We start from the raw sequence: 114923 nt of genomic DNA on the forward strand, positions 1-114923 counted from the left end.
ACGGTGTCGATCCGCGCCAGAGCTTCCATAACGATCTCACCGATCTTGCTGGACGGAATATCGGTTTCGCCCATGCTTTCCAGACGCCGGACAATGCCGGAAATCATCTGGTCGATACGTTCCGGATCTATAGGGCGTTTCTGCATTGAGATACGGATGGAACGCTCCAACTTGTCCCGATCGAAATCTTCGCGTTTTCCGTTGGTTTTAATCACCACCAAATCGCGCAGTTGCACGCGTTCATATGTGGTAAATCGCCCACCACAAGCGGGGCAAAACCTGCGCCTGCGGATCGCGACGTGATCCTCTGCCGGGCGTGAATCTTTCACCTGAGTGTCAATATTTCCGCAAAACGGGCAGCGCATCCGCCGTCTCCTCGTCCCTGGTTCGGCCTCTTTTGTAAGCGCTATGGCTTACTTATCCACAACTATAGGGCAGCCGCTAGGATTTGGGTAGTCGGAATTTTTCACCGCAATATAAAGGGGTCACGCAAAATGCGCCGCGACCTTTCGGAGATGCGGCGCAGTTCGGTGTTCAAACAGATAAACGCCCTGCCACGTCCCCAGAACAGGCCGCCCCGAGGCAACGGGAATAGACAGCGAAACCGGCATAAGCGCGGCCTTGATATGAGCGGGCATATCGTCCGGACCTTCATAAGTGTGCCGCAGATACGCCATGGCAGGATGGTCCGAAGGCGGGACCAGCCGATCAAAAAAGGCACGCAGGTCCGTTTGCACTTCGGGGTCGGCGTTTTCCTGAATAAGCAGCGAACACGACGTGTGCCGAACAAATAGCGTCAGCACACCATCACGGTCGACCGAGTTTAGCCAGTGTCGCAAATCCAGGGTGAATTCGTAAAGGCCCGGCCCCTGCGTCGAAATTACGAATTCGGTCTGCATTCAATGATTCACTAGCGCTCAGTCCACAAAGGGTCGAAAATTGCACCGCGCATTGGCGGCCTGCACGGACATACTGTAACCCGGCTGGAAACCTGAAGAAAACACCCCACTGGACTGTTGCGGAACCGCTTCTGGAGCCACTATGGAAAACTGCACTGCAGTTCTACGTCCAGTCGCCTCGCTGGGGCCATAGCCTCGTTGCACGTAGATGCGTTGCTGCCAACCAGCGCCCAAAGTTCTCCGGGCAAAATCAGCGGCAGCACACCAATACCCATCCACATCAGTGCGCCCTCTGGGGATCACCTCAAAGGACGAATTGCTCAGTGCAGCGGTCTGAAACCCCAAGCGAGCATTAAACGCCGAGACCGGAGTGCTCAGCAAAAGGGCGGCAAAAACTGCGTATGTCATAACCTGTTTCATAATCATACTCTTTCCTGTTTCGAGGTAGGTATTGATCTAGTTTACCTTAAATCCCGGTAAATCCGGTTCACGATGAATTCAGTCACGGCACGGCTGCGCGTGAACAGATGCAAGCCAACCGCGATACCGGATCAATGGCCCCAACCCTGGCATCTCGGCCGATACATCAAAACAAAAATGCCCTGTTTCTCCTTGCCATTCTACCGTTGACGAACGCGGTAGCAAAAAGGCGGGGCAACGAAGCCCGAAAACGCTCAGCCGCTGGATATGGATCAGCAGGCGCCCTTCGTTGAATTCTGGCGTCAGCCAAAGGGTCAAGGCGCCCATCCGTTCACGAACACAATCGACACCGTGATCATACGTCAACCGGGACACGGTGGAGTGGCCGTCAAAATCCCGCACCCACTGCCACACCTCACTGGAACGATCTATTTTTAACTTTACCGGAATGTCGTCTGCCTCGGGCGGAAACCCTCCAAACTGCAAGACGCGCGAAATCAACCTCCCTTGCCCCCTGACAATACTGCATCGCCCAGCATAGTGGCCGGGCTGACCGTGCAACTGACGCAAGGCCTGGGGAACGTCTGCGCCGGCTGACAGATATTGAAGAAAGGGGTCGGGTTTCACTCAGCACCCCTCAGGCAAAAATCTTGACTTTAAGGCCAAGTCCGGAATCAAACAGGTTCGGGAACGACCGAAGACTTTGTACCTGTTCCGCGCTATGGCGTTATACAGTGGATTCTTCACCCATCCCGGAAGAAACCGGCACACAGACAAAATCGGCCATATCCCGGGCAATGCCTTCATAGCAGCAGAAAACGCATCCAAGCGTTGATGGACCACACCGTTCACTGTGACCAGATTGGTTTCAAAATCATTCGTTGGCAGGCCAAGTTCCAGATAAAACCGCTGCCCCAGCGGCGATTGCGCAGTTGCGAACTTAAAGCGCTGCGATTTATCCCGTGCGACCATGAACTGAAAGAAACCCGAACACAAAACACAGTTCCCATCAAAAACTATAGTATCCTGAGAAGCCGCCAGTTCGGCTATGGTAAGGTTCTGCAAAAGGGGTTCGTCAGATAAATCCATCATACCAACCCTTCCACTCAGCCCCTTGCGCTGCAATGCGACAAGAGGCCGTCTTGGATCAGCCTAAAGCGAATTCAAATGCGCCGGGGAGCCACCGGTTTGGTTGGTTTTTTTACCAGGGCTCTGACCTTATCCCCTAAAAGGTCCTAACCCGACGATAACCGGAAAGTAAAATATATCAGCCTTTGGGTCTTGTTTTCATTCGCCAGAACCATTCGAATTCCAGACAGTTCATTGACCTGACATCGTCCAACCGACCGCAAGAGCGCGGAAATCGTTTAAAACACAGTGGAGAAATCCATGGAAGTTGATATCGCCCGCATCCAGTTATTGACCAAAGCGCTTGATCAACACACCAATTGTCCTAAGGCATCTGATCGCATCTTGCGAAAATGCGACCTTACCCGCGAAGCCATCGCCCCGCCAGCCACCACATGCAGTGCGCACCAGGAAGCCCTATTCGTACGTTACGCCTGTGATACTGTAGGGGATATTACGTTTGCTGCACAAACCGGCTTGCAGTTTTCATCAACCTCCAGTCTGACCGCCTATATCAGTAAATACTCGCGTGACCTGCGGCAGGTCCTCGAGAACACCTCTTACTTTCACCGGATCATCGACCCGGCCATCGCATTCACGCTGCGACTTGCCGGGAATTTCGCCACAATTGAGGCCGAGTGGAAGGATGCCAGCTATGCGCGATATCACCGGCGAACAGAGTTTCTGATGTTTGCAGGGCTGGCCCGCATGCGCGCCTTAACGCAGTCGAACTTTTATCCGATTGAGATGCGATTTCAGCATGAAGTTGGCGAAAACAGAAAGAAATTTCAGAAGCTTGCAGGGTTCCCGATTGTATTCGGCGCGGAAAAGCTGGAGATCGTGCTTTCTGTTTCCTCGCTGAACTTGCCGGTTCCGACCTATGACTCGAACCTGCGTGAACACCTTTTGGAATACGGAGAACGTGTTCTGGCCGAGCGACGCTCGCCCAAGCAAAAGCTGCGCGCTCAGGTCGAAGGTCTGATTACGCAGTCTTTGCCCGGTACGGTCGTTCATGCCGACGAAGCTGCCGCCAATCTGGGATTGAGCCCCCGTACATTTGCCCGGCGTCTCAAAGACGAGGGCACGAGTTACCGCGACATTGTCGACGATCTCAGGTGCGATCTGGCACAGACCTTCATCACCAATGGCATGCCCCTGTCCGAGATCGCCTATTCGCTGGGCTATGCCGACCAGCCCGCTTTTTCTACGGCCTTCAAGCGTTGGACCGGTCAGGCCCCCAGCACTTTTCGCAGTCGTTTGGATTTCTCGGATGACCCCTGAACTGGGTGGCCGGGGGTCATCGGCGGCATGGCCTCGCCCCGGCCTGTCCCATGAGTGGACACTAAGGATATAAAGGCGTGCGGGGCTTACACATTGTGAATTGCCGCCAATTTGATCGTTGGGCCGGACAATGTGATAAACTGGCTGCTCAAAGAAAAAGGCGCCTCGGTTGAGACGCCTTTAATCTTACTGATCCAGGAAAGATCGCAGTTTGCGCGACCTACTCGGGTGCTTCAGCTTACGCAGCGCCTTCGCCTCGATCTGACGGATACGCTCACGCGTCACGCTGAACTGCTGGCCCACCTCTTCCAATGTGTGGTCGGTGTTCATGCCGATACCAAAGCGCATCCGCAGAACACGTTCCTCACGCGGGGTGAGCGAGGCCAGAACCCGTGTGGTGGTTTCCTTGAGGTTTTCCTGAATGGCGCTGTCCAGCGGCAGCACGGCATTCTTGTCCTCGATGAAATCGCCCAGCTGGCTGTCTTCCTCATCACCAATCGGTGTTTCCAGAGAGATCGGCTCTTTGGCGATCTTCATCACCTTACGGACCTTTTCAAGCGGCATCTGCAGCTTTTCGGCCAGTTCTTCTGGCGTCGGCTCGCGACCGATTTCGTGCAGCATCTGACGACCGGTCCGAACCAGCTTATTGATCGTTTCGATCATGTGAACCGGAATACGGATCGTGCGGGCCTGATCCGCGATCGAGCGCGTGATTGCCTGACGAATCCACCAGGTCGCATAAGTCGAGAACTTATAGCCGCGGCGGTACTCGAACTTGTCCACCGCCTTCATCAGGCCGATATTACCTTCCTGAATAAGATCAAGGAATTGCAAGCCACGGTTCGTGTACTTTTTGGCGATCGAGATCACCAGACGCAAGTTGGCTTCGACCATTTCTTTCTTGGCCTGCCGCGCCTCTTTCTCGCCCTTCTGAACCTGCTGCACGATGCGGCGGAATTCAGGAATATCCAGACCGACATATTGACCGACCTGAGCCATGTCGTTGCGCAGTTCCTCAACCTTCGCGGTCGAGCGTTCGATGAACATCTGCCAACCCCGACCCGGTTTCTCGGCCATCTCGGTCAGCCAGTTCGGATCCAGTTCGCGACCGCGATAGGCGTCGATGAACTCACGACGGTTGATGCGGGCCTGGTCGGCCAGTTTTACCATCGAGCTGTCCAGAGACATGACACGGCGGTTGATGCCGTAAAGCTGGTCGATCAGAGCTTCGATCCGGTTATTGTGCAGGTGCAAACCATTCACCAGCTCAACAATCTCGGCACGCAGTTTCTGATAGGTTTCTTCATCTTTTTCGCTGAACGTACCGTCTTCGTTCAAAGTGGCCGAAATCCGGCTGTCCTGCATTTCCGACAGCATCGAGAAGTCGGTCGAGATGCGCTCCAGCGTGGTCAGAACCTGATCTTTCAGCGCGGCTTCCATCGCGGCCAGCGACATGTTGGCCTGATCGTCATCGTCATCATCGTCGTCGCTGGTGATCGGGTTGCCGTCTGCGTCCAGTTCCGGCCCGGTGTCCTTGGCAGGCTTCGCCGCCTGAACCGCCGATGTGTCCACGACAGGCTCTTCTACATCTCCGTCTTCATCCATCTGGTTGCCGAACGTGGCCTCCAGATCGATAACGTCACGTAGCAGAATGTCTTCTGACAGCAATTCGTCATGCCAGATGGTGATCGCCTGGAAGGTCAGCGGGCTTTCGCATAGCCCGGCGATCATGGTGTTGCGACCGGCCTCGATCCGCTTGGCGATGGCAATCTCGCCCTCACGGCTCAGCAACTCTACCGACCCCATCTCGCGCAAGTACATGCGGACGGGGTCATCGGTGCGATCCAGCTTTTCGGTCGCACCACTCGACAGCGCGACCTCACGGTTGCTTTCGGTCGTGGTCAGCTCGGTTGAGCCTTTGTTTTCTTCTTCTTCGGCCTCTTCATCTTCGATGATGTTGATGCCCATTTCGGACAGCATCGACATTACATCTTCGATCTGTTCCGAACTGACCTGATCAGGCGGCAGAACCTGATTTAGCTGGTCATAAGTGATGTAGCCCTTCTCGCGGGCTTCAGCGATCATTTTCTTGACCGCTGCCTGGCTCATGTCCAGCGAGATTTCCTGTTCCTGCTCGTCTGATTTGCGATCTTCGGACGTGTCTTTGGCGGCCATTCAATGCTCCTGCAGGGATGGGTGATTCGTTTGAACCGAATCATTAGCGCGTAGAAGTGATTCGGCCACCCGTTTACCTGTTTTTCTTTTCCAGTGCCTTACGAAAACACCAATTTACCGGCGTTTTCGTTCAAAATTGATACCTGACATGATTGCCTGAAACGCGTCTTTCTCGTCGCGGTTGATTCGCGCGCCGTTATCGGCAACGTCGAAAACGGCCCTGTCTTCATTCTGGCTACGGCTTGTGCGGTTACGCTCTTCGGCGGCCTGAGCCAGCCGATATGTCAGCGCCTCATCGGCCAGATCGGACAGTTCCTCCGCAGCTTCAGCAATCTCGGCATCCAACCCCCGGAGCGCTTTGATCTTTGCGAGTTCCTCGGCCAGTGTCATCTCGGCCTTTTCGACGTCGCCCGGTTTATACACACAGGGGATGACTGCGACATGGCGAAGGGCCAGCAGGTTTTCAAGGGCTGTCGGCCCCAAACTTTCAGCAATGTGGTCTTTTAGGTTGTCGGGATCATCAATCGCGTGGCGCAAGATGGCTTGGCGCAGGGCTGCATGATCGGGATCGCGGCACTCCATTTCTTCCAACTGGTGTTCGAATTGGATGACCACTTGTGGGTTTAGCGCTGCGATGGCCAGAATGGCCGCTTCACGCAACTGAATCTCGGCATTTTCGGATGAGGCCAAAAACGAAGACCGCGCGCCTACCGTCGCCGGTTGCTTCTGCTGCTGCCATTTCCCGCGAGGCTGCCACGGCCGATTTTGCGGCTGTCGCTGCGGACGGAACAACTGCCAGCGCAGATCCTTGATTTCCTGCCCGTAATGCGAGCGGATCGAGGGGTCACGGATAAGCTTGATCTTGTCCCGCAGCACCTTGTCGAGCGCTGCCTTACGTTCGGGACTGTCGAACACCTTGCCTTCGGTCTCACGCTGCCACAGCAATTTGACCATAGGAATGGCACCGTCCAACACAGCCTGAACGGCGCCTGCCCCTTCGGCGCGCAGCAGATCGTCCGGATCCTTGCCTTCTGGCATGAGCGCAAAACGCAATGACTTTCCGGCCTCCAACAATGGCAAAGCCAGATCAACGGCCCGCATGGCCGCTCGCAACCCCGCCGTGTCACCATCCAGAGCTATGATTGGCTCGTCTGAGATGCGCCACAACAGTTGCAACTGGTTTTCGGTGATCGCTGTTCCCAAGGGTGCAACGGACGCGCCAAATCCAGCCTCAGCCAGCGCGATCACGTCCATATAGCCTTCGGCCACGATTAGAGGCAGCCCCTTCCCTGCCGCCTGACGTGCAGGGCCGTGATTATAAAGACTGCGTCCCTTGTCGAACAATTCAGTCTCGGGAGAGTTCAGGTATTTGGCATTGTCATTCGGGTCCATCGCCCGACCGCCAAAGGCGATACAGCGGCCACGCGGGTCACGGATCGGGTACATGATCCGGTTTCGGAATGTATCATAGGGTTTTTTACCCTTGTTCGAGGGCTTGGCCAGCCCTGCCCCAAGGATCAGGTCCTCGGCTACGTTCTTGCCACGCAAATGATCCCACAGCGCCTGCCAGCCATCAGGGGCAAAACCGATTTCCCACCGCTCCAGCGCCTGCGCATCCAGTCCGCGGCGCACCAGATAATCACGTGCCGCCGCTCCTGCCCCAGTCTTGAGTTGCAACCGGAAGAACTGCGTTGCCTGCTCCATCACTTCGGCCAGTTGCGAGCGGCGATCTTGTTTTTCTTGCGCCTTGGGGTCGCGCGCAGGCATCGGCATACCAGCCTCGCGCGCCAGAATCTCAACAGCTTCGATGAACGAGACATTCTCGGTCTCTTTCACAAAGCTGATCGCGTCGCCTTTGGCATGGCAGCCAAAACAGTAATAGAATCCCTTCTGGTCATCTACGTGGAATGAGGCCGTCTTTTCATGATGAAACGGGCACGGGGCCCACATGTCGCCTTTGCCCTGGTTGGACTTCCGCTGATCCCACATGACTTTGCGACCGACAACCTGAGAAAGACTCAGCCGGGTGCGCAGTTCATCAAGGAAACCGGGGGGCAGTGACATTGGTCAAACCTGCCAGAAATGAAAACGCGCGCCAAGGGGAAGGCGCGCGGTTGTCCACAGAGAAATGCTGACCTGTGGATTATTGCTGTAAGCACAGCTCCAACCAGGCCGCTCCCAAATCCTTTTTGCGCACGTCGCGCATCTTTTGCTCGTACACCCAGGGTGTGATCAAAGGGATGGCAGCGTTATAGTTTTCAGGCCATGCCGGGCTTGTATCAGCAACCGCCTGCGGTACGTCTCGCTCCTTGACCCGATCCAAACGTGCTTTTTGGATCGCCGCAACAACTTCGGCCTGATACTGGCAACTTTGTTCTTTGGTTTCTTCAGCAGCCAGTGGTGTGGCCAGCAGAAGAATGGCCGCAAAGGCGGTACGTAACATGGGGGACTCCCGGAATCATTTCTTTCGCAGAAGATTAGCGGGCAAAAGCGACGCCTGCTATCACCCTTTTCGACCAACACGGCCAACAATTGTCGCATGGCAAAAGGGGCGATCAGAAATTGATCCGACCGCCCCCGAAGGATCAAAGCCCCTTGGCGCGATAACTTTTCGAGACGCGATCAATGGCGACGATATAGGCTGCGGTTCGCAAGTCCTCGACATCTTCGCGGCTGTGCCATACCTCGCGCATTGACTGGTAGGCGATGCGCATCGTGTCATCGAGACCAGATCGAACCAGTTCCAGTTCATCCGCCCCTTTGAGGTACTTGGCCTTAAAGTCAGGTGACATCGACCAAGCATCGCCCAAATAACGGTCCAGCCGCTCAAGTTCGCTGACGATCAGCTCGTGCCGTGATTCTTCCTGACGGCGCTGCATCCGGCCAAAGCGGATATGGCTGAGGTTCTTGACCCACTCAAAGTAAGACACCGTCACACCACCAGCATTCGCATACATGTCCGGGATGATCACAGTGCCTTTCTTGCGCAAGATTTGATCCGCACCCGCCGTCACCGGGCCGTTCGCGGCCTCAATGATCAAAGGTGCCTTAATCCGCTCTGCGTTGGTCAGGTTGATGACACCTTCAAGCGCCGCCGGAACCAGAATATCGCACTCGGCCTCAAGAACCTCTACCCCTTCGACCGAATGCGTGGCATCCGGATAGCCTTTGACACCGCCATGCTTCACGATCCATTGACGAACCGATTCAACGTCGATCCCATCGGGGTTATAAAGCGCACCATCCCATTCGATGATGCCGACAATCTTGGAGCCATCCTCTTCGCTCAGGAACTTCGCGGCATGATAGCCCACGTTGCCGAGGCCCTGAACGACGACCCGCTTACCGTCCAGCTTGCCCGACAAGCCCGCCTTCTGCACGTCCTCGGGATGACGGAAAAACTCACGCAGAGCGTATTGAATTCCACGCCCGGTTGCCTCAACCCGCCCGGCGATCCCGCCCGCATTCAACGGCTTACCAGTCACACACGCGCGCGAGTTGATATCCGTCGTATTCATCCGCGCATATTGATCCGCAATCCAGGCCATCTCACGCTCACCCGTGCCCATATCCGGCGCGGGTACGTTCTGAGATGGGTTGATCAGGTCTCGCTTGGCCAATTCATATGCAAAGCGGCGGGTAATCTGTTCCAGCTCATGCTCTTCATATTTCCGGGGATCAATGCACAACCCACCCTTGGAACCGCCAAATGGCGTTTCAACCAGCGCACACTTGTAAGTCATCAGCGCTGCCAGCGCCTCGACCTCATCCTGGTTCACAGCCAGAGCGTAGCGGATACCGCCCTTTACCGGCTCCATATGCTCAGAGTGAACTGAACGGTACCCGGTGAAGGTGTGGATCTCTCCTCTCAGACGCACGCCAAATCTCACTGTGTACGTGGCGTTACAAACACGGATTTTCTCCTCCAGCCCCGGAGGCAAGTCCATCAGGGATGCCGCCCTGTTGAACATTAGGTCTACACTCTCGCGAAAGCTGGGTTCTTTTATGGCCGTCATTTAATCCTCCGTACCAACGAACGACATGCGTTCCGACAGTTTGTCGCACCCAATGGCTAGACGATCAATAATTAAGCAGAAATAAAACCAAAAAATGCTGAGAATTTTTCCACAACATTCCCCGAGTCGCCAAATCCAAGCTGCCTGTCCAAATTGTCCGGCATGCAATGACAGAAGCAATCAAAGCTCACGAATTATCACGCATTTGCCAGCAAACCAGTCAACTCGGTGACATTTTCGCCCAATTCCCGCCACGTTTCGACGTTATTTTCTGATAGTTCATTTTTCCTTGGCAGCTTTGATGTCTGCCCAGAGAGGTCCGCAAGATGATAAAGCGCGCAAATCGCGGTGGCGTTGGAGTTTTTCGTCAAAAGACGCCATTTGCGCGCCGGTTCGCAAAGGACGAGGACGGCGCCGTATTCACACTTTTTGTGCTGCTTGGTTTCATCGTAATCCTCGCGACCACCGGTATAGGCGTCGACATGATGAATCATGAACGCGACCGGGCCAACCTGCAAGCTGCGCTGGATCGAGCAGTCCTTGCGGCTGCGGACCTTGAACAGGAGCTTCCACCGGCTCAGGTGGTTGCGGATTATCTGGAAAAATCAAATGTGAGAGGTTCGCTCGTCGCGGACCCTGTTGTTGAAATTGGGCTTGGCTCCAGAAGAGTGACAGCCGAGGCATTAGTGGTTGTCCCAACCCACTTCATGCGGTTTTCCGGTGTGGATACGCTAAACGCCATTGCAACCAGTTCGGCGGAAGAATCCGTCGAATCCGTTGAGATTTCGATGATCCTGGACATGTCAGGTTCGATGAGGCGGCCATCCGCAGAGGACGGGAAAACCAAGATTCAAGTTCTCAGGGACGCTGCAAAAAGGTTCGTGACCTTGATGTACGAACAGAATGACGCAAGTGATGTTTCGATCTCGATCGTTCCCTATGCAACGCAGGTAAACGCTGGCGCAGCGATCCTGGATCAGTTTCCCAACGTTTCGTCTGAGCACAACTATTCTCATTGCGTCAATTTCCCAGCGAGCCAATTTTCAAATGCTGCTTTGAGCCCCGACGATACTCTCGACAGAACTGCGCATTTTGATATCTGGTCAGTCAGCAGAAACCCGATCCGTTTCCCTGTCTGCCCCACCCGCACAGGCAGTGAGATTACTGCAGTCACCGACAATGTGGCCCAGTTGCATGATGCGATTGACGCTTTGACCCCGGATGGAAACACTTCGATTGATACAGGGGTAAAGTGGGGTGCTGCTTTGCTGGACCCGCAATTCCGGCCAATTATTGAGACATTGGCAACCGATGACACAGTACCAGCCGATAAGGTCGTGCCTGCAAAATTCAAAGAACGCCCACTGAACTATGACGGCGACGTACTGAAGGTCATGATCGTCATGACTGATGGCCAAAACACTGAGCAGTTTAGACTGAGAGACAGGTATCGCACAGGGAACTCGGGTGTATGGTACAATCCGGACTTCAACTCGACAGGTGAATTCAGCGCTCTGAGGGCTACTGATCCAGACGAATTCTCTTGGACCTTTCAAAACACGGACGGCAATTCACACCCATATGGAGAGCTAAGCTCGGAACCGGGAACGGCGACCCAACTGACCTTCCCAGAATTGTTCAATTTGACATCGCTTAGGTGGAACGCCCGTTTCAACTATGATTTGCCTCGCGATCGCGAAAACCAGTGGGTCGCGAGTACTTACAATACAATTGACAGAAGTGTGAAAAACGAACGGACGCAAAGTATTTGCGGCGCCATCAAAGATAGCGGTGTTGTTGTCTTTGGTATCGCCTTCGAAGCGCCGGCTGTAGGACTTGAAACCATCCGAGGCTGCGCAAGCACGCCGCAAAGCCACGTTTACGCGGTTAATTCCGATGGATCTCTGGGGGGAAATAACTTGTCTCTGGAAGAGGCATTTGAATCGATCGCGGCGTCGATCAAGACTTTGAGGCTGACACAATGACCTTGAAAACTCTGAAAAAACTGTTTCGGTTCAGGAAGTCCGAGGAAGGATCACTGACGGTTGAATTCGTCATCATCTTCCCTTTGTTTTTGTTCTTGATCCTCAGCGCGGTTGAATATTCGCTGGTTACGATCAAGCAGGCGATGCTGGAGCGTGCCGTGGACATCACCGTGCGTGATATTCGCCTTAGCACTGGCGAGACCATGACCCATGACAGTATCAAAGATGCAATTTGTGCGAATGCAACGATCATCGACGATTGCAGCAATAACCTGCTTTTGGAGATGATCGAGCAAAGCGCGTATACTGGCGTGAACCTTCCCATCGAACCAACCTGCGTAGATAGGTCAGAAGAAGTTCAGCCCGTCACCGCATTCGAAAACGGCCCGCCAAATGCGCTGATGATCCTTCGCGCCTGCGCAAAGGTAGATCCTATCTTTCCATCCTCGAACATGGGTCGCGCACTGGTCGGTGAGGACGAACTGATCGCCCTGACAGCCACGACAGCTTTCGTTCAGGAGCCTTAAACAATGTCTCTACTATCCAATATCCGCCAATTTTTTAGATCATCAGCACGCGGTGAAAAAGGTTCCTTGACCCTCGAAGCCGTTCTGGTTCTTCCTTTTTTCGTATGGACCATCACCATGGCCTATACTTACTTTGACGGGTTCCGCCAAAGTGCGGCCAACGTCAAAGCGGCCTACACTGTGAGCGACCTGATCTCACGCGAGGCAGTGGGGATCACTGACGAGTATATCGTTTCGATGCACCTTCTGATGCAACGGATGACAAACAACAACTCACCAATGAGATTGCGCGCCACGTTGGTCAAGTACAAAGAAGAAGGTAATATTCACGAAATCAAATGGACGTCAGGCTGCGGATTTGACGGTAGCTGGTCCCAAGACAACATTGACCAGTTGGTGCAACGCCTGCCGCCAATGGCCGACCAGAACACCCTGATCGTTGTTGAAACCTCCAATGACTACGATCCAGTGCTGAAAACCGGTTGGATTGAAGATAACTTCACTTTTGACAACTTCGTATTCACGCGGCCACGTTTCGTCACCGACCTTGATGGCCCGGATTCCTCTACCCCCTGTCAGACGCCATTAGCGCAGACAGCACCTGTGACATAAGTTTGGTTTCGGCGGCTGTGGTCATGCCGCCGACGCCCACCCGGCGGCCTAGCCGCCACCACAGACCCGGTGCCCAGCTGTTTTCACCGCTTTCCTTGGTCTTCAGCAGAAATCCATTTGATGGCTTGAATGCAAAGACCCCGCGATCAACGGCCTCGATATCCTTAACCTTCGCAATAAGCAGCCCTGCCCCCGTTCTGAGCTCGGTCTGGGTCAGCTCAATCGAGTCACTCGTTGCCTTCCACATTCGCTGCGCAAGCCAGAAGGCTGCGCCACCGACCGCCAGCAAAAAGACCTGCCACATAGGTTCCGGAGGTTGCGCGAAGGCAACAAACAATACCAGCATGCCAACGATGCTTAGCATCCCCACGCCCAGCCAACGTCTGGCAGGTGATGGCCGAATAGTGGCCAGTACATCTTGTTGCATGTGATCCCCTGATGTTTTCCCTTGGGTTTAACGGCTTTGGTCCACAAATGACAGAGGGGCATATTTCCGCACATTCAGCGTTCTTTTCTGCTGATTGACGCAACCTGCACCATGCATACATGCTGCCTGTAGCTTCAGGAGATCAACATGTCTTTGCGACCGACTTTAGAGACGCGAAAAGCCGTGCCTACAATGGAAGGCGCAGGCGTCAAACTGCACCGCGCGTTCGGGTTTCAGGACCCGTCGGAACTCGATCCGTTCCTGTTGTTTGACGATTTCCGCAATGATCGCCCACAGGATTATCAAGCCGGGTTCCCCTGGCACCCCCATCGCGGGATCGAAACGATCACCTATGTGCTGGCAGGCACCGTCGAGCATTCAGATTCTCTGGGCAATAGCGGAACTTTGGGCGCTGGCGATGTACAATGGATGACCGCCGGGTCCGGCATTTTGCACCAAGAGATGCCGACCGGAAATCAACTGGGCCAAATGCATGGCTTCCAACTGTGGGGCAACCTGCCCTCGGCTCAGAAGATGACCGCGCCACGCTATCAGGATGTGAAAAGCACCGAAATTCCTGAAATAACTGATGATGACGGCACCACCGTTCGCGTGATTGTAGGTGAGTTCTGGGGCAGAACCGGCCCCGTCGACGGTATTGCCGCCGACCCACAATACCTGGACATCCAAATCCCGGCAGGCGTCAGAAAAACCTTTCGGATCGACACCCACCTTCGCGCCTTTGCCTATGTGTTCGAAGGTCAGGCTGCTTTTGCGGACGCTTCGCAACCCACTGGCGTTCTGTTGGAAAAGGAAGTGGCCGGAGAGGAGGTCAATATCCGCGATTTGTCGGGCAATCGGACGCTCATCCGATTTGGTACCGGGGATGAGGTCACGGTTCAGGCAGGCCCCGAAGGCGTACGCTTTCTATTGATCTCGGGCGCACCGATTGCCGAACCTGTGGCTTGGCACGGTCCCATCGTCATGAACACCCAGGCTGAGCTAGAGCAGGCCTTTCGTGAACTGCGCAATGGCACCTTCATCAACCCGGCGCATTAGGTGGACACCGATTTGCGTACCATGTCCCAATAAATCCGCTCGACCTCATCCAGCGATAAACGCCCGCCAGCACGATACCAGGTCATCACGCCGTTCAGCATAGCAATGACTGCCAGGGTGGCGATCTTGGTATCCGTGATATCAAACAGACCAGCCTCCTGCCCTTGGCGCAGAATGGCCTCCAGCGCGTTTTCGTAGCTGCGGCGCAAGCCTTCGATGTCAGCGAAATTCTCGGGTGTCAGATTGCGCAGTTCCATATAGGCTATGAACACTTCGTCCGGGCGTTCCAAATGGAAGCGAATATGGAACCCAACAAACTGGCGCAAAGCCTCTGACGCGTCCGCATGTCGGCCCAATTCGCCATAAGCCGACAAGAGATTCTGCATATGTTCATTCATCAAACGAAACAGCAGACTCTGCTTATCTGGCGTGTAGTTGTACAGCGCCCCGGCCTGCACCCCGACCTCAGCCGCGATCTGGCGCATCGACACCGCCGCATAACCATGGCGGGCAAACAAGCCCAGCGCCGCCTTACGGATACGTGGACCAGTGATATCGGAATGTGAACCTTGAGTACGTGCCATCCTCCAACAGTATCTGAACGCATGTTCAAATAGAACCCCGCTTGAACCAAAGCTTCAAAATGTGCATCACAGATACAGTCGACCTTGAAAGTGTTTCGCATGAAATCCCTGCCTTTGCTGATCCTGATACTCGCCTGTGCCGGGTGCGCCGATTTTCCGGAACTGGAAGGGCGCGAGCTGCCGGAGCTCAAATCAGCCCGCTACCCCACCCTTATCCCGCTGCAGGAAAACCTGGTCCCACCGGCCGATCCCGTAAACGAGGCCGCCGAGGTCGAAGAAGAACTGCTCGCGCGACGTGAAGCGCTGGAGAAAAGGTCACAAGAGTTGCAGAACGCTGAAATCAACTGAGTGGCTGCGATTCCCGGCACGTCTCCGGCCGCAACGCATTGCACCCTAGCGCCGAACCCGCTAAGGCAGCGCTGAACGGGCGGCAGGCCCGATATCACGGAATTTTCGAGCAGAAAGGAACCCACGGGATGACACAGGCGCTGCGGCTGGGAATTGCGGGCTTGGGAACCGTTGGCGTGGGTGTCGTGAAGATCATCCGCCGCCATGGTGATATGTTGGAAGCACGCACAGGACGACCGGTTGAAATCGTCGCTGTCTCGGCACGGGATGCGAACAAGGACCGTGGTGTGAACCTGTCGGGCTATGCTTGGGAAGCTGACCCTGTCGAGCTGGCCAAACGCGATGATATCGACGTATTTGTCGAGCTGGTCGGGGGCGAAAATGGCCCGGCGAAAGCCTCTGTCGAGGCGGCGCTTGCCACCGGCAAGGATGTCGTCACCGCAAACAAGGCCCTTCTGGCGATCCACGGTCAAGAGCTGGCAGAAAAGGCCGAAGCCGCAGGCCGGGTGATCCGGTTCGAAGCCGCTGTCGCTGGCGGTATCCCGGTCATCAAGTCCCTGACCGAAGGGTTGGCCGGGAACGAAATCACCCGTGTCATGGGCGTGATGAACGGCACCTGCAACTATATCCTCACCCGCATGCAATCGCAGCAAAAGGGCTATAACGCTCTGTTCGAAGAGTGCGCCCAACTGGGATACCTAGAGGCCGACCCGAACCTTGACGTGGGCGGGATCGACGCGGCGCATAAACTGGCGCTGCTGTCCTCAATCGCGTTTGGTACCAAGCCGAATTTTGATGGCATCCAGATCGAAGGTATCCAGCAGATCAGCCTGGATGACATTCATCAGGCCGACGACATGGGATACCGCATCAAGCTGCTGGGTGTTGCACAACGTTCGGCCCGTGGTTTGGAGCAACGCATGCAGCCGTGCCTGGTGCCCAGCAGTTCGCCTTTGGGCCAGCTAGAGGGCGGCACCAACATGGTCGTAATCGAGGGCGACGCGGTCGAGCAGGTTGTTCTGCGTGGACCCGGTGCCGGTGAAGGCCCGACCGCCAGCGCCGTGATGGGCGACGTCTGCGATCTGGCACGTGGCCTGCAAATCCCGACCTTCGGCCGCCCGGCGACCTCATTGCAGGATGCGAAACCGGCTGTGACTGGCTTGCCTGCCCCGTACTATTTGCGTCTCGCACTGTTCGACAAACCCGGCGCGCTGGCCAAAGTGGCCGCCATTCTGGGCGATGCAGGCGTTTCGATCGACCGCATGCGTCAATACGGACACACCGAAAGTACCGCGCCGGTTCTGATCGTCACCCACAAAACCACGCGCGCCACGCTGGACGTTGCCCTAAACAAATTCAGGGAAACCGACGTAGTGGCTGGTGAACCTGTCGCATTGCGGATTGAAGAGGTTTGACCCTTGCGGCCCGCATGAAACGCAGGCTATGCCGATTAGAAAGCCGATACTGACCTGAGGATAGTGAAAATGAGTGCTGCCAAAGTAGATTTCAACGACCGACTGCTGTCTCTGGGCCTTGCACGGGTCGCAGAACAGGCCGCACTGGCTTCGGCCTCTCTGGTCGGACGCGGCGATGAGAAAGCCGCAGACCAGGCGGCGGTAAACGCGATGCGCGAACAGTTGAACCTGCTGGACATTGCGGGCGTCGTGGTCATCGGTGAAGGCGAGCGTGATGAAGCCCCGATGTTGTATATCGGCGAAGAAGTCGGCACTGGCGCTGGCCCCGGCGTAGACATTGCTCTGGACCCGCTGGAAGGCACCACGCTGACCGCCAAGGACATGCCCAATGCGCTGACCGTGATCGCCATGGGCCCGCGCGGCTCGATGCTGCATGCGCCTGATGTTTACATGGACAAGCTGGCCATCGGTCCGGGCTTCCCAGAAGGTGTTGTCAATCTGGACATGAGCCCGCGTGAACGCGTTGAAGCTCTGGCCAAAGCCAAGGGGTGTGAGCCTGCCGACATAACCGTCTGTATTCTGGAACGCCCGCGTCACGAAGCAATGATCGCCGAAGTGCGCGAAACCGGTGCCTCGATCCGTTTGATCACCGATGGTGACGTGGCCGGTGTCATGCACTGCGCGGAAAGCGAAGAAACCGGCATCGACATGTATATGGGCCAGGGTGGTGCTCCTGAGGGTGTTCTGGCTGCTGCTGCGCTGAAGTGCATGGGAGGTCAAATCTTTGGTCGCCTGCTGTTCCGCAACGATGACGAACGCGGCCGTGCTGCAAAGGCGGGTATCACGGATCTGGATCGCATTTATTCGCGGGATGAGATGGTGACGGCTGACGTGATCTTCGCCGCGACCGGTGTGACCGGTGGTTCTCTGCTGCCGCGCATCAAGCGCGAACCGGGTTGGGTAGAGACCACCACACTGCTGATGCGGTCGAAAACTGGCTCGGTCCGTCGCATGTCATACCGCACGCCGATGTGGCCGCATAACGAAGCATAGTGGCTTGCGCCACTGCCTTCGGCGAGAGTATTTATCAAAAGATGAAGAGGCCGGGTCCGAGGGGGTCCGGCCTTGGCACATGAGAGGCGCGGCATGAGCTTTTTAGGGGTTGAGCAGTCACTTACAGGACGCCGTTGGGTCGGACCAACAGCCGAGATTGAACGCGCAACCGAAATGCTGGTGCAGCAAGCCGGTCTGCCCCGCGCAGTATGTCAGGTGTTGGCTCGCCGCGGTGTGCCACCGATGGAAGCATCAAGTTTCCTGGACCCCAAGCTGAAAGAGCTGCTGCCTGACCCGCGAACATTGAAAGACATGGAAAAAGCGGCAGCGCGGTTTCTGATGGCCTTTCGAACCAAGCAGCGCATTGCCGTGTTTGCCGATTATGACGTCGATGGCGGCAGTTCGGCAGCCTTGCTGCTGGTCTGGCTGCGTCAGATGGGGCTGCAGGCCACGCTGTATGTGCCAGACAGGATCGACGAGGGCTATGGCCCCAACGTCCCCGCGATGCAGGAACTGGCCGCCAAGCATGACCTGATCATCTGCGTCGATTGTGGCACGCTTAGCCACGAGGCTATCGCGGCCGCCAAGGGCGTGGGTGTTATAGTGTTGGATCACCATTTGGGCGGTGAGACCCTGCCCACCTGTGCTGCGGTTGTGAACCCGAACCGGCAGGATGAAAGTGGCGATTTGGGCTATCTCTGTGCTGCCGGAGTGGTTTTCCTGATGCTTGTCGAAGCTGGTCGCCAATTGCGTGAGGCGGGCGCAAAAGGCCCAGATTTGGTTAGCCTGTTGGATCTGGTTGCGCTTGCGACGGTTGCGGATGTGGCCCCCTTGATCGGCGCGAACCGTGCTTTGGTGCGTCAGGGTCTGAAGGTCATGGCGCAGCGGCAAAGGCCCGGCCTGGTGGCATTGTCGGATGTGGCACGCATGGATTCCGCACCAAACAGCTATCATCTCGGGTTCCTGCTCGGCCCACGGGTGAATGCCGGCGGGCGAATTGGGCAGGCCGATCTGGGCGCGCGTTTGCTTAGCACGGAATCGATGACCGAGGCCGAGGCGCTATCGCAACGTCTGGATGAATTGAACACCGAGCGCCGCGATATCGAAAATGCGGTGCGTGCAGCTGCTCTGGAGCAAGTCCAGGAGCGCGGTTTGGATGCGCCCCTGGTCTGGGCTGCGGGTGATGGCTGGCATCCTGGTGTGGTTGGTATCGTCGCCTCGCGCTTGAAGGAAAGTGCAAACCGTCCGGCGATTGTCATCGGTTTTGACGGGAATGAGGGCAAGGGGTCAGGTCGGTCCGTTTCCGGCGTGGATCTGGGGGCCTCGATTCAACGTCTGGTGGCCGAAGGACTTCTTGTAAAAGGCGGAGGTCACAAGATGGCGGCGGGCCTGACCGTGATGCGTGATAATTTGGAACCGGCGATGGCGCGCCTGAGCGAACTGCTGGCCAAACAGGGCGCGGGTGAAGGCGGCCCGGCAGATCTGAAGCTGGATGGTGCGCTAATGCCCGGTGCAGCCACGATTGACCTGATCGAACAGATCGAAAAGGCGGGCCCGTTCGGTGCCAGCGCCCCTGCCCCGCGATACGCACTGCCTGACCTGCAGGTCCGATTTGCCAAGCGCGTTGGTGAATCCCATTTGAAACTGTCTCTGGCCGACGGCGTTGGTGGTGGCCTCGACGCTATTGCCTTTGGTGCATTTGATAGCCCCATGGGTGAAAAGCTGTCCAATCACGGTGGCGCGCGCTTCCATTTCGCGGGGCGGCTAGAAGTCAATACTTGGGGTGGACGGCAGAGCGTGCAGCTCAGGCTTGAGGATGCGGCAGAAGCCAATTGAAGCCAACTTCCGGCTTGGGAAAAAACTTTCACATCCTTGCATTTTTCGGCTTGCGGGGGTCCCGGTGAAACCGTAAAAGGCCCCCCACAAGCCAGCGTGGCCCGTTCGTCTATCGGTTAGGACGCCAGGTTTTCAACCTGGAAAGAGGGGTTCGATTCCCCTACGGGCTACCACTTGTGCTTGTTTGGACTAAATGGCCCGTTCGTCTATCGGTTAGGACGCCAGGTTTTCAACCTGGAAAGAGGGGTTCGATTCCCCTACGGGCTGCCACAGTCTAATTCCAGCGAAACTTTAGCCTGATTGTATAGCGAAGATTTCCAACACTTGGACATCATTTTCAGCTCCTAAAACTTGATTTAAGAACGTCTACGCTCAATAACCCCTTAGAAACAATAAAGTCTCTTCTAGAGATACACGCAATGGAACACAGATCCCTTGCAGAGGCGCTGTCCAGGGCCAAGTCAGCAAAAAGCGATTTCGATAGACTGACCGTTTTCGACGTGGGCGCAAACGTTGGTCAGTCATTTCGGCTTTTTCGAAAATTGCTGCCTGACGCCACTATCCATTGTTTCGAACCTGTGCCAAAAACATTCTCACGGTTGCAAGAGGCCGTGAGTGACGACGAGTTGGCTTTTGCACATCAACTGGGTCTGGCCTCGAATGTCGGGCATGTAAGGTTCACTTCCAACCTCAACACCGGAAACCACCAGGTGTTGGAAGGGGAGCAACTGTCAAAGGATGAGATCGAAGTCGAAGTTGCGACTGGCGATAGCATCTGCGGGGATCTGGGCATCGAATTCATCGACTATTTGAAGATTGACGCCGAGGGCTACGACTTAGACGTTCTACTAGGTTTTTCAGACATGTTGCGAAAAGGCCGGGTCACCTATCTGCAGGTGGAGTGTTCGACAAATCTGGACAACCGTTTTCATGTTCACCTGAAACGGTTCATACATTTTTTGCACCCGTTCAATTATCGGCTGTCTGATCTTATCGAGCCAGTCCGCAGGGTTAATAGCACCAAACAGCCGCTGAATGATATTTGGTATTGTAACGCGATTTTCGCGCGTGAAGTTGAGAATCCTGTGCTGCGACGCGACGGTGTAAATTAACTATAGCTCCGATTGCCAAATCGAAAGCTGCGACCTTGTTAGAACCCGTCACGGCAAAGCAAAAAACTCTACCCCCACGTTGAATTGAACCATGGCATAATTTCCGCGGCGCAATGCATGTTATTCATCGCTCTGGTCGGGCACCTCCCGAACCTTATTTTCAAGGCATCTGTTCGCGTGCTGCACCCAGATTGAAGTTAAAATTAAGTGGACCTTCGAACAAAACGACAAAGCCACATAGAAAAATATTTACTGTTTTCAGCATCCACTGATGCGAAATGGACTGCTGCACCACAGTGTTAAACACTTATGCAGAAGTAGAATGGGTTGCGGTTGGTATCTTGACGCGGCAGAGCAAACCACCAAGGGACGCTGATTTCCCCAATTCAAGGCTAGCGCCGTAGGCATTCAACAAATCGACAGCAATTGCCAATCCCAACCCACTGCCGCTGACTGAAGTATCCAAGCGACCACCAGAGCGGAGTGCTTCGCGCTGCGCTTCTTCTGGAACTCCAGGGCCGTCATCTTCGACACTAACCTCGATACAGTCTTTCTTACGGGATAAGCTTAAACGTACAGTTCTGCGGCACCACTTGACCGCGTTATCCAGAAGATTCCCAAGAACCTCTTCAACATCCTGCGCATCCATACGCACCCAGATCTCCGGGCTTTCTATTACTTCCAGATGTTTGCCCTGCTCCTCGGTCATTGCTTTGAAGAGACGTGCCAACCGGTTGACAGAGTTGGACAAGTTCGTGCGTGAATGCGTCAATTCCGCGGTATTCATAGCCCTCATGCGCGCAAGCGAGCGCCCGAGTTGAGCGTCAATTCGACCCAATGCCTCCTGCGCGATATCGGTTTTGGCACCGTCTTCAGAGAGTGTCCTCAACTCGTTTCTAAGAATGCTTGTAGGCGTCTTCAGGGCATGCGCCAGATCAGCTGCCTGTCGGCGTGAACCGGACACAATATCCCGGTTGCGGCGCAAAAGCTGGTTCAAGTCGCCGACCAGCGGTGCCACTTCATCTGGATAATCATCTGGCTTTAGATCATCATCTGTGTCCCAGCGATGTGCTACATCCGACCGCAGTTTTCTAAGTGGCCTAAGAATAACAGAAGTAAGCAACAAAGCACTCGCGACACAGATTAAGCCAACAACTGTAAATACCGGCAAAAGACTACGCTGAGCCGCCCGCCTCTCGTTGATCAGCTGAGCTCGGCTTTCGGCGACACTAACGCCCCAAACGGTTCCGTCTTCATAAGTTATTTCTTGGTAAACACTGCGCAGAACCTCACCCTCGGGTCCCGACGTGTTCCATATTTCTGCACCTTCGCGCGCACCGATCGGCTCATCTAAAGTTTCGTCGAACAGTGAAGCCGAAGTGAATATTTCTCCGTCGGCATTGGTAACTTGCCAATATCGGCCGGAATACGGAGTGCTGTAATTTGGGTCGAACATGAGATCGCGCAAAGCTTCGGGGTTTTGCGTCGTGACACTCAGCCCGACCACGAGCTGAGTATGCCGATCTCTAAGTGCAGTGTCGAACCGCTGTGACACCCGGGCATCGATGTACGAAAATACTGCCAATGTACCAACACCAACTGACAGGGCCCCGGCGGCAATCCCTCCGACCAAAGCCCGTTGTCGAAGTGATAACATCAGACAGTATCAATCATATATCCACGACCACGAACCGTAGTAATGAGGTCGTGCCTGAGTTTCTTGCGCAACCGGTTTATAAACACCGCAATGGTATTGGAATCCCGATCACCATCGTACTCATAGATATGCTCGGAAAGTTCGGTTCTTGGGATCATACGACCAGCATTGTGCGCAAGATAGGTGAGCACAGCAATTTCCTGAGCGGTCAGGTTGACCGGAACCCCGTCTGCGGTCACACGCCCGTTGCGCGTATCGAGAACTACGTTGCCCATTTCGATTACCGGGTTCAACTGCCCGCTCTGACGGCGCAAGATTGCGCGGACACGTGCAGCCAATTCGGGCAAATGGAATGGCTTGGTCATATAGTCATCCGCCCCGGCATCCAAACCATCGACACGTTCGCTCCAACCATCCCGAGCGGTCAGGATCAGCACAGGGGTTTTAATTCCCGCATTGCGCCACTCGCGCAATACGGAAGTGCCATCGCGTTGCGGTAGGCCGAGATCCAATATGATCATGTCGTAGGATTCGGTCGTTCCCATATGCAGGGCGTCGACACCGTTGTTGACAATATCAACCACACGGCCTTCGGCGTTCAACAGTTTTTTGACCTGGCCGCATAGGTGCGGTTCATCTTCTGCGAGTAAAATTCTCATATCTTATGTCTATAGGTACCCGAATGATATTTTAACAATTATTTTTTGCCGCCACCTTTTCCGTTGCCATTTCCACCACCGCCGTTGCCATTTCCACCACCGCCGTTGCCATTTCCACCACCGCCGTTGCCATTTCCACCACCGCCGTTGCCGTTTCCACCGCCTCCGTTGCCGCCGCCGCTGTTGCCGCCTTGGTTGCCGCTACCGCCCTTGTTGCCGCCGCCTCTACCGTTGTTACCACGATTTCCGTTTCTGCCCTGATTGTTGCTGTTATTGGCTTTCGCTTGTGATGCAGCATTGGCAGAGTTACCCGGCGTTGCCTTCGCTGCGTTAGATATCTGACGTCCTATATTCGAACGGTTAGATACAACAACCCCAGTTTGTGCATTTACAATGACACTTATTATCTTCCCGTTAGGTTTCTTGACCAAGATTCGATAATAAACTGTGTCAGTCTGAAACGCGCGCGCATCTACTGGAGTACCACCAAAATAATTTTCGACACCCTTGATAACTTTATTGAGTCGAATAGCGTTCCCCGATGTCGTTGCCTTGCGCAACTCGGCCTGCTTCATTTCACGCACAACAGCATGCCCTTCTTCAGCCTGAAGAAGAGAGACGAGAACAACTAGGCATGTGATGACTAAAAGTTTCTTCATCAGCAGCACTCATTATCGCGTAAGAGTCCTTTAAATCTAGCAAATTCCGCATTAACCCAAGATGAACATTAGATCGGTTCCACTCCGGAAACAATGACCTAAAAATGAGGTCGACACCCTCTACTTTCGACACAAACATAGCGCTCCGGAATTCCACCGAAACAATCCGGCAGATGCTGTATGCAGTGATCGATTAGAAACGGCCTCGCAAACCGAATCGGTTAGCCTTTTGAAGGGCCTTTGCATTGCCGCCGAAAACCGACATCTTCGCGGCACTCACATTCTCCGGCACAGCGGCGCGAAAGACGACGAGCAGACGTCATTGACAACGCCGCGCCCGGATCCCGTTCTGGTAGAAACGAAATGTTCGCAACTCGGCGCTTCCCTTTGGAAAATTGCTTCGTAAAATTTGGAAGACATAAGAACCCAACGGTCAGCCCGACACAGTCACCCCACCCAACCACAGAGATCGAAGACACATGTTAGCAAGTGCCTTTCCGCGACTCTGACATTCAAAGGTTCAAAACAATACAGCTGTTGTCCAACAAGCCTACTTCCAAGGGGTAAACAACTGCGGTTTTTCGGGATAGAACGTCGTGCTGCAGTGCGGCAGGTGACAAACTTACCGTCAGCCGCCCTTCTTCGCCTCTACAAATCGTTTATCTCTTACAATGTTTAACAAAGCGGATTCGACAGGAGGGAAGCGGTCAGAACTGGATTTAGGAGCACACGACACTTCACTGGAGCAAGAAGCCTCGGAGGGCTTCAAAACCTCGCGTACTCGCTGTGCAAGAACATACGTGCCAGTGGTCTGCTTCACCACGCTACTCCCCTTCATCGGATCAGAACGCTCAAACACTCACACAACACCATAGGTTGAGTATGCGTCAAGACCCATGAACGCCCGAGGAACGGCATGTTCACCTAAAATTTATCCAGACCTGCTTGTACCGGGAACAATTGCGTAATTTTCTTCCAGTGCAATTTAACCCGCACGCACCACTTTAGAGCGAACGAAGCCGTCCTCGGCATCCGCCTTTCGGTTCAGCTGATGCAGCAGCTCCACTTGATTGGATACACTCGTCTTGGCAAAGATCGAACTAAGGTGCGAGCGCACTGTGGTCGGGCAGACAGAAAGCGACTGGGCTATTTTCTTCACTGTCATCCCTTCCTTTAACATAGCGCATATCCGGAACTCGGACCGGCTTAGTTCCGCCGGGTTTTGCGGATCAAGGATCGGTACAAACTGTTCGCTCTGGACCATTCTTAGACGTTGGTTCCGTCCCTGCTCCAACCTGGCCGAGATGATACCAGGGACACGCCTGCTCCAAGCGGACGACAATGTAGAAGCCATTAGCTCCAGCAAGTCCAGTTCATATTCTCTGGGTTTCTTCAGATAGTGCAACTCAAGATAATCGATGTGATCTGGTTTAACCTCAAGGGGTACAACAACCACCTCTCCTATGGCGTCCAGCTTGGACCGCGGGAAAAGGGAAATTGGTGCCGTATCATCTTTTGAATCTGACGTCTTCCAGATGGACCCTGACTTTGCCGTTGCCGTCCAGTTTCCCAACACTAAATCCGCTTGTGTTTGAGGCTGGGTAGGAAATGCCTTTCCCTCTTGCCGACAGCACCGTGCAATATAATTAATTCTTTTTTCGAGCTTTGAAGTTCGAACAATTATTGCCGCATCGGCAAATGCCAATTGAATCAGCTGATCAACAACTTTGGAAATGGAATTATTACCGCTTAATGCATGAGACCACTCAAGAACGAAATTCAAGCTATCTCGCGCGCCAGCGCTGTTTGTAAAACTAACACTCATTACTCTGTTCACCGACCCGACCTAAACAACACAGTCGGGCTCCTTACTGTAGCCCCCACCACTGACACAAACCTGTTCGGTTTATGCCGCATCAGCAACCGGTTTTGCGCCCCTCTTTAAAAGCGCTCGAACAAACCGAGAAAAACCTTAACTCAGCATCATATTGTTTTTATTGCCAATATTCGGCCCGCTGAGCAACCAAGCCCCCCAAAGCGTGCTCCGATCATTGATTCCGTTTTTTCAGGATACACCATCGAACTATGCACAATTCAACATAATTTTGCCCAATTGTTTCTCATTGTGTCGATTCGGCACAGCATCACCAATTTGTTAATCTTGTATTCACATTCAACGCCCTAAGAGTGATTTACCAATGATTATTACATCCTTTAGTTGTTTTATTCCTAGCTTTATCGGAAGGCGACTGGGATTTCTTCAATTAATTTGATTCGGGAGCTGACGACGAATGCGTGGCTCACGTTGCGATAGTTCGTGACGTCGGTGTAAATTTAACCTTTCGGGGGAAACATGACAAAATTCCTGAACAAATTCCTAAAAGAAGAAAGCGGCGCGGCAATTGTTGAATACGGCCTTGCCCTGCTGGTTGTGGCTTCGATCGCGGTTGGCGCGTTCTCGTTCCTGGGCGATCAGACAGACGAGCACGTACTCGGTGCTTGTGCAGCTCTAGGAAGTGCTGATTGCGATCCTGCAGACGTTACTGCGGTTAATCCGACATCACCGTAAGACTAAGCTGGAGCGTGCTACGTCGGAGTTTGCGTAAGCTAGTGAGAGAAATATGACTGCATTTATGACAAAGCTTATTAAGGAAGAAAATGGTGCGGCAATTGTTGAATATGGCCTTGCCCTTCTGGTTGTAGCGTCTCTTGCAGTTACTGCATTCTCATACCTTGGCGGTCAAACCGACGAAAACGTAACCGGTGCTTGTACAGCTCTGGGGAGTGCTGATTGCGATCCTTCGGACGTTACCCCAGTGCAGTAGCAGCAAGGAACTGAGATTTTCTCATACAAACATAATTCTGCGCCGTCTCTCTAGTTCAATGATGGCGCAGAATACACCGCCGGGATTTTCGAAAAACGGCAACACCAGTATTTCGAATTTTTTGTGCTTAATTTTTGGAGACAGCGATGCGTATTAGACCAGTCATAACCACGTTTTTCGGGATCGCGATTGCTTCTGGTTCCGTGTTCCTGGCGAAGGACTACATTCAGATTAACCCACCTGCGCCTGCACCAACGGCATCAAATGCTGATTTGGTCGAGATTTACATCGCGCAATCGGAAATCGAATTTGGCCAGATCATTGAAAAGCATCATGTCACAGTTCATCCGTGGCCACGTGAGGCGCTGCCTCCGGGTGCATTCACGCAGTTGGACGTGCTTGTTCCGTCAGAGCGGCAGCAGTTGCGTCGCGCCAAAGCAAGTTTTTATCCCGGCGAACCCATGCTGCAAGCCAAGGTTTCAAACTACGGCGAAAAAGTAACGCTGGTTCAGAAGCTGGGTGAAAACACTCGGGCTATGGCTATCAGGGTCAACGCCGTTACCGCAGTCGGCGGTTTTGTTACTCCAGGTGACTGGGTAGATGTTGTTATGACACAAAGTTCGGGTGGTGAACTGACCGCAGTTACCATCCTGCAAAAAATCCGGGTGATTGGTGTGGACCAACAATCCGCAGAGAACAACAATCAACCCGGTGTCGCTCGCACGATTACAGTTGAGGTCACGCCTCAACAAGGTCAACGCCTTGCCCTGGCTCAAAGAGCGGGCACGCTGAGCCTGACCCTTCGGACACTAGATGGTGTTGAAGATGAGCCACTGGAAATGGTTCGCCTACGCGACCTGTTGCTGGAAGAAGGACCGGTCGAGAAAGTCGAATCCCAACCCACTGTCAGGGTGACGCGCGGCGTCAATACCACGGTTGAGGTCATCCAAAGAAATCGTCGCAACAACGAAGAAGAAGCTGAACCTGCCGCCGAGGCACAGTCCAGCAACCAGACGGATGATGCTGAGGTCACCCCTGCAATCGTGACACCAGAAACCCAGGCCAACACCCGTGAGATCGACGTCAGCCAAAGCGCCAATCAGTAGGACAAAGCCATGTTTCCGAAAGCAATCATATCACGCATTGCAAAGGACGAACGCGGCACAATAGTGATCCTTTGGGGAACAGCGTTTGTTGCATTCCTTGGCTTCTTTGCAATCACAATGGATGTCGGCCGGTTAAGCTCGACCCACGCAGAACTCCAATCCTTCGCGGACAATGTCGCCTTGGCTGCCGCTGCAGAGTTGGACGGACAACCCGATGCGCTTACCCGTTCAACAAATGCAGCGGTCAACCTGATCAACCGCAAGCAAACCTTTGCCAATGGGTCCCAAACACTTTCCGGATCAACCGATTTTAAGCTGACCTTTTATTCCGATTTGCCGGAATCAGATCTAGATCCGCTTGTGGATGACACCACTGACCCGCGCCTTGCCAGGTTTGCGCATGTTGAGCTGACCCCTAAATCGTTGAGCATGAATCTGGCATCCGCTTTGAACAAGATGGTTGGCGGCAACGGATTTTCAGCAGTTGATGTCACCGCCGAAGCCGTAGCCGGATATGCGAAAGCGGCCTGCGATATCACACCGCTGATGTTCTGCCTGCCAGACCAGTGGGAGACCAAGTTGAACGTCGGTGATCAGATTCTGCTTCGCAGCGGTGGCGGTGGCAGCGGCGGTACTGGCGCTGCCTGGGGGCCAGGGAATTTCGGCTTTGTCGACTTGGAAGAATATGAAGACGCCGAAGGCGTGTGCGAGAATGAAGGTGGCAACCAACTTGCATGCCTGATCGCAGCGCAAGAGGCCATTACTCAGTGCGTCCTTACCAACGGCTTTACGACTGAACCTGGACAGAAGGAAGGCATCACCAGCGCCGCATTCAATACGCGCTTTGATATCTTCCAATCCGTCCTCAATGGGGACAGAAATAAGGAAATTTATGCTCCTGCTCCCAACGTCATCAAAGGGGTCATGGGTAAGAACGGTCAAGCCTGTATCCAAGGTGATACAGCCTCCACGGGCGCCGAAACTCTTGGCCAGGACCTCTGCATGGCTGCGGGTACTTGCGACACAGGCAACGACCGTTTCGGTGACGGTGTATGGGATCGCCAAGCCTATTTGAACGCAAACCACGACTTGTCACACTTGGATGCAATTCCAGACGATGTTGGAAGCGATCTTCACCTCCCTCCGCTGGTCGGAACGAACGCCGTTTTTGCCGGAACACGCTACGGAATGTATCTGCGCGAAATCGCGTACGGAAACGATCCGAGTAATCTCAATGCGCCATCCCTTCTGGACTCTTCGATTTCGGAAACCGGTCGCCCAATTTGCTCTAATAAAATGTCATCCAAACCCGAACGACGCGTCGTAAACGCAGCGGGTGTCGATTGCTCGAAAACCGTAATCAAGGGCAAAACTGAAAACGTACCGGTTACGAAATTCGTCTCTGTTTTCCTGACCGAACCTGTTGGCGAGGATGGTTCATCGCCCCCCAACTTTAACATTTATGGCGAGGTCGTAGGCTTTCCGGATGTCGAAGGCGTCGGCAGCGGTGGCGCTGGGTTCGGCGGCATCTTCCGCGACGTAGTTCAACTGTATCGGTAAGGGAGGAGCTTGATCATGACTATTCGCCTGCCCTCCCCTCTCAAACGCTTTAGAAAGAGTGATGACGGCGCGATCCTGGTGGAGTTTGGTCTGATCCTGCCGCTCATGCTGCTCATGTTGGTAGTGACGTTGGAAACCGCGCGCATTATGTGGTCTTACCAAGCGGTCATCGCAGGGGTCCGGGATGCCAGCCGCTACATGTCCCGCGTAACACCATCGGATATCTGCATCTCTGGTGGGTCTGTCACTGGCCTCACAACGACTTTGAAAGGCATTGTCGAGAACGACCGGGATGACAACGGGCTTTTCCCGCCCAGCATAACTGTCAATTCGGTAACACCTAGCCTGACCTGCGTTACTGGCACCTACCGTGTCAGCCCCGCCCCCGTCGGGCAGGTCAACGCCAATATCACTATTCAATTACCGATGGGCCGAGTTCTAGCTTTATTCGGTGATGAAATATCTTCGATCACGACGAACGTTTCTGACACAACTCGGATTATCGGACAATGAAACGTGCACAACATATCCGCGCGCAATTACGCCATCTAAGAGAAAATCTGATGCGGAGTGAGGACGCTGGAGTTCTTGTCGAATTCGGCATCGTCGTTTCCTTGTTCTTGTTCCTTTTCATGTCGTTGCTTGATTTCGGACGCCTTTCATTCAGTGTGGTAAACGCGCAAAAGGCTGCACAGATGGCTGCCCGTATTGCCGTCGTTCGCCCAGCTGCATGTAACTATGCAGACAAAACCCCCCTTCCGCTAATTCATCAGCGCGGTAGTGACACATCACTCCGTTTTGGCGCGGCATGCGACGCCGCAACCGGCGTATGCGATGATCCAGGCGATCTCGTTTGTGTAGGCGGTGTGGAGAACCTCGCTACTGATCAAGATCCCATCGGAACTTCAGATGAGATCTGGGGTCGTATCAGCCCACTTTTACCACCGGGCGCGACGATAGCCAACCTGCGGATCACTTACGAATTTGATGACGAACTGGGTTTTCTGGGCGGCCCTTACACCCCGATGGTCACAGTCGAACTGGATCTTGCCGATTTTGAGTTCGTGTCACCGCTGGGTGCTTTGGCAAACGCTGCGGGCGCGACGAACAGCTCCCTTCCAAATGCAGGAGAGACACTTGGTTATAAAAGTTTCAGCGTCTCGCTGCCTGCTGAAGACCTTGCATTAGGAGAATCAGGATGACTGATAAGAACGTTTCCACATTGAAATCACACTCGGTCATGCTTGTTTCCGAGAACGAGGCCATCGCCCAGATTGTAGCTGACGTCTTTCCCGCAGACGAAGACAACTTGATCACCGAGAATGCTAGTTCGTTTCAAGCCTTGAATGGCACCGCCCTTCAACTGGCCTTCAAACATGACTTGGTGATCTTTGAGATCGACCCGGACGATGCGGGCGAAGTAGCAGCCATCAAAGAGGTTCTGGAACACCGCGATGACACAACGCTGTTCGTGGCTCTGACGCAGAACGACCTTACGATTACCAAGGCGCGTGAGTTGCGCAAGATCGGCATTGACGAAGTTCTGCCTCTTTCAATCGACAGCGAGGGATTGAAAGCCGCCATCAGTGAAAAAATCAGCGCCCGCAGCACGCCACAGACGACATTTCAGAATGCGGCAGCCACGCTGGGTAAGGTCATACCAGTTGCCAAAGCACGCGGCGGTGCCGGGGCGTCAACCGTTGCCGTGAACCTTGCGTGTTCGCTTGCTGGCGGCAAAGGTTCGATGTTCCGAAAAGCCAAAAAAAGCCGCGTCGCACTTTTGGATTTTGATCTTCAGTTCGGAAACTCGAATGTGTTTCTGGATCTGGAAGACAACGGTGGGTTTATGCAGCTCATTGAAAACGCTGAAAAACCTGATGATCGCTTCCTCTCGTCGATCCTGCAAGAACATGCCATGGGTGTAGATGTTCTGTGTGCGCCAGCCCCGATGGTGCCACTTCATTCGATGCGCTCTGAAATCGTTGAAGGCATGCTCGACCTGCTTCAACAGCGGTACGACTATATTGTGATCGACCTGCCCTGCGCAATTGTCGAATGGGTCGAGCCCATTTTCAAGCGCGCCGCGCAGCTGGCGCTGGTCACCGACACCACGGTACCCAGCGTGCGCCAGGCGCGCCGTTTGATCGATTTCTATCGGGAAGCAAACATGACCCTGCCGGTCGAGATTGTCGTCAGCCGAGAACGCAACACACTGATGCGCCCCTCTCATGTCCGTGAAGCCGAAAAGGTTTTGGAAACAAAACTGAGACACTGGCTGCCGGACAATCCGAAAGTCGCCCGTAATTCTGTGGATCTTGGTCGACCGATCGTGGACATAAAACCGCAATCGGATCTTGGCAAAGCCTTGGGAAAACTGGCCGCTGCTGTTTCGGCTGAAGTTCAGCCTGTCGCCGTAAAGAGTACATAAAAGGAGATCACCGTGTTCAACGAATTCAGATCACGCAAGGCTACTTCCAAGTCAAATGTGCTGACATTGGAACGGCCAATCGAAACGCCCAAAAAGGCGAAGGTGACTTCCGAACCTGTGGACGTTGACCTGCAAGCCCATTTGGAACTGAAAAGCCGCTTGCACAGTGAACTTCTTGACCGCCTGAACTTGTCCGTAATCGACAAGGTTGAGCGATCGGAACTGAAGCGGCAGATTGCATCCTTGGTCACCGGAATGGTCGAGGCTGAACGCCTGCATATGCGGGCCGAGGATTTTACCGCTCTTGTAGACGAACTCATTCACGAAGTTCTTGGCCTGGGGCCGCTAGAGCCGCTGCTGGAAGATCCAACCATCAACGATATTCTGGTAAACTCCTATGATCAGATTTACGTCGAACGATTTGGCCTGCTTGAGGAAACGACAGCCCGTTTTCGTGATGAACGCCATCTGCTTCGTATCATCGACAAAATCGTCAGCAAAGTCGGCAGACGCATCGACGAATCCCAGCCTTGGGTTGATGCCCGACTGGAAGACGGCAGCCGTGTAAACGCGATTATCCGGCCTTGTTCTGTAGATGGACCCGCTTTGTCGATCCGGAAATTCTCTCGTAATCCTTTGACAATAAAGAGACTTGTTGAACAAGAGAGTATGAATGAACAAGCCGCACAGCTTCTCGAGGCACTCGTCGAAGCGCGTTTGAACATTCTTATCTCGGGTGGTACCGGCTCGGGCAAAACGACGATGCTGAATGCCGTTTCATCATATATCGATGGCAAGCAGCGCATTGTCACCATCGAAGACGCCGCCGAACTCCAACTTCAGCAAAGACACGTTGTTCGCCTTGAAACCCGCCCGCCGAACGCTGAGGGACAAGGTACCATCACTCAACGCGATCTGGTACGCAACGCCCTGAGGATGCGCCCGGACCGTATCATCGTCGGCGAAGTTCGTGGCTCTGAGTGCTTTGACATGCTTCAGGCAATGAACACCGGTCACGATGGATCAATGACCACTGTTCACGCGAATTCGGCCCGCGACGCGCTAAGCCGGGTTGAACAGATGGTCACGATGCTTGGTGCCGATTTGCCGGTCAGAACCATTCGGTCGCAGATCGCTTCGGCCATTCATATTGTGCTGCAGCTGAGCCGCCTCAGCGATGGCACCCGTCGCGTCATCAGCATTTCCGAAATTACCGGAATGGAAGACGAAACGATAACCATGCAGGACATCTTTGTATTCAAGCGCCGGGGTAAGTCCGAAAGCGGAGAAATTCTTGGCGAGTTCATACCTACTGGCATTCGTCCGAAATGCTTTGACCAATTGGTTGCAGCAGGTGTGGATGTCGATACCAATATGTTTATACGCGGGGCGATGTAATCATGATTGACCTGCAGCCAAACACCATAAACATCTTAATCTATATCTCTCTATTCATCGGCATTCTGCTGGCCTACGAAGGCTTGCAGCAGCTGTTCCTAAAACGGGAATCCCTGACTGAAACGCGCAACCGGCGTATGAAAATGATGCAAAGCGGTGCATCGACAGAAGAAGTTCTTCAGTTGTTGCGTGACCCCGCAATGACGAATGCAGGAGAGAACCCTAGCCCATCCGCGCGCTTGCGGCGTCTGATCATTCAGGCCGGTTTGACAATAAGCCCGGTTTGGATCGTGCTTGCAGCGGCGTTGCTGGCATTTGGCAGCTTTGTCTTCGCGACACGCTATGTCTCTCCGGAGATTGCTTTGGCAATTGGTGCCGTGTGCGGCATCGTCGTGCCGATATTCACATTGATCGCTCTGAAGCAGGACCGGACGAAAAAGCTGACCAAGCAGTTGCCGGACTCTCTGGATTTAATGGCGCGAGGGCTAAAAGTTGGACATCCCGTTGCAGTGACCGTTGGCAATGTTGCACGAGACATGCCGGATCCTATTGGTTCGGAATTCGGCATCATTCAGGACCAGATCAACTATGGTGACGACGTGGCAACCGCCTTTCAGGATTTCGCAAAGCGCGTTGGCACTGAAGATGCTCACTATCTGGCGGTAAGCATTGGTATTCAGCACGGTACCGGCGGCAATCTGGCCCGGGTTCTGAACATCTTGTCGCAAGTCATAAGAGACCGCCAAACCATGCAGAAGAAAATCAAGGCCATCTCTGCCGAAGGTAGGCTGAGCGGTATGATTCTCACATGCCTGCCAATTCTAATTTATCTCTCGATCGAGCTTTCCACGCCCACGTTCTATGGCGAAGTCCGAAACGACCCGCTATTCCCGTATTTCGCGGCTACCATCGTTGGTCTAACGGTCCTTCAGGGGCTTATTCTAAGACGACTTGTTAAATTCAAGTTCTAAACAGGGAGAAGAGACATGGAAGCTATACAAGATATCCTGAACGACCCAAATCTTCCCTTGCAGTATCTCTTGATGGCCGGCATAGCCATAAGTGTATTCTTCGTGGTGGTTGGAGTGTCGGGCATGGCCACCAGCGACAATACGGCCGCGCGCCGCATGCGAGTTGGAGCTGTCTCAGGCGGACACGGAGCGGATTTTGACCTTTTGCAGGGAGATGAAAGCGACCCGCATGGGCTGTTCAAAGCCTTTGTACCGTCATCCAAGCGTGAACGATCCCGCGTTGGCCGACTTTTGAAGCAGGCCGGTGTTCAACGTAAAAATGCGGTTCGCACGTTTTATTTGTTCCGGATAATCATGGGGTTCGTGCTTCCTACTGCATTCGTGGTAGCAATGGCGCTCCCTCTTGAACTGCAAATTCAATTGGGCGTAGCAAGCGTGTTGCAAGGCATCACGTGGATCAATGCGCTGCAAATCGTGACCGCATTGATGGTCATCGGCTTTTATGGCCCTGCGCTCTGGTTGCGGCGGCGGATAAGAAAACGTCGCGTGGCGATTGAACATAGCTTGCCAAATGCGCTTGATCTGATGCAAGTGGCGATCGAAGCTGGATTAGGATTTGATGCCGCAATGGTTCGCGTATCTCATGAGATGGCGCAAGCTGCGCCGGAACTGTCGCAAGAGTTCACCGTTCTGCAGTTGGAGCTACAGGCAGGTAAGGAACGCCAGGCTGCGTTTCTGGATATGGCAGATCGCGTCGGCGTGGAAGAAATGCACTCATTTGTTAACGCGTTGCTGCAATCCAACCAGTACGGAACCAGCGTTTCCACCGCGCTACGTAGGTTTGCCACAGACATGCGTCTTGACCGCGAGCTACGCGCTCAAGAAAAAGCCAACCGACTGCCTGTGCAGATGTCTGCAGTTATGGCTTTGTGCATGATGCCCGTTTTGTTGCTAATTTGCTTGTCTCCAATGGTAATCCGCTGGATGACAATTTTTGGGTGACACCTGGCAAAGCGATCAAAGCAATCGGTTTGCTGGCATAGGAACACCTGCAATCCTGAAGGGTTCATTTTTGTGATCTTGGAAACTTAGAACAGAGCCGCTTTTCATCTGTTGCATTGGCATCGGCTGCATAGCGGCAGTTAGGCTATCTCCAAACGCTGACCGCCCCCCCGCCCCGACGCAAGCTAAATTCGTCTGACGAAGGACAATGGCACGGTGTTCGCAACTAACACCCTTGGAAAGTGGGTATTGGAATAGATGGCGCATCAGCGCTTTATTCGACCCTACGTAAATTTAGTAAATCTTCCCAATTTCAAAGTGCCTTCGGCAATCTTATACGCAATATCGCCGCCAAACGGGTGAACCTTGTAGCGCTCTTGAACAACAGACAAGCCTACCGAAAAGAATGCGCGTTGGTTCCGAAAACCTCCGCTCAAGTCACATCGCCCCGCGATGATCCTCAACCAAATTTTGCCGCTTGGCTGCGCTGCAAGTCGGCAAGTTCGACCGCCTTGTCTATCAAGAACAGCGCTTCCATTTTGGTGGTAGCTTCCAGAGCAACTTCTTCTCCAACATGGAAAATCAATGTGCTACCCAACAAAACGCCGTCCGTAATTTCCGGCCCCTGCGTCAGCAACCGCTCTGCACTGACCCCATCTTCGTTGTCGAAGACGAACAGGAACACGCCATTACCCCAATACGTCGCGACCTTGCGCCCTTGCTTAGTGGCGCGGAGGAGCGCAGCACCTGCTGACGCCATGGATTCCCGAAACTCACTGGTCGAACTGGATTTGTAGATCTGCTCTACGTCGATCACTTTGACCGCCAATATTTTTGCCGCTGCTGCGTGCATAGTTGAAAGCTGAATGACGTAATTCTCAAATTCAGCCAAACCAATGCATCCTGGCAAGTCACCGAAATATTGAGGTTCAGTTAGGCGAACGTCCGGATACACTTCCGCATCGGACCACTCATCCTCATCCGCCTCAAGCACCTCGATTGCAGCTCTTCGTTCTGCTGCCATCCGGTACGCATCTGAAAGCCTTTGCTTTAGATCGGAGAATTCGAACGGCTTTGTAACATAATCCGTGGCACCGGCTTCGAAAGCCTCGTCAATATACTTTTTCTGCACCATGGCAGTTACCATGATAATAGGCGTGTACATATATCCAGGAAGCTTACGGGCTTCCTCGCAAAGAGTTATCCCGTTCATATTCGGCATCTGCACATCCAACAGCAGACAATCGAAGACCTCCGAAGGGTTTGACAGAATTTCAAGTGCGTCACTGCCACTACGGGCGGTGACAACATCTTTGTACCCAAATGCAGCAAGAACGCTATTCAGCAGTTCCAGAATGCTGGGATCGTCGTCTACGGCAAGAATACGCATAACTATTCACCAACCTTTTTATACCGAACCAATCGCTGGGCATTGCAGACCATAGGCAACGACTGGCTGGTACATAAAACTCTCAGGACTGCACCATGATGCCGGAGAAACGCGGCAAAAGCTTGACCCAAGATGGGCCTGGTTATGTCTGCGCATCATTATTTATTTGCGCAGCACAACTTCAGCAACCGCACCCCCAACTCTAGTGGTGACTCAATCATGAGGTGCATAATCGCTTGGCTTAACGTGGCGTCGAGATCCACATTTGATTGCAAGCTCTCGACGGCAAGATAGCTTTTAGATCCGCAAGCAGGTTCGACAATGAAACTGAACCTTAACAGCATCTTGGTGGAAGTCAGTAGAGTGAAAGCCCAGTATTGATGAAATCAGGGGCGCAATAAGATTCAAGGGAAGATTCCTTGTTACAAGTCAATTGTTCCGAGGGATGTGAATTAGACACACTCGCCTGATAATTCCATTTTGCACTTCATTAGGTTGTAGACTTTCGGTATTGAATCTTGTCATAAGTGTGCCGAAAATATGGGCAGAATATGGACCGACCACTCAGGTATGAGCAGGCATACCCAGCGCCGGATATTTTTCCGGACCTGAGTCCTGCCAACGATACACAGGCCGCGCCAAAAACTTCGGCGCAACGCAAGCTTTTTGCGATCAAGCGCGGTTTGCCAACGCCAAGAGACGAACTTGGTGGCGTTCGTGCAACCACAATGAGTTTTCGCAACATCCACGAGCACGGTACGTTGCTTGCAAAGTACCTGGAAACGCGCAAATCCATCTTTATTGACAGGCTCAAATGGCAAGTTGGTGAAACAGATGGCATGGAATTCGACCAATACGATACTCCGGCGTGTCAATGGGTTGTTCTTCATGAATTCGGTGAGGTGCTCGGCGGGGTTCGCCTCCTCCCCAGTACGGCGCAATGCGGTATTTACAGTTACATGTTGCGGGATGCGCAAAAAGGTATCCTGACCGGATTGCCAACTGATATTCTGTTTTTCGAAGCGCCGGTAAAACCGACCGTATGGGAAGCGACCCGTTTTTTTGTGACCGAAGGTGTCTCATCGTCACGCAGGCTCTTGGTTCAACAGGAACTGTTTCACCAAATGACCATTGCAGCAAAAAATGGTGGGGCGTCCACCATACTGGGAATTGTCCCCGCTGTCTGGGCACGGTGGTCGAGACGGCTCGGTGTTTATGCCACACCGGTCGGAGCCAAATTTTCTATAGATGGTACCGCAAGTCAGTCAGTCCTGTTCAACATTGACATGTAACACTGGTAAAATACGCGCCGCTTGATTGCTCGAAAGCAACGGGCGCTTTTGAGGTTACCAAAACGGTTTTATCCAAGATACATGGTCTCCAGAAGTTTTCGGGAAGGTTCAGGTCCCCTAGAACGCTCAGGCCATATACTTCTCGTTTCGTACTCTAGAGGCTATTTTTAAAGCCTCTATTTATAGATCAACAAATCTACTGAAGCCTATCTACGGCCATATCCAATCGCTGTTATCTGGCCCGAAGTGAACGGCATTTGAAACCGAGAAGTTGGCGCAAAAACGACAAATGCCAAAATAAGGTCAAGAAAATACCGCGTTTCACGTAGATTTTCTGCTGTTTTGCCGCTGTTTCGTCCCACTCGCTTACTAATCTGGGCACGTTAAGCAGAGTAACAGCGGTTCACAAGTTATGAAACATTCCACTCTCGGCAATGATCGGTTCCAAAAAAAGCTTGAGATCCAGGCACTAAGGCAAGTGACGCTTAACGTGTTGGTCGTCGATGACGAACCAAGCATACTTGAGCTGCTCCAATCAGCACTTCCCGAGCTTGAAAACTGTAAAGTTTCTACGGCCGCCTCAGCTGAAGCAGCACTCAAAATAGTTCAAACGGCGGAAACTCCGTTTGACTGTTTGCTTGTGGACATCCAGATGCCCGGAACCAGCGGCATTGAATTACTTAGACAACTTCGTAGAACACCAGAATATCTGGAAACGCCGGTGATCATGTTAACTGCGATGACGGATCAAAAGTACATTGAAGAGGCATTCTTGGAAGGTGCCTTTGACTACATCACCAAGCCCTTTGACTTTTTCGAGCTACGCAGCCGCATGAACGCGGCCCATCTATTGATGATGGAACGGATAAAAGCGCAAACGTCATCGGCATCGCTAAAAAACCTCCGCGAAGAACTGGATTTTAATAAGCAGTTCAGTTTTGACGACCCATTGTCGATCGAAGGGCTGGAAAGATGCCTGCGCTATGTCGAGTTCGACAATTATGTCGATCAGCTGTCAAGAGGGCGTCGTTTTGATTCCTGGGTGACGGCAGTCAAACTCCAGAATGCCGAATATCACTTTGACATAAGTGATTTTGGCACATTTAGGCGTGTGATTTCAGACATTGGAAAATGCATAGAGAAGACTTCGATGCGAGCAGAAGGGATTTTTTCATACCGTGGAGGCGGTATGTTCCTCATTATCACACATGGGTACGGTCGCACGAACCGCCTACCGACCGAAGAAGTGCTCAACCGAAAACTGAGGATGGTTTTAAGCAACCGTTGTTCATCAGCGCATCTTAAGACTGTTATGAGTTCACCGGTATCAATGCGGTCGTTTTCAAAGTCCGGCGCGCTTACTGCCTTGAACCAGGCATGCGAAAAAGCAAACAGCCGAGAGACCGCGCTTGGAAAGGGTTCAATGATAGGATCACATATGCAGCCACGAACAACCCCAGCACCCGAAAAGAAAACAACGGGAAGATTGTTCGAGACTGTTCTGCGGGAACTCTATGGTGAGAACACTTACCTAGACAGGAGCTAGACCTGTCAAATGTGGCCAGGGACGCGCGGCAGTTCTCCGTCCTAAAGATTTAGGAAACTCGCTCGGCTTCAAGAATGAGAGGGCCACTGGTGCGCATGGTAAATGTCAAAACCGGCTCCGGTATCTGCGCCTTGCCCAAGGTAAAATTCACGCGACGTAGTACAGAGGCCATTAAAACCATGATTTCCGTTTCTGCGTATTGCGCGCCAATGCAAATTCTAGGCCCATCACCGAACGGAATATACTGACCACGCGGAAGGCTGGCACCCAGGAACCGTTCAGGTCGATATTCGTTAGGTTCTTCCCATAATCTTTCGTTTCTATGCAACGAGTAGACCGGGAAAAACAGGGCATCTCCCTTTTCAATCGAGACATCTTTGATTTTGACGCTTTCGGATGCATCCCTGGCAAAAAAGGCAGCTGAGGGGTAAAGGCGCAATGTCTCCTTAACGTGAGCTCGAAGCAAAGGCATAGCCACAAGATCAGAATACTCCACCAGTCCTTCTGAGCGTGCGGTCAGTATTTCCTCGCGAATTTTGTGCTGCATTTCCGGATTCAATGCCAGCAAGTAGTAGCCCCAGGCCAGAGCATTGGCTGAGGTTTCGTGCCCCGCAACGACAAAGGTCAAAAGATTATCGACGGTCGTTTCCTCGTCTTCGAAATCCGTCTTCAACGCCTCAATCATGAAATCGAGGAAATCGCGGGGCTCGCTCCGATTTTCGGACCGGCGTTGTTCGATAACTTGTCGCGCAAGGTCACGCATAGTAGTGACCGGAGCCCGACTGCTTAGCCACTTCTTGCGTGGCAACCACTTTGGCAAACCCATCAAGTCGAACAGCGAAATATCTGAAATGTATTTAAAATACGCGATTAGCCCGACGCGAATTTGTTCTGCGCTGACCTCTTCATTGCCGGAAAAGATTACACGGGAAATATTCGCCAACGTTGATGCAGGCGCAATTTGAGCAACATCGACAGGGCCTTCGTTTTCCGCCAGAGAGTTTGCAACCTCGTTCCCCGTCTCTGCAAAGTATCGGGCAAGGGTCGGCAGGTTCCTGGCTGCAAACAACGGTGAATACCGACGTCTTTGCTGACGCCACTTTTCGCCTTCGGAAAGTATCAGACCATTACCTACCGCTGATCCGATAATATCTTTTGTAAACTTAGCCTTGGGGAAGGCACGGCCCTGCCCGACCAACAATTCGGTGATTATCTCTGGATCGCAGAAATAGTGTATGTTCAATGGGCCGCGTACATAGGTCTCACGCAGGGTTTCGGCCGGTATGACTTCAAGCATATTCCGACCAGCCGACCTTGCAAACTGAAGCAGCGTCACCGGTTTCTCTGCAAGCCTCGCCGCAACCGGAGTGACGTCGAACTGCTTCATTTTCGTCATTCCAAACGCAGTCAAATCGCGGTTCCTTCAAGTGCCTCAGCCTGCTTTGACACCAATCTAGGTGGGAAAACACCATATGTGCAATGAAATCATAGGCTTTTGACCTCAATGTAGGCACATACGCAACAATCACACATCTGCATACCATGCAGAAATCTCCCCCAAGCTCAACAATTTGGAGATGAGCCTGACAATTATCGCCAAACTGTGAACCCAATTCCGACCAACTACGTCCTCATTGTTTCGTTATGACAGTTCCAAGGGTGCGAAAAATGAAGACTTTAGGATGACGGCCATCGATCCAGTGCAATTGGACCAGTCTACCGGGGAACCGGAAAACCGGCTTCTGCAGAATATCAAGGATTACACTGCCATGAGCTTCGCGCTCTTGTGGCAGCGACAAGCTATTTTTCTGGCGACGACGATCCTGACCGGGTTCTTTTTCAACCCCATCAACGCTTTGTTGTTCTACGGAACGATACTTATTTGCGAAGCGCAGGACTTGCTACTGGCAAAACGAGTGCCACGCCTCAGGCCAGACCAACACAAAGCAATTGCAATGATGGTCACCTGGATATTGCTGAATACGATCCTCAGCTCTATTGCGATCTGTTTATATACAGTTTCGGTCGCCTTCTCGCAGCCGACCGGGGGCCATTTTACCCCCCTGTTCTTCTTGTTCGCAGCCGCCTTGTTCGCTGCCATGAACAACCATCAGTTCGTCTGGGCGATGATTGTCCGCCTGTCGCTGTATGGTGTTTCGTTCATGGTGATTGTCGTGAAGGACATTTGGGTCGAGCGCCCCGGCCTTTCATCTGATCTGTGGTTGCAATTTTTTACAGTCGTTTTTGTGATGTACTTCTTAATAGACTGTTCTTTGGTCTTTCTAAAACTCTACCGAAGAAACTTGGAGCAACTTGAAAAGCTAAAGGAAGAGCATGAGAGAACAAAGGCTGCGTACATCGCCAAGTCCCAGTTCATTTCGACCGTTAGCCATGAGTTGCGCACACCCTTAACGTCGATCAAGGGATCGCTTGATCTGATAAATACCGGCGCCTTAGGTGAAATTCCTGAACCGATGCAAAACATCGTTCATTTGGCGACCAAGAATAGTGAACGCCTCGCCTCGTTAATTAACGATGTGCTCGATATTCAAAAAATGGAAGCCGGCGAGATGAGATACCAAGAGAGCAAAGTTGATGTTCACGACCTGGTTCGAGAAGCGATTTCACACAATCTGGGATATGTATGCGCGCACAATGTGGAAATTGTCGAGGACATACGTGGCAATGACAAAGTGTATATCAGGGGCGACGCATCGCGGCTGCTGCAAGTACTGGCGAACATGATTTCCAATGCAGCGAAATTTTCTTTTGACGGTGGCAAAGTCACCGTTGGCTGTAGGAATCGAGGGGCAAAGATACGTATCTTTGTAAAAGATCAAGGCATAGGCATTCCTAAAAATTGCCGGGACAAGGTTTTTGACCGCTTCTCCCAAATTGACTCATCTGATGAACGCCACGCCGGGGGCACCGGGCTTGGGATGCATATCTCCAAGGAAATCATCGAGCACTTTGACGGCAAAATCGATTATAAGAGTGTACTGGGCAAAGGTACGGTCTTCTTCATTGATCTACCTATACTGACTGCCGTCTCGACCGGTAGTAAAGGCCGGTCTCGTTCGTTGAATATCGGCGCGACCCAACAAAGCAGCCCTCCTGCTGTTCAAGCCATCGCCAACAAGACCGGAATTCACCCCGGCTAACCTTGCTTGTTGAATTCCAGATAGCCTGCCTGCCGGTGGTCTTTTTTGCCTTTATGTTTGTAAAAACATTCAGGTCTTTTTGACCTGTTTTCTGCGGGGAGTTCGCAATAAACGCTCCATATCTCACGGCACAAGCTTCTCTTCGCTACAGCATCCCACGGGCAAAGACTCTGCAGTTTGAAATTTCGCCAATAAGCACCCCCCGAAAAACTGAGGATTCGTGAACAGTGGGGCATGCGTGAGATTACTGTCCCCCGAAAACAACTCAAAATGTACAGAATTAACAGCAAAATCCCGGAATTCACATTCGGTTAATGCGAGGGTTAATAAAGTTGTTCTTGTAGTGATGTAATGAGTTGAACATGGTTAAACAAAGCAAAAGGGAGCTGTTCCCGCCGTTGAATCGTACCGAGGTCGCAGTTCAAGACCCGAGCGAGAATGGCTCCCTCAAATTCTCTATCGAGGCTGCTTGGTCCTTGGGCACCTTGGCTTTTTGCTTTCTGTTAATAGCCCTTTGCCTTCTGAAAGCATCTGTTGCCAGCTACGTGTCAATCCTCATGTAAATGCAGGCCAGCTCGCGTTTCGAAATTGCGCGTTTCTGTCTTTGAGAAAACACAGCACAGACGACTTCGCGGAAAATACCGCGTGACGAAACTTCCTCATTCTTCAAAGAACAGCCTTGCAATCGCGCCCACTGGCATAGTCACCTAGAAGGTGACCGTTGGAGGGAATCGATGAAGCCAAGTGCTTTCGTTGTTGGTGTTTGTTGCACTCTGCTTCTGGCCGCTTGCGCTCCTAGAACTCGCACGTATGAAAAAACCGTGTCGATCTCTCTGCCAGCAAATTCACACACGGCTCTTGGACAAGCGGCCAACCGTCTAGGGGACCCCAAGGATGGACGGTCAGGTGTAAGACTGATCAGTGACGGCGAACAAGCTCTCGTCTCAAGACTCCTATTGGCCGCCGCTGCCGAGCAAACGATCGACGCGCAATACTATCTTCTGCACAACGACCCCACGGGCCACCTTTTTGCGGCCAGCCTTCTACGGGCGGCGGATCGTGGTGTACGAGTCCGCCTGCTTCTGGATGACATGGACACGTCCAGTTATGACGCAATGACAGCCGCACTGGATTATCATGAAAACATCGAAATCAGGCTGTTCAATCCCTTCTGGCGGGATCAAAGCCTCGTCATTGCGGGACTGACAGATTTCAAACGCATCAACCGCAGAATGCACAACAAATCCATGACTGCGGATAACGTGTTTACGATTGTCGGTGGACGGAACGTCGGCGCAGAATATTTTCTGGCGCGAAAAGAAATGAACTATGCTGATTTGGATGTTCTGGCCACCGGCCCCGTCGTAAATGAGGTATCGCAAAGTTTTGACTCGTATTGGAATAGTGAGTTTGCCGTTCCCGCCCGAATAGTCGTTGGCGAACCCGAGACGTTCAGCTTGAGCGACGCGCGCGACAGGCTCAACGACTTGGTGGAAGAAGCGAAAAAAACGCAATACGGCACTGCTTTGAAGAAGACCGCTCAAGAGAACTTTGCAGATGGTGCGCTTTCATTGGATTGGGTGCCAGCAAAACTCTACGCGGATCCACCTTCCAAAGCAGCAGGGCTTGAGAATTCGGGCCCGATACTTGCATCGCAACTGCTTCCGTATTTCGAAAATGCCGGCAGCGAAGTGAATATCGTTTCGGCGTATTTCGTGCCGCGCAACAACGGTGTGAAATGGTTAACCGAACTGGAAAATCGCGGCGTCGACGTGAAAGTTGTGACAAACTCACTGGCTTCTAATGACGTTGCCCCGGTCTACGCGCATTACGCCAAGAAACGCCGGGCATTGCTACGCGGTGGAGTCGAGCTCTACGAGTTGCGACCAGACGCCTATCAAGTGCAACGTCGCGGTATCAACTGGGCTCAATCCCAGTCCGGCCTGCATTCGAAAGCGTTCGCTGTGGATGATCGGTATCTGTTCGTCGGGTCGTTCAACTGGGATCCGCGTTCGGTCAATATCAATACGGAAATGGGCATCCTGATCGACTCACCGACACTGACTGTTAACACCATGGGCGCCCTGGACGATGCACTACCAGCATACACCTATCACGTGACACTTGAGGACGCGGGCCAGCTTAAGTGGACGACCCTAGGCGAGGATGGCACAATCCTTGAATATGATGCAGAGCCGACCGGCACGACCTGGGATCACATAGTCGCAGGCTTTCTGAGCATTCTACCAATCGGCTCTCAGCTTTAGGGCGCTTTGATAAGCCCGCGCGACTTGCGGAATTGCATCTAAACCTTGGTACGCCAAAGGCGGAAAGGAATTTGATCGTGAAGTATTACAAACTCTACGTCGACGCCGCTGGTGAAAGTCACTGGGACGACATCGAGGTCAAAGTCAAAGAGCGGAGTTTCGCCCCACCCGCCCAGGCCATCGAGATTTCGGAACCAGAACAAGTCGAACGGGTTATGTTCCTGAGGCTCCGTTCTGGTTGGGACGAACCAATCCACCCTACACCAGTCGCTCAGAGGCTGATTTGCCTTGCGGGCACGATGCACGTAACCGCAAGCGATGGAGAATTTCGAACGATCAGCCGGGGCGACGTATGGCATATGGAAGACAAGTTCGGAAAAGGCCATCACACAAAGGTCACAAGCGAAGAAGATTTTGAGGCCGTCATCATTCAGTACGAGTGATTTTGGAGTATTCCGCGACTTCATTCGCGCAAAGCGTAACCCTGAACAACCCTTCTTCTGAAAGCATCGTTACCGCACGACAATTTCGCGCTATAATGGCTACGTCACGTTGGCGCCGGTAAGGCTTCTTTTTTGTCAACTGGCATAGGGGGGATTGCTTTGAAACAACGCCTCTCGGCAATTTTGGCCGCCGATATGGTCGGGTACTCGCGCTTGATGGAAGTGGACGAGTTGGGTGTTTTGTCGCGTCAAAAGAAATACCGACGCGAACTGATTGATCCGGAAATCACGCGCCGTCGCGGGAATATCGTCAAAACCACCGGAGATGGCATGTTGGCCACATTCGAGTCCGTACAGGACGCGGTTCAGTGTGCCGTCAAAATCCAACAGGTGATGAGTCTGAATGAAACAGAGTTAGACGATGATCAGAGAATTCGGTTTCGCGTCGGCATTAATCTGGGCGACGTGATTTTCGACGAAGGCGATATTTTCGGGGATGGTGTGAACGTGGCCGCGCGGCTTGAAGGGTTGGCGGAACCTGGTGGCGTATGCGTATCGGACATCGTGCATCAGGCAGTTCAGGACCGCATCGACGCCCCGTTCCGCGACATGGGCGGGCAACGTGTAAAAAACATCAGCCGCCCCATTCGTGTCTGGCACTGGTCACCTAAGGCAGCACCTGCGCGCGAGGTTCCGGAGATTTCGCTCCAGCAACGCGTAAAATTCTGCAAATCGGCAGATGGCACCAATCTCGCGTGGGCCTCGACCGGAGAAGGCGTGCCGATATTGAAAGCACCGAATTGGCTAAACCACATAGAACATGAGTGGACCAGCCCGGTCTGGGGTGACTTCCTGTCCGAGATGTCCAAACTCTGCCAGTTGGTTCGGTTTGATCAGCGTGGCAACGGGCTATCTGACTGGGATGTTGATGACATTTCAGAAGACCGGATGATCGACGACATGGTTGCGGTCGCCGATGCGTCCGGGCTTGAGCGCTTTGGCTTGCTGGGTATCAGCCAAGGGTCTGCTTTTTCAATTCGATTTGCGGCAAGATACCCGGAACGGGTGAAGTTTCTCGTTCTTCTTGGTGGCTTTTTACGAGGCCGCATGATGCGAGAAGACCCAGAAGCAGAACAATTCTACCAAGCCGCCCGCGCAATGGTGTCTTCTGGCTGGGGGTCACCCAACCCTGTTTACCGGCATTTCTTTACATCCAGTTACATGCCGGACGCGACCCCCGAGGAAGGTGCCAGCTTTGACGAAATGCAGCGTATTTCCGCAAGCCCGGAAATCGCTTTGCGTATTTTGGAAATGAACGCCTACATAGACGCCAGCGCGGACGCACAAAGCCTGAAGACTCCGACACTGGTTCTGCATTCAAGGGGCGACATGGCGGCGCCTATAAGTGAAGGGCGTAAGACGGCTCGGGCAATCCCTACTGCCGAATTTATTGAACTCCCCGGAGCAAACCACTGCATGATACGCGGTCATCCAGGGTTTGATGAATTCTTTCAGGAAATTGAACCATTTCTGAAGGAAAACTCAGATTGACGCATTGCTTAGCAGAAAGAAGTACAGACTAGCCAGCTCGGAAGCCAACCAGTCTCTTGCCTTGCGTTAACTCAAGCTCTTCCAGAACAATCTGAGAGACCAAATGAGAGGTTAGCAAACCCCTTAGCCGGTTTAGCGAATAACGTGTACCGAGCACCTTGCGTGATGAACGACCCTGTTTGCAGTAGAGCCGAGGAATATATCTTCAAAGCCGGGTTTGTGCGAAGCCAGAACAATGCAATCAATGTCGTTTTCATTTGCGAAATCGACAATAGCCCGACCGGCATGCCCCGAAATCAGCCTCGCCCTTGCACCAGGGATTTCCTCGGCACACTGATGCAAGTTTTCCTGGATTTCATGTCGCGTATTTTCAAGAACTTCGATCGGTATCTGGGATGCCGCATATACAGGGATCGGCTCGTGGACGTGCAATATCGTGAAAACCGCATCAGTATCGGCCAGCAAGCGCGCTGCTTCAAAAGAAGACTGCGCTTCGTGGTCTTTACTCAGAGCAACCGGAATCAGGATGTTTTTGTACATGTGCACTCCCCTTTTCTGCCACTAATATCCTTGGTGACGACGCCATTCGCCAAAGCCTTAAACAGGTTCAGATTTTGAGGATTTCCCCATTTTCTTCGCAGTGGAAGCTACGTCATCAACAGTTTTCTCGACTGCCTCGGCCTCGGTTTCGGCAACATAAGCCGCACAACGGGCCACCGTTTCGAACCATTCTTGAGCGTCAGCAACCAACCGTTCGGCCGAATGACGCTGCCACTCTGCCATACTCTGCAGGGCTTTCGTCGGGTCAGATGGGTTCGCGGACGACGCACTACGCGCTGCTTGCAAAGCGCTGCGAACGGCTTCGTGGCGGCGTTCGAACCAATGCTGAGCAAAGACCTCAGTTTCCGCTAGCATTTTTTCCTGTGCGTCCCAGAACTGTTCTATCTGCGCGCCAAATGCCGAGCTGCCTAAGGCAGGCGGCTGCATCTGTTTGAAAACGTCGACAAGATTTGTTGGGTAACCTGGATTGGAGTTCTTGTTTGGCATCGAAAGGTCCTCCGTATTTCCTGAATGACCTATCTTACCAAAGGCACAAGAAACGCACCTTAATGCAGATCAACCCCCCTTGTTTTATGCCTTTCCGGCAGGAAATCGCAGCGGTTTATTCAATCTTTAGTGCACCCATTCCCACCGGATTGGCGCCCGATCAACTAGGCCCGGCTGGACATGTTGATTGACATAGATCATAGCGTCTGAGAACCTCACATTGTAAAATGTGAATGTTTAAGAGTGATCTACGTTTGTCGACCTGTCCCCAATCGAACACGACGGCAAACGGAATTTTAAAGGCGTGGAAGTTCCACCAAGGGGCTCGGCAAGAGTGATGGCGAGCCCCTTTTTAGTTGAGTGGCATCTAAGTGGCCATACGGGTTGAGACACTGGACGTTCCGCTCAGTTGCGGTGGGACAAACCCGACGGCCTGACGGCAGGCAAGCACGCGACATCACTATTGGCTATGCTTGCGGTGCTAAATCGGAAACCCTTCGATGAGAAAACACATGAATGCTGTTGAACCAAAACAAAAACTTCGAAGGGCCCTCACAACTCCGCTGCTCACACTTTACGGCTTGGGTGTTACGGTTGGAGCAGGAATCTACGTACTGGTTGGCGCAACGGCAAACATAGCAGGCCCGTATGCTGCATTTTCATTTGTTGTCGCTGCGCTAGTGGTATCTTTGACCGCGCTTTCATACGCGGTGCTCGCTACTCGTTATCCCGTCAGCGCAGGTGAGGCAGCCTATGTCCAAGCGGGGTTTCAACGAAACTGGATGGCAGTATTGGTCGGCCTTGCCGTCGCTGCGTCTGGGGTTATTTCCGCTTCTGCAGTCGCGATTGGTGCGGCGTCATATCTGCACGCTTTGACCGGTGTTGGCATTTCTGTTTTGACCATCAGCGTTGTGCTTCTCATGGGGCTCATCGCGATCTGGGGTATAACTGAGTCCGTGGTCGTCGCGGCAGTCATTACGGTCATCGAGATCGCGGGCCTTCTCTTTGTGATCAGTTGGGGCATGTCGATTGAGGAGCCACAGGGATACGCGCTCTCTTCAATGATGCCTTCCTTGGATATCGACGTGTGGAGGGGCATCTTCGCCGCTTCGCTCCTCGCATTTTTTGCATTCGTCGGCTTTGAGGATATGGCAAATGTCGCGGAAGAGGTAAAAGATCCGGTCCGCACAATCCCAAAGGCGATATTGCTGACGCTCATTCTGGCAACGGTATTGTATCTTGGAACTTCAATGACGGTTCTGCTTGTCGTCCCGATTGATGTTCTTTCCGCCTCCGCGGCTCCGCTTTCATTGGTGTTCTCAGAGGCGCCCGAGTTGATCAAACAGGGTTTTTCTGCAGTCGCCATTGTAGCGACGGTCAATGGTGTATTGATCCAGATGATCATGGCATCACGAGTGATCTACGGCCTTGCTGACAGGGGCCACCTGCCGAAAACCCTGGCGACAGTGCCGCAAACGACCCAGACGCCAGTTGTCGCCACCCTGCTGGTCGTGGCGACAATACTGTTTCTGACCCAAACTCTTCCAATCGGAATTCTAGCAGAACGTACGTCCCAGATCGTTCTGGGCGTCTTTGTACTGGTCAACGTTTCGCTAATCCTGTTGAAGATGAAGCCGAGCAAGTCAGAAGAGCACTTTCATGTACCTCTTTTCGTACCGATCCTTGGCGTGATCACCAGTACATTGCTTTTCGGGGCTGGATTTCTCTAAGAACATACAACCGCAACAGGCTTTTACCGATCGACTCTCGAACAGATGAACACTGACCGATCTTCCATAGGAACGCAGCTCTCGGCCTGGTGGCACAGAACCTTTGTGGATCTGGCTCAGCAGTTGCAGTGGTCATATCTACCACCTTTGATGGTCTATTTCGCGGCCGGCGTGTCCGGTCTGACATCGGTCGTTGGCGCCTTCTTTCTTAAAGACTATCTTGATTTATCAGCGTCTTTCATTGCGGGGCTGGCATTTTGGGCGGGTCTTCCCTGGATCCTCAAAATGCCGCTTGGCCATATTGTTGATCTATTTTGGCGTTGGAAGTCCCTGCTGATCCTGCTTGGCGCGTCACTGATCACCCTATCCTTGCTTACAATGTACGGTCTTGTGACTGCACCGCTGGAAATGGCCAGGGTCATGCCATTGGAAGACTGGTACGTTATCGCGCTGCTCCTTGCCCCTTCGGGCTATGCCATTCAGGATGTCGTAGCTGACGCCATGACGGTCGAAGCGGTGCCCAAGATCAATCAAGATGGTCGGCCGTTCTCGCCAGAAGAGACCCGTGCGCAGCACACTACGATGCAAACTTTGGGCAGAGTTTCGATCATATCCGGGTTTGCAGCTGTTGCGGCGGTGAACATCTGGATTTTCTCCGGAACTGAAGATCTGCAAAAACCAGATCGTCTCGGGCTTTACGGCCAAGTTTACCTGATTGCCCTGATCATCCCCTTGCTCTCGGTCAGCGGAGTTGTGCTCCACACATTAATCCAGCGGCAGCGCATTCGACGAGGCCACCCACCTCACGCCCCAGAACAGGCCACCGAGGTCAATTGGCCCATTTTGTTAGGCGGGCTTGCGTTTGTAGTGCTTAGCATCGTGTTGGGCACCGCCGATTTCGAATTTGCCCAAGAGACCATCTTTGCCGTGTCCCTTACTGTGATCATATATCTCATGTCACGTCTGCTGAGAGAGTTGGAACCCGCACAGGCGAAAGCCCTGATCGGAACGGCGACAATTATTTTTGTTTTTCGCGCTGTCCCTCTACCCGGTCCGGGCCTGATTTGGTTCGAAATTGATGAATTGGGATTTGATGAACAGTTCCTGGCGATCCTCGCTTTGTTGACGTCCCTGCTGGCTTTGCTCGGATTAATCGTTCTGAGGCCCTTTATGGCAAATCGCTCAATTGCGCAGGTTGTAGTGGTATTGACAATTGCTGCGGGTTTCCTCGCCCTGCCCAACCTTGCCCTTTATTATGGTGTGCATGAGTGGACGGCGGCACATACTGGTGGTGTCGTCGATGCAAGATTTATTGCCATTCTCGATACCGCTGTCGAGTCACCACTCGGCCAGATAGCGATGGTTCCGATGTTGGCCTGGATTGCACGCAACGCACCAGTTCACCTGAAAGCGACATTTTTTGCGGTGATGGCATCGTTCACCAACATGGCATTGTCGGCCAGCAGCCTTGGCACCAAGTACCTGAACCAAACATTCGTCGTTACGCGCGCGGTCACTTACCCGGAAACCGGTGTCGTCACCTCCACCGCAGATTACAGCCAACTTGGGTACTTGTTGATCGTGGCTGCCTTGATCTCTGTGGTTGTTCCGCTGACGGTGGTCTTTTGTGTGCAATGCTCTCGTTTCCAAACCAGCGAGTAATCACTGGCTTTTTGCCTCACCCAGTAAAGCTTTGAGATGCGCAACCGGAACGCCGATATTTGAACCGCCGAATTCAGGCAAGATCGCAGCGTTAATTGCAACCACCTCACCTTTGCGGTTCAACGCAGGCCCCCCACTCCCGCCGGATGTGGTCTCTGCGTCATATACGAGGGAACCCAGACTTGTTCGCGCCACAATACCCCGGCTGGCAAGCGGTTGAATTTTATTTTGCTCGGAAAGCCGGGACGCAATCGACCAGAAATTAATGGTTCCTTCTTCCTCAACCGTTTTCAGAAAGTCCCGCCCAGCCTGCGCGATCAGCGCCTTTAAACCCGTTGGGTATCCCAATAAGTATACTTCTTCGCCGACACGCGGCGCGGTTTCGGCCAGCGGAATTCCAAGCCCCTGCACCCGGCCCGGATCGACGGACAAAAGCGCCAAATCTGCCATCTCACTATAATGATCCAGATTGGCCTCTATTGGTTCGGAGTGACCGGGCAGATAAGCCAACAGTCTCAGCATTTCCGCCTCCAGCCCTGCATTTTTAAGGGCTTTCTCCCTGTCTCCGGAAGTCCAGGGCAACGCGACATGACGATTGGTGGCCAACAAAGGAACCCCCTCAAGCAGAAAACCCGTTCCTGTGAACTGGAATTCAGCAGGTTCGCCCGTCGCGTCTGGCTCGATCCAAGGCTGCCCGAACGGAGTTTGAAGCCTTTCACCATTCGGCCCCAACACGTGCCGTAGCAACTTCCCGCTTTCTATGTGACGCAATCCATATGCACCCTGGATAAAGGCAACAGACTGGGTTGAGGCCTTGATAATCCGTGTTGGTGCACCCGCTTGTTGTTCAAGCGTTCCAAGGCGCTCTTCGGTCGACATGACCTGATTTTCAAACGCACTTCTAAGAGCGGCCAAATCTTCGGGCGTAAGCACGTCCTCTCGCGTCTGCGCCAGCATGACCGCAACCGCTTCGATCTTATGGGCTTCCTGTTCGATACTGTCCGCCAACCTTCTGTCGTTTTGATAAAGCAGGAACACAAGACCAGCGATGACAAGTAACGCAGCAAGGACAGTGATCCTGAAAAGGATAGTGGTCTGGGATGCAAGCCGGCGTCCGCTGTCACTCAGCGCGCTGGACATCCTTCTGGCGAAAGGTCGGCGGCTCATCCGGGCGTAAGCGTAGGCGTCGCTCAGGATGTCTTCCACCGTATGATGTGCAGGAAACGAGTGATTGCATAATCTGTACCGAGACATCGGACCTTTTTCGCCGAACTCAACCATATCGCCAAACCCAAGACGTGTTGACGATACTTTTTGCCCATTAACCCATACATTTCGCCCAGGTACCGCAGATACCGTATAGCTGTCGTCGACCCACTGAAGGGTCGCGATATCGTTGTCATGCGGTGGCGTGTCGTCTTTAGGCCGAAGGCTCAGGTTTCTGTTTTCGCCGACTGAAACGGTCAAAGCGTTGTCGACAAGCCAAGTCACGTTTCCACGCGACGGGCCGGTCAGGCTCTCTAGATAGGCACGTACGTCTCTGTCACCGACGCCCGGCGGTGGTCTCACGCCATTGTCATCCAGATTTTGCATCTTCGAACCCGCTTCAAAGGCCACAAAGGTACTGTAACACGCGGCAACTCAAATCCCACTGTCCACCTTAGGTGCAACAATCACTTAGACCACAATCCGAGCATGCCGTTTTGGTAGATTTGGCAGATGTTGCCCAATCAAAAATTTATTGGGTCTCAACTCAAAGAGGGCCGGTCAATGACCAGCCGTCTGTGCCAATGGCCTACAAAACGAGAATGGATAGCGAAGCTTTTTACCTAGAGGACACCTCGATCTTGCGCAATCACAAGGGTCTTGATCGCATATTTTGCTCAGCCTAGCGTACCCCCAGGACCAATCAGGAGTGGCCTCCCTTTCGTACATTGGAGCAAAACCGAATGAAGTGGCCGTATCTAGCCCTGATTTATCTGACATTTAGCCTTGCTCCGCTGGGATTATCCTGGTCCCTCGGTTGGCCGCCGCGACCGTTTCATCAAGAGCTCGCCTCCGGGCTTGGAATGCTCGGGTTTTCGATCATCTTAATGGAATTCCTGCTGTCGGGACGTTTCAGAGTCATTTCTTCCAGTGTTGGGATGGATGTCACCATGCGGATGCATCAGCTTATGGCGCGCACTGCGCTCGGGTTTGCGCTGCTGCACCCGCTGCTGTATCAGGGCACGCCCTCTGGCGGACACCGTCCGTGGGACGTATCGCGTCAGTTGACGATTACGACCGACTTTCCCGCGCTGGCCTCAGGCATAGCGGCCTATTTTTTGCTATTCATTCTGATCGCATCTGCGATTGTCCGAAAAACCCTTGATTACAAATATGAAACCTGGCGCCTGTTGCACGGCCTCGGAGCCTTGGTTCTTGCTTGCCTGCTGTTACATCACACAGTCTATGCCGGTCGATACGGTGGGCATCCGCAGCTGATTTATTTGTGGTTTGCAATGACGAGCGTTGCGATCGGCACGCTACTTTATGTCTACCTTATCAAGCCTTTGCGTCAGGTGCAGAAGGCATGGCGCGTCGCATCTGTAACACGACTGACACCAAAACAATGGGAACTGCGACTGACGCCAGATGGCCATGAAGGTTTTGCCTTTCAGGCCGGTCAATTCGCTTGGATGAATGTCGGGCACAGCCCGTTTTCATTGCATGAAAATCCATTCTCAATCAGTTCGGCCCCAGCCGACGGCCCCGCAATTTCTTTCGTGATAAAAGAGCTGGGAGATTTCACATGTGAACTCGGGCAAATCGCTCCGGGCACCATGGCCTATCTAGACGGTCCGCACGGAAACCTGTCAGTCAACAACCGCGCGGAACACGGCATCGTTCTGGTGGCGGGTGGTGTCGGCATCGCTCCGCTGCTGAGCATATTGCGACAAACCCGTATGAACACAGATCAACGCGACGTAAAATTGATCTATGGCAACCGTATAGAGGAGCAGATTGTTTATCGGGAAGAACTGTCCAAAGAAGATACGATTTTTGTTCTATCTGAACCGCCGGAAAATTGGTGCGGAGAAACAGGCCGGATTGACGGCCCATTGTTGGATCGCGTTTTGTCCTCGGAACACTTTGAAAGCTGGCTATTCGTAATCTGCGGACCCAATGCCATGATGGATACTGTCGAAAATCACCTTATTGCTCGGGGTTCAGCGTCACAGCGAATTTTGTCTGAAAGATTTGACTATGATTGATCCTTTCCGAAACATCCCCATGCGCCGTCGCGTCAGGCTAGTTTTTTGGGGCATAAACTTATCAATTTGCAGCACACTTTTGGCCTTTGCTCTAAGGTAACGCGGCATCCCGTTGATCGTTGCGCCAAATTTGGAGGAACTTCCAAACACGCAGTACAGATTGTACGCGTAGCTCAATATTTTGACGAAGGAATGCTTCTTGGCCTTTCGGTCGGAAATACCGCACGGCTACGAAACACATAACCGCAGTCGCGGGAAAACCGCACATTTGATTGAGATCAAGGGCCTACACACTCAAACTCACCATACTCGGAACGCTATTCAGACCGATTTTTGGGAGGATCGGAATGACAGTGCTTATTGCATTCGCTACTGTTGAGGGCCAAACGGCCAAAATTGCAAATTTTATCAACGACATCACCACGGCAGCTGGATACACAGCAAACCTGATCAATACCGATGAATTAACCGGCCAAGTTTCACTGGACGGCATGGACCAAGTCATACTTTTGGCACCCGTCCACCAACGCCGACACCCGAAGTCATTTGAAGCTTTTGTAAGCTCGCACAAGGAGGCGTTGGCGGCAGTAAAATCTCTTGTGCTTTCTGTTAGCCTAAAGGCCGCTTTTGCATCAGGACAGGAAGAGGCCAGGGACTATCTGACTGAAATGTTGCTGCGAACGAATTTGAAACCAGACGCGTCCGCGCTGGTCGCCGGCGCAGTGCGGCCCGAAAGTTATGACTATTTTGACAAAGAGATCATTCAGCACGTTGTTCTATTAGGACAGAAAGTAAATCCCAAAGATGGCACACAAGAGTTTACCGATTGGGACGCACTACAATCCACGGTGATGGGGTTTTTGGACGGGAGCTACGTGACCGATACCGACCTTACTCAGATAAGCCAGTAAAGCTGCCTTATTAGACCCCGCGTCGCTTGCGGTCAGATCCTTCCACCGGGCGCAAAAGCTTTCTGGGCAGCTTGCGAAATTCAGTGCCCAAACAAGACAGGAAAACTTGCTTGTTCCAACATCGCCTGCGTGGTTCCACCAAAAACGGACTCGCGAAAATATGAATGTCCGTAGGCGCCCATAACAATAAGGTCAGCGCCTACTTCTTTAGCACGCTCTTGAATACATTGCTGAATCGTAAGACCACCCCTAGGGAACTGAGACACGGTTACGCGACACCCATGATGACTGAGCCACGTGGCAATGTCGGTACCAGTGTCTTGGCCTTCTGGATCATGTGCCGAAGGCGGATCAATGCAAGCTATCACAACTTCCTTGGCTTCCAGAAAATAGTGCAAACCTAAGTGCGCAGCCCTAGATGCAGCGAAGCTTCCATCCCATGCGAAGACAACACAGCCACGGTGAGCAAACGGATTTCCATTGATCATCAAGGCGGCTGGTGAATGGAACAACACTCCATGCCCAACCTCGCGAAATATTTCGGGGTCATTGCGCAATCCCGCGTCTAGGAAGGCAACATCACAGGTGTACGACTGCCGCGCTGCCAGATGCTTTAAATCCGCACCTGAGCCAATGGAAACTTTCACGTTTGCCGATATGGCCTTGCTTGCCAGCAGTGCATCAACTTCAGCGGCGCGGGATTCTAGTTCGGCCCTCTTTTCTTCTAATTGATCTAACCAATTGGCCGGCAGTCCTGCCTCAAAGAACTTACTGGTTCCATACTTGAAGTATGGCAGGTTCGGTAACGAAGCGAGGAGGATGCAGTTTAAATGACCTTGATGACTTTGAGCGGCCTCAGCGCAATCCAATATCGATTTATCACTGGTGTCTGCGCCAATGAAATAATTAGAACTCCTACGTTTCATACCTGATCTCCGATCAAAACACTCCAGCGGTTAAGAAGCTGACCAAGATAACATCTTTGCAGCCCTGTGGAGTTCGGCAATGATCCCGATCATTGTGCGACATCCCGTGTTCGAAATATGTGAGCAGCAGAGCAACTGGCGCGCCAGAACTCTCACACAATCATATTTCGAACATTTGGATAATATTTGCGCAACGCCATCGGTCGTTCTTCCTATTTTGGTAACATGAAGAACTCTTCCAGTACTATTTTGCCCTCAGCTACCGAATAAACTGCGATTTCGCGCAGGGTCATGAGTTGCCCTGTTTCCTTCTGCTTCACCTCAGCTTTGAACCGCACTGCGAAACGGTTTGGGGGGTGAACATAGGGACCGTCCACGTCGAGTTCCAGAATTTCGTGCGAAGCCAGCCAATCTTCTCTTTTCCCCTTGATAGCATCCCGGCTCTTGGTAATGCGAAATTGTCGAACCGGAGGCACAACGGCCTCAATTGACTGCGCGTTCTCCGCGTACATTTCATCGACGTTTGCAAGGCCTCTGCGATCACGCATTGCCTGAACGAATGCCTTTCCAGTTTCGATTAGTGCTTCCATGATAAACCCTCTGTTTGTACAGGCACATTACCTCTTTTTCGCTTTGCCATTATTGACAAGGATCAATGAATTTAACCGACCGGATAAAGTGGAGTGGCCCGCTTAAGGGGTCGCCATCTGGGTTAAATTTGCCCGCAAATTCGGAGGATCAGTGATGGCAGACAACTCAGAGAATCCTGAAGAGATGGTGCTGTCACACAAACTCGAACCAGTCTCAGCCTGCATAATACGGATTTTTCAAAACTTTTCGAATAGTGCTGTCGCATTTTTGCGGGTGGTTCGCCCAATTCGCTCGGCGCATATTTTGGAGCACACGGCATTTCTTCAGGAGCACACATGAGCACCAAGTATTTCGCACCACACGGTGGACATCCCGGGCAGGAACAACTGCTGACTGATCGGGCCGTTTTTACCGAAGCTTATGCCGTGATCCCAAAGGGTACGATGCGGGATATTGTGACCAGTTTCCTGCCGTTTTGGGAAAACACACGACTGTGGGTAATCTCCCGTCCTTTGAGCGGCTTTGCCGAAACCTTTTCGCAATACATCATGGAAGTTCAGCCCGGCGGTGGCTCTGACCGGCCCGAGACCGATCCCGAGGCCGAAGGCGTTTTGTTTGTGGTCGAAGGCACTGCCACCTTAGTCGCCGAGGGCATAACCTATGAACTGACGCCCGGAGGTTACGCCTACCTGCCCCCAGAAAGTGATTGGACCCTGCGAAATCAAGGGGAAGAAATCCTGCGCTTCCATTGGATTCGAAAGGCTTATGAAGCCGTCGAAGGCCTTGATAGCCCTGACATACTTATCCTCAACGAAAATGAGATCGCACCAACACCTATGCCCGGGACAGACGGAAAGTGGGCCACAACGCGATTTGTCGACCCAAGCGATTTGCGACACGACATGCACGTTACCGTGGTGACTTTTGAACCCGGCGCAGTCATCCCCTTTCTTGAAACCCATGTCATGGAGCATGGTCTCTATGTTCTGGAAGGAAAGGCGGTCTACCGACTGAACAATGACTGGGTAGAGGTGGAAGCCGGTGACTATATGTGGCTAAGGGCGTTCTGCCCCCAGGCTTGCTATGCAGGTGGTCCGGGCAAGTTCCGTTACCTGCTTTATAAGGATGTAAACCGACATATGGCACTGCGACCGTGACCCACCGCTTATGAGCAACATAAGCGTCTCAGGGCGGCGGCGGAATAACGCGCCCGCCGATGGCCAGTGTTAGCTGATGAGCCGCCTCGATAACGGGGCGGCTTAGCCGTTCAATTTCACCCTCGCTGACCCGACTTGTCGGCCCGGACACTGATATCCCTGCAACCGCTTCTCTGTTGATGTCGAAAACCGGTGCCGCAATACAACGCATGCCCGCGTTCTTTTCTTCATTGTCCACTGAGAAACCCTGCGCCCTGACAGCTGCAAGGTCCTCTTTCAACGCCGCCGGAGTGGTAATCGACCTTTCTGTAAACGTCTGTAGCTGCACGTTGGCCAATAGTCTGTCCAACCTGTCCTCGTCCATAAAGGCCAGCAGCGCTTTCCCAATCCCCGATGCGTGCATTGGTGACAGCGTACCGGGTGGAAAAAATGCACGGATGCTAGCATGCGTTTCCACTTGGCTCAGGAACAGAACCGAACCTTCTTTCTCCACCCCCAGATTTGCGGTCTCGCCAGTAGCCTCCATGAGTTTTCGCATCACTGGTCTTGCCCGGTCCACAAGGCTGGTGCGACGCAGGAAGCGTGAGCCAATCACGAACGCGCGGGAACCGATGTGCCAGACTTGTTCCTCGTGATCAAATTCCACAAGCCCCCTGCCCTCCAGCGTCACGAGAATACGATAGACCGTTGCCGGTGACTGGCCCATTTCATCGGACAGCGCGGTTAACGCCTTGCCTTGCGCCTCGCTCAAATACTCAAAAACTTCCATCGCCCGGTCGAGAGATTTGATCGTGTTTTGCGCTGTCTTATCGTCCCATCCCCGAGGTCGTCCACGGGCTTTTCGGCGGATTTCGGGAGCATTATCTTGAGAATCCATAAAAACCCTCTGATCATTCGTGAAAGATTAATTCATCATATGAAAAATGTAAGCATTTGACAACTATAACCTAAATCCGACCGAACGCATTTTGAAAGTCATTTTCAAAAATATATCGGTCGGAACGACGGGAACTTATTGTGTGACCAACGACGGAAGGAGACCATCCATGAGCTTTCAAAATCCCGTTTTCATCCCGGGCCCGACCAACATTCCTGAAAGCCTGCGCAAGGCCTGCGACATGCCCACGATCGACCATCGTTCGCCGCTGTTCGGGCAAATTCTGCATCCTGCGCGCGCGGGTGTGCAGAAAATTCTGAAAAGCGACAGTGCCGAAGTCTTCATCTTCCCTTCGACCGGAACCGGCGGTTGGGAAACGGCTTTGACCAACACTCTGTCCGCCGGTGACAAGGTTCTGGCGGCACGCAATGGCATGTTCAGCCACCGTTGGATCGACATGTGCCAGCGCCACGGTCTGAATGTTGAAATCGTCGAGACCCCTTGGGGCGAAGGGATACCGACCGACCGTTACGAAGAGATTCTAACTGCCGACACGAACCACGAAATCAAAGTGGTTCTTGCCACGCATAACGAAACGGCAACTGGCGTGAAGTCGGATATTGCCGCCGTGCGCAAGGCTTTGAATGCGGCCCGGCACCCAGCTATGCTGTTCGTTGATGGCGTATCTTCTATCGCGTCGATGGATTTCCGCTTTGATGAATGGGGAGTCGACGTTGCCGTCACGGGCTCGCAAAAAGGGTTCATGCTGACAGCTGGCCTTGCCATCGTTGGCTTCAGCCAGAAGGCGATGGAGGCGACCAAAACCGGCACCCTGCCTCGTACCTTCTTTGACGTACATGACATGGCCAAGGGCTACGCCAATAACGCTTATCCTTACACGCCTGCAGTTGGCTTGATGAACGGCCTCAACCAGGCCTGCGACATGCTGCTGCATGAAGGTCTGGAAAACGTCTTTGCCCGCCATCACCGCATTGCCGAAGGCGTTCGCGCTGCCGTGGGAGCGTGGGGGCTGGAGCTTTGCGCGACCAACCCGTCGGTGTATTCTGACACCGTAAGCGCGATCCGTACGCCGAACGGTTTCAACGCCACGGATATCGTTACCCATGCTGCCGACAAATACGGCGTTGCCTTCGGCGTTGGCCTTGGTGAAGTCGCCGGCAAGGTATTCCGCATCGGACACTTGGGCAGCCTGACGGATGTCATGGCCCTTTCCGGGATCGCCACCGCTGAAATGTGCATGGCAGATCTGGGTCTGAACATCGAACTGGGCTCGGGCGTAGCGGCTGCGCAGGAATACTATCGCGGTCATCCCGCGGCCGTTCAAAAGGACGCCGCATGATGAAGGATTGCAACATGTACATCCCTACTTATGAGGACATGCTCGCGGCTCATACCCGGATCGAGCCCTATATCCGCCGCACGCCGGTACGGACATCCGACTATCTCAACGAACTGACCGGTGCGCAGCTGTTCTTCAAATGCGAGAACTTTCAGGAACCGGGCGCCTTCAAGGTACGAGGCGCCACCAACGCGGTGTTCGGGCTTGATGATGAGCAAGCAAAAAAAGGCGTCGCAACCCATTCCTCGGGCAACCATGCGTCGTGCCTGTCCTATGCGGCTATGAAGCGGGGCATTCCCTGCAATGTTGTGATGCCGCGCACGGCACCGCAGGCGAAAAAAGACACAGTTCGCCGCTATGGTGGGAAGATCACGGAATGTGAACCCTCCACTTCGTCTCGCGAGGCGACCTTTGCCGAGGTTCAGGCGGCCACGGGTGGGGACTTTGTACACCCCTACAATGATCCGCGCGTGATCGCCGGACAGGGCACATGCTCACGCGAGTTCATTGAACAGACCGACGGCCTGGATGCTGTTGTTGCGCCCATCGGCGGTGGCGGCATGGTATCCGGCACCTGCCTGACCTTGTCTACCTTGGCACCGGAAACAGCGATCATCGCGGCAGAGCCTGAACAGGCTGATGATGCCTATCGCAGCTTCAAGGCTGGCCACATCATTGCGGATGACGCACCGAAAACGATTGCCGACGGGCTGCTGGTGCCGCTGAAGGGCCTCACCTGGCACTTCGTGTCCAACCACGTCTCTGAAATCTACACAGCTTCAGAGCAAGAGATCATCGACGCGATGAAACTGACGTGGAAGCACCTGCGGATCGTAATGGAGCCATCCTCGGCCGTGCCGTTGGCAACAGTTCTAAAGAACCCGGACGCATTCAAAGGCAAGCGTGTCGGCCTGATCATAACTGGAGGCAATGTCGATCTGGACAAGCTGCCCTGGCTGAACACGTGACATCAATCCCGACATAGGAATACGGAAATGAAAGATATGACCAATCTCGACAATTTCGAAGTAGGCTATGACATTCCGGCCAAGCCAGGAATGGATGAAGCAGATATCCAGACCCCCAGCCTTGTGCTGGATCTCGACGCGCTTGAGCGCAACATCAAGAAGATGGGCGATTATGCCAAGGCCCACGGCATGCGTCACCGTGTACACGGCAAGATGCACAAGTCTGTGGACGTGGCCAAGCTACAGGAGAAAATCGGCGGCGCTGTAGGTGTCTGCTGTCAGAAAGTTTCTGAGGCGGAAGTTTTCGTTCGCGGTGGTATCAAGGATGTTCTGGTATCGAACCAAGTGCGAGACCCTGCCAAAATCGACCGTCTTGCAAGCCTGCCAAAGCTGGGCAGCCGTATCATCGTTTGTGTTGATGATCTGGACAATGTTGCAGATCTTTCAGGTGCGGCTGTCGATCACGGAACACAGTTGGAGGTCTTCGTTGAAATCGACTGCGGTGCAGGACGTTGCGGCGTGACCACGACACCGGCCGTGATCGAGATTGCCAAAGCTGTAGAGGCCGCCGACAACCTGAAATTCACTGGCATCCAAGCCTATCAAGGCGCGATGCAGCACCTCGACAGCTACGAGGCACGCAAGGAAAAACTCGATACGGCAATCGCGATGGTGAAAGACGCCGTAGAGGGCCTGAAAGCCGAAGGCATCGAATGCGAGCTGGTCTCGGGCGGTGGCACCGGTTCCTACTATTTCGAGTCCAACTCGGGCGTGTACAACGAGTTGCAGTGCGGGTCCTACGCCTTCATGGATGCCGACTACGGCCGTATTCTGGACAAAGACGGCAATCGGATCGACCAGGGGGAGTGGGAAAATGCCTTCTTCATCCTGACCAGCGTCATGAGCCACGCCAAAACGGACAAGGCGATCGTCGATGCAGGCCTCAAGGCGCAGTCGGTTGACAGCGGCCTGCCAGTTGTCTTTGGCCGCGACGATGTCGAATACATCAAATGCTCAGACGAGCATGGCGTCGTCATGGACCCGAACGGGGTGCTGCAGGTCAACGACAAACTGAAGCTGGTGCCGGGGCACTGCGACCCGACCGCAAACGTGCATGATTGGTACGTCGGCGTCCGGAACGGCAAAGTGGAATGCGTTTGGCCGGTGTCCGCGCGCGGCCGCGCTTATTAATCCAGCCTTATAAAGGTAGGGAGGTCCGGCTCGGGAGTAGCCGGACAGCCGCCCGTGTGTATGCTCTCCTTCCGGCGGTGGCACACGGGCGCACGAATTTTGAGTGGAGAAAGACATGTTGATCGTACCCGAGCGTGAAATCGCTGACCTGATGACCCGCCAAGCGGCCTTTGATGCCGTCGAAAAGGTCTTTGCTGCAATGGCGTCGGGCGACGCCTATAACTTTCCTGTCGTACGCGAAGCCATCGGGCATGAAGATGCGCTTTATGGTTTCAAGGGCGGGTTTGACCGCGCGGGCCTGACACTTGGCCTGAAAGCGGGTGGATATTGGCCGAATAACCTGGAAAAACGCGGGCTGATCAACCACCAGTCGACCGTATTTCTTTTTGATCCCGATACTGGAAAACCTTCGGCGATGGTGGGCGGCAACCTGCTGACTGCCCTGCGAACAGCAGCGGCCTCTTCCGTTTCGATCAAACACCTTGCTCGCGCAGACGCCAAAGTGATCGGCATGATCGGCGCTGGCCACCAGGCAGCCTTTCAGCTTCGTGCGGCGTTGGAGCAACGCGTTTTTGAGAAGGTTAAAGGCTGGAACTACCACCCTGAGATGTTGCCGAATATCGAGAAGGTCGCGAATGAAGCCGGCGTTCCCTTCGAAGCGGTCGAGTTGGAAGGGATGACAGAGGCTGATGTGATCATCTCGATTACTTCGGCATTTGCACCGTCGCTGATGGCGGACCATGTCAGCCCCGGAACTCATGTCGCCTGTATGGGAACGGACACCAAGGGCAAGCAAGAGGTGGAAGCAGCACTGCTGGCCAAAGCGGGTGTCTTCACGGACGAAGTCGCGCAATCCATCACCATCGGCGAAGCACAGCACGCAGTGGCGCAGGGCCTGATCAAAGAAGGCGACGTGGCGCAGCTTGGCGCCGTCATTAACGGCACAAACCCGGGCCGGACATCAGACGATCAAATAACACTGTTCGATGGCACAGGCGTAGGTCTTCAGGATCTCGCAGTCGCCGCATCTGTGGTTGAACTTGCCGTTCAAAAAGGAATCGCAATCGAAGTCGATTTCTGAAGGCACCTGAGTGCAACCGGTCCTTGCTGACAGGTTGCACTGGTTTTAAGAATTCCTGTCTGACGAATGCCTGAAGCCGCGGGCCAACCTGCCACTTCCGCCATTCGAATTGGTGAAAAATAAGTTTTTCCACAACGGACGGAATTCAGGACAATAAAGCGGCGTGCCATGGCGCGCCGCTTTATTGTCTGCAGTGACGCTCAGAGCGTCACCTTCATTCATCAAACGTGATCGTCATGTTCGATGGAGCCAAGGCCATGACCCGCCATGCCACCAGAAACCTCTTCCGTGGCTTCGTCCGAGAGCTCCTCGGGCAGAACCAGGTTCAAAACAATCGCGATGACCGCGGCGGGAAGGATACCAGATGTGGCCAGAACCTTCAGAGTGCCCGGAAGATACTGCAGGGCACCGGGTTCTAGCTGCAAACCCAAACCAAGGCTCAGCGAAATCGCAAAGATCACCATGTTGCGACGATTCCAATTCACATCCGACAGCATCGAAACACCCGCCGCAACCACCATTCCGAACATCACGATGACACCGCCGCCAAGAACCTCGATCGGGATCGAAGAGATAATAGCACCAATTTTCGGAACAAGGCCGCACACGATCAGAAAGAGCGCGCCGATAGTAACGACCATTCGGCTCATCACGCCGGTCATGGCGATCAAGCCAACGTTCTGACTGAACGACGTGTTCGGCAACGCGCCAAAGAGACCAGAAATCGCGGTGCCGATACCATCGGCGTAAGTAGCACCCTCAATTTCCTTGTCGGTTGCTTCCCGTCCCGCACCCCCTTTGGTGATACCGGATACATCCCCGACGGTTTCAACAGCCGACACAAAGGACATTGCACAGAAACCAATGATGGCCGCGACCGAGAACTCAATACCGAAATGCAGCGGGTTCGGAAGTGCGAACGACGCTGCACGACCGACATTGCCCAAATTTACTTGGCCAAGAGCAAAAGCTACGGCGTATCCGATGAGCAGGCCGATTAAAACAGCCGACACCGACAGCATGCCCCGCGCAAAGAACTTCAACCCAAGCGTTACGACGATCACGATTCCGGCCATGAACCAGTTCAGGCCAGAGCCATATTCCTCGGTGCCAATAGCTGGCACACCACCGGCGGCGTACTGAACGCCGACCTTAACCAGCGCCAAGCCGATCATGGTCACCACTAGACCTGTAACTAAAGGCGGAAGCGCAAAGCGAATACGCCCAATGAACAAACCAAGGAAGGCGTGAAACAAACCACCAACAACAATGCCCCCCATCAGGACGGCAATGGCATCAACGCCCTTCCCCACCACCAACGGGATCATGATCGGGATGAAGGCAAACGACGTGCCCTGCACGATGGGCAGACGGGCACCAACAGGACCCACACCGATGGATTGAAATAGCGTGGCGACACCCGCAAAGAACATCGACATCTGGATCATGTAGATCATCTGCGGAAAATCGGGACTGTTCGAACCAAACCCGAACCCGGCCGCGCCACAAACGATAATGGCTGGCGTGACGTTGGACACGAACATCGCCAGCACATGCTGAATTCCCAGTGGCACCGCCTTTACGAGTGGCGGAGTGTAATTCGGATCGCGGAGTTGTTCCGGCGTTCCGATGGTTGCATCTGACATTTGGTCTTTCCTCCCTAGAAGTTCGCAAACCGGCTCCTCTTCCGGCCACGAACCTCACTCCGTGATTGTAAAAGCCTCCTCGAACCAATGCTCTTCGAGGTTGGGCCCGGTTCCAATTCGGTCGACCACCGCAAAAAGTCCGGGTGCATGAAGCGGCGTTAGTACGCCATGCCAAGTGTTGCGATGATAATTCACGCCCTGCCCGGGCACTGTTTTGAAAGCGATGGGCTGACCCGGTTTCCCACTTTCGTCTGGCGCAACCACCACAATAAAGGGCTTGTCTGAAAGTGGTAGAAACGCCTGACTGCCATCTGGGTGGCGCTCGACCATTTCCAGTTTGATCGGAAGGCTAAAGGCTTCGGACTGAAACACGCTGATCCCGGCGCGCCCGTCGTTGAAATCCAAAGTGGCCCGATCGTGGTACCGCGCACACTTACCCTGATTGATGAATTTATCCACTTGGCCCGCCACCTCGATGACATCTCCAAATGGTGAAAAAGCCTCTGATGTCAGGGGCTGGAGTTTCAAGGCGGTTGTCATTCAGAGAACTTCTCGATCAGGCGCAGTTCTGCTATCCGCTCAACCTGTCGGCAGGCCTCGGCAAATTCGGTGTCGCGGTCGCTATCAATGCGGCGGTGAAAGGCTTCCAGAATGCTGGCCTTCGTATTGTCCTTGACCGCTATGATGAAGGGAAAGCCGAATTTGGAGGTGTAGGCTTCGTTCAGCGCCGTGAATGTTGCGCGCTCTTCATCGGTCAACATATCCAGACCAGCCCCGGCCTGCTCAGCGGTACTTTCCTTGGTCAGGCGACCTGCTGCCGCAAGCTTGCCCGCCAAATCCGGGTGGGCCGTCAGGACGCCGAGGCGTTGTTCCGCAGTTGCAGATCGGAACACCCGCGCCAGCGCATTGTGAACACCTGCAGCATTGTCATGCGTCGGGCCCAGCTCCAGAGCGAAAGCACCTTCGGCAATCCATGGGCTGTGTTCGAACACACCGCCAAATTCAGACACAAAGGTTGGCTGATCCATTTCTGAAGGGGTTAAGCCTTGCTTCGGTGGGTGCTCATTTGCCCAGTGGTCCGCAATCTGTTCGCGTGTGGCAAACCAGACACCGTCATGTTTCATGAAATGCTCCAACGCACGTTTCAGCGCCATTGCGCGGCCAGGTCGGCCAATCAACCGGCAGTGCAAACCAATTGAGAGCATCTTCGGCGCGCCCGCCTCGCCTTCGGCATAGAGCATATCAAAGCTGTCTTTCAGATAGCTCTCGAACTGGTCGCCATTGGTAAATCCGGCCTGAATCGCAAAGCGCATATCATTGCAATCCAGGGTGTAAGGCATGATTAGTTGATCCTTGCCCCCGGCCTTGGTCCAGTAAGGCAAATCATCAGCGTAGCTGTCGGCAATATAGGCAAAGTTGCCTACCTCAGCGGCCAGATCGACCGTATTCATAGAACAGCGCCCCGTGTACCAACCGCGCGGCGGCTGGCCCGTGACCTCGGCGTGCAACCGGATTGCTTCACGAATCTGGGCGCGCTCTTCTTCTGCGTCCATGTCCTTGTGTTCAATCCATTTCAACCCGTGGCTGGCAATCTCCCAACCGGCATGTTTCATCGCAGCAACCTGTGCCGGTGCACGGGCCAAAGCGGTGGCGACACCATAAACGGTGATGGGCAGGCCCTGCAGGATCTGATGCACCCGCCAGAACCCGGCGCGGCTGCCATATTCGTAGATCGACTCCATGTTCCAGTGTCTTTGCCCTGGCCAAGGGGCCGCTCCGGTAATCTCGGACAGAAACGCTTCGGATGCCGCATCACCGTGCAGAACGTTGTTTTCGCCGCCCTCTTCATAATTCAGTACGATCTGAATCGCTATTTTGGCATCATTTGGCCAGTTTGCTTTCGGTACTTCTTTACCGTAGCCGGTCATATCTCGTGGATAACGCGTCACATCAATTTCCTTTTTCTTCTTTTGATCAATACCCCAGATAATTTGAGATGTTTTTCAAAAAATACAGAAAGCAGCTTCGAATAGACAGCCTTTGCCACCTGAGAAGAAAACAGATTAGTAACTGAATAACTTGAGGAGTAGCACAAATGACCGGTTACCTTACAACACATGTTCTGGACACGGCGCGGGGTTGTCCCGCCGAAGGATTGAAAGTCGAACTGTTTCGGATTGAGGGTACGGAACGCACTTTGCTGAAAACTCTGACCACCAATGACGATGGCAGGACGGACGAACAGATTTTGCCCGAGGCCGAGTTTTCAACCGGTGAATACGAACTAATCTTCTACGCCGGAGAGTACCTCGATGCCTCTGGCACCCCGCCTGAGGACCCACGTTTTCTGAACGTGATACCGATCCGCTTTGGGATGTCCGAACACTCGCATTACCACGTGCCGCTGCTTCTATCGCCTTTTGGATACTCGACTTATCGCGGTAGCTGAGCGGCCTATCGAGGCGTATTTGATGCGGCAATCGATGATCCAATGCGTTCTATTATGAACTCCATGAAAAGTCGTGTTTTGGGGTCCTGCATCCGACGGTGCGTAAACAGGCACGCCATCTGAATTGGTTCCGGCGGCGTTTTTACTGCTACTGGAACCAAATCTCCGGCGTTCAGATGCTGAGCGATCTCAAATATCGGTTTTAACGCGATACCGTGACCGGCAAGCGCCCAATCCGTCAATACGTCGCCATCGTCTGACTCGTAACGTCCAGAAACGCGGAACCGTTTCGGTCCCTCATCAGTTCTCAGGAGCCATTGAAACTCGGTCGCACCCGGAAACCGCAAATTGAGGCATTCGTGCTGATCGGCGATAAGATCATCGCCGCTTTCGGGCTTCCCACGTTTTTTTATGTATTTCGGAGATGCGCAAAGAACTCTTTCAACATCAGCAATCTTGCGGATACGCAGATTGCTGTCCTCTGGTTGACCAAGAAAAAACGCCAAGTCCAAGCCTTCAGTGGTTAGATCCACCTTTCGGTCCGTCAGCCTTAGCCTGACATTCACTTCGGGGTACTCAGCAAGAAACTTTGGCACCTGCGGCGCTATCAATCTTCGCCCAACGCCCAATGGCGCTGCCACGTATAGTGACCCTTTCAGGTTCTCTGTAATATTGACGATTTGAGCTTCAGCGCGATCGACCGCTTCAAGTATCTCTGCCGCCCCGCGATAAAAAGATTTTCCCTGCTCGGTCGGCGTTAGGCTGCGTGTTGTACGCTGAAACAGCCGCACTCCAAGATGCTCTTCCAGTTGCGATATTCGGGCCGACGTTACAGCCGGTGAAACCCTAAGGTCGCGGCCTGCAGCAGACATGCTGCCCAACTCGTAGACCCGGACAAAAGTTCTGATGTTATCAAGGTAAGACATTTTTTTGCATTTTTTGATACTGCTTGGTCTTTACCAGCAATACCAGAATAAAACAGTCTAGCATAGAGTTGCCGGAACTAAAGAATCTTGGGAGCAAAGCCATGTATGACCTTGCCGTAATGTGGGAATGGATCGCATTTTCCGTCCGCTGGCTGCACGTAATCACCGCAATGGCGTGGATTGGGGCATCATTCTACTTTATCGCGCTGGACCTCATGCTAAAGCCGAACCCCGCTCTGCCGGACGGGGCCTACGGTGAAGAATGGGAAGTACATGGGGGCGGTTTCTACCACACCGTCAAATATCTGGTGGCGCCTGCCCGGATGCCTGAACATCTGACCTGGCACAAATGGCAAAGCTATACGACGTGGCTCTCAGGTGCGGCCTTGCTCATGATCATCTATTGGGTCGGCGGCGAGTTGTTCCTGCTTGATCCGACCAAAGCGGACCTGGCGCTGTGGCAGGGGATTCTGATCTCAGGCGGATCGCTGACGATTGGTTGGCTGCTCTACGATCAGATGTGCAAATCGAAGCTGAGCGATCACCCGACTGTTCTGATGCTGCTGTTGTTCTTAATCCTCGTGATCATGTCCTGGGGCTACAACCAGATATTCACTGGCCGTGCCGCGCTTTTGCATCTTGGTGCGTTCACCGCAACAATCATGACGGCCAATGTGTTTTTCCAGATCATGCCAAACCAGCGGATCGTGGTCGAAGACCTCAAGGCCGGTCGGACACCTGACGCCAAATACGGCAAGATCGCCAAGGTACGCTCCACGCATAACAACTATCTGACCTTGCCGGTCGTGTTCCTGATGCTGTCGAACCACTATCCGCTGGCTTTCGGCACCGAGTATTCGTGGATCATCGCCAGCCTGATCTTCCTGACTGGCGTCACCATCCGTCACTACTTCAACACTATGCACGCAACCGGGAAGGGCCCGCACTGGACCTGGGCTGTCACGGTTCTGCTTATGGTCGTAATCGCCTGGCTGTCTTCGGTAAGAAACGGTGAAACGTGGGAAGACGCCGAAGCACGTGATCTGACGCCATATGAGCAGAAATATGCGTCAGCCGCGGGGTTCGAAGAAGCTTACGACACAGTCTTGGGCAATTGTTCAATGTGCCATGCCCGCGAGCCGGTGTATGGAACCATGAAATGGGCCCCAAAAAAGGTTTACCTTGAAACACCCGGTGATGTGGCCCGACAGGCCGACCAAATCTATCTGCAGGCGGGGATCAGCCATGCAATGCCTCCGCCATCAGCGGTTCAGATGGACGAAGAAGCACGTCAGACAATCATCGCCTGGGTGCGGGAAGTCAGAGATCAGTAGACGCCTCATATCCGAGAAATGACAAAACTGGGTTTTCTGGCCCAGTTTTTTTGTGATTAGAAGCTACGCAAAGAACCGTTTGCTGTGTTGCGCAATATGTTCCACGAAAAGACGCACCTTGGGGTCCTGAAGTTTTTTGTGTGGATAGAGACATCCGAAAATTGTCGGCAAAGGTGGCGTCTCTGGTAGGACCTCCACCAATCGACCATCGTCGAGATATTCCCGCACGTCAAAGCGCGGCTTGTTGACGACTCCCTTGCCTGCCAAGGCCCAGTCGGTCAGCACATCTCCATCATCTGCATCGTATTTGCCGCGAACCTCGAGTTTTCGTGGGCCCATATCGGTTCGGAGGGTCCAGAAATATTCCGGAGACCTTGGATAACGCAACAAAAGGCAGTTGTGGGGCGCATACAACAGGTCGTCTGGTGTCTTGGGTGTACCAAACTTTGATAAGTAATCGGGCGAGGCACATAAAATACGATCACAATCTGCGAACTTCCGCAGTTTCATCGTGGAGTCGCTGGGCTCACCAATGAAAAATGCGATGTCTAAACCATCAGCCAATATGTCCACCTTGCGGTCGGACAGGCGCATCCGAATCTCTGTTTCCGGGTAAAGATCCGAGAAATCCGGGACCAGAGGCGCAACTATTCTGCGCCCGACACCCAGCGGCGCGGTGATACGAATGGCACCTCGGGGGGCGTCGGAAAAGCTGGCGACACGCGCTTCGGCGTGATCAAGCGCCAGCAAGACGGCTTTAGCTTCATCATAAAAAACCGTCCCGACTTCGGTCGGAGTCATCGACCGGGTCGTTCTATTGAACAGCCGCACGCCCAAATGGTTCTCAAGTTCTTTCAACCGTTTGCTGGCCACGGCCGGGGTCAACCGCAGGTCGCGCCCGCCGGACGTGATACTGCCCAGCTCCATCACTCTGACGAAGACACGCAGACTTTCGATGTACGACATTTGATCCTCCCGATGGGGAAAGACTGCGCCAAGTCATTTCCTTTTTCAACGATCTGTTGAAAGTATTTGTCGTTTCCAGCAATTTTAAGACTCAATCGTTGCTTCTATGGTCTCCCCGATCACCCGCCGGAAGGCAGGGGTAGAGGGAGAATATCATGACGCATCGCACCGACATCCAGTTTGTCCTCAACGGCAAGGACGTGTCCGTCCCAAGCGTATCGGCAGACCAGACGCTTCTGGACTTTCTGCGACTGGAACGCCGACTGACTGGCACAAAGGAAGGCTGCGCCGAGGGAGACTGCGGTGCGTGCACCGTACTTGTAGGGCGGCTTGGCAGCGCGGGTCTGACCTATGTTCCGGTAAATGCCTGTATCCGGTTTCTTGCCTCTGTTGATGGTTGTCACGTCGTGACGGTGGAACACCTGTCAGGTCCAGACGGTCGTCTGCACCCGGTTCAGCAGGCAATGATCGATCATCACGGCAGCCAGTGCGGGTTCTGCACACCGGGCTTCGTCATGGCGCTGTATGCGCTGTGGATGCAAACCCCAGAACCAACCGAAGGACAGGTCGAAACTGCGCTGCAGGGAAACTTGTGCCGCTGCACCGGATATGAGCCAATCATCCGTGCCGCCGTTGCCGTCAGCCGCTATGGAACTCCGGCGTCGGACCATCTGAACACGGAACGAGAAGCCATGACCGCGCGTCTGGCTGCCCTCAAAGACGGGCGACGCGTGGTGTCCGGACCAGAGGACAATCTGAGCATCATCCCCTCCAGCGTTGATGATTTTGCCGAGTGCCTGCAGACCTACCCCAAGGCCACAATCGTGGCGGGGGCCACGGATGTGGGCCTTTGGGTCACTAAATTCCTGCGCAACATTGGGCCAGCCATCTTCACCGGTCATCTCGAAGACCTGAAAACAGTCGAAAGACAGGGTTCCCTCCTCCTGATCGGTGCTGGCGCCAGCTACACCGATTGCCAGGAACTCCTGTCAGAGCACTTGCCACACCTGTCCTCCTACTGGGATCGCATCGCAGGGTGGCAGGTGCGGAATATGGGAACAGTTGGCGGGAATATCGCCAACGGCTCCCCCATCGGGGATACGCCGCCGGTTCTGATCGCGCTTGGTGCGGAAATCACGTTGCGGCGTGGATCCGAAAGCCGGACACTGCCTCTGGCTGATTTCTTCATCGACTATGGCAAGCAAGACCGCCAACCCGATGAGTTTGTCGCCAGCATTCATGTGCCCCTGCCCGGACCCAACGATCTGGACGCGGCTTACAAGATTTCCAAGCGTCGTGACGAGGACATCTCCTCCGTGGCTGCCGGTATCCACATGACTGTCACAGACGGCACCATCAGCAATACGCGCATCGCTTTCGGCGGCATGGCTGCCACGCCCAAACGTGCTGCCGCTGCCGAAGCGGCTTTGAACGGCCAACCCTGGGCGAGTGAAAGCTTCGAAGCCGCTGCCGAAGCGCTGGCGCAGGACTTCGCGCCCCTGACCGATTGGCGTGCCTCATCTGACTACCGGATGCTGAGTGCCCAGAACCTGCTACGTCGGTTCTTCCTTGAAAACGACGCCCAAACTGACACCCCCGTTCAACTGGCTTGCGCCTAACAAGGAGACGAGAAAATGAAAGATAACGTTTCCATTATTGGATCAGCCCACACCAACGTGAACCACGACAGTGCGATCAAGCATGTCACCGGGCGAGCCGATTATACCGACGATATTGCTCAGCCCGAAGGCACGCTGCACGCCTATCTCGGCGTCTCTGACGTTGCTCATGCCAAGCTTTTGGGCATTGATTTCTCCGATGTTCTGGCCACACCGGGTGTCATCGGCGTGCTGACGGCGGATGACGTGCCGGGGGTCAATGACATCAGCCCAACCCACCTGAATGACGAACCGGTTTTCCCGACCGATGCCATTCAGTTTCACGGCCAACCTCTGTTTGCCGTGGTTGCCGAAAGCCGCGACATTGCGCGCCGGGCTGCAGAACTGGCAAAGATCGAATACGAAACCCTGCCCCACGCGCTGGACCCGATTGCCGCGCAGGAAGCTGGATACCCGCATGTCACTGCGCCGCTCAAACTGGAGCGCGGTGACGTTGGCCCGGCGCAGGCAACTGCACCCAACCGGATCAAAGGCCGTATGAATGTCGGCGGTCAGGATCACATGTACCTTGAAGGTCACATCGCCTTTGCCATTCCGGGCGAAGACGACGATGTGGTCGTGCATTGCTCGACCCAACACCCATCCGAGGCGCAGCATATGGTGGCGCATGTTCTTGGGGTGCCCTCCAATGCCGTTGTGGTCAACGTGCGCCGCATGGGTGGCGGATTTGGCGGTAAAGAAAGCCAGATGAACCTCTTCTGCGCCGTTGCCGCCATGGCTGCCAAAAAGTGGAACCGCGCCGTGAAAATCCGCCCCGACCGGGATCAGGACATGACGGCAACCGGCAAACGTCATGACTTTGTGATCGATTATGATGTTGCCTTTGACCACGATGGCCGCATTCAGGCCGTTGAAGGCAGCTTTGCCGCACGCTGCGGGTTCTCGGCGGACCTGTCCGGCCCCGTGACCGACCGGGCGCTTTTCCATGCGGACAACGCCTATTTCTATCCGAATGTGCGCCTGAACAGCCATCCTATGAAAACCAACACCGTGTCGAACACTGCGTTCCGTGGGTTTGGCGGGCCGCAAGGCGTGATCGCCGCAGAACGGATGATCGAAGAGATTGCCTATGCCACGGGGCAGGACCCGCTGGATGTGCGCAAGACCAATTTCTACGGTACCACGGACCGCAACATAACTCCGTATCATCAGGAGGTCGAAGACAGCATTCTCGACCGACTGGTCGGAGAGCTGGAAGAGACGTCCGAATACCGCAAGCGCCGTCAGGACATCATTGAGTTCAACAAGACATCGCCGATCCTGAAAAAAGGCATCGCGCTTACACCCGTCAAGTTCGGTATTTCCTTCACCGCGACCTGGTACAATCAGGCTGGTGCGCTGGTGCATGTCTACAATGATGGTTCGATCCACCTGAACCACGGCGGCACTGAAATGGGGCAAGGCCTCAACACCAAGGTTGCGCAGGTCGTGGCCGAGGCTTTTCAGGTTGATTTCAGCCGGATCAAGATTACCAAGACGACGACGGAGAAGGTTCCAAATACCTCAGCCACTGCGGCCTCCAGCGGAACCGATCTGAATGGCATGGCGGCGCTGAACGCCGTCGAGCAAATCAAGGAACGCTTGGTCAAATTCGCAGCCGAGACTTGGAATGTCGCCCCCGAAGACGTGACCTTTCACGCCAATCAGGTGCATATCGGCCAAGAGGTTCTGCCGTTCGATGCATTTATCAAGCAAGCCTATCTGGCGCGTGTGCAGCTGTCGGCAGCCGGGTTCTACAAAACGCCGAAAATCCACTGGGATCGCGCAAAGGGGCAAGGCCGCCCGTTCTACTACTACGCTTATGGTGCGTCATGCTCCGAGGTGACGATTGACACCCTGACTGGTGAGTACCGCGTCGACCGTACAGATGTGCTGCACGATGTCGGGCGCTCGTTGAACCCTGTGCTCGACAAGGGGCAGGTCGAAGGCGCGTTTATTCAGGGCATGGGATGGCTGACCACCGAAGAGCTTTGGTGGGATGATGCCGGTCGGCTGCGCACTCATGCGCCGTCCACCTACAAGATCCCGCTCGCGTCGGACCGCCCGCGAATCTTCAATGTGAACCTCGCCGATTGGTCGGAAAACCGCGAGTTGACGATCAAACGGTCCAAAGCGGTTGGCGAGCCGCCGTTCATGCTAGGCATTTCGGTGCTCGAGGCGCTGTCGATGGCTGTGGCGTCTGTCGCCGACTATCGGGAATACCCGCGCCTTGACGCGCCAGCCACGCCCGAACGTGTCCTGATGGCCGTGTCACGGCTGCAAAAAGGTTCCTGAGCCATGGCTACCGTGGGTTCTCTGAACGAATTTCTGTCCGCTCAGCGTTGCGTTATCCAAGTCGCCCTTACGCGTGTGCGCGGGTCTTCTCCGCGCAATGAGGGGACAGAGATGTTCGTGGCATCCGGGGCGCTGTGGGGAACCATCGGTGGTGGCCAATTGGAGTTCATGGCCATCAACGCCGCGCGGGACATGCTGCGCGATGGGGTACTGCATCAAGATCTGGATGTGCCTCTTGGCCCTGAAATCGGGCAATGCTGCGGTGGTCGCGTTGAGTTGAAACTGACCCGTATGCGAGTGTCAGACAAATGGGCCGCAACAGAACGTGCGACCCGGCGCGAGGAAGCGTTGCCGCATGTCTATGTGATGGGCGCGGGCCACGTGGGGCGCGCTTTGGCCAATCAGCTTCAGCATCTGCCAGTGCGCTGCATCCTTGTTGATACCCGACCCGAGGAAGTCGAACTTTGCACTGCAAATGTCGAAACCCGAGTGAGCGCAATTCCTGAGGCCGACATCTGGAGTGCGCCTGCGGGCAGCGCCTTTATCGTTCTGACCCATGATCATGGGCTTGATTTCTTGCTGACATCCGCAGCACTGGAACGTCAGGACGCCGCATATGTGGGGATGATCGGATCCGCCACCAAGCGGGTCAAGCTCAGAAACTGGGCGCACAAGAACTGCGACGGACAGTCAATCGAACATTTGAATTGCCCCATCGGGGCTAGCGGTAGCCGCGACAAGCGGCCCAGCGTCATCGCCGCCTTCGTGGTGGCCGAGGTGATGGCTGAATTGACCTCTGAAACTGCCGCGACCGCCCCGATCGGGGCAAACCAGGCGCCCCTGGAGGGCCACCATCACGACCGGAAAGGGAGATCGGCCTGACATCAGTCGGGCAATTCCGGTCACATCAGAGGAGGAGACCGTCATGGACGGGAGGACCTACGACTACAAGCTGTTTACCCGCAGCGATTTCAGCGCTTTCTGGGCGCTGTTTACCGACAACCTAGTAAATTTGCTGATCCTGTCAGGTGTCTGTCAGTTCGTGTTTCAGATGCCTGCAGAAATCGTCTTTGGCCGCATCGTTCCCGGTGCCGCCGTCGCGATTTTGGCCGGTGTCGCCGTCTACACATACCTCGCCAAATGGGCCGCTACTGCTCAAGGTAAAGATGTAACCGCGTTGCCTTACGGCATCTCGACCCCGGTTATGTTCGTCTACCTGTTTGGCGTTATCGGACCGATCTATTGGGCAACCAATGACCCGATGCTTGCATGGCAAGTGGGCATCGGAGCCGGGTTCATGGGCGGCATCGTTGCGGCCTTGGGCGCCATCGTTGGGCCATACCTCAAGCGGATCACGCCCCGCGCCGGGATGCTGGGCACGCTTTGTGGCATCGCCTTGGTCTTCATCGGTTCCGTGCCGCTGGCCGAAGTTTTCGAAAACCCCATCATCGGTTTTACCTCGCTGCTGTTCATACTCTGGGGCCTGATCGGTCGTTTCCGCCTCCCGCGCAACGTCCCTGCAGGTCTGGTTGCGATTGCTGCCGGTACGGTAATCGCTCTTATCCTTGGTGAATCGAAGATCGACGTGAGCGGCATCGGTTTCTATCCGCCGATCCCCTATATCGGCGACCTCATTGCCGGTGTGCAGTACCTGTTCGCAAACCCCGAACTGTTTCTGGTGCTGATCCCTGTGCAAATCTACAACTTCATCGAAACGATGAACAATGTGGAGTCGGCCGAGGCCGCAGGTGACCACTACCCGGTCGGACTGTGCCAGGTCACAGATGGCGCGGGCACGATGCTGGGCGCGCTGTTTGGATCGCCCTTCCCAACCACGGTTTACATCGGTCATCCAGCTTACAAACGGCTTGATGCGCATGCAGGTTACATCGTCGGCGTCGCCGTCGTGATCGCCGCGGCTGCGTTCCTGGGCTTCCTGTCATTCCTTGCTGGCCTGATCCCGATTGCTGCAGCGGCACCTGTACTGGTCTTTGTCTCGGTCAGCCTGATCACCAATACGGCCTGGGCTGTGAAACCGATGCACATGGCTGCAGTATCCTTTGCTATCCTGCCCCACATCTCGGCCTTCCTGATGGTCAAGTGGGGATCATTGATGAACGCGTTGCGTAGCACCGGTGTAGAAGGCTTGCCCTCGCTGGGTGACGAAGGCCTGACCGCAGCTCTACTGATGGAAGGTGCTCACTACGAAGGACACCTGGCGCTGAGCCAAGGCGCGATCATCACCGGTCTGGTCTGGGGTGCAATCGTGGCTGACGTGATTGACGGCCGTTTCCGGATGGCAGGGGCGTTTGCTGCCGCTGGCGGGCTGATGTCTGCCGTAGGGATCATTCACTCCTACACACTGCAGATGCCTCAGTTCGACGGAATCACCATCGGCTACCTGATCATTGGCGCGTTCCTCTACGTTTACCCGATGTTCGCGCCCAAAGAGGACCTGGAGCATCGCGTCATCGTACCGGATGAGCCCGATCTGATCGACGACGACACACCTGCGCAACAGGCCTGAACCATGGCGGGGCAGCCACAGGGCTGCCCCTCTATCCGTTTTCCCACGACATACGAGACATTCCATGACACAGAGATTGCTGCGCGGTCGTCTGCTGACCTTTAATCGCGAGCCCCAAAACGGCGAAGACACCGGCGCTTATACTTATCTTGAAGACGGCGCCCTGCTGATACAGGACGGGATCATCCAAGACACCGGCCCCTTCACCGAGATCAGCGCGAAAGCTGGGAATTTGCCGGTGACAGACCATCGCCCCCACCTTATGATGGCCGGCTTCATCGACACACACATTCACTTCCCGCAAGTGCAGGTGATCGCCTCGTGGGGCGCGCAGCTTTTGGACTGGCTCAACAACTACACCTTCCCGGAAGAAACCCGATTTGCCTCGGACGAGCACAGTGCACTTATGGCACGCGCGTTTTTCGATCAACTTGTCACACACGGCACGACGACTGCGGTTGCCTATTGCTCGGTCCACAAGACGTCGGCGGACGCCTTTTTTACCGAAGCGACCAGACGAAACATGCGCATGCTTGGCGGCAAGGTCCTGATGGACCGCAATGCGCCCGAAGGCCTGCAGGACACTCCGCAAACAGGGTACGATGACACCAAGGCCCTGATCGCGGATTGGCACGGCAAGGGCCGCAATGGTTATGTCATCACACCCCGTTTTGCGATCACGTCCTCGCCCGAACAAATGGCGATGGCGCAGGTGTTGGCGCAAGAACATCCCGACTGCCACATTCAGACTCATCTGTCCGAAAACAAAGATGAGATCGCCTACACAAAGCAGCTTTACCCGCAGGCGCGCGACTATCTGGATGTCTACCAGTCCTATGGTTTGCTGTCGCAGAAAACGCTTCTTGGTCACTCCATCCACCTGGAGGCGCGCGAAATAGACGCGCTCGCGGAAACCGGTGCGCACCCCGTATTCTGCCCAACCTCAAACCTGTTCCTTGGCAGTGGTCTTTTTGACCATGGAGGGTTGAAAACGCGCGGTATCTCTAACGGCATCGCAACAGATGTTGGCGCTGGCACAAGTTATTCGATGCTCCAAACTCTCAACGAGGGCTACAAAATCCTGCAATTACAGGGACTTTCCCTGCATCCCCTTCAGGCCTTCCATTGGGCGACACTCGGCAATGCAAGCGTTCTTGGGTTGGAGGATAAAATCGGAAACCTGAGCCCCGGAACCGAGGCAGATATCGTCGTTCTAAACGCACGCAGCACTCCTGCCATGGCCTTGCGCATGGACCGCGTGGATAGTCTTGCAGAAGAGTTATTTGTTTTGCAGATGATGGGGGATGACCGCGCGATTGAGGAAGTCTACATCTCAGGAGCGCCAAGCACCGGAACCCGACCAAATGTGCCGAACGAGAGCTTCGCAAATACTCCGGCCATGACGCGGACGTGACATGCAGTAGAGGAAGCACAGTTCGGTCCAACGTTTGGAAAGTACAGAGAAGTCGCATTTGTTGCGCAAACAGGGTGTTCACAGCCAAGTGCCAGACTAACCTCAATGCGCAACAAATCTGGCCTTCGATTTCTGAACTAGACTAGAGCTAAAACTACTCTTCATAGCAGCACTCATTTTTCCAAGCGCTACCGTGAAACTCGGGAGGTTAGCCAGCGATGGTGTCACCAAGTAATTCGAGGGCATCACTCACGTCGAGTGTGTGCTCTCCTCCTGTGACCGCCTCCAGGGCAGCACGTAAACCGGGGATGGCAATGTGTTTGCGCCCATATTTTTCGCATTGCCTCAAATAATCTGTCGCGGTTCGAAGTTCGAACATACTAGCCCGCTGTCGTCGGGCACTGCCGGTGCTGCCAGACGGTTTCGAATCAGCCTCAGCTAGGCGGGTAAAAGATCGCTTCTGGTTGAAGTGGTCATAGATAGAAAACAGCAGCGGCCAGCTTCCGCAAACTTGGCATGGGCCTAAAGCGCTGCATCACCCGATCGCGACGTTGAAATGGCAGATGAGGGGGCTCGACTCGATTTGTGGGCAACCTGCCCGCCTCTACCCAGCTTATTTTGACCGGATCAGAATCGGAACCAACAGGAATTGCCGCGCAATTCCAGGACAGAAAACACTCATGAAATGAGATTGGCTTAGGTGGCGGGGAGACAGGGATTCGAACCCTGGGAACGCTCTCACGTTCAACGGTTTTCAAGACCGCCGCATTCGACCACTCTGCCACCTCCCCGCGTGATGCCGGGTCTAAGGCCAACTGGAAACGGTGGCAAGAGCCAAATAGGGAAAACTCGCCTATGCGTGCGCAGTGGTCTTTCCATGACACCCTACCCCCGTTATGCTTTGCGTGAGGACCGTAACAGACCGGCAACACAGAACCGGCGACGAACGGTGGGGTTCAGGAAACGAGACCCCTTCAGGCAAGGGATGACAAAATGAAGCGAGCGACTGAGATACGTGTAAAACCGCGATCAGCAGCGGTGTTGGCCGTGACGCTGGCGGTGCTGGCAAGTTGTGATGAGAGTTTGTCGACAGATGGCGCCTCGATAGAGGTCCAAAGTGAAGACTCACAAACAAATGACCCGGTTGAACTGTTCGCAACAGCCCCGTCAGCATCCGACAAAACCGTCGAGGCACCAGATGTTTTCAATGTGACCGAGGCTGGCCTTTGGGACGGACGCCCGTCGCTGGGGGGTATTTGGGTGGCCCACCCGGATGTGACGCAGCCCGAGCGTGTTGTCATTAAGAATACGACGAACAACAAATCCATTACCGGCGCTTTGTTCCGGCGGGAAAGACACCTTCCGGGGCCAGCTCTGCAACTTTCATCCGCAGCCGCGGAAAAGTTGGGTATCCTTGCGGGCTCACCCACCAAGGTCGAGGTCATCGCCCTGCGGCGTAAACCGGTGGAGAAGAAAGTAGAAGAACCGGTAGAGGTTGTTGAACCTCAGACCGCTGACAGTGCGCCCAAGAAAGAAGAAACCAAGCCGCAGAAGAACGCGGTCGATACCGCGTCAGCCGAAGAGGACAAGCCAAACAAGCGCAAGTGGTGGCAGAAGAAAGAAACGGTTGCAGCGGCGGGCGTAGCAGGAGCAGTAGCCGCGACGGCAAGTGAGACCACAACCGAGGCCGGGACTGCAGCACCTGAAGAGGTTGTTGAAACCGCAACCGAGACGCCCGCGACAGCCGCCCTGTCGGATCCTGAGGTGACACCGCCAGAGGACAAGCCCGAGAAACGAAAATGGTGGCAGAAGAAAGACCCTGACGAAATCACAGAAACGCCTTTAGACCCCATTGAAGGGGCCGCAGCCGCCATTGAGGCATCAGAACCCACTCCGGTCAGTGCAAACACCGCCGCCGCAGAAACGCCGGCCAAGTCTCTGACCAAACCGTTTGTTCAGGTTGGAACCTTCAATGTCGAGGCCAATGCCAAAAGCGCGGCGTCAAAAATTGAACGAAACGGAATGCCTGCGCGCGTCCGCGAACTTAAGACCGGCGACAAGACGGTCTGGCGTGTGCTGGTTGGTCCCGCAGCCAATCGAGCAGAGCGCAACGCGATGCAGGCCGACGCCAAAGATCTTGGCTTTACTGACGCGTTTACCGTCAAAAACTGAAACAAAGGAGGCCCCAGTTGCTGTCCTCACTGCGATCATCTGTTTTGACCCTCGGGCTGGCGTTGTTTGCGCTGCCCGCCCACGCCTTTGATACAACCGCCCGCGCGGCTTACGTGATCGACCAGACGACCGGTACAGTTCTACTGTCCAAAGAGGCCGATCAGCCCTTGCCGCCCGCATCGATGTCCAAGCTGATGACGCTCTATGTTGCGTTCGAAGCGCTGCGCGATGGCCGACTGACACTGGACGAAACCCTGCCCGTGTCGGAACACGCGATGAGTTATGGTGGCTCAACCATGTTCCTGAACACACAGGACCGCGTCCGGGTCGAAGATCTGCTGCGTGGCATTATCGTTCTGTCTGGCAATGATGCCTGCGTTGTGATCGCCGAAGCGCTCAGCCCGGATGGAACCGAGGCCGGATTCGCCCGGTACATGACCCAGCGCGCCGAACAGATGGGTATGGACAATTCGAACTTTGCCAACTCCAACGGCTGGCCCGCTGCGGGACATATGATGTCGGTGCACGACCTTGCGGTATTGGCGGATCGCTTGATCGCGGATTTCCCGGAATATTACCCCCTGTTCGCCGAGGAAATTTTTGAATTCGACGGTCGTGCGCCCTCGAACAAGCGGAACCGCAACCCACTGCTGAAACTGGGGATAGGTGCCGATGGCCTGAAAACCGGCCACACGCAAGAGGCCGGATATGGCCTTGTCGGCTCGGCCAAGCAAGGGGATCGCAGGGTAATCTTCGTTCTCACTGGCCTCGATAGTACCGCAAAACGGGCAGAGGAGGCTGAGGCCGTGGTTAACTGGTCGTTTCGAAATTTTGTCGAGAGGACAGTTGCCAACCCGGAAACGCCAATAGCCGAGGCCAAAGTCTGGATGGGGTCGCAAAAGACCGTGGGATTGGTTCCCGAAGAGGACCTATCGCTGTTGTTCCCGGTTCTGGGCGACAAGAATATCGAGGCTGAGGTAGTCTATGACGGTCCGGTCAACGCGCCGATCGAAAAGGGGCAGCAATTGGCTGAACTGGTGATCAAGCCGGAAGGTCTGCCGGAAATCCGCCGCCCGCTGCTGGCTGCCGAAGCCGTGCCCGCCGGAGGATTCGTAGTACGCATGATGACCGTAGGCGGTATTGTTCTAACCGATGTGATCGGCAACCCTCTGGATGCACTGTGACGGGAACTGGGTTGTTTCTGACCTTCGAAGGTATTGACGGATCAGGCAAGTCATCGCAGGCGCGCATGCTGGCCGAGCATTTGCGCGATCTGGGGCATGACGTCGTCCTGACCCGCGAACCTGGCGGCTCAGCCGGGGCTGAAGAGATTCGACGTCTGGTTCTGGAAGGCGACCCTGATCGCTGGTCCGCCGAGTCGGAACTGCTGCTGTTCACCGCCGCACGGCGGGATCATCTGGAGCGCACCATAGAACCGGCGCTGGCCGCGGGCAAAGTCGTGATCTGTGATCGCTTCGCTGACAGCACTCGAATGTATCAGGGGCTGTCTCGTGGAAATCTGCGCGATTTGGTCGATCAGTTACACACCCTCATGATCGGACGCGAGCCCGATCTGACGCTATTGATCGACATGGATCCGCAAACCGGCCTTTCTCGTGCCAAGGGTCGGCAGGGCACTGAAGAACGCTTTGAGGATTTCGGCATTGACCTGCAGCAAAAGATGCGAGCTGGTTTTCTGGCGCTGGCGGACGAGTTTTCCAACCGCTTCCGCGTGATTGATGGCAACCGGGACATGGACAGTGTTGCACAGGATGTGACAGAAATCGTTCTGCAAGCACTGCGATAGACTATAGATGAGCGACGACACCCCGACCCCGGATCAGGCTCCCGGAGCCCCGCACCCGCGCGAGACCCAGCAAATGTTTGGGCAAAATGAGGGCGAGCAGGCGTTTTTAAACGCCTACACCTCGGACCGGCTGCATCACGGCTGGCTTCTGACCGGTCCTCGTGGGGTCGGCAAGGCAACGCTGGCCTGGCGGATCGCCCGTTTTCTGCTGGCAACGCTACCGGCTGAGGAGGATGGGTTGTTCGGTGCGCCTCCGCCCCCCGAGTCTCTGGAGATTGATCCCGATCATCCCGTCGCGCACCGTATTCTGGCTGGTGCCGAGCCAGGGCTTGCCGCCATCACCCGTTCGCTGAACGATCAGGGACGGTTGCGCAACGAAATCGTGGTCGACGACATCCGCAAGCTGGGGAAGTTCTTTGGCCTGTCGTCCGCTGATGGCGGGCGCCGGGTCGTGATCGTGGACTCGGCGGACGAGATGAATGTCAGCGCGGCCAATGCCCTGCTGAAAATGCTGGAAGAACCGCCTGCACGCACCACTTTGCTTTTGGTCTCACATCAGCCCTCGCGTCTGTTGCCGACAATACGGTCTCGCTGCCGAACCCTGCGTCTGTCGCCGTTGGGGGCCGAGGACATGCAGGCCGCCCTTACTCAAACCGGAACTGAACTGCCAGCGCAGACTGATCATCTGGCAGCGCTGGCCGCCGGGTCTGTCGGTGACGCGGTTCGGCTGATCAATTTGGGCGGGTTGGAAATTTATGCCGAGCTGATCGCAATTCTGGGCACCCTGCCCCGTATGGACCGCCAACGCGCGCTGAGGCTGGCCGAGGCTGCCGCCCAGCGCGGCGCGGCCGAGCGGTTCGAGCTTCTGTTAACCCTTATCGACGTCGCCCTGTCTCGCCTCGCGCTGACTGGCGCAACTGGCGCGCCGCCTATGCCCGAAGCCGCCCCGAATGAGGCAGAAACATTGTCCCGCCTGTCTTCTTCGCCTCAACAAGCACGACAATGGGCCGAGGTCGCCGCGACAATCACTGCCCGCGCGCGACATGGTCAGGCGGTGAACCTTGACCCTGCCGCTCTGGTCCTAGATACGGTGTTCAAGATACAGGAAACCGCCGGTCGGAGCAGATGAGCGACACCCCCCAAATCACCGACAGCCATTGCCATCTGGACTTCCCTGATTTCGAAGGGCAGCTGGACCAGATCATCGCCAACGCCACCGAAGCCGGCGTGACTCGCATGGTCACGATCTGCACCCGCCTGCGCAATGAGCCCACTATCCGCGCCATTGCCGAGGCTCACGCGCCCGTCTTTTATGCCGCTGGCACCCACCCCATGAGCGCCGCGGACGAACCGATGGCCACTTTGGACGAACTGGTCGCGCTGTCGCAACATCCAAAGTTTGTGGGCATTGGCGAAACCGGGCTGGACTACCATTACACGGGCGACAGTGCTGATGTGCAGAAGCAATCTCTGCGCGTCCATATCGAAGCTGCGCAGCGTACTGGCCTGCCGCTGATCATTCATGCCCGCGCAGCGGATGACGATATGGCCCGCATCCTGTCCGAGGAACACCGCAACGCACCTTATACCTGCGTCATGCACTGCTTTTCCTCCTCGGCGGAATTGGCCAAGGCCGCGCTGGACCTGGGTTTTTACCTGTCAATGTCCGGCATCGCCGCCTTCCCCAAAAGCCAGGAGTTGCGCGATATCTTCGCCTTGGCCCCGGTCGACCGCATTCTGGTGGAAACCGACGCGCCCTATCTGGCGCCGCCCCCATATCGTGGCAAACGTAATGAACCGGCTTACACCGCCCACACAGCCCGTAAAGGGGCAGAGGTGTTCGGCATGGCCTATGCCGATTTTGCCGCCCAAACGCAGGCCAATTTTGATCGCCTCTTTACCAAAGCCGCGACCTATAAGGCGGCTGCATGACCGAACTTCGCTGCACCATCCTCGGTTGTGGCTCGTCCGGCGGCGTGCCCCGGCTAGGTGGGCATTGGGGCGATTGTGATCCGAATAATCCCAAGAACATCCGCCGGCGTTGTTCGATGCTGGTCGAGCGTGACGGGCCCGAAGGCACAACGTCCATCCTGATTGATACACCACCCGACATGCGCAGCCAGCTGCTGGACAGCGGAACCGGACGGCTGGATGGCGTTGTATATACGCATTCACACGCCGACCATGTTCACGGTATCGACGACCTGCGTATGATCGTGTTCAACATGCGTGAACGTGTGCCAGTCTGGGCAGATGGCGATACCCAAAACGCGTTGCTGGGGCGGTTCGGCTATGCCTTCATTCAGCCCGAGGGCTCTCCGTACCCGCCGATCCTCGATCTTAAATCCATAGATGGCCCATTTGAAATCGACGGCCCCGGTGGTCCGGTCCCTTTTCACCCGTTCAAGGTCAACCACGGGTCGATTGACTCATTGGGATTCCGGATGGGCGGGCTGGCATATCTGCCAGATGTGGCAGATATCTATGACGATGCTTGGGCGATAATGCAGGGGTTGGACTGTCTGGTCATCGACGCCCTACGTCGGTCGCCACATCCGACCCATACACATTTGGAGAAGACGCTTGGCTGGATTGACCAGCTGCAACCAAAACGCGCAGTCCTGACGAATATGCATATCGACCTCGACTATGACACGGTCGACGCGGAAACTGCAGACCATATCACCCCCGCCTATGATGGCATGGTGATCCATCAGGCTCTGTAGACCGCTGCAAAGGGGTCCCGCGATATCCCCTGGGGTAGCAAGATGCTGCAAAGCCTGATCGACGTCATCCTGCCGGTTTTCCTTGTGATCGGAGCGGGCTACGCTGCCACTTATTTGGGGTATTTCAAGGAAATCCATATCGACGGGCTGATGAAGTTCACCCAAGGCTTCGCCATCCCGTGCCTGCTGTTTCTTGCTATCGTGCGTCTGGACCTGAGTACCAGCTTTGATCCTCGGCTGCTGGTCAGCTTCTACACCGCCGCTGCGCTGTGTTTCATCGCTGGTTTGTTCGGTGCCCGCCTTATCTTTCAGCGCGAGTGGGAGGACTGCATCGCCATCGGCTTTTGCTGCTTGTTTTCCAACTCGGTGTTACTGGGCTTGCCGATTACTGACCGAGCCTATGGGCCTGAAAATCTGGCAGGAAACTATGCGATCATCGCCTTCCACGCGCCGTTTTGCTATTGCATCGGCATCACCGTGATGGAGGTTGTTCGAAACCGCGGCAATGGCGGCAAACAAATGGCCCGGTCGGTACTGTCCGCGATGTTTCGAAACGCACTGATCCTTGGTATTGCTCTTGGGTTTATCGTCAATCTGTCTGGCGTCGGTGTGCCGCTGGTAGTGGACGAAGCGCTTGGTCTGATAACCGGGGCTGCCTTGCCCGGTGGCCTATTTGCGTTGGGAGGAATACTGGTCAAATACAAACCCGAAGGCGATCTGCGCGCGATTGCGTATGTCTGCGGTGTCTCCTTGTTGCTGCACCCCAGCCTTACGTGGCTGTTCGGGTCGGTGGCGGGACTGCCGCAGGATTTGTTTCGATCTGGCGTTCTGACATCTGCTATGGCACCCGGTTTCAACGCCTATATTTTCGCCAACCTATATGGCCGGGCCAAACGAGTCGCAGCCTCAGCGGTTCTGATCGGGACAGCCGCGTCAATCCTGACGGTCTGGTTCTGGCTGACGCTTTTGGGCTGACAATAGCATGGTATGGATTGACTTTATTGCGTCATGAAACACCTATCGAAAAACCAGACAGGACCAATGAAATGCCCCACGCCCTTATTGTCGCCCATGGCCAACCGTCAGATCCGGGCCCAGCCGAACAGGCACTTGCCGCCTATGCGGCCGAAGTGGACGCCCTGTGCGAAGGTGTGACTGTGCGTTCGGCGACCCTCGCCGCGCCGGGCGTGTTCGAAGGCTGCGTATCAGAACTGTCGGATGACGCGGTGATTTACCCGCTTTTCATGGCCAATGGGTGGTTTGTCACCAGCGCCCTGCCCAAACGCCTTGCCGAAAGGAAGCTCCCTATTCTCGAACCGCTGGGGGTTGATCCGAACTTGCCAGGACTGGTCGCCGAAGCGCTGTCCGACACGCTGAAAGACAACAAATGGGCCCCGCAGGACACCGATCTGGTTCTGGCCGCCCATGGCTCGGGCCGCAGCCGCAACCCGTCCGCAGTGGCTCGGACCTTCGCCGCTGAATTGGCTCAGCGGCTGGCCTTCAGATCAATTCGCCCAGGCTTTGTCGAGGAACCCCCTTCAATTTCCGAAGCAGCCTCTGGCGTGTCAGCGCAAGCTCTGTGCCTGCCCTATTTTGCATGCACTGGAGGTCATGTGCTTGAGGATGTACCGCAAGAGTTAGAGGCAGCCGCATTCACAGGTCAGGTCATGCCCGTTGTCGGAGAACTGCCCCAGATCAAGCGCCATATCGCCACCACTCTGACCCGCGCATTTCAACGGGACTGACCACCCAGCCACTTGGTTTACGCGCGATTAGTTCGAGGCAACCCCGGATTTTGCGTCACCGTGACGAAGCCCATCTAGTGCAGAGTACTGGCAATGCCGGGACCGGCCCTTCCTTTTCGCCTCATACAAAGCCAAGTCCGCCGCGTTCATGATTTCTGCCACTTTGGGGGACGAAAACTGGGTCGACAACGCGGTGCCTATGCTGCCTGAAACCCGGCAGGTGTTATTCTCGAACTGCATCGGTTTTTGCAGCCGGTCGATCAGGCGCGCGGCTATTGATGACAGAATAACTTCGTCCGACATCCCCTTGAAAATAATAACGAACTCATCCCCACCGATACGAGCAACTGTATCGTCGTTGCGAGTTTCCTCGATCATAATCCGAGCGACCTGCTGCAACACAAAATCACCTGCTGCATGCCCGTACTGATCGTTGACTGATTTGAAGAAATCCAGATCCAAATGCATCAGGGCGAAGGGGGCATTTCCCGAAACCAGATGCCCAAGCAGCACATCCAAGGCCCGTCGGTTTTTCAATCCGGTCAGCATATCGGTAAATGCCTGCTCCTCGGCCGCCAACATTGCACCCTGCAGGCGCAGATTCAGCGACCGCGAAGCTTCCATTGCGGCAGATTTTGCCTCGACCAGATACAACAGTTCGATCGCCAGGTCAGTACCCGAGAAGTCCGCGCTGGTCAGCGCATAATCACGTACCGCATCCAGTATCGAGATACCGAACGATAGGTTAATGACCGCGCCTTTTCCCCGTGGCAGAGGCGCAATCAATCCCTTAAGCGCCGTGCGTGGCGTGCCATGAAGTTTGAGGTGAAGCTTAGCTCCGGCCAATGACATCAACCCCGAAGGGGTCGTTACCGACCGTGGTCGAACCAGCTCGAACACTTCCAGAAAGTCTTTCCCCGCCATCGGTTGACCAGGTCGCAGTTTCTGCAAAGTCGGACCCACACGCGTTATCCGACCATCTTCGTCAACTAGAACGAACATTGGGCAAAGTGTCTCCAACAAGCCCGCCAGATCACCAGCACCCTTCATGACTTGCGCGCTCCAAGATCGAAATGGCGCCCTTTAGCGAAGGCACTTTCCACAAGCACCACTGAAATCACCTCGGCCTCGCCGTTTTGACCGTCATGGGACAACATCGCCAAAGCGCCGTAGTCGTCAGCCATGGCACGCAGTACTCCGACCATGACGCTGGAATATCCTACCAGCCCCGGATGGCAGAGCAATCGGAATTCTGTCGGGTTAACCTCAATCAACTCAAGCGCTGGCAGACAAAGATCAGAGACCGCCAACCGAACCCTGTCAGACAAATCGTCCAGTGAATGCAGGAATTCCACATATGTTACGCCGCCGAACCGCAGCAGCCGACGCAGGTCTTCCATTTTAGGGTGCGAGACCAGATAGGTTCCCAGATCCTCAAGGATTTCAGCACGCGGGCGTTTCAATTCGGCACATACTGCATCCATAACCCGGATCGTCACGTCATCATCATAGACAAGCATGGCCTCAAACTCGGTAAAGCTCAGTTCAGCCGCGTCGGCCACGCGCAACCAGCATGACTGACCGTAAGTCACGCACACAAAAGATTGGACCGCCCGATTGATCAAACCATGCATTTGATGCCCCAAATTGGTTTCCACACCAATCTGGCCTGACAATCCTTAACAAACCCCCAAGATGCGCCATAGCGTACAGACAATATGAACAAGACTTGGGATGGACGCCCTGATGAAAAACTAGAAGTCCGTCGGCGCCCCGCCTTCGGCCTTTCTGCGGGCCACGAAATCAGCCAGTTCTTCTCGGATTGCATCATCCATCTCCGGAGGTTCAAAGCTGGTGATGATTTCCTTGAACATGTGATGAGCACGCTCGGCCGTCCAGATGCCGCCCGCGACGTTCCAGCCTTCGTAGTTTTTCCAATCACTTAGGAAGGGTTGATAAAACGCCGTAGTGTACCGATCCTGCGTGTGCTGAATGCCAAAGAAATGACCATCATTGCCCACCGAGCGGATAGCGTCCAGAGCGATTTCATCCGGGCCGGTCTCTGTGATCTCTGGCTGCATATAACGCTGAATTTGCTGCAAGATTTCGCAATCCATGATGAATTTTTCAGGGCTTGCGATCAAGCCGCCCTCAAGCCATCCGGCGGCATGATAAACCATGTTGGTGCCCGACTGCACCGAAGCCCAGAGTGAATTGGACGTCTCCCAAACAGATTGCCCGTCAGGCACATTCGCAGCACACACACCCGACGATCGCATAGGCAGACCGTAAAACCGCGCCATCTGCCCTGTCATCTGAGTGGAACGCATATATTCCGGCGTGCCGAAGGCAGGAGCGCCAGATTTCATATCCACATTGGATGTGAACGTGCCGATAACACAAGGATTCCCTGGGCGCACATATTGAAACAAGGCGATCGCACACAGCGCCTCGGCCAGCGATTGTGCCACGGCCCCGGCCATGGTTACAGGTGCCATCGCACCGGCCAACGTAAACGGAGTAACGACGATAGCTTGCCCGCGCCGCGCCAACCGAAGACAGCCATCAATCATAGGATGGTCGTGTTTCAGTGGAGACGTTGAGTTGATGTTGGTGTACATCCGGGGCGTTGCTTCGAACTCTTCGTGGGTCAGGCCACCTGCGATGCGAACCATCTCCATCACGTCTTCGACCCGCTCTTTGCCCAGCGAATAGGCGTGCATCGCCTTATCTGTCAGGGTCAGCTTATCATAAAGCACGTCCAGATGCCGCACACTGGCATGGATATCAACTGGCTCGACCGGATAACCTCCGGCGAAATGAATGCAATTGAAGTACTGTGTCAGCTTCAAAAGATTGCGGCACATGTCTCGGTTGCCAGGCACTTTGGTGCCAATCTCCATATCCCAGTAATTCGGCGGAGAAGACACGTTTCCGAACACCATGTTCTTTCCGCCGATCTCGATCCTGTGTTCGATGTTGCGCGGCGTGATCGTGAATGTAGATGGTGCCTTGCCGACCATCGCCATGACAAAGTCCCGGCCCATACGGACATTGTCGCCTTCGACCGTACAGCCTGCCTTGCGCAGAATACCCTTGGCTTCTTCGTTGTAGAACTCGATCCCGATCTCTTCGAGGATGCGCATCGCCCCCTCGTGGATCGCCTCGATCCCTTCCGGATTCAGCGGTTCCGTCGGATGATCGATATTGACCGGAGGGCTCCAGGGCATCTGGTCGATTACTGCGCTACCCCGGCGCTCGGCGGCCCCGGCCCGCCCGCCAGCACGACGCCTACGCGATTTTGTATCTGCCATATGATCCTCCGGAACTTGCGTCCTTCCATGCAAGCCCCGAAGTTGGGTGTCTGGCCGTTCTGTCTGCGACAGAGTCTGTCGGTTTTTTATTCCAATGCTGCGAAACTGATCTCTGAAAGATCAGTTTTTGGCCAACCAGCCGGGAATGTGACCGATATCCGGCAAAACGACATCCGCCATCGGTGCCAGAGCTTCGGCCGGCGCGATCCCTGTGAGAACACCGATTGTTGTCATCCCTGCTGCGCGCCCGGCCTGCAAATCATGCAAGCTGTCGCCGACCATGGCCACCTGTTCCGGATCTACGCCAACATGCGTGGCAAAGGCCAACAACTGACCGGGTCCCGGTTTGAACCCGTGGCCGCTGTCGTAACCGGCAACAAAGTCAAAATGTTCCCGGATTCCCACCGACGCCAAGTGCTGCAACGCAGGCATTTCACTGTCGTTGGTCGCCACACCAAGCTTGAATCCTGCTTGCCGCAACCCGTCCAGAAACGGCACCAGAGGCACGGCCTGAGCCTGCGGTGCCGCAGCTGCCTCGGTGTTCAACACATCGAGCAATTCCTCAAGTGACATAGCTGAAACATGCTCGATGAGAACCTCGGCGATTTCCTCGACTGTTGCGGCAATCACAATGCTGTCTTCGGCATAGGTTGCCGTTTCAAGGTCAAATCCGATGACGCGCCCCAATTCGGCCGCTCGTGCATGGTCGCCATCTGCCAGTCGCAGAACCAGATTTCGTCCGAAAGCCCCCCAAGTATTTGCAAAGTCAAAAAGGGTTCCGTCCTTGTCGAACAGGATCGCGTCAATGGGCATGGTTTTCTCCTGCACAGATGTTGAATCAGGTCCAGTGAACGTCGGCACCGCCGGACAATACCGCGCGCGCTTGACCCGGCAGATCGTATGGCACTGAATTCGCGTCACAGAAGGCGATTACCCACGAATCGTCAAGCATCAGAAATTCCAAGATCGACCCGAGGAACTCAGGCTCTGCAGCCCTGTCCCGCAAGTCCTGCGCCGATGCACCAGTCGAACCCAGGAAAACTGGCAACAACTCTTCATTTCCAACTAACCAGCCCAAGACATTCAGAGCCAAAGTTTCAGCGGATTGGGCAGAGATTGGCATAAAATAGCCCCGGATCAGGTCATGGAAAGGGTTTGTTAACCAGACTCATAAACACTTTGGCAACGCATGCAATCAACGGTGACCGATATGTCCGCGCAAGGAACCATCCTTGTCCTCGACGGGACCTCAACCAATCGCATCATGCTGAAGGTTCAACTGACCGCGGCGTGGTATCACGTCGTTCAGGGCGAACGGCTTCAGGGTTTGGCCGGGCTTCTACGACGCAGCAAACCTGATCTGGTACTGACATCTCAGTCATTGCCAGATGGCACCGCTGCGGATGTCAAAAAGCTGGTAATGGCCAATCCAGACCTGATTGACGTTCCGGTTGTTGCCATCGCACCGCAAAACGACAGGGTGGCACGCATCAAGGCTTTGTCGGAAGGGTTGGATGATGTTCTGGCCTACCCTTTCAAAGACACATTCCTGTTGGCCCGCGTGCGGAGCCTTTTGCGCACCCGAGCCGAAACACAGGATCTACAGATTGACAGTTCATCGCATCCCATTGGTTTTGCAGAGCCCAGCGCAGCGCTAATTATGCCCGCCGCAGCAGCCCGCGTCGCTGTTCTGACGCAAGAGCCTCGTACGGGGGCCTTGTGGCAAAGCGTACTGGCGAAACAAACCCGGTACAGTTTGTCTGCGCATACCCCGTCAAACCTTCAGGGGGTTTTGTCGGGTCCCGTGCCAGATGCCATCTTGTTTGAGGTCAGCGAAAACCCGTCAGGGCTGAACCTACTGGCAGACCTGAAATCCCGCGGGTTTACGCGGCACACCGTACTAATCGGTATTCTGCAAGACGGGAACTCTGAATTGGCATCAGAAGCCTTGGACCGGGGCGCCGACGCAATATGCATGGCAGGATTCTGCCCCGAAGAGACTTTTCTACGCCTAAAAAACCAGATCGCTCGTAAGAACCGAAGAGATCAGATGCGTGCATCACTGCGGCGCGGGGTGGTCGATTCCTGGGTCGACCCTCTGACCGGGCTACACAATCGCCGCTACGCGATGAGAGCGATGGATCAAATTGCATATCAATCATTGCAAGCGGGGCAAGGTCTGGCCGTAATGCTAGCTGATCTAGATCACTTCAAAGCAATCAACGACACATACGGCCATTCCGCTGGGGATAATGTTCTGGCTGAGGCGGCGAAACGGATGGTGCAAACCATCGGTTCGGCTGGATTCGTTGCCCGAATTGGTGGTGAGGAATTTATGATTGGCCTGTCCAACACGACACCGGAGAAGGCGTTGAAACTGGCGCAGAACTTACGGGGCTGCATCCGAGATACCCCGTTCGCCCTGTCGGATATCTCAGAATCGATTTCTGTCACGGTCAGTATTGGGTTGATAGCCACCCAAGGCGCGGGGGCGTCGCACCCACCACAGACGGCACATCTGGAAAGGCTCATCAAATCGGCCGATACCGCACTTTATGCCGCAAAGACCGGCGGGCGCGATCAGGTCCAGCAATGTGCAGCCTAACCTGGTTAATCCTTGTGCTTGCGCCCATATGATTTACGTTTCACCACATCCTGCAGCCGATCCGCGTATATCTGGCGTTCAGCATCCGTCATCGCAGTCACTTTCACGAGCCATTTTTCCTGCAGCGCGGATTGCAACTCGGCCATCGATTGCGCTTGCTGCTGCAACAAAGCCTGCACAGCAGCCGGATCAAAAGGGTCGGCTCGTAAAGCGGCCCCAAGCTTGGCAAAGTCCTGAGACCGCAGTTTCCCGCCTCTGACATGCCGTTCGGACAGCTCTCCGCGCAAAGCTTTGCGATCCTCCTTGGGCAAGGCGCGATACATGGCAGGCCCAAATCCAGGTGGTGCCTTGCCGTGATCCCCGCCCTTGACCCGATAAACCGTACCAACGGCAACTCCGGCCACCAACAGGTTCAGCCCCAGCGACACGGCCAGCAAAACCGTCACCCACCGTCTTTTGGGTTTGGCATTATCGCTCATTCTGCATCCTCCAGAAATGATGTGTCCAGGCCAAGGTTAGCAACCGCAAAGCTGGTATCCTCTGGATAGAGTATCGTTGCGGGATCAGGCAGAAAATCAGGCGCAGCGAAACCAATCCAGACACCTGCCGCGCTGGCTGCAACCAGACCGCCCATGCTTTGCCACCCTCCGATACCATCCACCATACGCGCCCAAACAGAACGCGGTGGCGCAGAGGGCTTCAAACGTTCAAGACGCACTGTTTCGGCATCCGTCAGAATGCGAACCGCCAAATCGTCTGGCAACGCGGGTCGGGTTTGCCTGGCTTGGGCAAACAACTGATCCAGCTCCATATTGTCTTCAGTCATCTTCGTACCCCAGTTCGTCCTGCCGCCCGGCCAGTATCGCCGCCAAGCCCCGTTTTCCGCGTGCGGTCAGGCTTTCCACCGCTTCTGTCGTAATGCCCATGATCCCGGCGATCTCAGAATTGGGCAATTCCTCGATATGCCGCAAGATAACCGCCTGCTTCTGGCGTTCCGGTAACTGCGACAACGCCGTCTGCAACGCATCCTTGCGCGCCGCTTCTTGCAACTTCTCAGCCGCGCTAGGATCGTTGTCCTCGGGCTCTGGCACATCGTCCAGACGATCTGGCCTATTCTTGCGTTGCACATCGACACACAGGTTTAGTGTGACGCGGTAAAGCCAAGTGGAAACCTTGGCCTGCCCCGAAACCCATTTCGGTGCCATTTTCCACAGCCGCATCATGGCGTCCTGTGTCACATCCTCGGCCTCAGTCCTATTGCCCAGCATCCGCATAGCCACCGAAAAACACCGCGGTGCCAAGCGATCCGTCAGCGCACGCGCTGCACCGGCGTCGCCTTCCGCGAATTGCCGCAACAACGCATCGTCCGACGCATCCGCGGCACATTCGGTGCCGCGAACATCTTGTGGCAGGGAGGTCAGATCCTCCATCCTTCATCAGCTGTCGTCAGAGTCCGCCTTGCCGTGTTTCTTATGCTTGCGACCCATCCGCTCTTTCGCATTGGCATATTCCTGTTCCGAAATCGTTCCGCTGTTATCCGCGTCGATACGGTCAAACATCTTGCCAGCGCGGCGCGGCTTGGGCAACTCGTCCTCGCTCAGAAAACCATCCTTGTTTGCGTCGTGCTCCTCGAACATTTTGGTCACTCGGTCATTGGCTTTCTTCTGCGTGGCGGCCTGCATTTCTTCGACGCTCAGTCTGCCGTCGCCGTCCGTATCAGCTTTGGAGAATCGCTGTGTGCGATGGGCTTCCATTTCTTCCTGCGTTAGCTGACCATCGCCATTGGCGTCCAGTTCCTGAAAGCTCACTGGTTCGCGATCTCTCGGTCCAGCGGCCAGAACGGAAGTGCCTGTAATGGCCACGGCCGAGATCAAGATGGCCGGAATGAATTTGGAGCTTTTCATGTCATTTTCCCTTTGCTTTGCGGCCCCATCGCCGCTGCTCATATAAGTTCAAACGCGGCAGCATGTGGGTTCCGTCGCAAAAACTGAAAAAAAAAATGGCTACCATTTGCTGCCGCCCAGAGTCACAAAGCGACGCACCCCTCTTTTCTCGGCAGCAAAACAAGCGCATTATCCCGCGCAAACGAACGCGCGAGTTTCAAAATGACAGATCAGACGATCGACACCCCGACCGAGAATGAACGCCCGACATGGCCCGCATTGGTCAAAGGCTTTCGCTGCCGCTGCCCGAAATGTGGTGAGGGTAAGGTTCTGCAGGGTTACCTGAAGGTCAAAGATAGCTGTGACAATTGCGGACAAGAGTTGTTTCACCATCGGGCGGATGACGGACCGGCCTATCTGACCATTCTGCTGGTCGGTCACCTGCTGGCCCCTGCCTTGCATGTGACATATGTTGAATTCCGCCCCGAGCCGATGACCATGTTCCTGATCTTTGCGATCGGCTGTACGGCTCTTTCCCTGTTCCTGCTGCCTCGTTTGAAAGGTGCCGTTGTCGCCTATCAGTGGGCGCGGCGCATGCACGGTTTTGAAAACGCGTCGTGATCCGGGTCAAAGGATCACCTAGCAGATGAGCGAAGACAAAACAGCGATACGGGATGCAGCAACGGTCATCGTCCTGCGGGACCGCATGACCAAGCCTTCAATCCTTATGGGCCAACGCGGCGCAAAAGCCGTGTTCATGCCGAACAAGTTTGTGTTTCCTGGTGGCGCAGTGGATGACGCGGATGCCACCGTGCCTCTGACCTCGGCCTTACCCGCACTTTGCAGCGAACGGCTGGATGAAAGGTCCGAACCCGGATTGCAAAATGCGTTGGCCGCCGCAGCAATCCGAGAGCTTTGGGAAGAAACCGGGTTGATTCTTGGCGAGCCGGGCAACTGGCAGGGATCGCCACCCGAGGATTGGCAGGGCTTCGCGGCACTGGGTTTCTGCCCTTCGGCCCAAGCGCTGCAGTTTGTATTCCGCGCGGTGACACCACCGGGCCGCCCGCGCCGATTTGATGCGCGGTTTTTTCTGGTTGATGCCGATGCAATTCAGGGCGACCTAGACGATTTTAGCCGCGCGTCGGATGAGCTATCCCATCTGCAATGGGTGCCGCTCGACCGCGCACGCGACCTGGATTTGCCCTTCATTACCGAGGTGGTTCTGGCAGAAATCGCGGCCCGGGTCACAAACCCCGAGCCGCCGGAAACAGTGCCCTTATACCTGCATACCGAAGAACAAAGCCTGTTCCTGCAACTCAAGGGCTATCCGATGCCAGACGCCGACTAAGCGTCACTTCATCCGGCTGATGACAGCGGTTACTTCAGGCTTTTTGCCGATCTCTGCTTTGGCGGTCTGACGTATGATGCGGCGCATAGCTTCTTCTAGCTTGTCATCGTCGCGCAGGGTCTTGGCATCCGCTCGCATCAGGAATTGGTTCAGATCCTCTTCCAGAACTTCAATCAATGCGGCCTTTGAGGTTCCAATCTCAGGCAGACCCATGGTATCGCACCACGGTTCACCCAGCGGCTCGTCCTCTTCGTCCAGTATGACCGTGACGGTTACATGCCCGTTCAACGCCATACGGACACGGTCCCGCACGATCCCATCCAACGCACCCACCTTGACGGTACCGTCAAGATAGGTCCGGCCGGTTTCAATAAAGTCGACCACCTGTGGCGCGCTGCCCGTCAGATCAACCATCGTGCCGTTGACCGCCAGTATGCCGGCGCGCCCACCAGCCTCGGCCAGCTTGACATGTTCGCGCAGGTGCCGATGCTCACCATGCATCGGGATGACAAGCTGAGGGTTGATCAGCGCATGAACCTTTTCAAGATCCGGGCGGTTGGCGTGACCGGATACGTGGTATCGGCCCGAGCTGTCATCCACCACATCCACACCCTTTTCGCTGAGCTGGTTCATGATGAAAATCACACCACGTTCATTGCCGGGAATGGTTTTCGACGAGAACAGGAACAGATCGCCCTCTTTCAACTCCAGCCCACGGTACTTGCCGCGCGCCAGTTGGGCACTGGCCGCGCGCCTCTCACCCTGGCTGCCGGTCACAATCAGCATCAGGTTCTGGCGCGGTAGGTCCACGGCTTCTTCGGCACTGACTACCTTTGGGAAATCGGCTAGAATACCCGTTTCCGTCGCGGCCTCGATCATCCGGCGCATTGCGCGCCCAAGCAGAACCACAGACCGCCCGGCTCGCGCCCCGGCCTCGGCCAGTGTTTTCACCCGCGCTACGTTCGAGGCAAATGTGGTCGCGACAACCATCCCCTCAGCGCTTTCGACCAGCTTGGTAATTTCAGGGCCTACTTCCGATTCCGAGCGACCGGCATGGTTGGAAAACACATTGGTGCTGTCACAGACCAAAGCCTTTACACCGGGCTTGGCGACCTCGGCCCACAGGTCGGGATCGAATGGTTCACCTACCATCGGATTTGTGTCGAGTTTGAAATCGCCGGTATGTACGATCCGGCCTTCGGGCGTATCAATGACCAGCCCTGCGCTTTCGGGAATCGAGTGTGAAACCGGCAGAAACCCAACTGTGAATGGGCCAACCGATATCTGCTCAGGCCACGCTGAAACCGTACGAACAGCATCCTCGGAATGGCCATGCTCTTCCATCTTGCGACGCGCGATATTGGCGGTGAAGGCACGCGCGTAGATCGGCGCGCCCAGTGCCTCATAGCAAAGAGCCACAGCGCCTACGTGATCCTCGTGCGCGTGGGTGACGAACACGGCATCCAGCCGGTCAGCCCGTTCCTGCAGCCAAGAAATATCGGCGTGGATCAGATTGACACCCGGCGTCGTGTCCATATCAGGAAAGGTTACACCCAGATCAACAAGGATCAAACGCTCTTGCCCAAGCCTACCATAGCCATAGACATACGCATTCATGCCAATTTCGCCGGCACCACCCAGCGGTAGATAGATCAATCGTTCACTGCTCATGTCGAGCCATTTTCCTTGTTGTAGCGATGGATCACGGTCAGCCCGTGCATCGTCAAATCATCTTCGATCGCGTCAAATCCGACATCTGCCTGATCGAACAAGGGCGCAAGCCCACCAGTGCCGACCACCTTCATCGGCATGCCGTATTCAGCCTTGATCCGGTCGATCAACCCCTCGATCAAGCCGGAATAGCCCCAATACACGCCTGATTGGATGCAGCCAACCGTATTTGTGCCAATAACTTTTTCCGGGCGGGTAATGTCGATATGCGGCAGGGCCGCCGCCCCCTGATGAAGCGCTTCAAGGCTGAGGTTCACACCCGGAGCGATGATGCCGCCGACATAGGCTCCGTCCGAAGCCACCACATCGAAATTCGTCGCAGTTCCGAAATCAACCACCACCACATCACCACCGTGACGGTCAAACGCGCCGACCGCGTTTGCCAAACGGTCGGGGCCGGGAATTGTGCCTTCGTCAATGCGTGGGGCTACGGGCAAAAGACATTCCGGTTTCCCCACAACCAGAGGTCGGCATCCAAAGAAACGGTCGGCAAAGATGCGTAGGTTGAACACCACCCGCGGCACGGTCGAGGCGATGACAACGTCGGTGATATCCGCGTCGATTCCGTAGTGTTTCACCAGCGTCGAATACCAGGTAAAGTAAGCATCCGCTGTGCGGGAATGATGGGTCGAGGTCCGCAGGGTGCACAGAAACTGCTCGCCATCCCAGATCGAGAACACGGTGTTGGTGTTGCCGCAGTCGATTGCCAAAAGCATCTGATTCTCCTTCAGAAAAACACATCCGCCGCCGGAATGCTGACACGGCCCTTGGCGGTCTTTAGGACAAGGTTGCCATTGGTGTCCACGGTTTCAAACGTCCCTACCGTTTCTGATGTCGAAGTCCGGGCAGTGATGACTTCACCCAACCGGGCCGCACGGGATAGCCACGCTGTCCGGATCGGTTCGAAGCCATATGTGGTGAACTGGGTTTCATACCTTGCATAAGCCGCCGCGAGCTCGGTCAGGAAATCCTCGGGGATGACAGCCGCACCGGTCTCTGACAGCAGCGAAACAGGACGAACCGCGCTTTGCTCCACAGCATAGGCCGGAGGCGCTTCGGACAGGTTTACGCCTATCCCAATGGCAAGATGGGATAAGCCCCTCCCCTGCCCAGTGCTTTCCAATAGGATACCCGCCAGCTTCCCGCCGTTCAGCAATACATCGTTGGGCCATTTCAGCGATAGCCCCGCCGCGCGCCCGGTCACTGCGACACAGGCGTCGAACAGCGCCAGCGCTGCCACAAAGCTGCGAAGCGCCGCTTGTTCCGGGTTGCCCTGGGGTCGCAGCAAAAGGGTCGCGGCCAAGTTGCCCTTGGGGTTTTCCCAGGTCCGGCCTCGCCGCCCACGTGCTGCTGTCTGATGATGCGCCATGATCCAAACCGGCCCCGGCGAGGTCGGCGCCAGCCGGGCTGCCTCGTTCAGGGTGCTGTCGACCTCCTGCACGATGTGCAGACCATATCCTTGCGGCCAGGCTGTCATGGCAAAAAGGCCCGGTCTGACGACCGAGCCTCCGAGTTTTGGTTGCGGGATACGTCAGTTAACAAGTGTCGCTGCCGCAGCTGCCGCCGCGCCCTCGATACCGAATTGGTAGATTACGCCCACCAGCATCAGAGCCGCCGACCCCATCAAGGCAACCCACAATACAGGTGTTGAACGCGTCTCGATCGGGTCTTCGTTTTCAGCTCCGAAATACATGTAGAACACGATCCGCAGGTAATAGAACGCACCGATCACCGAGGCGATGGCCGAGACGATGACCAACCCGGTCAAGCCCGCACCAATACCTGCCTGCCAGACACCGAACTTGGCGAAAAAGCCCAGCATCGGCGGCACACCAGCCAGCGAGAACATCAGGATCAGAACGGCAAGAGCCTTGCCCGGATCACGCTTGGAATACTGACGCAGCGCATCAATGTCGGTGACAGGCTTGCCGTCGCGTTCCATCATCAGGATAAAGGCGAAGGTGCCGATATTCATGGTCACATAGATCGCCAGATACATCAGCATCGCCTTGATGCCCAATTCCGTACCAGCCGCCAGACCGATCAACGCATAGCCCATATGGGCAATCGACGAAAACGCCATCAGGCGTTTGATGTCACGCTGGCCAATCGCAGCAACTGCCCCCAGCAGCATCGAAAGCACCGAAAGCAGAACGATCACTTGCTGCCAATCCTTGACCACTCCACCGAAGGCATCATGAAGGACGCGCGCGAAAAGCGCCATCGCGGCAACTTTTGGAGCAGTGGCGAAAAAAGCGGTGATGGGCGTGGGCGAGCCTTCGTATACATCCGGCGTCCACATGTGGAACGGAACTGCCGAGACTTTGAATGCCAGACCTGAAATCAGGAAGATCAGACCGAACAACAAGCCGACCGAGACGTCCCCGTGATGCACCGTCTGGATGATGCCCGAAAACAGCGTGGTCCCGGTAAACCCATAAACCAGCGATGCACCATACAGCAGCAGGCCCGAGCTGAGCGCACCCAGAACGAAATACTTCAGACCAGCCTCGGTGGATTTTGCGCTGTCCCGGCGCAGGGCAGCCACGACGTACAAGGACAACGATTGCAGTTCCAGCCCCATATACAGAGACATCAAGTCACCTGCGCTGACCATCATCATCATGCCCACGGCGGCCAATGCCACCAGCAGCGGGTATTCGAACCGTAACAGACCACGGCGGGTCATGTATTCCTGGCTCATCACCAGAACGGCCGCAGCAGACAGTAGGATTGCGACCTTGGCAAAGCGCGAGAACCCATCGTCGACAAACATCCCGTTAAACGCGACATTCACGCCATCGCCGTTGGTGGCAATCCAAAACGCCAACAACGCCATCAGACCCGCAGTCGCCCAGACCAAGACCGGCGCAAGCGCATCTTTCGTCGTGTAGACGGCCCCGATCAGAGCGGCCATCGCATATACGGCCAGAACGATTTCCGGCAGGATTATTGTCAGATCAGCTTGGATCATGTCTCCAAAGCCTCCTTAATGCGAAGCGGCCGTCTGGGACGCAGCCTCAGCCGCGGCCAGAGCCGTGTCATAGTTCGAAATCAGCGCAGCGGTCGAATTGCCGATCACATCAGTTACCAGAGACGGGTAAACGCCCAACAGGATCGTCATCACGATCAGCGGGGCAAAGATTAGCCGCTCACGCGAGCTCATGTCGGTCATCGCCTTCAGGCTTTCCTTGATAAGATCGCCAAACACGACCCGGCGATACAGCCACAGCGCATAAGCTGCCGAGAAGATCACACCGGACGCGGCGACGGCGGTTACCCAGGTGTTGACCTGGAACGCGCCCATCAGGGTCAGGAATTCCCCGATAAAGCCTGACGTGCCCGGCAGGCCGACATTAGCCATGGTGAACAGCATGAAGACCAGCGCATAGGCGGGCATCCGGATCACCAGACCGCCATATGCCTCGATATCGCGGGTGTGCATCCGGTCATAGATTACGCCGACGCAAAGGAAGAGCGCTGCCGAGATAAACCCATGGCTCAGCATCTGGAAGATTGCCCCGTCAACGCCTTGCTGGTTCGCCGCGAAAATGCCCATGGTCACAAAGCCCATATGCGCAACCGAGGAATAAGCGATCAACTTCTTCATATCCTCCTGCACCAGCGCGACCAGCGATGTGTAGACCACTGCAATGGCCGACATCCACAGCACCAGATCAGTCATTACAGCCGAGCCCACAGGGAACATCGGCAGGCTAAAGCGCAGGAAGCCGTAGCCGCCCATCTTCAGCAGGATCGCCGCCAGCACAACCGAACCCGCAGTCGGAGCCTGCACGTGTGCATCGGGCAACCAGGTGTGCACTGGCCACATCGGCATCTTCACCGCGAACGAAGCAAAGAAGGCCAGGAACATCAGCGTCTGCATGCCGCCGACGACATAGATACCCAGAACGCTGAAGCTTTCGGACGAGAACTGATGGCTCATCAGCGCCTCGATGTCCGTAGTGCCTGCATCCGAATACATTGCAACCATCGCCACCAGCATCAGCACCGAGCCGAGGAAGGTATACAGGAAGAACTTGAAGCTGGCGTAGATTCGTTCCTTGCCACCCCAAATACCGATGATCAGGAACATCGGGATCAGGCCCGCCTCGAAGAACAGGTAGAACAGCACCAAATCCAGCGCCATGAAGACGCCCAGCATCAGCGTTTCCAGCAACAGGAATGCAATCATATATTCCTTGACGCGGTCGGTGACCTGCCAACTGGCCAGAATGGTCAGCGGCATGATGAAGGTGGTCAGCAGCACGAAAAGAACGCTAATCCCGTCAACACCCATTTTGTATTTCAGGCCCAGCAGCCACTCACCCTCTTCCACCATCTGGAAGCCGGTGTTGGATGGGTCAAAGCCCGTATAGATGCCGATCGAGACCAGAAAGGTCACCGTGGTCGCCACCAGCGCGACCCATTTCGCGTTGCGCTGCGCGGCCACGTCATCGCCGTGCAGGAACAGGGCCAGAATACCGGCCGCCACTGCGGGGATGAAGGTGACGATGGAGAGGATATTATCCATTAGTGTGCGCCTCCGCCGATCGACATCCAGGTGACCAGGGCGGCGATGCCCAGAACCATCCAGAAGGCGTAAGTAAAGATGTAGCCCGTCTGCGCCTTGCCTGCGAGGCGGGTGAAGAAGGGAACAACGCCCATGGCGACACCGTTCAGGAAGCCGTCGATGGTGTTGCCATCGCCGCGTTTCCACAGGAACCGGCCAAGCGCCACTGTGGGTTTGACGAAGATCGCATCGTAGATTTCGTCAAAGTACCATTTGTTCAGCAGGAACAGGTACAGAGGCCGCTGGTTCTGCGCCAAGCGCCCCGGCAGCGCCGGGTTCACGATATAGAACCAGTAGGCCATGACAAAACCCAGCACCATCGCGACGAAGGGCGAAACCTTGACCCATTTCGGAGCCGCGTGTGCGTCGTCCAGAATATGGTTGTCCGGCGCGATATAGAGCGCTCCCTCGCCCGGCTTGCCCGCGAAGACATAGTGGTGATCCCCACCATGGGCGGCCTCGTCGCCATGCGCCGCATCGTCACCGTGACCAGCTTCAGCGCGTGCAGCCTCGTCACCATGACCGTCATCCGCATGAGTATCCGTCGCGTGGTCATCCTCCGCATGGGCCGTATCGGCGTGCGCATCCGTCTGGCCGTGATCGCCCGCCTCAGCATGCTCGGACGCCTCGGCAACCGGAATGCCATAGAATTTGCCGACCTTGTCCGCGTGACCAAAGAAGTTGCCGTACCAGATCATACCGGCAAAGACCGCTCCCAGGGACAACACGCCCAACGGCACCAGCATGGACATCGGGCTTTCATGCGCGTGATCATGTGTATGCTGATCACCACGCGGCTTGCCGTAGAAGGTCAGGAAGATCAGACGCCAGCTGTAGAACGAAGTGAACGCAGCCGCGATCACCAGCAGCCAGAAGCCATAGGCTGAGCCGCCTGCATAGGCGCTCTCGATGATGGCGTCCTTGGACAGGAACCCGGCGAACCCGAATGTGGTCAGCGGAATGCCGACACCGGTGATGGCCAGCGTACCGATCATCATCGCCCAGAAGGTATATGGAATCTTTTTCCGCAGACCGCCGTATTCCGTCATCTCCTGCTCGTGATGCATGGCGTGAATCACCGAACCGGCACCAAGGAACAGCAGCGCCTTGAAGAATGCGTGCGTGAACAGGTGGAACATCGCCGCCGAGTACATGCCCACACCGGCAGCCACGAACATGTAGCCCAGCTGCGAACAGGTCGAATACGCAATGACGCGCTTGATGTCGGTTTGAACCAGACCCACGGTCGCGGCAAAGAACGCGGTCGACGCACCCAGCACGGTGATGAACCCGGTGGCACCCGGCGCGAACTCCATCAGCGGCGACATGCGGCAGACCAGGAAAACACCCGCAGTCACCATGGTCGCGGCGTGGATCAGCGCCGAAACGGGCGTCGGGCCTTCCATCGCGTCCGGCAACCAGGTGTGCAGGATCAGCTGCGCCGATTTACCCATCGCACCGATGAACAGCAGCACACAGATCACTTCGATGGCGGTCCACTCACCCCACAGGAAGTGCAATTGCGTTTCCGCCAGCTCCGGGGCCGATGCGAATATGTCGGAAAAGTTGATGCTGTCGGTCAAGAAGAACAGCGCAAAGATCCCCAGCGCAAAGCCAAAGTCACCAACCCGGTTCACCACGAAGGCCTTGATCGCAGCGGAATTGGCAGAGGGTTTGCGATAGTAGAACCCGATCAGCAGGTACGAGGCGACACCCACGCCCTCCCAACCAAAGAACATCTGAACCAGATTGTCCGCTGTCACCAGCATCAGCATCGCGAATGTAAAGAACGACAGATAGGCAAAGAAGCGCGGCTTATAGCTTTCGCCCTCACGCCATTGCGGATCGTGATCCATGTAGCCGAAGGAATAGAGGTGCACGAGCGCCGAGACGGTCGTCACCACGATCAGCATAATCGCGGTCAACCGGTCCAGACGCACCGCCCAGCTTGTCGATAGCGAGCCGCTCTCGATCCAGCGCATGACTTCGATCTGTTGGGTGTGACCGTCGAAGGTGAAGAACACGATCCACGACAGCAGACAGGCCAGAAACAGCAGGCCCGTGGCGGTCCACATGGCGGCTTTCTCACCAATAAAGCGCCAGCCAAAGCCGCAGATCAGTGCGCCCACGAGCGGGGCAAAAAGGATGGTGGTTTCCATGTTCCCTTACCCCTTCATCATATTGACGTCTTCAACCGCGATGGTGCCGCGGTTGCGGAAGAAGCAGACCAGAATGGCCAGACCAATCGCCGCCTCGGCCGCCGCTACGGTCAGCACGAACAGCGTAAACACCTGCCCGACCAGATCGCCGAGAAAGCTGGAAAACGCCACGAGGTTGATATTCACCGCCAGCAGCATCAGTTCGATGCTCATCAGCAGGATGATGACGTTCTTGCGGTTCAGGAAGAGACCGAAGATGCCGATGACGAACAGCGTCGCCGCGACCGTAAGATAGTGTTCAAGTCCGATCATCGTCTTAGAGTCCCTCGAATTTCTCTTTCCCGTTGCGAAGCTCGGGAAACGCCATTGCACAGGCGCAGTTTTCTTTCGATTCAATGTAGTCGTCGATCTGGAATGCCTTTCGCTCAAAGGCTTTTGTTGCCGAAGTCCACGAATAGCTTGTTTCAGCAGATGCTAGTACTTGGACAACTTCATTTGCTTCATCGACGCGATCCAAATGAGTACCGTCGAAGTCCCGTTCGAGTTTCGCTACGACGCGCATCGTTTGACCGCTCTCACAAGCCGCAAACAAAACAAACTCAGTATGTGTGCATCCCAATTCGTCGGTGCAGATAGAGCCAATCTCAGAATAAGAGACAACGCCGTTGCCAACGATTCTGTGGTTCGTCTCGAACACGTGATGCGACATAATCGGAAGAGCTTCGCAAGCTTCGATACCCGCTGCGAAAACAGTCGCGGGGAAAAAAGCGAAACTTAGCCCAGATATCACGGCTTTGAACCTCACAACCCCTGCCCCGGTTTCACGTCCTTCAACTCCATCGCCTCGGCCGGGTCGCGCATCATCTGGCCGACGATGTCCTGACGCTTGATGTCCTTGCGATGGCGCAGGGTCAGCACAATCGCGCCGATCATGGCCACCAGCAGGATCAGGCCTGCCAGTTGGAACAGAAGGAAGTATTGATCGTAAAGGATGACGCCGAGCGCCTCGGTGTTGTGGCGGTCTGCCGGAACCGGCTGCGCCAGATTGGCCGCCGCGCCCTGCGCGCTGTCCCATGCCCCAAAGGCCATGACGAACTGCATCAGGATGACCAGACCGATCAGCAGGGCCAGCGGCATATAGCGCGCCATCTCGGCCTTGAGCTCGGCAAAGTCCACGTCCAGCATCATCACCACGAACAGGAACAGAACCGCGACTGCGCCCACGTAAACGATGATCAGCAGCATCGCCACGAACTCGGCCCCCAGCAGCACGAACAGCCCCGCCGCAGACAGGAAGGACAGGATCAGCCACAGCACCGAATGCACCGGCTGGCGGCTGATCACCGTGAACAGCCCACCGGTGATGGCGCTGATGGCAAACAGATAGAAGGCAAAGACGGTCATTGATCCTCATCCTCGTTGTCGCCCATAACCTCTTGCGCCAGATCCAGCGCGCGAGTCATGGCCGGGATGCCGGCAAAGACCGACATCTGACCGATCGTTTCCACGATCTCTTGTTTCTTGGCACCGGCCTCAAGCGCGTGACGCACGGTCTGGCGCACCGCCGAGTCCGCCTGAGCGCCTTGCATGGTCAGCCCGGCCAGCGTCAGCAACAGGCGGGTCTTGGCATCCAGCCCGTCCTTGTTGACGGTATTGCCGAACATCATCTCCATGACCTCTTTGGGCATGGTCGGCCACAACGCCTCGAACCCTTTGGGCGAGAAATTTTCCATCGCCGGGTTCATCGCCTTGGCCATGTCCTGAGCCTGCTTCATCATCAGCTCAAAGGGATTTGTGGGCGTGTCACTCATCTGTACGGCGCGTCCATTTCCAGATTGCGGGCAATCTCGGCTTCCCAGCGTTCGCCGTTATCGAGCAGTTTTTGCTTGTCATAGAACAGCTCTTCGCGGGTTTCCGTGGCGAATTCGAAGTTCGGGCCTTCGACGATGGCATCGACCGGGCAGGCCTCCTGGCAGAAACCGCAATAGATGCACTTGGTCATGTCGATGTCATAGCGTGTGGTGCGGCGGCTGCCGTCCTCACGAGGTTCGGCGTCGATGGTGATGGCCTGCGCCGGACAGACCGCCTCGCACAGTTTACAGGCGATGCAGCGTTCTTCGCCATTGGGATAGCGGCGCAGGGCGTGCTCACCACGAAAACGCGGGGACAGCGGGCCCTTCTCGTGCGGATAGTTGATGGTGGCCTTGGGGGCGAAGAAATACTTCAGACCCAGTTTCATGCCGACCCAGAAGTCCTGCAGCAGGAAGTATTTGGCTGCACGGGTATAGTCGATATTTGCCATATCAGCCTCCTACGGTCCAACGGGCGAAGATGCCCCAGAACCATTCGAATTTCGCCGCAAAGGCCACGAACACCACCCAGGCCAGCGAGAACGGCAGGAACACTTTCCAACCCAGCCGCATCAATTGGTCATAGCGGTAGCGGGGCGTGATTGCCTTGACCATCGCGAAGATGAAGAAGAAGAACGCCATCTTGCCTACCATCCACAGGACGCCGTCGGGCAGACCCGGGATAGGTGACAGCCAGCCGCCAAAGAACAGCAGCGACGTCAGCGCGCACATCAGGAAGATTGCGATGTATTCACCGGCCATGAACAGCAGGAACATGGTGGCCGAATATTCTACTTGATAACCCGCCACCAGTTCCGATTCCGCCTCGGGAAGGTCGAACGGAGGGCGGTTGGTTTCTGCCAGCGCCGAGATGAAGAACAGGAAGACCATCGGGAAATGCGGCAGCCAGTACCAGCCGAAGAAGCCGTATCCGGTGTCCTGCGCATTGACGATCGCACCGAAATTCATCGAGCCGGTCGAGATGATTACGCCAATGATAATCAGACCGATCGAGACTTCGTAAGAGATCATCTGAGCGGCAGATCGCAACGAACCCAGGAACGGGTATTTCGAGTTCGACGCCCATCCCCCCATGATCACTCCGTAGACCTCAAGAGAGGATACGGCGAAAACGTACAGGACGGCCACATTGAGGTCGGACAAGACCCAACCTTCGTTGAACGGGATCACCGCCCAAGCGATCAGCGACAGAACAAAGCTGGTCATCGGGGCCAAAATGAACACGGCGCGGTCAGCGCCCGCGGGAATGACGACCTCTTTCACCACGTATTTCAGTGCGTCGGCCACCGATTGAAGGATGCCATAGACGCCGACCACGTTCGGGCCGCGCCGCATCTGGACCGCTGCCCAGATCTTGCGGTCGCCATAAACAAGGAACAACAGCGAGATCATCACAAAGGCAACGACTGCAAGCACTTGCGCCAGAATGATGATGGCTATTCCGCCTGGGGTGTTAAAGAATTCAGCCATTGGTCCTCACACCGTGGGTATTCCGTTTTCCGCGAGCGATGCAAAGGCCAGATGCCTGCGCAAAGAGCGGCTGGGTCGGCGCGTTGGTGTAAACAGCATACGCCGCCATTGCGCCACCCTTTTTGTTGCGTTCCACGCGCATTTCTCGGGCCACTGCGCTGCAGGGACCCAAAAGCGATATGAAACAGTTCTGGTTCATTCCGCCGCAATCTTCTCGGCTTTGCGGGCCTGCGCCTGCGCCGATAGCTCTGCCATCAATTGCGAAGCGCGGGCGATGGGGTTGGTTAGGTAGAAATCTTTGACCGCATTGCGGAAAGATGCCTTGCCCAAAGTAGCCGCATCAAGTGCTGCAACCTCGTTCTCGATCACCTCATCAATGCGGGCCAAATGCGGTACCGCCTCGATCAGCGCAGTGCGCAATTGTGCCAGCGAGTCGAAGGGTAACGTTGCATCCAGCTCAGCCGACAACGCCCGCAGGATCGCCCAGTTTTCTTTCGCCTCACCCGGTGCGAACCCGGCACGCATGGCCAGCTGCGGGCGACCCTCAGTATTCACGAACAGGCTGTTTTCCTCGGTATAGGCCGCGCCCGGCAGGATCACGTCGGCGCGGTGTGCGCCCCGGTCGCCGTGGCTGCCCTGATAGATCACAAAGACACCGTCGCCGATTTCGACCTCATCCGCGCCGAGGTTGTAAATGACATCAGCCGCGTTGACCGCATCCATGCCGCCTTCGTTAGTAGCATCCACATCCATTGCGCCGACGCGCGAAGCAGCAGTGTGTAGAACAAGCAGACCACTTTCGGTATTTGCAGCAATGGCTTGCGCAGCGGCCAAAACAGCCGCGCCGTCCGCCTCTTGCAACGCGCCTTGGCCGACGATGACCAGTGAAGGCTTGCCCTTGATCTCATCATCGCCGCCCATGTCGACGACTTTCTGCAACGCCGCGCGGTCGTCACCCATGTGATGATACTCATAAGTCAGATCCGCAGCCGGACCGACCAGAGCCACTTCGGCCCCATGCGCCCATGCTTTTCGGATACGGGCGTTCAGCACCGGAGCTTCGTCGCGTGGGTTGGTGCCGATCAGCAGGATACGCTCGGCGCTGTCGATATCTTCGATCGCGGCAGTCCCGGCATAAGCCCCACGTTTGCCAGCTGGCAGCTTGGCGCCGTCGGTGCGGCATTCGACAACACCGCCCTGCCCTTCGATCATCTGTTTCAGAGCAAAGATCGCCTCGACCGGGGCCAGATCACCCACGATACCAGCAGGTTTCTCAGCCCCTTTTAGAGCTTCGGCTGCTTTGGTCAGTGCTTCAGGCCATGAAGCTGGGCGCAGTTTGCCATTTTCACGCACGTAAGGCTTGTCCAAACGCTGGCGGCGCAGGCCGTCCCAGACAAACCGGGTTTTGTCGCTGATCCATTCCTCGTTCACGCCATCATGGTTGCGCGGTAAGAAGCGCATCACTTCGCGCCCCTTCGTATCCACGCGGATGTTCGAGCCCAGAGCATCCATCACGTCGACGCTCTCGGTCTTGGTCAGTTCCCACGGACGCGCGGTAAAGGCATAGGGCTTCGACGTCAGCGCGCCGACCGGGCACAGGTCGATGATGTTGCCCTGCATATTCGATTCGAGCGTCTGGTTCAGATATGAGGTTATCTCGGCATCTTCACCGCGTCCGGTCTGCCCCATCTGAGTGATTCCCGCGACCTCGGTCGTGAAACGCACGCAGCGGGTGCAGCTGATGCAGCGGGTCATGGCGGTGCCAACCAACGGCCCCAGGTCCAGATCATCCACAGCCCGCTTGGCTTCCTTGAAGCGCGAGCCCGACAGACCATAGGCCATTGCCTGATCCTGCAGATCGCACTCGCCGCCCTGATCGCAGATCGGGCAATCCAGTGGGTGGTTGATGAGCAGGAACTCCATCACCCCTTCGCGGGCCTTCTTGACCATGGGTGAGTTCGTCTTGACCACCGGCGCCTGACCTTCAGGCCCCGGGCGCAGATCACGCACCTGCATCGCACAAGAGGCCGCAGGCTTCGGCGGGCCGCCGACAACCTCGACCAGACACATCCGGCAGTTCCCGGCAATCGACAGACGTTCGTGATAGCAGAAACGCGGAACCTCGACCCCGGCCTCCTCACAAGCCTGAATCAGGGTCATCGCACCATCGACTTCGATTTCCTGCCCGTCGATATTCACTTTGCGGAGGTCAGACATGGTCTAGTTCGCCCTCAAATACACGCCAATGGCGCTGTTTCTTTCGATTTCCTTCTGTCCCAATGCGCAGAAGGATTTGGGGTTGTCATAGGAAACACCGCTCTGAGCCAAAAATGCTTCGCCCTTGGCACGCATCCGGTCTTTCTCGGCATCTGATTCCACATACGCCCGGATTTCTTTATCCGAGTACCCCAGTTTGTTTGCTTTGGACCGCAGGTCCCACATCACACCGATTGCCTTTAGCCGACGCCCGCTGATCGACGGGCAGTATTCCGAAATCTCATTTGCGATGGCGATGTAATAGAGTTCGTCGTCGATCTCTTTGACTTCGCGCAAGGGCGGCTTTGCTTCGGCGACAGTCGGCAAAGCAAGGACAGACAGCAAAGCAAGCATTTTCACACCGGACATGACCATTCCTTTCGTCTTGGGAAACCCAAGACGGTCGGCAGCCGGAGTGCTATGCAATAACATCCCGCCTGTCATGGCTTGATATGAAAAAACACGCATCATGGTCGCTGGCAGGTTCCTGCAAAAGTCAACTTGTCGTCGGTGATGCGCAGGTTCTGGGGTTCGGTATCCGGACCAACTTTCCACGCAATGCTGGAGGAACCGAAATTATTGATACAGAATTTTGTTCCCTCAAAACGTCCCGCTTCCCTCGCGCCATCCAACGAAGCCGAGACACCGTTCACAACCACAGTAAACTCGGTGGGCATGGCCTTCTTGTCGACATGCTTTGCCTTGGTCCGAAAGAAGTGACCGTCAAAGAGAACACGGTCACTGGACGAGGTCACAGTGCAGGCGGAAGCCACCGTCAAAGCAACAATTGCACTCAGCGTGGATGCACGGCCGGCAAGGACCTTTAGCCCCAACACCTGTTTATTCTTGAAAGCCAACATCAAAACGCTGCCACCAATGCCATGATGCCCATTACGAACATGCAGGCCCAACCGACGACATAAAGAACCGAACGCAAACCACTGTGTGGCTTCCCTATTCCGCGAATGTGCACAAACAGCATAACCAGACGGGACACCAGAACGACCGAGGCCAACAGGTTCACCCAGAACGGACTGACACCCATCAGAATTGCGGCGACAGTGAGCGATGCATAGGCTGGCAATGTCTCTGTGCCATTCAGATAGGCGCGGTTCAGGCGGTACGCCTTGTCAGAATAATCTTGCTCAGGCGTAGCCCCCGGAGCCAATCCCTTACCCTGTTTAGCCAGCGCTGACAAAGGCGACAGGATCAGGATAATCAGGGTAAAGATCACAACCGACGCGATAGCGTGGCCATATTCTGCAAATACATCCATCAAAATCACTCCGCTGCCATCGCACCCATGCGGCCCGACTTCTGGGCTTTGATGCGGTCTTCGATTTCTTCACGGAAATTACGGATCAGGCCCTGGATCGGCCAGGCCGCCGCATCGCCAAGGGCGCAGATCGTGTGACCTTCGACCTGTTTGGTCACGTCGAACAGCATGTCAATCTCTTCCAACTCGGCCTCGCCTCGCACCAGACGGTCCATGACGCGCATCATCCAGCCTGTGCCTTCGCGACATGGCGTGCACTGGCCGCAGCTTTCATGTTTGTAGAACTTCGACAAACGCCAGATTGCTTTGATGATATCCGTTGACTTGTCCATCACTATCACCGCGGCCGTTCCAAGGCCCGAACCAAGTTCGCCGCGCAGATAGTCGAAATCCATGATCGCATCGCGCATGTTTTCGCCACGCACACAAGGTACTGACGACCCGCCCGGGATCACCGCTAGCAGGTTGTCCCAGCCGCCGCGAATGCCGCCGCAATGGGTCTCGATCAGCTCTTCAAAGGAAATCGACATCGCCTCTTCGACGACGCAGGGGTTGTTCACATGGCCCGAGATCGCAAACAGCTTGGTGCCTGCGTTGTTCTGGCGGCCAAAGCCCGCAAACCAATCCGCGCCCCGGCGCAGGATGGTGGGTACAACGGCGATGGATTCCACGTTGTTCACCGTGGTCGGGCAGCCATAAAGCCCCGCACCCGCAGGGAACGGAGGCTTCATGCGAGGCATGCCTTTCTTGCCCTCAAGGCTTTCGATTAGCGCGGTTTCCTCACCGCAGATATAGGCCCCTGCCCCGTGATGCAGGAACAGGTCGAAATCCCAACCCGAACCGGCTGCGTTCTTGCCCAACAGGCCGGCGTCATAAGCCTCATCAATCGCGGCCTGCAGCGCCTCACGCTCGCGGATATATTCGCCGCGCAGGTAGATATAACAGGTATGTGCGTTCATCGCGAAAGATGCGATCAGGCAGCCCTCGATCAGCGTATGCGGATCGTGGCGCATGATCTCGCGATCCTTGCAGGTGCCGGGTTCGGATTCGTCCGCGTTGACGACCAAGTATGCCGGACGACCATCGCTTTCCTTAGGCATGAACGACCATTTCAAACCGGTCGGAAAACCAGCGCCGCCACGACCACGCAGGCCTGAGTCCTTCATCGTCTGGATAATCCAGTCACGACCCTTTTCGATCAGGCCAGCAGTGCCGTCCCAATGCCCCCGGGCCTGCGCACCTTTCAGCGTACGCTCATGCATCCCGTAGATGTTGGTAAAGATCCTGTCCTGATCCTTCAGCATCATTCGTTACCTTCAGCTATCCCGACGCATGCGCCAGAGTTGAAAAATGTTCACGCCCGCATAAATGAACGCCGCCAAGGCAGCGAAATCAAAAAGCAGCGCGTGCCGCGCCGTCAATCCCAGCGCAGGGCCGACAAACAAGTTCATGACAAGCCAAATCGCCATCGTCACCGCAATGACGATGCCAATATGTCGACCCTTTCGGGCTATGGCCTGTTCCTTGTCCTTGTCCATCTTCCTCTAATGCCCCATGCGGGCACCTGTTTAGTCCTCGTAAGAGCCGTCTTTCTTGGCACGTTTAGAAAACTCGGTCTCTTCCCCAGCCGCCAGCTTCGCCGCCTGTTCGATCCAACCATCACGTTCGATCCGGCCTTTGAACTTCAGCCGAGCGTCAACCCAAGCCACCTGCGCTGGCGTCCAGGCTGCGATTTGGTCAAAGTGATAGAAGCCCAGTTCGTTCAGAGTCTGCTCAAGCTTGGGACCTACACCCTTTAACATCTTGAGGTCATCGGCCTGCCCATCGCGCGCGGCGGCCAATGTCTGAGGTTGATCCTCTTTAACCTCGGCGGGCTTGGCTTTTGCCTCTGCCGCCTGTTTCACAGCCGGTTTCGGAGGTTCAGGCGCTTTGGGAGGTTTCGCCGAAGCCGAAGCTCCGGCTGGTTTGCCGTCCTTACCCAGCCAAGGAGTCAGGATCGGAACCTCAGTTCCGTCAATACGTTTGACGGTGTCGCCTAGGTCACTCGCCAGTTGCACGCTGGCGTTATACTGGGTTCTGCCGCTGTCATATTCCGTCAGGCTGGTCAGCCCTTTCAGCGGTTCAGCCGCATAACGCCCGTTCTGCGGACCCGGGGTTGGCACTTTGCCCGCCACCAGATCGTCGATGATCCGGCCAAAGCTTTCAGCAGTCAGGTCTTCATAATAGTCCTTGCCGATCTGTGCCATCGGTGCATTCGCGCAAGAGCCGAGGCATTCCACCTCTTCCCAGCTCAGCTTGCCATCGGCAGACAGCTCATGCGGCTTGGCGGCGATCTTGTCCTTACAGACCGCGATCAGATCCTCGGCCCCGCAGATCATGCAGGATGTTGTGCCACAGACCTGAATATGTGCAATCGAGCCAACCGGCTGCAGTTGGAACATGAAGTAGAACGACGCCACCTCGAGCACACGGATATAGGCCATGCCCAGCATGTTAGCGACGGATTCAATCGCCGGACGGCTCAGCCAACCCTCTTGTTCCTGCGCGCGCCACAACAGCGGAATGACCGCACTGGCCTGACGCCCCTCGGGGTATTTTGTGATCTGCGCTTCGGCCCATTGCTGGTTAGCAGCAGTGAAGTCAAAGCTTTCGGGTTGTTCGGGATGAAGACGGCGGAGCATTAGCGGTCAATCTCTCCAAATACGACGTCCATGGTGCCAATGATGGCGGCAACGTCGGCCAGTTGGTGGCCTTTGGCGACGTGATCCATGGCTTGCAGGTGCAGGAACCCCGGCGCGCGCAGTTTGGCGCGATAGGGTTTGTTGGTGCCATCGGCGACCAGGTAGACGCCGAACTCGCCCTTGGGGGCTTCGACGGCGGCGTAGACTTCGCCCGCGGCGACGTGGAAGCCTTCAGTATACAGCTTGAAGTGATGGATCAGGCTTTCCATCGAGGTCTTCATATCCGAGCGTTTCGGCGGGGTGATCTTGCCGCGCGCCAGCACGTCTCCGGGGCATTCGCGGATTTTGGCGATGGCCTGACGGATGATGTGCAGCGACTGGCGCATCTCTTCCATGCGGACCAGATAGCGGTCATAGCAATCGCCATTCTTGCCGACGGGAATCTGGAACTCGAACTCGTCATAGCATTCATAGGGCTGCGCACGGCGCAGGTCCCATGCCAGGCCCGACCCACGGACCATAACGCCCGAGAAACCGTATTTCT

The 114923-nt window shown here is 55.0% G+C and carries 111 protein-coding genes and 3 tRNA genes (2 of these 114 only partly in view); 55 read left to right on the top strand and 59 right to left on the bottom strand.

The genetic code is table 11. From position 1 onward, the window contains the following. The 5 genes from nrdR to ACR0D7_RS02555 all read right to left on the bottom strand — a co-directional run. Positions 1-365: the 5' portion of a transcriptional regulator NrdR gene (gene nrdR, locus ACR0D7_RS02535; protein ID WP_037307671.1), read on the bottom strand. Its footprint begins 106 nt before the window's first position; only the first 365 of its 471 coding nucleotides appear in the window; its start codon is at positions 363-365; the stop codon falls past the left edge of the window. A 120-nt stretch (positions 366-485) separates the two neighbouring features. Then, positions 486-899: a secondary thiamine-phosphate synthase enzyme YjbQ gene (locus ACR0D7_RS02540; protein WP_480677598.1), complete on the bottom strand. Its 414-nt coding sequence runs from the start codon at positions 897-899 to the stop codon at positions 486-488. An 18-nt stretch (positions 900-917) separates the two neighbouring features. Then, a complete protein-coding gene (locus ACR0D7_RS02545) occupies positions 918-1307 on the bottom strand; it encodes a hypothetical protein (protein WP_480677599.1) in 390 nt (129 codons plus the stop codon). Positions 1308-1397: 90 nt separating this feature from the next. Then, complete coding sequence (locus ACR0D7_RS02550) at positions 1398-1946, bottom strand: DUF4166 domain-containing protein (protein WP_480677600.1); 549 nt, start codon at positions 1944-1946, stop codon at positions 1398-1400. Further along, entirely contained in the window at positions 1947-2411 is a 465-nt protein-coding gene (locus ACR0D7_RS02555; protein ID WP_480677601.1) for a thiol-disulfide oxidoreductase DCC family protein, read from the bottom strand. It lies immediately after the preceding gene. A 297-nt stretch (positions 2412-2708) separates the two neighbouring features. Here ACR0D7_RS02555 and ACR0D7_RS02560 point away from each other — a divergent pair, with 297 nt between their 5' ends. After that, entirely contained in the window at positions 2709-3728 is a 1020-nt protein-coding gene (locus ACR0D7_RS02560) for a helix-turn-helix domain-containing protein (RefSeq protein ID WP_480677602.1), read from the top strand. 186 nt (positions 3729-3914) lie between these two features. Here ACR0D7_RS02560 and rpoD read toward each other — a convergent pair whose 3' ends face one another. From rpoD to ACR0D7_RS02585, 5 genes are all read right to left on the bottom strand, one after another. Beyond that, positions 3915-5903, bottom strand: coding sequence for an RNA polymerase sigma factor RpoD (gene rpoD / locus ACR0D7_RS02565; protein ID WP_480677603.1), 1989 nt, complete (start codon positions 5901-5903; stop codon positions 3915-3917). 114 nt (positions 5904-6017) lie between these two features. Further along, entirely contained in the window at positions 6018-7967 is a 1950-nt protein-coding gene (dnaG, locus tag ACR0D7_RS02570; RefSeq protein WP_480677604.1) for a DNA primase, read from the bottom strand. A gap of 79 nt (positions 7968-8046) precedes the next feature. Beyond that, on the bottom strand, positions 8047-8346 hold the full coding sequence (locus ACR0D7_RS02575) for a hypothetical protein (RefSeq protein ID WP_170381590.1): 300 nt from the start codon (positions 8344-8346) through the stop codon (positions 8047-8049). Between the two features lie 142 nt (positions 8347-8488). Then, entirely contained in the window at positions 8489-9919 is a 1431-nt protein-coding gene (locus ACR0D7_RS02580) for a Glu/Leu/Phe/Val family dehydrogenase (RefSeq protein ID WP_480677605.1), read from the bottom strand. Between the two features lie 197 nt (positions 9920-10116). After that, positions 10117-10413: a hypothetical protein gene (locus ACR0D7_RS02585; protein ID WP_480677606.1), complete on the bottom strand. Its 297-nt coding sequence runs from the start codon at positions 10411-10413 to the stop codon at positions 10117-10119. Here ACR0D7_RS02585 and ACR0D7_RS02590 point away from each other — a divergent pair. Genes ACR0D7_RS02590 through ACR0D7_RS02600 form a run of 3 tightly spaced genes read left to right on the top strand, consistent with a single transcriptional unit; the run spans position 10402 to position 13043 of the window. Continuing rightward, entirely contained in the window at positions 10402-11904 is a 1503-nt protein-coding gene (locus ACR0D7_RS02590) for a vWA domain-containing protein (protein WP_480677607.1), read from the top strand. The two genes, ACR0D7_RS02585 and ACR0D7_RS02590, sit on opposite strands and share 12 nt — an antisense overlap. Next, positions 11901-12431: a TadE/TadG family type IV pilus assembly protein gene (locus ACR0D7_RS02595; RefSeq protein WP_480677608.1), complete on the top strand. Its 531-nt coding sequence runs from the start codon at positions 11901-11903 to the stop codon at positions 12429-12431. Before ACR0D7_RS02590 ends, ACR0D7_RS02595 begins: the two co-directional genes overlap by 4 nt. Positions 12432-12434: 3 nt before the next feature. Then, positions 12435-13043 (top strand): TadE/TadG family type IV pilus assembly protein, encoded by a 609-nt coding sequence (locus ACR0D7_RS02600; RefSeq protein WP_480677609.1) that lies wholly within the window; start codon positions 12435-12437, stop codon positions 13041-13043. On the opposite strand, the gene ACR0D7_RS02605 is transcribed toward ACR0D7_RS02600, so the two are convergent. Next, the gene (locus ACR0D7_RS02605) at positions 12997-13470 is read right to left on the bottom strand and encodes a hypothetical protein (RefSeq protein ID WP_480677610.1); all 474 of its coding nucleotides are present in this window, start codon (positions 13468-13470) and stop codon (positions 12997-12999) included. The genes ACR0D7_RS02600 and ACR0D7_RS02605 overlap by 47 nt on opposite strands. Before the next feature lie 147 nt (positions 13471-13617). Between ACR0D7_RS02605 and ACR0D7_RS02610 the strand changes: the two genes are divergently transcribed. Continuing rightward, entirely contained in the window at positions 13618-14529 is a 912-nt protein-coding gene (locus ACR0D7_RS02610; protein WP_480677611.1) for a pirin family protein, read from the top strand. Here the strand turns inward: ACR0D7_RS02610 and ACR0D7_RS02615 are convergent. Continuing rightward, on the bottom strand, positions 14526-15113 hold the full coding sequence (locus tag ACR0D7_RS02615; RefSeq protein WP_480677612.1) for a TetR/AcrR family transcriptional regulator: 588 nt from the start codon (positions 15111-15113) through the stop codon (positions 14526-14528). The genes ACR0D7_RS02610 and ACR0D7_RS02615 overlap by 4 nt on opposite strands. 99 nt (positions 15114-15212) lie before the next feature. Here ACR0D7_RS02615 and ACR0D7_RS02620 point away from each other — a divergent pair, with 99 nt between their 5' ends. The 7 genes from ACR0D7_RS02620 (at position 15213) to ACR0D7_RS02650 (ending at position 20877) form a co-directional block, all read left to right on the top strand. Next, positions 15213-15461, top strand: a complete 249-nt coding sequence (locus tag ACR0D7_RS02620) for a hypothetical protein (protein ID WP_480677613.1) — start codon at positions 15213-15215, stop codon at positions 15459-15461. A gap of 128 nt (positions 15462-15589) precedes the next feature. After that, positions 15590-16876: a homoserine dehydrogenase gene (locus ACR0D7_RS02625; RefSeq protein WP_170381599.1), complete on the top strand. Its 1287-nt coding sequence runs from the start codon at positions 15590-15592 to the stop codon at positions 16874-16876. A 69-nt stretch (positions 16877-16945) separates the two neighbouring features. Continuing rightward, positions 16946-17929, top strand: coding sequence for a class II fructose-bisphosphatase (gene glpX / locus ACR0D7_RS02630; RefSeq protein ID WP_170569256.1), 984 nt, complete (start codon positions 16946-16948; stop codon positions 17927-17929). 93 nt (positions 17930-18022) lie between these two features. After that, entirely contained in the window at positions 18023-19765 is a 1743-nt protein-coding gene (recJ, locus tag ACR0D7_RS02635) for a single-stranded-DNA-specific exonuclease RecJ (RefSeq protein ID WP_480677614.1), read from the top strand. Between the two features lie 98 nt (positions 19766-19863). After that, positions 19864-19938, top strand: a tRNA-Glu gene (locus ACR0D7_RS02640). A gap of 22 nt (positions 19939-19960) precedes the next feature. Beyond that, positions 19961-20035: transfer RNA gene (locus tag ACR0D7_RS02645), tRNA-Glu, on the top strand. Positions 20036-20184: 149 nt separating this feature from the next. Beyond that, positions 20185-20877, top strand: a complete 693-nt coding sequence (locus ACR0D7_RS02650; protein WP_480677615.1) for an FkbM family methyltransferase — start codon at positions 20185-20187, stop codon at positions 20875-20877. A 307-nt stretch (positions 20878-21184) separates the two neighbouring features. On the opposite strand, the gene ACR0D7_RS02655 is transcribed toward ACR0D7_RS02650, so the two are convergent. From ACR0D7_RS02655 to ACR0D7_RS02670, 4 genes are all read right to left on the bottom strand, one after another. Continuing rightward, positions 21185-22333, bottom strand: a complete 1149-nt coding sequence (locus ACR0D7_RS02655) for an ATP-binding protein (RefSeq protein WP_480677616.1) — start codon at positions 22331-22333, stop codon at positions 21185-21187. A gap of 200 nt (positions 22334-22533) precedes the next feature. Next, on the bottom strand, positions 22534-23193 hold the full coding sequence (locus tag ACR0D7_RS02660) for a response regulator transcription factor (RefSeq protein WP_170381604.1): 660 nt from the start codon (positions 23191-23193) through the stop codon (positions 22534-22536). Between the two features lie 38 nt (positions 23194-23231). Continuing rightward, the gene (locus ACR0D7_RS02665; RefSeq protein WP_480677617.1) at positions 23232-23852 is read right to left on the bottom strand and encodes a PepSY domain-containing protein; all 621 of its coding nucleotides are present in this window, start codon (positions 23850-23852) and stop codon (positions 23232-23234) included. 985 nt (positions 23853-24837) lie between these two features. Further along, positions 24838-25677, bottom strand: coding sequence for a helix-turn-helix domain-containing protein (locus ACR0D7_RS02670; protein ID WP_480677618.1), 840 nt, complete (start codon positions 25675-25677; stop codon positions 24838-24840). A gap of 528 nt (positions 25678-26205) precedes the next feature. On the opposite strand from ACR0D7_RS02670, the gene ACR0D7_RS02675 reads away from it, so the two are divergent. The 10 genes from ACR0D7_RS02675 to ACR0D7_RS02720 all read left to right on the top strand — a co-directional run bounded on the left by ACR0D7_RS02675 (position 26206) and on the right by ACR0D7_RS02720 (position 35142). Next, complete coding sequence (locus ACR0D7_RS02675) at positions 26206-26421, top strand: Flp family type IVb pilin (RefSeq protein ID WP_480677619.1); 216 nt, start codon at positions 26206-26208, stop codon at positions 26419-26421. 64 nt (positions 26422-26485) lie between these two features. Continuing rightward, on the top strand, positions 26486-26677 hold the full coding sequence (locus tag ACR0D7_RS02680; protein WP_480677620.1) for a Flp family type IVb pilin: 192 nt from the start codon (positions 26486-26488) through the stop codon (positions 26675-26677). 146 nt (positions 26678-26823) lie between these two features. Next, the gene (gene cpaB, locus ACR0D7_RS02685; protein WP_480677621.1) at positions 26824-27783 is read left to right on the top strand and encodes a Flp pilus assembly protein CpaB; all 960 of its coding nucleotides are present in this window, start codon (positions 26824-26826) and stop codon (positions 27781-27783) included. A 9-nt stretch (positions 27784-27792) separates the two neighbouring features. Then, positions 27793-29343: a TadE/TadG family type IV pilus assembly protein gene (locus ACR0D7_RS02690; protein WP_480677622.1), complete on the top strand. Its 1551-nt coding sequence runs from the start codon at positions 27793-27795 to the stop codon at positions 29341-29343. A 15-nt stretch (positions 29344-29358) separates the two neighbouring features. Continuing rightward, positions 29359-29856, top strand: a complete 498-nt coding sequence (locus ACR0D7_RS02695; RefSeq protein WP_480677623.1) for a TadE/TadG family type IV pilus assembly protein — start codon at positions 29359-29361, stop codon at positions 29854-29856. Beyond that, the gene (locus ACR0D7_RS02700; RefSeq protein ID WP_480677624.1) at positions 29853-30545 is read left to right on the top strand and encodes a TadE/TadG family type IV pilus assembly protein; all 693 of its coding nucleotides are present in this window, start codon (positions 29853-29855) and stop codon (positions 30543-30545) included. The genes ACR0D7_RS02695 and ACR0D7_RS02700 overlap by 4 nt, the downstream gene beginning before the upstream one ends. After that, positions 30542-31771 carry a CpaE/TadZ family protein gene (locus tag ACR0D7_RS02705; RefSeq protein WP_480677625.1) on the top strand — a complete coding sequence of 410 codons (1230 nt, stop codon included), beginning with the start codon at positions 30542-30544 and terminating at the stop codon, positions 31769-31771. Before ACR0D7_RS02700 ends, ACR0D7_RS02705 begins: the two co-directional genes overlap by 4 nt. Positions 31772-31783: 12 nt before the next feature. Next, the gene (locus ACR0D7_RS02710) at positions 31784-33169 is read left to right on the top strand and encodes a TadA family conjugal transfer-associated ATPase (RefSeq protein ID WP_170381612.1); all 1386 of its coding nucleotides are present in this window, start codon (positions 31784-31786) and stop codon (positions 33167-33169) included. A gap of 2 nt (positions 33170-33171) precedes the next feature. Continuing rightward, positions 33172-34140, top strand: coding sequence for a type II secretion system F family protein (locus ACR0D7_RS02715; protein ID WP_480677626.1), 969 nt, complete (start codon positions 33172-33174; stop codon positions 34138-34140). A 15-nt stretch (positions 34141-34155) separates the two neighbouring features. Next, positions 34156-35142 (top strand): type II secretion system F family protein, encoded by a 987-nt coding sequence (locus ACR0D7_RS02720; RefSeq protein ID WP_480677627.1) that lies wholly within the window; start codon positions 34156-34158, stop codon positions 35140-35142. Between the two features lie 460 nt (positions 35143-35602). Here the strand turns inward: ACR0D7_RS02720 and ACR0D7_RS02725 are convergent, their stop codons facing one another. Then, positions 35603-36532 carry a response regulator gene (locus ACR0D7_RS02725; protein WP_480677628.1) on the bottom strand — a complete coding sequence of 310 codons (930 nt, stop codon included), beginning with the start codon at positions 36530-36532 and terminating at the stop codon, positions 35603-35605. Positions 36533-37083: 551 nt separating this feature from the next. On the opposite strand from ACR0D7_RS02725, the gene ACR0D7_RS02730 reads away from it, so the two are divergent. Together ACR0D7_RS02730 and ACR0D7_RS02735 are read left to right on the top strand one after the other, a co-directional pair. Continuing rightward, positions 37084-37824: an acyl-homoserine-lactone synthase gene (locus tag ACR0D7_RS02730; protein ID WP_480677629.1), complete on the top strand. Its 741-nt coding sequence runs from the start codon at positions 37084-37086 to the stop codon at positions 37822-37824. 412 nt (positions 37825-38236) lie between these two features. After that, positions 38237-39370, top strand: coding sequence for a response regulator (locus ACR0D7_RS02735; RefSeq protein WP_480677630.1), 1134 nt, complete (start codon positions 38237-38239; stop codon positions 39368-39370). Between the two features lie 49 nt (positions 39371-39419). Here ACR0D7_RS02735 and ACR0D7_RS02740 read toward each other — a convergent pair whose 3' ends face one another. Beyond that, the gene (locus ACR0D7_RS02740; protein WP_480677631.1) at positions 39420-40757 is read right to left on the bottom strand and encodes a cytochrome P450; all 1338 of its coding nucleotides are present in this window, start codon (positions 40755-40757) and stop codon (positions 39420-39422) included. Positions 40758-41052: 295 nt separating this feature from the next. Here ACR0D7_RS02740 and ACR0D7_RS02745 point away from each other — a divergent pair, with 295 nt between their 5' ends. The 4 genes from ACR0D7_RS02745 to ACR0D7_RS02760 all read left to right on the top strand — a co-directional run bounded on the left by ACR0D7_RS02745 (position 41053) and on the right by ACR0D7_RS02760 (position 46792). Next, positions 41053-42531: a sensor histidine kinase gene (locus ACR0D7_RS02745; RefSeq protein WP_480677632.1), complete on the top strand. Its 1479-nt coding sequence runs from the start codon at positions 41053-41055 to the stop codon at positions 42529-42531. Between the two features lie 821 nt (positions 42532-43352). Further along, the gene (locus tag ACR0D7_RS02750) at positions 43353-44798 is read left to right on the top strand and encodes a phospholipase D family protein (protein ID WP_480677633.1); all 1446 of its coding nucleotides are present in this window, start codon (positions 43353-43355) and stop codon (positions 44796-44798) included. A gap of 77 nt (positions 44799-44875) precedes the next feature. Continuing rightward, a complete protein-coding gene (locus tag ACR0D7_RS02755; RefSeq protein ID WP_480677634.1) occupies positions 44876-45241 on the top strand; it encodes a cupin domain-containing protein in 366 nt (121 codons plus the stop codon). 159 nt (positions 45242-45400) lie between these two features. Next, on the top strand, positions 45401-46792 hold the full coding sequence (locus ACR0D7_RS02760; protein ID WP_480677635.1) for an alpha/beta fold hydrolase: 1392 nt from the start codon (positions 45401-45403) through the stop codon (positions 46790-46792). Between the two features lie 132 nt (positions 46793-46924). Here ACR0D7_RS02760 and ACR0D7_RS02765 read toward each other — a convergent pair whose 3' ends face one another. Then, entirely contained in the window at positions 46925-47332 is a 408-nt protein-coding gene (locus ACR0D7_RS02765) for a universal stress protein (protein WP_480677636.1), read from the bottom strand. A gap of 57 nt (positions 47333-47389) precedes the next feature. Beyond that, positions 47390-47839 carry a phasin family protein gene (locus ACR0D7_RS02770; protein WP_480677637.1) on the bottom strand — a complete coding sequence of 150 codons (450 nt, stop codon included), beginning with the start codon at positions 47837-47839 and terminating at the stop codon, positions 47390-47392. A gap of 512 nt (positions 47840-48351) precedes the next feature. Between ACR0D7_RS02770 and ACR0D7_RS02775 the strand changes: the two genes are divergently transcribed. Together ACR0D7_RS02775 and ACR0D7_RS02780 are read left to right on the top strand one after the other, a co-directional pair. Beyond that, positions 48352-49569: an APC family permease gene (locus ACR0D7_RS02775; RefSeq protein WP_480677638.1), complete on the top strand. Its 1218-nt coding sequence runs from the start codon at positions 48352-48354 to the stop codon at positions 49567-49569. A gap of 45 nt (positions 49570-49614) precedes the next feature. After that, a complete protein-coding gene (locus ACR0D7_RS02780) occupies positions 49615-51231 on the top strand; it encodes an MFS transporter (RefSeq protein WP_480677639.1) in 1617 nt (538 codons plus the stop codon). Here the strand turns inward: ACR0D7_RS02780 and ACR0D7_RS02785 are convergent, their stop codons facing one another. Then, positions 51232-52824 (bottom strand): trypsin-like peptidase domain-containing protein, encoded by a 1593-nt coding sequence (locus ACR0D7_RS02785; RefSeq protein ID WP_480677640.1) that lies wholly within the window; start codon positions 52822-52824, stop codon positions 51232-51234. A gap of 476 nt (positions 52825-53300) precedes the next feature. On the opposite strand from ACR0D7_RS02785, the gene ACR0D7_RS02790 reads away from it, so the two are divergent. Together ACR0D7_RS02790 and ACR0D7_RS02795 are read left to right on the top strand one after the other, a co-directional pair. Beyond that, a complete protein-coding gene (locus ACR0D7_RS02790; protein ID WP_480677641.1) occupies positions 53301-54485 on the top strand; it encodes a ferredoxin reductase family protein in 1185 nt (394 codons plus the stop codon). A 347-nt stretch (positions 54486-54832) separates the two neighbouring features. After that, positions 54833-55396, top strand: a complete 564-nt coding sequence (locus tag ACR0D7_RS02795; RefSeq protein ID WP_480677642.1) for a flavodoxin domain-containing protein — start codon at positions 54833-54835, stop codon at positions 55394-55396. Positions 55397-55476: 80 nt separating this feature from the next. Here the strand turns inward: ACR0D7_RS02795 and ACR0D7_RS02800 are convergent, their stop codons facing one another. Next, positions 55477-56322 (bottom strand): universal stress protein, encoded by an 846-nt coding sequence (locus ACR0D7_RS02800; protein ID WP_480677643.1) that lies wholly within the window; start codon positions 56320-56322, stop codon positions 55477-55479. Positions 56323-56534: 212 nt separating this feature from the next. Then, on the bottom strand, positions 56535-56912 hold the full coding sequence (locus ACR0D7_RS02805) for a nuclear transport factor 2 family protein (protein WP_170569169.1): 378 nt from the start codon (positions 56910-56912) through the stop codon (positions 56535-56537). Between the two features lie 336 nt (positions 56913-57248). Between ACR0D7_RS02805 and ACR0D7_RS02810 the strand changes: the two genes are divergently transcribed. Further along, positions 57249-58070, top strand: coding sequence for a bifunctional allantoicase/(S)-ureidoglycine aminohydrolase (locus tag ACR0D7_RS02810; RefSeq protein ID WP_170381631.1), 822 nt, complete (start codon positions 57249-57251; stop codon positions 58068-58070). Positions 58071-58098: 28 nt separating this feature from the next. On the opposite strand, the gene bhcR is transcribed toward ACR0D7_RS02810, so the two are convergent. Continuing rightward, on the bottom strand, positions 58099-58947 hold the full coding sequence (gene bhcR, locus ACR0D7_RS02815; RefSeq protein ID WP_170381632.1) for an HTH-type transcriptional regulator BhcR: 849 nt from the start codon (positions 58945-58947) through the stop codon (positions 58099-58101). Positions 58948-59116: 169 nt separating this feature from the next. On the opposite strand from bhcR, the gene bhcA reads away from it, so the two are divergent. From bhcA to bhcD, 4 genes are all read left to right on the top strand, one after another. After that, positions 59117-60307 carry an L-aspartate--glyoxylate aminotransferase BhcA gene (gene bhcA / locus ACR0D7_RS02820; RefSeq protein ID WP_480677644.1) on the top strand — a complete coding sequence of 397 codons (1191 nt, stop codon included), beginning with the start codon at positions 59117-59119 and terminating at the stop codon, positions 60305-60307. Then, positions 60307-61275: a beta-hydroxyaspartate dehydratase BhcB gene (gene bhcB, locus ACR0D7_RS02825; RefSeq protein WP_480677645.1), complete on the top strand. Its 969-nt coding sequence runs from the start codon at positions 60307-60309 to the stop codon at positions 61273-61275. The genes bhcA and bhcB overlap by 1 nt, the downstream gene beginning before the upstream one ends. A 27-nt stretch (positions 61276-61302) precedes the next feature. Further along, positions 61303-62466: a 3-hydroxy-D-aspartate aldolase BhcC gene (gene bhcC, locus ACR0D7_RS02830; protein ID WP_480677646.1), complete on the top strand. Its 1164-nt coding sequence runs from the start codon at positions 61303-61305 to the stop codon at positions 62464-62466. 115 nt (positions 62467-62581) lie between these two features. Then, positions 62582-63547, top strand: coding sequence for an iminosuccinate reductase BhcD (gene bhcD / locus ACR0D7_RS02835; protein WP_480677647.1), 966 nt, complete (start codon positions 62582-62584; stop codon positions 63545-63547). Positions 63548-63768: 221 nt separating this feature from the next. Here the strand turns inward: bhcD and ACR0D7_RS02840 are convergent, their stop codons facing one another. The 3 genes from ACR0D7_RS02840 to puuE are packed head-to-tail and all read right to left on the bottom strand — an operon-like array spanning position 63769 to position 67142. After that, positions 63769-65193, bottom strand: coding sequence for a uracil-xanthine permease family protein (locus ACR0D7_RS02840; RefSeq protein WP_480677648.1), 1425 nt, complete (start codon positions 65191-65193; stop codon positions 63769-63771). Between the two features lie 54 nt (positions 65194-65247). After that, a complete protein-coding gene (locus tag ACR0D7_RS02845) occupies positions 65248-65733 on the bottom strand; it encodes an ureidoglycolate lyase (RefSeq protein WP_480677649.1) in 486 nt (161 codons plus the stop codon). Beyond that, entirely contained in the window at positions 65730-67142 is a 1413-nt protein-coding gene (gene puuE, locus ACR0D7_RS02850) for an allantoinase PuuE (RefSeq protein ID WP_480677650.1), read from the bottom strand. The genes ACR0D7_RS02845 and puuE overlap by 4 nt, the downstream gene beginning before the upstream one ends. Before the next feature lie 146 nt (positions 67143-67288). Here puuE and uraH point away from each other — a divergent pair, with 146 nt between their 5' ends. Next, positions 67289-67642 carry a hydroxyisourate hydrolase gene (uraH, locus tag ACR0D7_RS02855; RefSeq protein WP_170569148.1) on the top strand — a complete coding sequence of 118 codons (354 nt, stop codon included), beginning with the start codon at positions 67289-67291 and terminating at the stop codon, positions 67640-67642. 5 nt (positions 67643-67647) lie between these two features. Here uraH and ACR0D7_RS02860 read toward each other — a convergent pair whose 3' ends face one another. Then, a complete protein-coding gene (locus tag ACR0D7_RS02860; RefSeq protein WP_480677651.1) occupies positions 67648-68568 on the bottom strand; it encodes a LysR family transcriptional regulator in 921 nt (306 codons plus the stop codon). Positions 68569-68669: 101 nt separating this feature from the next. On the opposite strand from ACR0D7_RS02860, the gene ACR0D7_RS02865 reads away from it, so the two are divergent. Next, positions 68670-69902 carry a urate hydroxylase PuuD gene (locus ACR0D7_RS02865; RefSeq protein WP_480677652.1) on the top strand — a complete coding sequence of 411 codons (1233 nt, stop codon included), beginning with the start codon at positions 68670-68672 and terminating at the stop codon, positions 69900-69902. 63 nt (positions 69903-69965) lie between these two features. Here ACR0D7_RS02865 and ACR0D7_RS02870 read toward each other — a convergent pair whose 3' ends face one another. Next, positions 69966-70868 carry a LysR family transcriptional regulator gene (locus ACR0D7_RS02870; RefSeq protein WP_170381640.1) on the bottom strand — a complete coding sequence of 301 codons (903 nt, stop codon included), beginning with the start codon at positions 70866-70868 and terminating at the stop codon, positions 69966-69968. Positions 70869-71023: 155 nt separating this feature from the next. Here ACR0D7_RS02870 and xdhA point away from each other — a divergent pair, with 155 nt between their 5' ends. The 5 genes from xdhA (at position 71024) to guaD (ending at position 78762) form a co-directional block, all read left to right on the top strand. After that, positions 71024-72487, top strand: a complete 1464-nt coding sequence (xdhA, locus tag ACR0D7_RS02875; RefSeq protein ID WP_480677653.1) for a xanthine dehydrogenase small subunit — start codon at positions 71024-71026, stop codon at positions 72485-72487. A gap of 15 nt (positions 72488-72502) precedes the next feature. Beyond that, positions 72503-74821, top strand: a complete 2319-nt coding sequence (gene xdhB, locus ACR0D7_RS02880) for a xanthine dehydrogenase molybdopterin binding subunit (RefSeq protein WP_480677654.1) — start codon at positions 72503-72505, stop codon at positions 74819-74821. 3 nt (positions 74822-74824) lie between these two features. Then, a complete protein-coding gene (gene xdhC, locus ACR0D7_RS02885) occupies positions 74825-75703 on the top strand; it encodes a xanthine dehydrogenase accessory protein XdhC (RefSeq protein ID WP_480677655.1) in 879 nt (292 codons plus the stop codon). 43 nt (positions 75704-75746) lie between these two features. After that, complete coding sequence (locus tag ACR0D7_RS02890) at positions 75747-77348, top strand: xanthine/uracil/vitamin C permease (RefSeq protein WP_480677656.1); 1602 nt, start codon at positions 75747-75749, stop codon at positions 77346-77348. Between the two features lie 64 nt (positions 77349-77412). Further along, entirely contained in the window at positions 77413-78762 is a 1350-nt protein-coding gene (gene guaD / locus ACR0D7_RS02895) for a guanine deaminase (RefSeq protein ID WP_480677657.1), read from the top strand. 701 nt (positions 78763-79463) lie between these two features. Here guaD and ACR0D7_RS02900 read toward each other — a convergent pair. After that, positions 79464-79553: transfer RNA gene (locus tag ACR0D7_RS02900), tRNA-Ser, on the bottom strand. A 202-nt stretch (positions 79554-79755) separates the two neighbouring features. Here ACR0D7_RS02900 and ACR0D7_RS02905 point away from each other — a divergent pair. From ACR0D7_RS02905 to ACR0D7_RS02940, 8 genes are all read left to right on the top strand, one after another. Next, positions 79756-80934, top strand: a complete 1179-nt coding sequence (locus tag ACR0D7_RS02905; RefSeq protein ID WP_480677658.1) for an SPOR domain-containing protein — start codon at positions 79756-79758, stop codon at positions 80932-80934. 17 nt (positions 80935-80951) lie between these two features. Then, entirely contained in the window at positions 80952-82118 is a 1167-nt protein-coding gene (locus ACR0D7_RS02910) for a D-alanyl-D-alanine carboxypeptidase family protein (RefSeq protein ID WP_480677659.1), read from the top strand. Continuing rightward, a complete protein-coding gene (gene tmk, locus ACR0D7_RS02915) occupies positions 82115-82741 on the top strand; it encodes a dTMP kinase (RefSeq protein ID WP_480677660.1) in 627 nt (208 codons plus the stop codon). The genes ACR0D7_RS02910 and tmk overlap by 4 nt, the downstream gene beginning before the upstream one ends. Before the next feature lie 7 nt (positions 82742-82748). Further along, entirely contained in the window at positions 82749-83870 is a 1122-nt protein-coding gene (locus ACR0D7_RS02920) for a DNA polymerase III subunit delta' (RefSeq protein WP_480677661.1), read from the top strand. Beyond that, positions 83867-84673: a TatD family hydrolase gene (locus tag ACR0D7_RS02925; RefSeq protein ID WP_480677662.1), complete on the top strand. Its 807-nt coding sequence runs from the start codon at positions 83867-83869 to the stop codon at positions 84671-84673. The genes ACR0D7_RS02920 and ACR0D7_RS02925 overlap by 4 nt, the downstream gene beginning before the upstream one ends. Next, entirely contained in the window at positions 84670-85467 is a 798-nt protein-coding gene (locus ACR0D7_RS02930) for an MBL fold metallo-hydrolase (protein ID WP_480677663.1), read from the top strand. The genes ACR0D7_RS02925 and ACR0D7_RS02930 overlap by 4 nt, the downstream gene beginning before the upstream one ends. A 42-nt stretch (positions 85468-85509) precedes the next feature. Next, on the top strand, positions 85510-86442 hold the full coding sequence (locus ACR0D7_RS02935; protein WP_480677664.1) for an AEC family transporter: 933 nt from the start codon (positions 85510-85512) through the stop codon (positions 86440-86442). 71 nt (positions 86443-86513) lie between these two features. Then, positions 86514-87212 carry a CbiX/SirB N-terminal domain-containing protein gene (locus ACR0D7_RS02940; RefSeq protein WP_480677666.1) on the top strand — a complete coding sequence of 233 codons (699 nt, stop codon included), beginning with the start codon at positions 86514-86516 and terminating at the stop codon, positions 87210-87212. 27 nt (positions 87213-87239) lie between these two features. Here ACR0D7_RS02940 and ACR0D7_RS02945 read toward each other — a convergent pair whose 3' ends face one another. From ACR0D7_RS02945 to ACR0D7_RS02965, 5 genes are all read right to left on the bottom strand, one after another. Further along, positions 87240-88262, bottom strand: coding sequence for a GGDEF domain-containing protein (locus tag ACR0D7_RS02945; RefSeq protein WP_480677667.1), 1023 nt, complete (start codon positions 88260-88262; stop codon positions 87240-87242). Then, complete coding sequence (locus ACR0D7_RS02950; RefSeq protein ID WP_480677668.1) at positions 88259-88846, bottom strand: heme NO-binding domain-containing protein; 588 nt, start codon at positions 88844-88846, stop codon at positions 88259-88261. The genes ACR0D7_RS02945 and ACR0D7_RS02950 overlap by 4 nt, the downstream gene beginning before the upstream one ends. 120 nt (positions 88847-88966) lie before the next feature. Next, positions 88967-90526: a trimethylamine methyltransferase family protein gene (locus tag ACR0D7_RS02955; RefSeq protein WP_480677669.1), complete on the bottom strand. Its 1560-nt coding sequence runs from the start codon at positions 90524-90526 to the stop codon at positions 88967-88969. 120 nt (positions 90527-90646) lie between these two features. Beyond that, a complete protein-coding gene (locus ACR0D7_RS02960) occupies positions 90647-91339 on the bottom strand; it encodes an HAD family hydrolase (RefSeq protein ID WP_170381657.1) in 693 nt (230 codons plus the stop codon). Between the two features lie 25 nt (positions 91340-91364). Then, complete coding sequence (locus ACR0D7_RS02965; protein ID WP_480677670.1) at positions 91365-91649, bottom strand: DUF3572 domain-containing protein; 285 nt, start codon at positions 91647-91649, stop codon at positions 91365-91367. Positions 91650-91736: 87 nt separating this feature from the next. Here ACR0D7_RS02965 and ACR0D7_RS02970 point away from each other — a divergent pair, with 87 nt between their 5' ends. Next, on the top strand, positions 91737-93131 hold the full coding sequence (locus tag ACR0D7_RS02970) for a diguanylate cyclase (protein WP_480677671.1): 1395 nt from the start codon (positions 91737-91739) through the stop codon (positions 93129-93131). Between the two features lie 5 nt (positions 93132-93136). Here the strand turns inward: ACR0D7_RS02970 and ACR0D7_RS02975 are convergent, their stop codons facing one another. From ACR0D7_RS02975 to ACR0D7_RS02990, 4 genes are read right to left on the bottom strand one after another with little or no spacing between them, the layout of a single operon-like run. Next, positions 93137-93610, bottom strand: coding sequence for a periplasmic heavy metal sensor (locus tag ACR0D7_RS02975; protein ID WP_480677672.1), 474 nt, complete (start codon positions 93608-93610; stop codon positions 93137-93139). After that, on the bottom strand, positions 93607-93957 hold the full coding sequence (locus ACR0D7_RS02980; protein ID WP_480677673.1) for a hypothetical protein: 351 nt from the start codon (positions 93955-93957) through the stop codon (positions 93607-93609). Before ACR0D7_RS02980 ends, ACR0D7_RS02975 begins: the two co-directional genes overlap by 4 nt. Continuing rightward, a complete protein-coding gene (locus ACR0D7_RS02985; RefSeq protein ID WP_480677674.1) occupies positions 93950-94561 on the bottom strand; it encodes an RNA polymerase sigma factor in 612 nt (203 codons plus the stop codon). The genes ACR0D7_RS02980 and ACR0D7_RS02985 overlap by 8 nt, the downstream gene beginning before the upstream one ends. 6 nt (positions 94562-94567) lie before the next feature. Next, positions 94568-95035: an EF-hand domain-containing protein gene (locus tag ACR0D7_RS02990; RefSeq protein ID WP_480677675.1), complete on the bottom strand. Its 468-nt coding sequence runs from the start codon at positions 95033-95035 to the stop codon at positions 94568-94570. Between the two features lie 201 nt (positions 95036-95236). Between ACR0D7_RS02990 and ACR0D7_RS02995 the strand changes: the two genes are divergently transcribed. Both ACR0D7_RS02995 and ACR0D7_RS03000 read left to right on the top strand, forming a co-directional pair. Next, positions 95237-95635: a DUF983 domain-containing protein gene (locus ACR0D7_RS02995; protein WP_480677676.1), complete on the top strand. Its 399-nt coding sequence runs from the start codon at positions 95237-95239 to the stop codon at positions 95633-95635. 25 nt (positions 95636-95660) lie between these two features. Beyond that, complete coding sequence (locus ACR0D7_RS03000) at positions 95661-96362, top strand: NUDIX hydrolase (protein WP_480677677.1); 702 nt, start codon at positions 95661-95663, stop codon at positions 96360-96362. 3 nt (positions 96363-96365) lie between these two features. Here the strand turns inward: ACR0D7_RS03000 and ACR0D7_RS03005 are convergent, their stop codons facing one another. The 20 genes from ACR0D7_RS03005 to ACR0D7_RS03100 all read right to left on the bottom strand — a co-directional run. Then, complete coding sequence (locus ACR0D7_RS03005; protein WP_480677678.1) at positions 96366-98033, bottom strand: ribonuclease J; 1668 nt, start codon at positions 98031-98033, stop codon at positions 96366-96368. Then, positions 98030-98809 (bottom strand): type III pantothenate kinase, encoded by a 780-nt coding sequence (locus tag ACR0D7_RS03010; protein WP_170381666.1) that lies wholly within the window; start codon positions 98807-98809, stop codon positions 98030-98032. The genes ACR0D7_RS03005 and ACR0D7_RS03010 overlap by 4 nt, the downstream gene beginning before the upstream one ends. A gap of 11 nt (positions 98810-98820) precedes the next feature. Then, positions 98821-99570 carry a biotin--[acetyl-CoA-carboxylase] ligase gene (locus tag ACR0D7_RS03015; protein ID WP_480677679.1) on the bottom strand — a complete coding sequence of 250 codons (750 nt, stop codon included), beginning with the start codon at positions 99568-99570 and terminating at the stop codon, positions 98821-98823. Between the two features lie 54 nt (positions 99571-99624). After that, complete coding sequence (gene nuoN, locus ACR0D7_RS03020) at positions 99625-101067, bottom strand: NADH-quinone oxidoreductase subunit NuoN (RefSeq protein ID WP_170381668.1); 1443 nt, start codon at positions 101065-101067, stop codon at positions 99625-99627. 15 nt (positions 101068-101082) lie between these two features. Next, positions 101083-102627: an NADH-quinone oxidoreductase subunit M gene (locus ACR0D7_RS03025; protein ID WP_480677680.1), complete on the bottom strand. Its 1545-nt coding sequence runs from the start codon at positions 102625-102627 to the stop codon at positions 101083-101085. Beyond that, entirely contained in the window at positions 102627-104825 is a 2199-nt protein-coding gene (gene nuoL, locus ACR0D7_RS03030; protein WP_480677681.1) for an NADH-quinone oxidoreductase subunit L, read from the bottom strand. Before nuoL ends, ACR0D7_RS03025 begins: the two co-directional genes overlap by 1 nt. Before the next feature lie 6 nt (positions 104826-104831). Then, positions 104832-105137 carry an NADH-quinone oxidoreductase subunit NuoK gene (gene nuoK, locus ACR0D7_RS03035; protein WP_005984024.1) on the bottom strand — a complete coding sequence of 102 codons (306 nt, stop codon included), beginning with the start codon at positions 105135-105137 and terminating at the stop codon, positions 104832-104834. A 4-nt stretch (positions 105138-105141) separates the two neighbouring features. Next, positions 105142-105630, bottom strand: coding sequence for a hypothetical protein (locus ACR0D7_RS03040; RefSeq protein ID WP_480677682.1), 489 nt, complete (start codon positions 105628-105630; stop codon positions 105142-105144). Then, a complete protein-coding gene (locus tag ACR0D7_RS03045; RefSeq protein ID WP_170569051.1) occupies positions 105627-106229 on the bottom strand; it encodes an NADH-quinone oxidoreductase subunit J in 603 nt (200 codons plus the stop codon). Before ACR0D7_RS03045 ends, ACR0D7_RS03040 begins: the two co-directional genes overlap by 4 nt. Beyond that, on the bottom strand, positions 106226-106636 hold the full coding sequence (locus ACR0D7_RS03050) for a carboxymuconolactone decarboxylase family protein (RefSeq protein ID WP_480677683.1): 411 nt from the start codon (positions 106634-106636) through the stop codon (positions 106226-106228). Before ACR0D7_RS03050 ends, ACR0D7_RS03045 begins: the two co-directional genes overlap by 4 nt. Further along, positions 106633-107127: an NADH-quinone oxidoreductase subunit NuoI gene (gene nuoI / locus ACR0D7_RS03055; RefSeq protein WP_170381673.1), complete on the bottom strand. Its 495-nt coding sequence runs from the start codon at positions 107125-107127 to the stop codon at positions 106633-106635. The genes ACR0D7_RS03050 and nuoI overlap by 4 nt, the downstream gene beginning before the upstream one ends. A 1-nt stretch (position 107128) precedes the next feature. Continuing rightward, positions 107129-108166 carry an NADH-quinone oxidoreductase subunit NuoH gene (gene nuoH, locus ACR0D7_RS03060; protein WP_170381674.1) on the bottom strand — a complete coding sequence of 346 codons (1038 nt, stop codon included), beginning with the start codon at positions 108164-108166 and terminating at the stop codon, positions 107129-107131. A gap of 195 nt (positions 108167-108361) precedes the next feature. Next, positions 108362-110383 carry an NADH-quinone oxidoreductase subunit NuoG gene (gene nuoG / locus ACR0D7_RS03065; protein ID WP_480677684.1) on the bottom strand — a complete coding sequence of 674 codons (2022 nt, stop codon included), beginning with the start codon at positions 110381-110383 and terminating at the stop codon, positions 108362-108364. Between the two features lie 3 nt (positions 110384-110386). Next, positions 110387-110791 carry a DUF5333 domain-containing protein gene (locus ACR0D7_RS03070; protein ID WP_254443440.1) on the bottom strand — a complete coding sequence of 135 codons (405 nt, stop codon included), beginning with the start codon at positions 110789-110791 and terminating at the stop codon, positions 110387-110389. A gap of 98 nt (positions 110792-110889) precedes the next feature. Continuing rightward, on the bottom strand, positions 110890-111333 hold the full coding sequence (locus ACR0D7_RS03075) for a hypothetical protein (protein ID WP_480677685.1): 444 nt from the start codon (positions 111331-111333) through the stop codon (positions 110890-110892). After that, positions 111282-111698: an MAPEG family protein gene (locus ACR0D7_RS03080; protein ID WP_480677686.1), complete on the bottom strand. Its 417-nt coding sequence runs from the start codon at positions 111696-111698 to the stop codon at positions 111282-111284. Before ACR0D7_RS03080 ends, ACR0D7_RS03075 begins: the two co-directional genes overlap by 52 nt. 5 nt (positions 111699-111703) lie before the next feature. Beyond that, the gene (gene nuoF / locus ACR0D7_RS03085; RefSeq protein WP_170381819.1) at positions 111704-113002 is read right to left on the bottom strand and encodes an NADH-quinone oxidoreductase subunit NuoF; all 1299 of its coding nucleotides are present in this window, start codon (positions 113000-113002) and stop codon (positions 111704-111706) included. Positions 113003-113014: 12 nt separating this feature from the next. Continuing rightward, entirely contained in the window at positions 113015-113236 is a 222-nt protein-coding gene (locus tag ACR0D7_RS03090) for a DUF5337 domain-containing protein (RefSeq protein WP_170381679.1), read from the bottom strand. 30 nt (positions 113237-113266) lie between these two features. Beyond that, positions 113267-114379 (bottom strand): NADH-quinone oxidoreductase subunit NuoE, encoded by a 1113-nt coding sequence (gene nuoE / locus ACR0D7_RS03095; protein ID WP_480677687.1) that lies wholly within the window; start codon positions 114377-114379, stop codon positions 113267-113269. Beyond that, positions 114379-114923 carry the 3' end of an NADH-quinone oxidoreductase subunit D gene (locus ACR0D7_RS03100; RefSeq protein ID WP_480677688.1) on the bottom strand. Its footprint extends 679 nt past the window's final position, so 545 of the gene's 1224 nt are visible here — the last part of the coding sequence; its start codon lies beyond the right edge, outside the window — the gene reads right to left on this strand; the stop codon is at positions 114379-114381. The genes nuoE and ACR0D7_RS03100 overlap by 1 nt, the downstream gene beginning before the upstream one ends.

Source organism: Ruegeria sp. BB7 (assembly GCF_056539365.1).

Excerpts from the sequence above, each read along its gene's own strand:
- ACR0D7_RS02540 (WP_480677598.1), bottom strand. The coding sequence starts at position 899 with ATGCAGACCGAATTCGTAATTTCGACGCAGGGGCCGGGCCTTTACGAA.
- ACR0D7_RS02545 (WP_480677599.1), bottom strand. The coding sequence starts at position 1,307 with ATGACATACGCAGTTTTTGCCGCCCTTTTGCTGAGCACTCCGGTCTCG.
- ACR0D7_RS02555 (WP_480677601.1), bottom strand. The coding sequence starts at position 2,411 with ATGATGGATTTATCTGACGAACCCCTTTTGCAGAACCTTACCATAGCC.
- ACR0D7_RS02560 (WP_480677602.1), top strand. The coding sequence starts at position 2,709 with ATGGAAGTTGATATCGCCCGCATCCAGTTATTGACCAAAGCGCTTGAT.
- rpoD (WP_480677603.1), bottom strand. The coding sequence starts at position 5,903 with ATGGCCGCCAAAGACACGTCCGAAGATCGCAAATCAGACGAGCAGGAA.
- dnaG (WP_480677604.1), bottom strand. The coding sequence starts at position 7,967 with ATGTCACTGCCCCCCGGTTTCCTTGATGAACTGCGCACCCGGCTGAGT.
- ACR0D7_RS02575 (WP_170381590.1), bottom strand. The coding sequence starts at position 8,346 with ATGTTACGTACCGCCTTTGCGGCCATTCTTCTGCTGGCCACACCACTG.
- ACR0D7_RS02580 (WP_480677605.1), bottom strand. The coding sequence starts at position 9,919 with ATGACGGCCATAAAAGAACCCAGCTTTCGCGAGAGTGTAGACCTAATG.
- ACR0D7_RS02590 (WP_480677607.1), top strand. The coding sequence starts at position 10,402 with ATGATGAATCATGAACGCGACCGGGCCAACCTGCAAGCTGCGCTGGAT.
- ACR0D7_RS02585 (WP_480677606.1), bottom strand. The coding sequence starts at position 10,413 with ATGATTCATCATGTCGACGCCTATACCGGTGGTCGCGAGGATTACGAT.
- ACR0D7_RS02595 (WP_480677608.1), top strand. The coding sequence starts at position 11,901 with ATGACCTTGAAAACTCTGAAAAAACTGTTTCGGTTCAGGAAGTCCGAG.
- ACR0D7_RS02600 (WP_480677609.1), top strand. The coding sequence starts at position 12,435 with ATGTCTCTACTATCCAATATCCGCCAATTTTTTAGATCATCAGCACGC.
- ACR0D7_RS02605 (WP_480677610.1), bottom strand. The coding sequence starts at position 13,470 with ATGCAACAAGATGTACTGGCCACTATTCGGCCATCACCTGCCAGACGT.
- ACR0D7_RS02610 (WP_480677611.1), top strand. The coding sequence starts at position 13,618 with ATGTCTTTGCGACCGACTTTAGAGACGCGAAAAGCCGTGCCTACAATG.
- ACR0D7_RS02615 (WP_480677612.1), bottom strand. The coding sequence starts at position 15,113 with ATGGCACGTACTCAAGGTTCACATTCCGATATCACTGGTCCACGTATC.
- ACR0D7_RS02620 (WP_480677613.1), top strand. The coding sequence starts at position 15,213 with ATGAAATCCCTGCCTTTGCTGATCCTGATACTCGCCTGTGCCGGGTGC.
- ACR0D7_RS02625 (WP_170381599.1), top strand. The coding sequence starts at position 15,590 with ATGACACAGGCGCTGCGGCTGGGAATTGCGGGCTTGGGAACCGTTGGC.
- glpX (WP_170569256.1), top strand. The coding sequence starts at position 16,946 with ATGAGTGCTGCCAAAGTAGATTTCAACGACCGACTGCTGTCTCTGGGC.
- recJ (WP_480677614.1), top strand. The coding sequence starts at position 18,023 with ATGAGCTTTTTAGGGGTTGAGCAGTCACTTACAGGACGCCGTTGGGTC.
- ACR0D7_RS02650 (WP_480677615.1), top strand. The coding sequence starts at position 20,185 with ATGGAACACAGATCCCTTGCAGAGGCGCTGTCCAGGGCCAAGTCAGCA.
- ACR0D7_RS02655 (WP_480677616.1), bottom strand. The coding sequence starts at position 22,333 with ATGTTCGACCCAAATTACAGCACTCCGTATTCCGGCCGATATTGGCAA.
- ACR0D7_RS02660 (WP_170381604.1), bottom strand. The coding sequence starts at position 23,193 with ATGAGAATTTTACTCGCAGAAGATGAACCGCACCTATGCGGCCAGGTC.
- ACR0D7_RS02665 (WP_480677617.1), bottom strand. The coding sequence starts at position 23,852 with ATGAAGAAACTTTTAGTCATCACATGCCTAGTTGTTCTCGTCTCTCTT.
- ACR0D7_RS02670 (WP_480677618.1), bottom strand. The coding sequence starts at position 25,677 with ATGAGTGTTAGTTTTACAAACAGCGCTGGCGCGCGAGATAGCTTGAAT.
- ACR0D7_RS02675 (WP_480677619.1), top strand. The coding sequence starts at position 26,206 with ATGACAAAATTCCTGAACAAATTCCTAAAAGAAGAAAGCGGCGCGGCA.
- ACR0D7_RS02680 (WP_480677620.1), top strand. The coding sequence starts at position 26,486 with ATGACAAAGCTTATTAAGGAAGAAAATGGTGCGGCAATTGTTGAATAT.
- cpaB (WP_480677621.1), top strand. The coding sequence starts at position 26,824 with ATGCGTATTAGACCAGTCATAACCACGTTTTTCGGGATCGCGATTGCT.
- ACR0D7_RS02690 (WP_480677622.1), top strand. The coding sequence starts at position 27,793 with ATGTTTCCGAAAGCAATCATATCACGCATTGCAAAGGACGAACGCGGC.
- ACR0D7_RS02695 (WP_480677623.1), top strand. The coding sequence starts at position 29,359 with ATGACTATTCGCCTGCCCTCCCCTCTCAAACGCTTTAGAAAGAGTGAT.
- ACR0D7_RS02700 (WP_480677624.1), top strand. The coding sequence starts at position 29,853 with ATGAAACGTGCACAACATATCCGCGCGCAATTACGCCATCTAAGAGAA.
- ACR0D7_RS02705 (WP_480677625.1), top strand. The coding sequence starts at position 30,542 with ATGACTGATAAGAACGTTTCCACATTGAAATCACACTCGGTCATGCTT.
- ACR0D7_RS02715 (WP_480677626.1), top strand. The coding sequence starts at position 33,172 with ATGATTGACCTGCAGCCAAACACCATAAACATCTTAATCTATATCTCT.
- ACR0D7_RS02720 (WP_480677627.1), top strand. The coding sequence starts at position 34,156 with ATGGAAGCTATACAAGATATCCTGAACGACCCAAATCTTCCCTTGCAG.
- ACR0D7_RS02725 (WP_480677628.1), bottom strand. The coding sequence starts at position 36,532 with ATGCGTATTCTTGCCGTAGACGACGATCCCAGCATTCTGGAACTGCTG.
- ACR0D7_RS02730 (WP_480677629.1), top strand. The coding sequence starts at position 37,084 with ATGGACCGACCACTCAGGTATGAGCAGGCATACCCAGCGCCGGATATT.
- ACR0D7_RS02735 (WP_480677630.1), top strand. The coding sequence starts at position 38,237 with ATGAAACATTCCACTCTCGGCAATGATCGGTTCCAAAAAAAGCTTGAG.
- ACR0D7_RS02740 (WP_480677631.1), bottom strand. The coding sequence starts at position 40,757 with ATGAAGCAGTTCGACGTCACTCCGGTTGCGGCGAGGCTTGCAGAGAAA.
- ACR0D7_RS02745 (WP_480677632.1), top strand. The coding sequence starts at position 41,053 with ATGACGGCCATCGATCCAGTGCAATTGGACCAGTCTACCGGGGAACCG.
- ACR0D7_RS02765 (WP_480677636.1), bottom strand. The coding sequence starts at position 47,332 with ATGTACAAAAACATCCTGATTCCGGTTGCTCTGAGTAAAGACCACGAA.
- ACR0D7_RS02770 (WP_480677637.1), bottom strand. The coding sequence starts at position 47,839 with ATGCCAAACAAGAACTCCAATCCAGGTTACCCAACAAATCTTGTCGAC.
- ACR0D7_RS02775 (WP_480677638.1), top strand. The coding sequence starts at position 48,352 with ATGAATGCTGTTGAACCAAAACAAAAACTTCGAAGGGCCCTCACAACT.
- ACR0D7_RS02780 (WP_480677639.1), top strand. The coding sequence starts at position 49,615 with ATGAACACTGACCGATCTTCCATAGGAACGCAGCTCTCGGCCTGGTGG.
- ACR0D7_RS02785 (WP_480677640.1), bottom strand. The coding sequence starts at position 52,824 with ATGCAAAATCTGGATGACAATGGCGTGAGACCACCGCCGGGCGTCGGT.
- ACR0D7_RS02790 (WP_480677641.1), top strand. The coding sequence starts at position 53,301 with ATGCTCGGGTTTTCGATCATCTTAATGGAATTCCTGCTGTCGGGACGT.
- ACR0D7_RS02795 (WP_480677642.1), top strand. The coding sequence starts at position 54,833 with ATGACAGTGCTTATTGCATTCGCTACTGTTGAGGGCCAAACGGCCAAA.
- ACR0D7_RS02800 (WP_480677643.1), bottom strand. The coding sequence starts at position 56,322 with ATGAAACGTAGGAGTTCTAATTATTTCATTGGCGCAGACACCAGTGAT.
- ACR0D7_RS02805 (WP_170569169.1), bottom strand. The coding sequence starts at position 56,912 with ATGGAAGCACTAATCGAAACTGGAAAGGCATTCGTTCAGGCAATGCGT.
- ACR0D7_RS02810 (WP_170381631.1), top strand. The coding sequence starts at position 57,249 with ATGAGCACCAAGTATTTCGCACCACACGGTGGACATCCCGGGCAGGAA.
- bhcR (WP_170381632.1), bottom strand. The coding sequence starts at position 58,947 with ATGGATTCTCAAGATAATGCTCCCGAAATCCGCCGAAAAGCCCGTGGA.
- bhcA (WP_480677644.1), top strand. The coding sequence starts at position 59,117 with ATGAGCTTTCAAAATCCCGTTTTCATCCCGGGCCCGACCAACATTCCT.
- bhcB (WP_480677645.1), top strand. The coding sequence starts at position 60,307 with ATGAAGGATTGCAACATGTACATCCCTACTTATGAGGACATGCTCGCG.
- bhcC (WP_480677646.1), top strand. The coding sequence starts at position 61,303 with ATGAAAGATATGACCAATCTCGACAATTTCGAAGTAGGCTATGACATT.
- bhcD (WP_480677647.1), top strand. The coding sequence starts at position 62,582 with ATGTTGATCGTACCCGAGCGTGAAATCGCTGACCTGATGACCCGCCAA.
- ACR0D7_RS02840 (WP_480677648.1), bottom strand. The coding sequence starts at position 65,193 with ATGTCAGATGCAACCATCGGAACGCCGGAACAACTCCGCGATCCGAAT.
- ACR0D7_RS02845 (WP_480677649.1), bottom strand. The coding sequence starts at position 65,733 with ATGACAACCGCCTTGAAACTCCAGCCCCTGACATCAGAGGCTTTTTCA.
- uraH (WP_170569148.1), top strand. The coding sequence starts at position 67,289 with ATGACCGGTTACCTTACAACACATGTTCTGGACACGGCGCGGGGTTGT.
- ACR0D7_RS02860 (WP_480677651.1), bottom strand. The coding sequence starts at position 68,568 with ATGTCTTACCTTGATAACATCAGAACTTTTGTCCGGGTCTACGAGTTG.
- ACR0D7_RS02865 (WP_480677652.1), top strand. The coding sequence starts at position 68,670 with ATGTATGACCTTGCCGTAATGTGGGAATGGATCGCATTTTCCGTCCGC.
- ACR0D7_RS02870 (WP_170381640.1), bottom strand. The coding sequence starts at position 70,868 with ATGTCGTACATCGAAAGTCTGCGTGTCTTCGTCAGAGTGATGGAGCTG.
- xdhA (WP_480677653.1), top strand. The coding sequence starts at position 71,024 with ATGACGCATCGCACCGACATCCAGTTTGTCCTCAACGGCAAGGACGTG.
- xdhB (WP_480677654.1), top strand. The coding sequence starts at position 72,503 with ATGAAAGATAACGTTTCCATTATTGGATCAGCCCACACCAACGTGAAC.
- xdhC (WP_480677655.1), top strand. The coding sequence starts at position 74,825 with ATGGCTACCGTGGGTTCTCTGAACGAATTTCTGTCCGCTCAGCGTTGC.
- ACR0D7_RS02890 (WP_480677656.1), top strand. The coding sequence starts at position 75,747 with ATGGACGGGAGGACCTACGACTACAAGCTGTTTACCCGCAGCGATTTC.
- guaD (WP_480677657.1), top strand. The coding sequence starts at position 77,413 with ATGACACAGAGATTGCTGCGCGGTCGTCTGCTGACCTTTAATCGCGAG.
- ACR0D7_RS02905 (WP_480677658.1), top strand. The coding sequence starts at position 79,756 with ATGAAGCGAGCGACTGAGATACGTGTAAAACCGCGATCAGCAGCGGTG.
- ACR0D7_RS02920 (WP_480677661.1), top strand. The coding sequence starts at position 82,749 with ATGAGCGACGACACCCCGACCCCGGATCAGGCTCCCGGAGCCCCGCAC.
- ACR0D7_RS02925 (WP_480677662.1), top strand. The coding sequence starts at position 83,867 with ATGAGCGACACCCCCCAAATCACCGACAGCCATTGCCATCTGGACTTC.
- ACR0D7_RS02930 (WP_480677663.1), top strand. The coding sequence starts at position 84,670 with ATGACCGAACTTCGCTGCACCATCCTCGGTTGTGGCTCGTCCGGCGGC.
- ACR0D7_RS02935 (WP_480677664.1), top strand. The coding sequence starts at position 85,510 with ATGCTGCAAAGCCTGATCGACGTCATCCTGCCGGTTTTCCTTGTGATC.
- ACR0D7_RS02940 (WP_480677666.1), top strand. The coding sequence starts at position 86,514 with ATGCCCCACGCCCTTATTGTCGCCCATGGCCAACCGTCAGATCCGGGC.
- ACR0D7_RS02945 (WP_480677667.1), bottom strand. The coding sequence starts at position 88,262 with ATGAAGGGTGCTGGTGATCTGGCGGGCTTGTTGGAGACACTTTGCCCA.
- ACR0D7_RS02950 (WP_480677668.1), bottom strand. The coding sequence starts at position 88,846 with ATGCATGGTTTGATCAATCGGGCGGTCCAATCTTTTGTGTGCGTGACT.
- ACR0D7_RS02955 (WP_480677669.1), bottom strand. The coding sequence starts at position 90,526 with ATGGCAGATACAAAATCGCGTAGGCGTCGTGCTGGCGGGCGGGCCGGG.
- ACR0D7_RS02960 (WP_170381657.1), bottom strand. The coding sequence starts at position 91,339 with ATGCCCATTGACGCGATCCTGTTCGACAAGGACGGAACCCTTTTTGAC.
- ACR0D7_RS02965 (WP_480677670.1), bottom strand. The coding sequence starts at position 91,649 with ATGCCAATCTCTGCCCAATCCGCTGAAACTTTGGCTCTGAATGTCTTG.
- ACR0D7_RS02970 (WP_480677671.1), top strand. The coding sequence starts at position 91,737 with ATGTCCGCGCAAGGAACCATCCTTGTCCTCGACGGGACCTCAACCAAT.
- ACR0D7_RS02975 (WP_480677672.1), bottom strand. The coding sequence starts at position 93,610 with ATGAGCGATAATGCCAAACCCAAAAGACGGTGGGTGACGGTTTTGCTG.
- ACR0D7_RS02980 (WP_480677673.1), bottom strand. The coding sequence starts at position 93,957 with ATGACTGAAGACAATATGGAGCTGGATCAGTTGTTTGCCCAAGCCAGG.
- ACR0D7_RS02985 (WP_480677674.1), bottom strand. The coding sequence starts at position 94,561 with ATGGAGGATCTGACCTCCCTGCCACAAGATGTTCGCGGCACCGAATGT.
- ACR0D7_RS02990 (WP_480677675.1), bottom strand. The coding sequence starts at position 95,035 with ATGAAAAGCTCCAAATTCATTCCGGCCATCTTGATCTCGGCCGTGGCC.
- ACR0D7_RS02995 (WP_480677676.1), top strand. The coding sequence starts at position 95,237 with ATGACAGATCAGACGATCGACACCCCGACCGAGAATGAACGCCCGACA.
- ACR0D7_RS03000 (WP_480677677.1), top strand. The coding sequence starts at position 95,661 with ATGAGCGAAGACAAAACAGCGATACGGGATGCAGCAACGGTCATCGTC.
- ACR0D7_RS03005 (WP_480677678.1), bottom strand. The coding sequence starts at position 98,033 with ATGAGCAGTGAACGATTGATCTATCTACCGCTGGGTGGTGCCGGCGAA.
- ACR0D7_RS03010 (WP_170381666.1), bottom strand. The coding sequence starts at position 98,809 with ATGCTTTTGGCAATCGACTGCGGCAACACCAACACCGTGTTCTCGATC.
- ACR0D7_RS03015 (WP_480677679.1), bottom strand. The coding sequence starts at position 99,570 with ATGACAGCCTGGCCGCAAGGATATGGTCTGCACATCGTGCAGGAGGTC.
- nuoN (WP_170381668.1), bottom strand. The coding sequence starts at position 101,067 with ATGATCCAAGCTGATCTGACAATAATCCTGCCGGAAATCGTTCTGGCC.
- ACR0D7_RS03025 (WP_480677680.1), bottom strand. The coding sequence starts at position 102,627 with ATGGATAATATCCTCTCCATCGTCACCTTCATCCCCGCAGTGGCGGCC.
- nuoL (WP_480677681.1), bottom strand. The coding sequence starts at position 104,825 with ATGGAAACCACCATCCTTTTTGCCCCGCTCGTGGGCGCACTGATCTGC.
- nuoK (WP_005984024.1), bottom strand. The coding sequence starts at position 105,137 with ATGATCGGACTTGAACACTATCTTACGGTCGCGGCGACGCTGTTCGTC.
- ACR0D7_RS03045 (WP_170569051.1), bottom strand. The coding sequence starts at position 106,229 with ATGACCGTCTTTGCCTTCTATCTGTTTGCCATCAGCGCCATCACCGGT.
- ACR0D7_RS03050 (WP_480677683.1), bottom strand. The coding sequence starts at position 106,636 with ATGAGTGACACGCCCACAAATCCCTTTGAGCTGATGATGAAGCAGGCT.
- nuoI (WP_170381673.1), bottom strand. The coding sequence starts at position 107,127 with ATGGCAAATATCGACTATACCCGTGCAGCCAAATACTTCCTGCTGCAG.
- nuoH (WP_170381674.1), bottom strand. The coding sequence starts at position 108,166 with ATGGCTGAATTCTTTAACACCCCAGGCGGAATAGCCATCATCATTCTG.
- nuoG (WP_480677684.1), bottom strand. The coding sequence starts at position 110,383 with ATGTCTGACCTCCGCAAAGTGAATATCGACGGGCAGGAAATCGAAGTC.
- ACR0D7_RS03070 (WP_254443440.1), bottom strand. The coding sequence starts at position 110,791 with ATGTCCGGTGTGAAAATGCTTGCTTTGCTGTCTGTCCTTGCTTTGCCG.
- ACR0D7_RS03080 (WP_480677686.1), bottom strand. The coding sequence starts at position 111,698 with ATGGATGTATTTGCAGAATATGGCCACGCTATCGCGTCGGTTGTGATC.
- nuoF (WP_170381819.1), bottom strand. The coding sequence starts at position 113,002 with ATGCTGAAGGATCAGGACAGGATCTTTACCAACATCTACGGGATGCAT.
- ACR0D7_RS03090 (WP_170381679.1), bottom strand. The coding sequence starts at position 113,236 with ATGGACAAGGACAAGGAACAGGCCATAGCCCGAAAGGGTCGACATATT.
- nuoE (WP_480677687.1), bottom strand. The coding sequence starts at position 114,379 with ATGCTCCGCCGTCTTCATCCCGAACAACCCGAAAGCTTTGACTTCACT.